This is a genomic window from Burkholderia sp. BCC0398 (assembly GCF_902833245.1).
In the GTDB taxonomy this organism is placed as follows: domain Bacteria; phylum Pseudomonadota; class Gammaproteobacteria; order Burkholderiales; family Burkholderiaceae; genus Burkholderia; species Burkholderia sola.
In genome coordinates this window covers 1-82,668 of the sequence record NZ_CADFEM010000023.1, presented here as the reverse complement: position 1 = coordinate 82,668, position 82,668 = coordinate 1, and the positions used below count along the sequence as shown (strand labels likewise).

Here is an 82,668-nt window from a genome sequence, read left to right as displayed (position 1 = left end):
CCCGGATCATGACTGCGACTGGGGGCGAGAATCATGCCGGGCCTGGCTGGCCAAAGCCCCGATTATCGGGACGTGAAGATAGTAACGGGGCGCGCGCGGCGGTCCGGCCGCCCGCGCGCTGGCTCCCGACGAATGTGTGTGCGGCGCCCTCGGGCGCCGTCGTTTTTGTCAGACGCAAAGGTTTGCGTTACCTAATAGAAGCGAGCCTCGATAAACGCATCCCTTCCATCGAATCCGGTATCCGACCCCTAATCGGACTTCCGGCCGGACCGGGCTTCCCGTCCGTCCGACGCCGCGCTACGATGCGCTCGCACGCCGTTGAAACGGCGTTCATCCCCTCCCTTCGAGCCAGGCAATTCTTGCCGCCAGCGCCGCTCCCGCACCCCGACGCGCGCCCCGATATTCCCTTTCAACCAGTCATGTTACTGTCACGCCAGTTTCATCGATTGTCACATTACCGTCATGAGCAGCCCCTAACCTTCGCGGTGCCGTAGTCATCCGCTCACACACTGGAGGTCTCATGAAATTGATGCAAACCGCGATTGCCGGCCTGGCTGGCGCGCTTTTCGCCGTCGCCGCTCAAGCTGCCGACATCACGGGCGCAGGCAGCACGTTCGCGATGCCGATCTATACGAAATGGGCTGCCGACTACCAGCAGTCCGGCGGCGCGAAGGTCAACTACCAAGGCATCGGCTCGTCGGGCGGCCTGAAGCAGATCAACGCGAAGACGGTCGATTTTGCCGGTTCGGACGCGCCGCTGAAGGACGAAGATCTCGCGAAGGAAGGCCTGTTCCAGTTCCCGACGGTGGTCGGCGGCGTGGTGCCGGTCGTCAACGTGCCGGGCGTGAAGGCCGGCGAACTGACGCTGTCGGGCCCGGTGCTCGGCGACATCTACCTCGGCAAGATCAAGAAGTGGAACGACCCGGCGATCGCCGCGCTGAACCCGAAGGTCAAGCTGCCGGATACGGACATCGCCGTGGTCCGCCGCGCCGACGGCTCGGGCACGAGCTTCATCTGGACGAACTACCTGTCGAAGGTCAACGACGAGTGGAAGTCGAAGATCGGCGAAGGCACGACGGTCAACTGGCCGACGGGCACGGGCGGCAAGGGCAACGACGGCGTCGCGGCCTTCGTGCAGCGCCTGCCGGGCGCGATCGGCTACGTCGAGTGGGCGTACGCGAAGAAGAACAACATGACCTACACTGCGCTGAAGAATTCGACGGGCACGGTGGTCGAGCCGAAGACGGAAACGTTCAAGGCCGCTGCAGCCGGCGCGAACTGGTCGAAGTCGTTCTACCAGATCCTGACGAACCAGCCGGGCAAGGACGCGTGGCCGGTCGTCGGCGCGACGTTCGTGCTGCTGCACGCGAAGCAGGACAAGCCGGAGCAGGGCGCGGAAACGCTGAAGTTCTTCAGCTGGGCGTTCAAGAACGGCGAGAAGGCGGCGGACAGCCTCGACTACATCTCGCTGCCGCCGGCAGTGGAAGCGGAAATCCGCAAGCAGTGGAAGGTCAAGGTGACGGACGCGTCGGGCAAGCCGGTCGCCGCCGAGTAAGCATTGCAGCGGTTCGCTGCCCGGCCGTGCCGGTCGGGCAGTGTGTGCGGTAAAGCCGGGCGTCACGGCGCCCGGCGATCAAAAGCAGGCACCCATGTCTGATATTTCATACCCGTCCTCCCGATCGCCCGACCGTGCGCAGCAGCGCGCGCCGAGCCGTCTCGGGGATGTCCTGTTCGGCGGCCTTGCGCGGCTCGCCGCGATAGTGACCCTGCTGCTGCTCGGCGGGATCATCATTTCCCTGATCATTGCGTCGCTGCCGACCATCCAGAAGTTCGGCCTCGGCTTCCTGTGGCAATCCGAGTGGGATCCCAACTCGGACATCTACGGCGCACTCGTGCCGATCTACGGCACGATCGTGACGTCGATCATTGCACTCGTCATCGCGGTGCCGGTCAGTTTCGGCATCGCGCTGTTCCTCACCGAGCTCGCGCCCGTGTGGCTGCGCCGTCCGCTCGGCATCGCGATCGAGCTGCTCGCCGCGATTCCGTCGATCGTGTACGGCATGTGGGGGCTGCTCGTGTTCGCGCCGATCTTCGCCGAATACTTCCAGAAGCCCATCGGCCGGCTGCTCAAGGACGTGTGGGTGCTCGGCCCGCTGACGTCCGGCGCGCCGATCGGCATCGGCATCCTCGCGGCCGGCGTGATTCTCGCGATCATGATCATCCCGTACATCGCGTCGGTGATGCGCGACGTGTTCGAGGTCACGCCGGTGCTGCTGAAGGAATCGGCATACGGGATCGGCTGCACGACCTGGGAAGTGATGTGGAAGGTCGTGCTGCCCTATACGAAGACCGGCGTGATCGGCGGCGTGATGCTCGGCCTCGGCCGCGCGCTCGGCGAAACGATGGCCGTGACCTTCGTGATCGGCAACACGAACCTGCTCGACAGCGTGTCGCTGTTCGCGCCGGGCAACAGCATCACGTCGGCGCTCGCGAACGAATTCGCGGAAGCGCAGCCGGGCCTGCACACGTCCGCGCTGATGGAGCTCGGCCTGATCCTGTTCGTGATCACGTTCATCGTGCTGTCCATCTCCAAACTGCTGCTGCTTCGTCTCGAGAAGGGAGAGGGCAAGAAATGAGCGAGCCCATCATGAATTTCCCGGGGCCGAGCGGCGCCGCGCTCGACGCGATGCGCAACCGCCTGCAGCGCAAGCGCAAGGTCGTCAACGCGATCGCGCTCACCGCGTCGCTCGGCGCGATGGCCTTCGGCCTGCTGTGGCTCGTGTGGATTCTCTACACGACGGTGCACCTCGGCGTCGGCGGCCTGTCGCTGCAACTGTTCACCGAATCGACGCCGGCGCCGAACACGGAAGGCGGCGGTCTCGCGAACGCGATCGTCGGCAGCCTGCTGCTGTGCGGCTTCGGCACGCTGGTCGGCACGCCGATCGGCATCCTCGCGGGCGTCTATCTCGCCGAATACGGGCAGAAGAACCTGCTGGCGAGCACGATCCGCTTCATCAACGACATCCTGCTGTCCGCGCCGTCGATCGTGATCGGCCTGTTCGTGTACGCGATCGTCGTCGCGAAGTCGGGGCGCTTCTCCGGTTGGGCCGGCGTGATCGCGCTGGCGCTGCTGCAGATCCCGATCGTGATCCGCACGACCGAGAACATGCTGAAGCTCGTGCCGAACGCGCTGCGCGAAGCGGCCGTCGCGCTCGGCACGCCGAAGTGGCGCATGGTGCTGAAGATCACGCTGCGCGCGTCGGTCGGCGGGATCGTGACGGGCGTGCTGCTCGCGGTCGCGCGGATCGCCGGCGAAACGGCGCCGCTGCTGTTTACCGCGCTGTCGAACCAGTTCTTCTCGGTCGACATGAGCCAGCCGATGGCGAACCTGCCGGTCACGATCTACAAGTTCGCGATGAGCCCGTTCGCGGAATGGCAGTCGCTCGCATGGGCGGGCGTGTTCCTGATTACGCTCGGGGTGCTCGGACTGAACGTCCTGGCGCGCTCGATCTTCTCGAAAAAGTAACGGCGGAGCAATCCGATGAATATGGCAGAAAGCCACCTGAATCCCGTCGAGCGCACCGCTGCGCCCGCCGGCACGCAAGACGCGGCGCACGGCCGTCCGCTCGCGCCGCTGAACGCGAAGATCGAGGTCAACAACCTCAATTTCTTCTACAACAAGTTCCACGCGCTGAAGAACATCAACCTGCGCATTCCCGAAGGGAAGGTGACGGCGTTCATCGGCCCGTCGGGCTGCGGCAAGTCGACGCTGCTGCGCACGTTCAACAAGATGTTCGCGCTCTATCCGGAGCAGCGCGCCGAAGGCGAAATCCTGATGGACGGCGAGAACCTGCTGACGACGAAGCGCGACATCTCGCTGCTGCGCGCGCGGATCGGCATGGTGTTCCAGAAGCCGACCCCGTTCCCGATGTCGATCTACGACAACATCGCGTTCGGCGTGAAGATGTTCGAAAGGCTCACGCGCTCGGAAATGGACGACCGTGTCGAGTGGGCGCTCACGAAGGCCGCGCTGTGGAACGAAGTGAAGGACAAGCTGGGCCAGAGCGGCTACGGGCTGTCGGGCGGCCAGCAGCAGCGTCTGTGCATCGCGCGCGGCATCGCGATCCGTCCGGAAGTGCTGCTGCTCGACGAACCGTGCTCGGCGCTCGACCCGATCTCGACGGGCCGCATCGAAGAGCTGATCGCGGAGCTGAAGAGCGACTACACGGTCGTGATCGTCACGCACAACATGCAGCAGGCCGCACGCTGCTCGGATTACACGGCCTACATGTACCTGGGCGAGCTGATCGAGTTCGGCGACACCGAAAAGATCTTCATCAAGCCGGTGCGCAAGGAAACGGAAGACTACATCACCGGCCGCTTCGGCTGATGACGGAGAACAACAACCATGTCGGATAAACATCTGTCGAGCCAGTTCGACGCGGACCTGAATGCCGTGTCGTCGAAAGTGCTGGAAATGGGCGGACTCGTCGAATCGCAGATCGTCGGCGCGATGCGCGCGCTGAACGAGTTCGATCGCGATACGGCCGAGAAGGTGATCGCGGCCGAGGAAACGCTGAACGCGATGGAAGTGGACATCGACCAGGAATGCGGCAACATCATCGCGCGGAGGCAGCCTGCCGCGCGCGACCTGCGTCTTTTGATGTCGATTTCGAAAACGATTACGAACCTCGAGCGCGCCGGCGACGAAGCCGAGAAGATCGCCAAGCGTGTGCGCCGCCTGGTCGACGAGCCGGCCGCACGCGCGGTCAACATCGCCGAGATCAAGGTGTCGGGCGAGATGGCCGTGACGATCCTGCGCCGCGCGCTCGACGCGTTCGCGCGCCTCGACACGGTGGCTGCCGCGCAGATCGTCAAGGACGACAAGGAAATCGACATGGAATTCCGCGCGTTCGTGCGCAAGCTCGTGTCGTACATGCAGGAAGATCCGCGCACGATCTCGGTGGGCCTCGATTATCTCTTCATCGCGAAGGCGATCGAACGGATCGGCGACCACGCGAAGAACATCGCCGAATTCATCATCTACATCGTGAAGGGCACCGACGTGCGGCACCAGCCGCGCGACACGCTCGATCGCGAAGCCAACAGTTAATCGACTCCATAGGAAGAACAGAGGTGCCGATGCCCAGCAACATTCTCGTCGTTGAAGATGAGCCCGCGATTTCCGAACTGATCTCGGTGAATCTCCAGCACGCCGGTCACTGCCCGATCCGCGCGTACAACGCCGAACAGGCGCAGAACCTGATCAGCGACGTGCTGCCCGATCTCGTGCTGCTCGACTGGATGCTGCCGGGCAAGTCCGGCATCGCGTTCGCGCGCGACCTGCGCAACAACGAACGGACCAAGCACATCCCGATCATCATGCTCACCGCGCGCGGCGACGAGCAGGACAAGGTGCTCGGCCTCGAAATCGGCGCGGACGACTACGTGACGAAGCCGTTCTCGCCGAAGGAACTGATGGCGCGCATCAAGGCGGTGCTGCGCCGCCGCGCGCCGCAGCTGACCGAGGACGTCGTGTCGATCAACGGGCTGCGCCTCGACCCGGCCACGCATCGCGTCGCCGCACACGGGGACGGCAGCGAGATCAAGCTCGATCTCGGCCCGACCGAGTTTCGCCTGCTGCATTTCTTCATGACGCATCCGGAGCGCGTGCACAGCCGCACGCAACTGCTCGACCAGGTGTGGGGCGACCACGTGTTCGTCGAGGAGCGCACCGTCGACGTGCACATCAAACGATTGCGCGCGGCCTTGAAACCGGCCGGCTGCGATGCGATGATCGAAACCGTGCGCGGCAGCGGCTACCGCCTCGCCAAGCACGCGTAACGTATTCGGGCATGCCGCGTGCCGCGGCTGCCGCTCCTTCTTTCGGACGCTGAATCATGAACATCATCTGGGCGCGCTTCCTGGTGTCGCTCGTGCTGCTCGTGCTGATCGGCGTGCTGGTCGGCGTGTTCGCCGGCCCGACCGCGGGCCTTGTGTTCGTGGTCGTGATGCTGGTCGCGCAGGGCTTTTTCAGCACCTTCCATACGCAGCGTCTGTGGCGCCTGCTCGATGCGCCCGTCTACGGCGAAGTGCCGAGCGCGCCGGGCATCTGGGGCGAGATCTACTATCGGCTGCACAAGCTCGCGAAGCAGTGGCATGCGCAGGTGCGACAGGTCGAGCAGCAGCATTCGCGTTTCATCCAGGCGATCCAGGCCTCGCCGAACGGCGTCGCGATGCTCGACGACCACGACCAGATCGAGTGGTGCAACGCGATCGCCGAAGTCCATTTCGGCCTCGATGCGAAGCGCGACCTGCGCCAGCACATCACGAACCTGGTGCGTCATCCCGATTTCGTCCGCTACCTCAATGCGCAGCATTACGAGGACACGCTGCTGATGCGCGGCATGGGCGACTCGCGGCAGAACGTGCTGGCCGTGCAGGTGTTTCCGTACGGCGAGAACCGCAAGCTGCTGCTCACGCAGGACATCACCGAGCTCGAGCGCACCGACGCGATGCGGCGCGACTTCGTCGCGAACGTGTCGCACGAGCTGAAGACGCCGCTCACCGTGCTGTCGGGCTTCCTCGAGACGATGCGCGAGCTGCCGCTGAACGAGGAGGACCGCGCGCGCTATCTCGACATGATGGAGCAGCAGGCGTCGCGGATGCGGCACATCGTGACCGACCTGCTGGTGCTCGCGAAGCTGGAAGGCGAGAGCAAGCCGCCGGTCGATCACGCGATCGACATGCGTGCGGTGTTCGACCATCTGAAGGAAGATGCGCACACGCTGTCGAACGGGCATCACGACATCGCGTTCTCGATCGACGAGACGCTCGGCGTCACCGGTGCGCAGACGGAGTTGTTCAGCGCGTTCGCGAATCTCGTCACGAACGCGATCCGCTATACGCCGGACGGCGGCAAGATCGTCGTGTCGTGGCGGCGCGAGGGCGCACAGGGCGTGTTTTCCGTCACGGACAGCGGCTTCGGGATTCCGGCCGCCGATCTGCCACGGCTCACCGAGCGCTTCTACCGTGTCGATCGCAGCCGGTCGCGCGACACCGGCGGCACGGGCCTCGGGCTCGCGATCGTCAAGCACGTGCTGCAGCGGCACGATGCGCATCTGTACGTGCAGAGCGAGGAAGGGCGCGGCAGTACGTTCACCGCGCGGTTCCCGGGCTCGCGCATCATCGCGATCCGGCCGGCCGCTTACGAAGCATGATCGCGTAGCGGTTCGGTGTTCGAAAAAAAAGCAGCCCGCGGGCTGCTTTTTTCATCGCGATGCGGTACGTCGCCCGCATCGCACCGACGGCTCACGAACAGAACTTCGCGAGCAGCCCGAGTTGCGCGTTGCGGATCGTCTTGCCCGCGCGACGACGGCGATAATGGCCGTCGCTGTGCATCTGCCACGCCGACTGGTTGTCGCCGAGGCACACCGACAGCCCTTCGGCGATCACGCGCCGCTTGAGCTTGCGCTCGCGGATCGGGAACGCGACTTCGACCCGGCGGAACAGGTTGCGGTCCATCCAGTCGGCGCTCGACAGATAGACGTCCTCGGCGCCGCCCGCGTGGAAATAGTAGATTCGGTGATGTTCGAGGAAGCGGCCGACGATCGAGCGCACCGTGATGTTGTCCGACAGCCCCGGCACGCCGGGCTTCAGCGCGCAGACGCCGCGCACGATCAGGTCGACCTTGACGCCGGCCTGCGACGCTTCGTACAGCGCGGCGATCACCGACGGCTCCAGCAGCGCGTTCATTTTCGCGACGATGCGCGCGCGCTTGCCGGCCTGCGCATTGTCGATCTCCGCGCGGATCGAATCGATGATGCGCGGATGCAGCGTGAACGGCGACTGCCACAGCTCGTGCAGCGTCAGTTCGCCGCCGATGCCGGTCAGTTGCTGGAACACGTGATGCACGTCCTCGCAGATCTTCTGGTCGGCCGTCATCAGTCCGAAGTCGGTGTAGAGGCGCGCGGTGCGCGGATGGTAGTTGCCGGTGCCGAGGTGCACGTAGCGGCGCAGCGCAGCCTTGCCCGCCTGCACGACGCGCCGCACGATCAGCATCATCTTCGCGTGGCACTTGTGGCCGACCACGCCGTACACGACATGCGCGCCGACGGCTTCGAGCTGCGACGCCCAGTTGATGTTGGTTTCCTCGTCGAAGCGCGCGAGCAGCTCGACGACGACGGTTACTTCCTTGCCGTTGCGCGCGGCTTCCATCAGCGCGTCCATCAGCGGCGAGTCGGTGCCGGTGCGGTAGATCGTCTGTTTGATCGCGACGACGCTCGGGTCTTTCGCGGCCTGCTGCAGCAGTTCGAGCACGGGCTGGAAGCTCTCGTACGGGTGGTGCAGCAGGATGTCGCCGGCGTCGATCGCGTCGAACATCGTCGGCGCGTTGGCGATGGCCGCCGGCGTCGACGCGGTGAACGGCGCGAACTTCAGGTCGGGGCGATCGACGAGATCGGGAATCTGCATCAGCCGCACGAGGTTCACGGAGCCGGCCACGCGATAGCAGTCCTTGTCGCCGAGTTCGCTTTCCTCGAGCAGACGCCGCACGATGTGCAGCGGCGTGTCGGCCGACACTTCGAGGCGTACCGCGTTGCCGAGGTGGCGCGCGGGCAACTCGCCCTGCAGCGCGACACGCAGGTTGGTGATTTCGTCTTCGTCGACGAACAGCTCGCTGTTGCGCGTGATGCGGAACTGGTTGCAGCTCTTCACGACGAGTTGCGGGAAGAGTTCGCCGACGAAGCGCTGCATGAACGAGCTCAACAGCACGAAGCCGTGCTCGAAACCCGACAGCGCATGCGGCATGCGCACCACGCGCGGCAGTGCACGCGGCGCCTGCACGATCCCCATCACGGCCTGGCGGCCGAACGCGTCGCGGCCTTCGAGCTCGACGACGAAGTTCAGGCTCTTGTTCAGCACGCGCGGGAATGGGTGGGCCGGATCGAGGCCGATCGGCGTCAGCACGGGCAGCAGTTCGTCGAGGAAGTAGCGTCGCGCCCATTCGAGCTGCTCGTCGTTCCACGTGTCGCTCGCATGGAAGTAGATGCCTTCCTGTTCGAGCGCCGGCAGCACGGTTTCGTGCAGCATCGTGTACTGTCGATGCACGAGCCGCTGCGCGCGTTCGACGACGAGATCGTACGCGTGCTGCAACGACATGCCGTCGGGCGTCAGCGCGCCGGGGTTGTCGCGGATCTGCTCCTGCAGGCCGGCCATCCGGACTTCGAAGAATTCGTCGAGGTTGCTGCTGGTGATGCAGATGAAGCGCAGGCGCTCGAGCAACGGGACTTGCGGGTCGGCCGCCTGGGCCAGCACGCGCTCGTTGAAACCGAGGATGCCGAGTTCACGATTGAGAAGCGGGTAACGGACGGACATCGGCAGAGTAGGGGATGATTCAGGCGATGATTCGAAAGGACGCTCGGAAACTCTCACGGTACGATGACGTGCTGATGACAATCATGGTTTTATATCGGGAAATTCTACGCCCGAACCCTTTCGTCGCATAAATGTTTCGGCTATATGGAATGAAGCAGTGTGCATGCCCGTGAAGCGTGGCAACGGCAAGCGTTCCACGCTTAAAATGTCGCCTTTGATTGATCGCCCGCGGTTGCCGGCACGGCTGCCGCGAAAGAACGCGCACGGAGCCCCCTTCTGATGGTTACAACTCCCCACTTGCTGGCTGCCGTGGATCTCGGCTCGAACAGCTTCCGGCTGATCGTCGGGCGCGTCGAGGAAACGCCGGCGGGCAGCCAGATCTATCCCGTCGACGCGCTGCGCGAGCCGGTTCGGCTGGCGGCGGGGCTGTCGAGCGACAAGATGCTCGATCGCGCGTCGCAGGAGCGTGGCTGGGAGGCGCTCAAGCGGTTCGGCGAGCGCCTGCGCGACTTCCATCCCGATCATGTGCGCGCGGTGGCGACCAACACGCTGCGCGTCGCGAAGAACGCCCCCGAATTCCTCGGCGAGGCCGAGGCGGCGCTCGGGTTCCCGATCGAAGTGATCGCGGGCCGCGAAGAGGCGCGCCTCATCTATGCGGGCGCCGCGCACTCGGTGCCGGCGAGCGCCGGCAAGCGGCTCGTTGTCGACATCGGCGGCGGCTCGACCGAATTCATCATCGGCTCGCACTACACGCCGATCGTGATGGAGAGCCTCTATATCGGCTGCGTGAGCCATAGCCGCACCTTCTTCCCGGCCGGCAACGTCGACGAATACACGATGCGGCAGGCCGAGCTCGCGGCCAAGCGCGAGATCCAGATCATTTCGAGCGAATACAAGAAGGCCGGCTGGGACCAGGCGATCGGTTCGTCCGGCACCGCGCGCGCGCTCGCGGAGCTCGTCGAGGCGAACGGCTTCAACGATCCGGGCATCACGCACGGCATTTCGCGCGGCGGCCTCGAGCGGTTGAAGCGTGCGCTGATCAAGTCGGAGAACGTCAACCGGCTGAAGCTGATCGCGCTGAAGCCCGACCGCGTGCCGGTGCTCGCGGGCGGCCTCGCGATCATGCTGGCGGTGTTCGAGGAGCTGGGTGTCGACTACGTCGATACGACCGACGGCGCGCTGCGCCTCGGCGTGCTGTACGACTTGCTCGGCCGGACGCAGCACGAGGACATGCGCGCGGTGACCGTCGAGGGTTTCACGCGCCGCTACGGCGTCGATCGTGCGCAGGCCGGGCGGATCGGCGCGCTCGCGGTGCGTTTCTACGACGAGCTCGAGGAAGACGACGAGGAAGCGCGCGAGGAAGGGCGGATGTTTCTCGGCTGGGCGGCCGCGTTGCACGAAATCGGCCTGTCGATCTCGCACAGCGCGTATCACAAGCATTCGGCCTATATCGCGAGCAACGCGGACATGCCGGGTTTCTCGCGCACCGACCAGGCGCGGCTCGCCGCGCTCGTGCTCGGCCATGCGGGCAAGCTCGGCAAGCTGTCGCAGGCGCGCGAGGTCGAGTGGCCGCTGCTGTTCTGCCTGCGGCTCGCGGCGCTACTGTGCCGGCGCCGGACCGATGCGGGGCTGCCCGATATTTCCGTTTCGCAGATGAAGAAGGGCGGGTACGAGGTGCGTCTGCCGAGCGCCTGGGTCGAGCAGAACCCGCTGACCGACTACAGCCTCAGTCAGGAGGCGGCGGAGTGGGAGAAGGTCGGTATCCCGTATCGCGTGGTTTATACCGGCGCGTGACAGGGCGATAGCGGGGCCGGGAGGGTGACTCGGGCCCGGCGGATACTTCGATGGTGGCACTCGCTAGGCGTCGCCCCCCGTACGATCGTCAGCGGCCGCGCAGCGCGGGTGCTGACGGTCCGCTCAATCCGACGAGCAGACAATCGCGGTCAGGAACGGGAACGCCTGTTTGACGGTTGCGTCGCTGCCGGCCTTGCGCACGGCTTCCTCGACCGCGCTCTTCGTGCCGCGCACGACGACACCGTACGCCCAGTCGCCGATCGGCTTGCCGTCGCCCGGACGGAAGATCGGGTCGCTCGCCTGGTAGCCGAGCACGACGTAGACGCCGAAGCCGTACGCCGTCAGCGCGCGGTTCGTGCGGAACGCATTGACCGAATTCGATTCGACGTGCATCGGCTCCGACTGGATGTCGCCGGCCGCGAGCAGCGGCGCGACGAACTTGTGGCCGGTCGAATGGCAATCGAGCGCGTCGTCGAGCGCTTTCGCCGACGCAGGGCCGGCGGTGGCGAGCACGAGCAGCGACGCGCAGAGGGCTGGCTTGAGAATGTTGTTTTTCATGCGCGGTTGCAGGTTGTTCACACGTATTATCGCGTGTTCCAGCAAGTTCCGTGCGCGAGGTGGGAGATGCGCAGGCGTGGCGGGTGGTTCGTGGTTGGCTGCATTGCAGCTAGCCGTGAAAACGAGTGGGCGATTCAAGGGCTCGTAAAAATCACCCGTAAACGGAAAAGGGGTTACACGCTTTTGGCATGTAACCCCTTGATTCCTTGGTCGGAGCGATAGGATTCGAACCTACGACCCTCTGATCCCAAATCACTTCTCGTGTGGTCCGGATTGGTCCCGTAACGTCCGCGACAAACAAAAAATCCGTTTAATTTCAATATGATCAGCGGTTTTGATGTTCGATTTTGTCCCGTTAAGCGCGGTGGAATTCGAGCGAAATCCGGTAACATGGCGGTAACGTAACGACGATAGATCACCGGGGCATGGGTAAGCTTACAGTTAGGGCAATAGAGTCGGCAAAAGGAAAGGATAGGGCGTACTGTCTTTCGGACGGCGATGGTCTACGGGTTCGCGTCGCAACGGACGGTACGAAGAGCTGGCAGGTCAAGTACACGGTCGACGGCAAGGAAACAACCGTAACGCTGCCCCGTCGCTACGGGTCAAATACTGATGCCGCTTACCTGTCACTTGCTGATGCAAGGCATGAAGCCGCTGCCATTCGCGCTCTGGCGCGGAGTGGCGTCGATCATCAGCAGAAAGTTAGAGACGATCTCGAAGCGCACCGCCTCCAACGCGAGCAAGAGCAGTCGGAAGCCAAAACCGTGCAAGATTTGTACGACGCATGGTTTCCAACAATCGCCACGAAACGCGGCAAGCGCGGACGAAAAGACGGTGGCAGTGAGATTGCCCGAACGTTCGAAAAATTCGTCCTCGGCGAAATTGGCGGTAGACCACTGGTCCAGTTGTACGCGACAGACGTGCGGCCGATCCTTACGCGAATCTCGGATCGCGGCGCGAACAGACAGGCCACGGCTTTACTCGTTGACCTGAAGCAGATGTTTCGCTGGGGCGATCAGAATCAGCCGTGGAAGCGCCTCCTGGCAAGTAGCGACATTTTGGCTATCCGCGCCGAAGACATCGTGAGCGGTGGCTACGACCCGGTGCGCGACAACGAGCGTGACCGAGTGTTGAGCGAGGCCGAAATCCGTAAGCTTGCCCAAATTATTCCGAACGCCGAACTATCGCTCGTGATCCGGGCAGCGATCTGGATAATGTTGTCTACAGGGACACGTGTGGGAGAAACCGTTGCCGCCTGCTGGAAGCAGGTCGACCTCGATAACAAATCGTGGTTCATCCCTGCCGAAAACGCGAAGTCTGGCGTTGCGCACAATGTGCGAATGTCCGATTTCACGCGTTCACATTTTGCTGCGTTGTGGAATTGGCGGGGAAGGCTTCCGGAAGAACTGCGCAGCGAATTTGTATTTCCGTCGAGCCGGAACCACCGTGCTGCGCTGAACAACCAGACTGTCGGGAAAGCGTTGGCAGATCGGCAGCGCCCGAATCGTAGGCCGTTGCCTGGCCGAACCGAGCAGACGAATGCATTGCTGCTCGAAGGCGGGCAATGGAAGTGCCACGATTTGCGGCGAACCTGCGGAACGTTGATGCAGAGTCTCGGCATCGCGGAGAGTATCGTGCATCGATGCCTCAACCACGCCCGGGCGGACAAACTTGATCGTGTCTATTTGCAGCACGACTATGCCGATGAAATGGCGCATGCGTGGGACGTCTTGGGACAGCACCTTGAAGCGCTAACTGAGCGCGCCACGGCTTCGGCATAGTGCCCCAATTCTAATTCGAATCCTGATCAACACAACATATGGCGGTCGGGTTCTGGCAGGATTGCCCGTACCCGAAAAATGATACAGTCCTAAATCTGCCTAACGCGGTCGTCCGTGGATACGACCGATGTTGAGAACCCTGCAGTTTGGGAATCGGGTCGGGCAAAGTATTCCAGGCCTCGGAAGCCCTTTATCACCACCTGTCTTTGCGAAGTCACGCTCGCAGGTGTGCAGCACCATAAGCGCCCAGACGCGCTCACATGTCAGCCTCGTATTTGTGCGGCTTGGCGTGTGATGGTCGATAAAGGACTTCTTTGCGTCTGGAGTATTTTCGAGCCGAACCTCCAACTCAGACTGTTTGCCATGGGTTCCAAACACACTATCGAAGGGCCGCCGACCAGTGCGGCGCCTCTTTACCTTGCTTCTTCCTGCTCCGCGGATGACGCGCTGTCGTCTGACGGTGGGGCGACCAAGCGTGAAGTAACGCTTGGCGGCTTCTCGCGTAACGTGCGCCGTCAGCTTGACGTAAGTATGTTGCCTCCTGCTTGCGCGACTGAAACTATGTCGGTCAATCGGACTCGCGAGCCGACGACATCCGACCGTATCGTTCGGCTCCCCGAACTGCTCGCTATCCTCCAGATCAGCCGCACGACAGCATATGCGTGGCAAAAGGCAGGTCTCTTGCCGCATTCCGTTGCGCTCGGCCCGCGAGCGCGCGGCTGGAAGCTGTCGGACATCGAGCATTTCCTTGCGTCGCTCGGCACGGAGGCGAAATGAGCGACCAGGCGAAAACCGACGCGCTCGAGGCAGCATTGCCGGGCGATCTCGATTCGGTACTGGAGCCGCGTACCAGCGATTACTCGGAACAGCCGGAAAGCACAGGTGTAGCTCAAGTTGTCCAGTCGCCTGCTTTCGCAGTGATCGCGACTGCATACGATCTGCACGGTCGCGAACCGCGTCGCGTGATCGAGTTCGAGCACGCGGCCGGCCACCGCGTCCGCCGCTTGCTGCCGGAAGGTGTTTTCACGTCGGCAACCCGGGCACGAACGGCACTAATCAAGGCCGGTGTGTCGCTCGGCAGCGCTACCGCCGATTCGTTGACAGTCTTTGATGTTGCGATGACGCGCCCGGACGGGATTGGAATGTACGGGATTCCGTGCGGCTGGTCGCACGGTCAGGATGCCGGGCCGATCTATCGCTTCGGTGATAAGGCCTACTCGTCGTCTGGCCCGATCCCCGTTTACGTCGAAGGCCCCGTACCTGCCGGTATGCAAACCGACGATCTTGCACTGCTGAAGAAGGTGTTGACGACCGATCTTTCGTCGTGCTCGGTCATTCTTGTGGCTGTACACCTCGCAAGTCTGCTTGTGCCACTACTCGGTTGTGATCCTATTGCGATTGTTGCATCGGGCGTCGCCGAGTCGGACGAAGCGTATATCCGTTCGCTCGCGGATTCCGCGTTCGGTACAAAAACAGGCACTTGGCCTGCGCGCTTGCATGCGAGTGATAGCACGCTTGTTCAGCTCTCTACGGCCAAGTCGCGCAAGCAGGCGTTCCAACAGGTCCGCCAGTTTTCCGATGTGGCCTCGCGCACCGATCGTCGCATCGAGAAATTCGAATTGACGCCGGTACCGGTCACTCTCGTTGTGACTGGCGAACCGGATATTCCGCGGAGTCTCGCCTCACCTTCTCCGCCGACCGGCAGTATTGAGATTCCCTTTGATAAACCGCAGATGACTGTCATCGAGCGTGTGACGCAATCGGCTCCGGTCGCGATCCAACACTTCGGTGCCGTTGTTGCCAAGACGTTCATCGATGCAGTTCTGCGCGATCCGGGGACCGTTATTCGTAACGCTGACAGTAAGATGCCGAAATTCACTAGCCGCTATCTCGGGACGATGAAGGGCGACCCCAGTGAAGACGTCGTTCGTATTGCTGCGTCCACCTTCGCCTTGCTTCGCTACGCGCTTACGTGCGGGCGCCAGTTCGGCGTCGTTCCTTGGGAAGGCAAAGCGGTCCATGCGGTGATGGATGCCTGTGTGACGCGTTGGTCTGAACGTCATCGTGATCGAAAGCTGGCGTTCGAACGTCACGTGATCAATGCTGTAAAGAAGCTGACCGATCCGGGCATGGAGAATCAGCGCGTGAAGACGATTGACCGCGAGGTCATGTTCGAGACCGTAAAGGACCGGGAACTCATGCTGATCGAGCCCCGGACGTTCGACATGTACATCGTCGCTCACTTTGATAAAACCCGTGTCCTCGATGTGCTCCGCAAGCGTCGACTGCTCGTGACGAATGGTGACGGCGCCCAATACCAGAAGCGCATCGACGGCGGGCGGGCTCGCTTCTACGCCGTCGACTTCGCCCACCTCCGGACGTTGTAGGCGAGAAGTGCAGGCGGCTTTGCGGTTCGCTTGCGCTTCTCGGTTCGCCTTCAATCCATACCGCGACGGTGTCGCGTATTCGATGCGACGCTGCCCCGATTCTTCCTGCCCCATGAAATCTACGCATCGGAAATCGCATACGAAACGGCCCATCGAGATGCAGCGCGCACTCGACGCGATCACGAGAGCGGTGTCAGGGTTCGACCGCTTGACTTGCTGGATCGACCATCCCGCGCCTGAGATTCCGGTCCCTCGCGTGCAGCGGTACTGCGGCGAGGTGACGATCACGAACTGCTATTCGCTGCCATTTCATCCGGCCTGGCAGACGCAGGTCATGCTTTTCCAGCCGAGCCGGCAGGCACTGATCGAATTGCAACATGCGTTCAAGTCGCGTCACCGTATCCGTATGGGCTACGCCGAGCTGGCGCTCGATTGGCTGGTTGCTGACCACGATGCCGCTGACGTGTTCTACAGCTTCATCTTGAAGCATATGCGCGTGCCGTACCTCCGTCACGCCGTCACGTTCGAAGAAGGAACCGCCTATTTCGCGCCGCGCGCTACGGACGACTTGTCGAAGAGTGCTCGCAACGTCGCGCTCTATGCTGATCGGCCTAGCAAGTTGTGGTCGGCGCGTCAGGACCGCTCCCCGTGCTGCCATCTTGAGCATCGATTCCAAGGTGTCGACACGCTGGCGCAGCGCGGACTGCTGAGCTTGGAAGACTGCATCCGTTTCGACCATCGGGCGTATTGGGCCGAGCATCTGAGGCTGTTCCGGCTGCCGTCGAAAGTCGAGCTCGGCCGCTGGCTCAACCCGGACAGTATCGACGTGTCGGACACGGCACTTGCGAAACGCGCCGATCGATTTCTCGGTCGCTACAGCTACGGCGATACCTTTGTGTTGCAGGATTGCTGGCGCGGGAATCCGAGCATCGCGAATGTGTTGACGCCGATCGACAATGCGCCGTTTCTCGTAGCGTGACGCCGTGACAGCGTGACTGGAAGCAGTTGGAGGCAATGATATATCTCCCAAATCTTCATCTCTTTCTCTTTCCCTCACTTCCATATTCAAATCCACTTCTATCGATACGTCATGGCGTTTTTCGCGTCTTCGCGCCTGATTTCCCGTGATTTTCGAAGAGAAAATTCACAACCTCCAGACCAAAATCAGCGTACCGATGCGTGTCACGTCGTCACGTGTCACAGGTAAATGATCGTGAAAAATTTCCAATTCACTGCCGAGCAACTTGCGATCGTCAATACGAAAATTCCGCGCGTATTCGTGTCCGCCTGCGCCGGTAGCGGCAAAACGTATACGTTGAATGCGCGCGTGCGTCGTCAGCTTGATCGTGGTGTGCTCGCCAAGAAAATTCTCGTGCTGTGTTTCTCGAACACGGCTGTCGACGAATTGAAGAAGCGCCTGCCTGATGCTGTTACGGTGCGGACGTTCCACTCGTTTTCGTTGGACCTCGTGCGGAGAACTGCCGGTAGCAGCGCCCCGCGCCCCGTGCTGCTGTCACCGCAACGTAGCATCGCGTTGCTTGAGAGAACGCTGCTGGCATGCCCGAATGCATGCCGAGCCGTGCGAGAAAAGACGGGTGTTGCGTTGCGCACAGATTTCGAAACGAGGCGATTGGCCGTGTTCTTCAAGCGCTGCAACGGTAGTGATGACGTGGCGCGGCGCCTCGCGGGCGAAGCAGAGTCTGGTTTTTCTGACTATGCCGACGTGCTCGTGGAGCTGCGTTTGATCCGGATCGCGTATGAAAAGCGTGTCGAGCGTGGGGGTGCGATCGACTATCCGGCCATGCTGCGTCGTGCCTGTTTGGCTATCGCGAATGCTTCGCTGCCGCACACGCATGTCCTCGTGGACGAGGCACAGGACATGGATGCCGCGCAAATGCAGCTTCTCGCTGGTTTGGCAAAGCGTGTGCGAAACCTGATGGTTTTCGGCGACCCGAATCAAGCCGTGTACGGCTTTATTGGCGGCAAAGCGCACGACCTGCGCGAAGTGATTCGTGACGTTGTGACGCTGCCGCTTTCTCGCTCGTTCCGACTCACGCACGAAAACGCCGCACTGGCAAACGCGATACTGGGGCAGGGCAAGGATCGTACCGTTGGCGACCGTCACGGCGTCACACCGTCACTGATAAAGTGCGGTTCCGTGATCGAGCAAGAAGACGAAGTGGTGAAGTTGATTGGAAGGTTGAAGGAAGACGGTATACCCGGTAATTGTATTGCAATCCTTAGTCGGACGAAGGCGCCGCTGCGAGCGGTCGAGCAGGCACTGCTTGCCGCTGGTTACGAAACAGATTCGACGTATAGCCCGCGGTTACCCGAGCACGTCGATCGTGCTCTGGACATGCTGTCGCTGGTCCAGGCATGCGTTGTTACGGCGAAGGCCGGGCGGAAGCCGCAGCGGCTCTGGAGAACTCGCCGTCTTTGCGAGATCATCGGAGGGGATGTACGGCAGGCTGTTGTCAACGGCTGTCTGCGCATGTTGATAAAGGCAGCGCGCATCCCATCGTTCGAAGGCCGCTACGTCATGGCGACGCGAATTTATCTGCGTCTGGCGAGAGCCGTAGGCGATATGCCGAAAAATCTCGCAAGTGAACTGGGGCGCTGGCAAGCTACTAGCCGAAGGTTCCGGACGGTCCGAGCGTTTCGCGAGCGTATCGAGGCCCTGCGGATGCAAGCACCCGTCGTCACGTCAACGATTCACGGCGCGAAAGGCGGGGAATGGGACCACGTCATAGTGCTTGGTGTCACGGAAGGCTCGATTCCGTTCTATCGCGAGATCAAACGCGGTGAAATCGAGGAAGAGCGCAGGCTCTTCTATGTCGCGGTTACGCGGGCGCGTAAACAACTGCGTCTGCTCCATGCGCCGTTCTACCACGGTCCGTCGCGACAAAAGTTTGTCGAACCGTCTCGGTTTGTCGATCGTCGTGTGAGAGCGACGTTGTCTTGCAGTGAGGCGTTGGTTGCGACTGCAACGAGCGGTAGCCACCTGGGGCGGGCGTGATTCGGCTCTCGCCTGGACGTGCCCACTCGATGTTCGTGAGTACGTCCAAGCTAAGCGATCGGCATTTAACTGGCTGATCTGTTCAAGCCTTCAGGCGGTCTGATGAAGCAATTGATAGACATCCCCGTGCGCGAGAAAAACGCCGAATATGAACAGGAAGGCTACGAAAAACGCGCTGCCGATTCCACCGAATTTTTCCGTCCGCAGAGCCAGCCACACCCAGACACCGCGGTTACCTTCTCTGGCATTTGAAAGGGAGACGTAAAAAACGAACCGAAGGAAGGCGAAGATCGCGCAGGTGATGACGCATACAAATGCAAGCATATCGAACAACATCCACTGGACATAATCGTTGCGCAGAGAAGTAAAGAACTTCACCGCGGCATTCAAGACCGTGCCGACATTCAATGGCTTATCTGCAAGAAGGCTCTGCGCATACACGATTACATCTGGGCTAATTGCTGCCCGCGCCTTAATCGTAAGCCAGAAGCACCCAGTCGAAACGATCGCCGGAAAAACGGCCTGCAACCACCAGTCGCTCGTGTTGAATCGTCCAGTCAAACATGCCAGCAGCGCAGCGGTGATGCAGCACATCGCAACTGTTGTATTAAAGAAATACAACGTTCCCGCGATCTGAGGAAGGAAGGCCGCAAACAGAAACAGCACGACCACCATTGCGAGACCGGCTAGAAATATCACCGCACCTCCGTCATCGTTTGACGATGAGCGAGCTCCGTGATAGTGGTGATGGTGGTGAACGCTCTGCTTTTCGGATGAGCGTTGGCGATATTCATCGATCTCGCGCTTGACATCTCGAGGCGTACTGTCGGCGTTATCCGGTCCCGGACGTTTCCCGAGCGCATTGAAAATCACGCCGAAGAGCACACCAAGCAAGGGGCCAACTAAATAGGCCTCGAAATGAGAATTCCCCAAGACTTCCAGCAGTTTGTCGAGCATGCAGTGGTTCCTTGTGTCGAGATGCGTCATCGCTAGGCCAGAGAGAAAGCCCAGTTCAAATCCGTATGTCGGCATTCATCAGAGGAAACTTTAGCCGAAGCTCGAGATATCGGTTGCAGGTAGCGAAGCGCAACCTAGCGCTTCGCTACCTTCGGTCCGTGTGAGTGCCCCGTAGACTTGTCCGGCTGGCTCAGCTAATCCAGCCAGCCAAGATGCTGGTGCCAGTAACTGCGCCCAGGAACAATCCGACGCATTGCGGGCCGACCGCCCAGCACATCCTCGCCCAAATCGCATCGGAGATTCCACCGGTCGTCACAATGATGTCCGGTCGGAAGATTTTCCGTACGCCGTCGCCCAGCCTCACACCGATGTAGCCAAGCCACGCACCACCGAACCAAAGAAACAGAAACTTGAGAGCAGGATGGCTTGGATGCTGAGGCATGTACACACCCGTCGCCAAGAGCGCGATAAATAGCGCGACAATGATCCATGCTGCTGTTCCCAACTTGCTTCTACGAATCGGGGAGGCAGTTTGGGTTTGGGTAGTCGTGGCGCTGCCCGTCTGGTCTCCAGAAGTATTCATTGAAAGCCCCTTTGCAGTTTTGAATTGATGCCCGCTGTCGACGCGACGCAGGGCGACTGTTTCATGAAGTTCCGCTTCGTTCATGCTGGTCTACCGTCAGCCAGCGGCCGGAAGTGTATCGTAAACATGTTGCTTATAAGATTCATTTAATAGTAGTTTATAAGACGTGGTTCTAAAGGCGTCAGAACAGCATGCTGTACGCCATGAGTACGAAACCGAGAACCCGTGATCGGCGTAACGCCGTGGCGACTGCTATCGGCAAGCGAGTGAAGGCGTGCCGGATCGAGGCCGAGAAGTCTCAAGAAGAGTTGGCATACGAGGCATGTCTCGATCGGACCCGCGTCAGTGCCATCGAACGTGGTATTGGTAATCCCACGGTAGAGACGTTGGCGACCATTTGCTACGTGCTTGGGATCACGCTCTCGGACCTATTCGAGCCACTGAAAATGGCGCTTAAACCGACTGGCGAACACCGGGGCGAAGCACCGCAGCCGAGACGCCGCCCTTTGCGGTAATGGCTGCGGCTCTCTTCTGTCACCTATGTTGATCGGCGCTTGTCATGGAGCATCACCGTATTCATCTCGATCGGCGATGATCACGGTGACGCGCACCGTCTCTCCGAGTCGATCGTCGTAGTGCGCGGCGAGAACAGAAGCGGCATCGCCCGTGGTCATCTCGCAAACGGCGTAGGCAGCCGCCGCGACTTCCCGCAATCGAAGGGTTGCCGCACCTGAAACCATCAAGAGCAACCCAGCCGCCATTGAGAGTCGTGCAGAGCCGATATCGTCTATCGCCTGTTGCGTTGCGCCCTTGATACGGTCGGGGCCACTTCCTTCGCCGACACCGATCACTGCGCCGGTCGCACCGCTGAACGCTTCGCGCACGTCGAGAAAATCGCTCCCTGTCGGCATCCTCCATTTCTGCGACGGCGACCGCGCCCCGTGCATCGCCATCAGGTAGACGTCGACCAGACAATGCAGAACGGAAGGGTGAGGAGATTCGGGAACAAACACGACAGCGTCGGCGCAGCGCGCGAGGTCCGTCGCGACAGCTCGAACAAGATTGCCTGGAGGCATTGGTGGTTGAGCCAGCAGCGCAACGACGCGCGCACCAGCCGCTCGTGCGGCTTCGCTGACAACCGCCGAGACTCGCAGCGCATCTGGTTCGCCTGTGGCCGCAATGACGATTACGGCGCTGGCCCCCTCGAACGGCACGTGACCGACAACGACTTGCCCGCCGTCGGACAAAGCCCCGTTCGTTGCTGCGACCTGCTGGAATGTGATGCCGTCATCGACACCGAGTCGGTAGTAGAGGCCAGCGACCAATCCGCCCCCAACTTCTCCTACGCCGACAATATGGACCGGCGAGTGGCCGTGCCCGTGGTCGATTGAACGCCGCGCGGGCCATCTCTCGAATTGGATTCCGTCCGTTGTAGTGCACTTCTGTATGGTGATTGCAGACATTTTTCTGTTTCCCCGGATGGCCGTAGGCACGTACCCTTGGTCTGTTTGTACGGTTAACATATCAAATAATGAATGGTTTGGGCGATGGTATTTGCTGCGTTGAGGCGGCATCCTCTCGGTCATGAAAGCACTCGCCCCGCCCACTGAAGAACGCAACCCCATCACCGTCGCCGTCGGAAAGAGGCTCAAGGAAGTCCGTCGCCAGGCTGGGAAGAGTCAGGAAGACCTTGCCCATGAGGCGTCGGTTGGCCGAGCCGCGATCAGTTCGATCGAGTCGGGTGTGACGAACCCAACGGTGCTGACGCTGGCGGCGTTGTGCGGGCCGCTCGGTATCTCGCTCGCGGAGTTGTTCGCGCCGCTGACCATGACACTGGAAGACCTAGATACGCGACGCATCAATGTCGCCAAGCCGCCCAAGATCGAACGCTCGCGGTTGCGCTGACTGTTACGCTACGGCGGCTTCGCTTTCCGGACCGCTGTGGTCGCGGATGACCGGATCGACATCGCGCCGGTGAGCACGACTTTCCGTTGATCGAACCCGGTGACGTACTGCGCATGCCCGTCAAACCTGCGGTGGCCCGTTGGTACCGGTGTCAGCCGCGCGTTGTAAGCCGCCAGAACAGGTTCAGCTTCGGCAGAGTCGACCACCAGCAACGTCTGTCCGTTGAAGGTCCGACCGCTTCTTCGCACTTCAATGCCAACAGCAACGACGGCATGGAGGGATGCCCGGTGCAACGGTCGAAACGTCAGGATCACCGGCCGACCACGCGACACTTCTTGTTCGCTGAACCGGAATACGTCCGCGTGCACCCCCTCGAAAACCGTCGGACGCAACCCGCAGTCCAAATCTCGAATCAGCGCTTGCAGTTCTTCGAGCGAAATGCCCGTGAGGTAAAACGGCTGTGCGCGATTCCAGAATTCCGCTTCCGGGCCACGACGACGCGACGACAAGCGCGACGGATCGGACAAACAACCCACCATCGCTAGCGCAAGTGCCGCTGCATGTAGCCCGCAGCCGCTGTCCCAGCAACTTTGGAAGCTGAAGGCCGGGTTGTTCGAGCCAGCAATCGTGAGGCGTCGACCTGACTGAAGAGCCGAGTGGAGTCTTTGCATGACGACTTCCATCGGATCAGTATTCACTCGGGAGCATGATGATCGTCGCTCGGCGATCTGCCTCTGTGACGATCCAAACCCGCTCACGACTGTCGCCAAGTTCGTATGCAGACAGCAGGCGAGTTCGATTCATCACGGCGAGATCATTCGAGCGAGCATCGGCCGCGCAGACGACACCCCAGTCACCCCGCAAATGGCGTCGCAATAGTTCATCGGCGTTGGTGCCGGTTCGATCGAGCAGATCAATCGCGCCCGGCGCAGCAAGGACGCGTCCAAGTGGAAACAGACATTCGAGATTAAGGACCAACATGATTAGGTATCCAGAATAATGAAGGCGAGCGAAGGCACCGAACTGATGTCCGGGAACAAGCTCAAGGGTGAAATAGACTGAAACGCGAGGCGATACAGGGGCGTTTCAGGGGAGCGCGGTGCGATGAAGAGGATCCGCGGGAGCCGCTGAAGGCGCGATGCCCAGGCAGAGCCGGAAAACGTGCAGGCAACCGTGAGGCAGGGAGGCAAAACTAGGGATTTTTGCTAAAAATCGACGAAAAACACCCTAGAGCGCCCCTTCGGCAGGGAAAATGTAACACAATCCGGCCAAAATCGATAAAAGGGATCGATCACTGCTCGGCAAAACGGTAATTTTTGCCGTTCCGGATAATCGGTCTTGCACCGGATGCTCCCCCGATACCACAAATGACCCTGCGCCCCGTTTTCCGGCCCGCCAATGGCTTCGATTTGCCCAGATAGGGAATTGGCATAGGAACGGGCGTGCGACGGAGCTACGGCCCGGATTTTCGAATGAAATACAATTGTAATATTTGCCGTGTCTCAGCCGTCGTCGGATTGGTCCGTTTCGGGGGCGCAAAATCGCAATTTTGCTCAATTTTTGAGCAAGCCAGGCTGTTTCAGGTATTTTGTAATCCCAAATACAGGCCGACGCACTCGTAACCTGCCTCAACCGAGCGCAAAACTGATTGAACGAGGTCGGATATTGCTTTCCGGTCCGATCAAATTCATTCATACGACGCCGAATCAAGGTTCCGACGACTTAACTGCCTCATAACGACGCTTTCGCCTCGTTTTTTCCAGAGTAATCTGCGACAGGTACTGACATTGAGCGCACCAGTTGCCGGCTGACGAAACCTGCCGGGGCCTCGCCCACCATCGATGACCGCGCGCGCACTCCCATTCGAGCTTCGAATTGTTGTCGACATAGTGCTCAGATACGCACATGCCGCCCCGGTCCGCGGCAATCGATCGCATCAATTCGATGCCCTGCCGCTGCCTGTCTTCGGTACGGCATGTCGGACACCAGTGCCCCTTCAAGATTTCCGTACCCCACGCCATCCACTCGTGTCCCCGGTCGCACTGAAATGGGTAACGAGCCTGAATACGTTGATACCGGGATGCGAGACATCTGCCGCCGTGTTCGAGCGCCTTCGCTTGCAGTTTCGCAAGTCCGTCCGGCATTCGCTTACGATCGGAAGAGCATTCTTGGCACCACGCCTTACGCAAGACGTCGTAACCTGCGGCCTCCCATTCATGTCCCGCACCGCATCTGAACCGATATTTCGCCATCCGGCCGTCGTAGACGGTCGACAGGCATTCGCCGCCGCGCTCTCGCGCACGATCCTGTATCGGTTTCAGCCCACCTTGATATCGACGACGCTCAGCTCGTCGTTCGGTTGAACACTTTGCACACCAATGACCGGACAAGATCGATGCAGCCGTGGCCTCAAACTTATGGCCTGCAGCACAGACGAAACGGTAATTCGCCCGTTTTCCACGATACTGTTTACTTAGACACCGACCACCTGCTTGGTGGGCGACGTCATGAAAACGAATCAGAGTCTTTTTAATCCAGCACTGATGGCATATTAATGGCCCGCCACGTCCGCGCACCCGGAGCATAAAACTTGCCCCGGACATCGACGAAACGTGTTTGTCCACGCAACGGAATCGATACTGATGATGTACGGTATGCCACTTGCGGTCGAGTAATACAAAACCCGCGTCCGCAAGGTAAGCCCGAAGCATTTTGAAACGTTCGTCGCGGGTTGTCACTGAAACGGGCTCTCACTACTAACTATAACTGGAAAAGAGGCGCATCCGGCATCTGTCCATTGCCGGATAACGAGAGCTAGATATCGTAGTTCAACATTCGGGTTAAAACGTACAAGTCGCACGCATTGCCAACGCCGGTAGTACAACCTGACTCGCCATCCTTCGGAACAAGTCGTTCTCTGTCGCTCAGACCTCGATATACGACATCGACTGTGACGCCACCAGCTTCGATGGCGTTGGACATGCGCTCTGACAGATGTCGTCACTTAACGTCGACTGTCGGCCATCGGGTCCGTGACTCAAATGAAGTGGGCCGTCGCACACGATCACACCGATTGTCCTGCAGACCGGACGCCACACCGGATCGGGCTCGCACGGCTGCTCACGGTCCACAATCCGGCATGTAAATCCGAGCTAAGTCGATCATCGAGGTGACACTAGTCTCCAACCTGCGTAGCGGTGCTGCCAATCAACATGCAACCGCATTCGGTGTGGTGACCATGTAGCGCAACACGCTCGCCGCCAATTGTCAACGTTGGATGTGCTTCAATGATCTTGTTAATGCCGTGCGCTTTGCCATCGGGATATTTCTCTGGGCAGTCAACGAGATCATGCAGACGAGCAATCGCCTTACCTCCAATCGTATGGATATCCGAGCCGCTGATCACACGCCCCCCATGCGATGTCATATCTCCGACCACGATGATAGCTAGTGCCATTTTGCACCTCGACAAAGTTGAGAACGAGTTTCTGCATGTTTTCTGGACAGAGGTGCGCGTGCATCAATCACCTTCTTGATTGGATTCCTCTTCGGGATAAGACGGGTAGGTGCTTGCTATCCTACCTTTGATGTAGGCTATGCGGCCGTTATATGCTTTCATCAAGCAAGCGTTATCACTACAGGAATTCCGTACTGTCTTGATCCAGTTGATTTGATTCAGTCTCACTGGGTCTTGGTATGAAATTTCTTTTGAATTGGTCAGCATCATCGCAACGTAGCCACGATTGACGGTCGCATCGAGTTTAATCAGATCTGGATTCTTGCATATAAGGTGTTCGACATTCGTTGTGGCTTTACTGCAGTCGAAACTTTGCTCCGCATTTGCTGGCGCATGGGTCTGACGCGCGAAGGCGTACGCCCAAGAACCGTCAAGCAACACCATCTCGTCCTGCGATCGATAGATCATCGCGGATCGGAGGCCCGAGCAGAGCGGTGCGTCGACATCACCCAGAATATAGGTATCAGTCAGCGCCGCGCCTTTCGCATGGAACTTCGCGCTCAGAAAGGCATTGAATTTGTCTCTGGAACCGAACGAGTGAGAGATGACCGGGTCGACATAGAAGTTCATCTTCTTGTCGATCTTTACGTTGCAACTGTGCCCGGTGTAATGAAGTGCAAACGCACTGTCATCGAAAGTGAGAAAAGCCGCGGTCTGGGGATTGACCGGAAAGGGCAACTGGTGTGTGTCATGTCCCTGTTCGAACTGCGCTGCACCTATCATTCGATATATTTCCTCGGCCGAAGCATGCGCCGGCCCAAAGACCACCGACATCAAGAGGAGTAAGCTCAGTGTGAGTTTCTTCATGAAAAAAGACATCGTTCGTTTAATGGTTGGAATTGTAAGTGCCTAGACAAAACATGTCGTGCTCTCGTTCGCGGCGCGTCTTGTTTTCGATATCCAGGAATTCGACAGGTGCTCCAGTGTAGTCACCGTTGTTCAGTTTACGGCACAGACTTGGCGCTTTGCTCAGACTACCCATGTTAAAGGCGAGCGAGACCAGCGCATCGTACTCGTGCTGGTAGAGGGGTACGTTGATCGCATTCTTGACACGACCTTCGATCACTGCGACATCGTTGTCAAAAAGTGTCTGAGCCTCAGCAACGGTTATCTTGCTCGACATCGCAGTGTACCCGTTCGCCGCACAACTGCTTTCCGCAATCAGGTGGCCCCAGCCAACCGTGCAGTAGCCCTTACTGTCGTTGTAATAGTAAGTATTTGCCTTCGCAGTGTCATAGTGCACCCCCTCCCACCCCTTGATAAATGCCTTGCCTTGATCCGAAATCTTCAATTGCGCTATCGGGATCCGTTGACCAGTAGGCTTGAGGGGAGGGGCATCGAGAAATGTCGCCTTGTAGCCCTCCTGCAGAATCGCAAGCGAATCGATCAGGTCGCCGCGGCGCTGGAACGGAGCGCCCAACGAAGATCCGTTCAGTTTAGAGTGGGGATCGAATCCGAGAGCGCCCGAATACGTCTCGAAATGGAGCATCGACACATTTTCGCTTCCGACGACATGCAGCGGGGTACCGTTCCCCTTCAACAGTACTCCGCTGTTAGCAAGAACTTGCCCCTGGCTTACTGTGTCTCCGATTTTCACCTTTGTGGACGATGGGTCGACTTCGCCGTACAAAGCGATAAACTCCCGGCCATCAGAGGTCTTGTGATGAATACTGATCTGCCAGGTTTGGCAATAGAAAAATTCGCACTTGATAACGACGCCCGGTGCAATCGCTACGATCGGAGTGTGTGCCTGCACGTATAGATCGCGGGCTGCATGCTTCCGGCCGCCAGCGCGATTCGCACCAAATCTTGCTTGATCATGACCGCCGCCATGTAAAGGTTTGGTCCATGTATAGTCCGCCGACGTCGTCCCGTATACGCCCCCGTCGTCATTTAGCGGGCGGGTTTGTATCGGGAAAATTATAGGTGCAGCGCCCTGACGAGGTACCGAAGTCGGTGCTCCGCTATCGTTGTTCGGATGATCGTTCTGCGGCGGGCTACCCGGCGGGTTTGGTTTCTTTGGCGTCGGCTCATCGGATTTCCGAGTCTCGACAGGGGGGACCTTCAACTTTTGACCTACCACGATGAGGTCTGATTTCAGTCTGTTCACCTTCTTGAGCAAATCAACGCTCGTATGATATTTCTTCGCGATTGTCGTCAGATTGTCGTGCGACTTGACAAGGTAAGTGCCGCGCCAGTAATCGCCTTTCGCCGTATCGTCGACCTTGGTCGGCAACTCATGCTTGGTCTTCGGACTCGTCAGATTGAAGTAGGCCTGGGACAGAGACGCGTTCAAACGCGCGACTTCCTTCATCGTATCGCTAGTCCAACGCTTCACATGTACGGATAGCGCGGTACCCATTTGAACCGAGAACCGGATGGCACCCTCCGCATTTGTCGATGCGGCGTGATAGACCTGATTCGCGCGGTCTTCCATACCCTTGATCTCGATTTTCAAATCCTGGATCGGTCGGCCAAAGTGATCCTTGAAATAGACCGTTACGGCGGACAGAGGATCAGTGTTGGTATTCGGGGCGGTCATGATTTTTTCGGATTGGCTCGAATGGCGTTCAGGCGCTGTGATTGACGTAATGGTCCGGATCGTCTGGAGTAGCTTCGCCGGAATCGCTGGACGATGGGGCTACCGATTCGACTAGCCAGGACCCTTGAGTGCCGACGAGTATCTGGAGGGTCTCGGGTTGGTCGGTCGTCAAGCGTGGCGTGCGGCCATGCTCATCGAGAGTACCCTGAGCGACCACCTCACCATTCTCCCGTCGCGCCGTATATTCGACCTCGCCGAATTCTCTTTGCCAGTAGATATCATAGACATCGAGTCGGTTGCTGAATGCTTTGGGCATGTCAAAACCGGGTACGACGACAGGTAGCGACTTCGGGCCCGGCAGCGCATGGTTGCCTGCATAGGCGGTCCATTGTGCGGGCGTACCATGCTCGATTCCTGCACCGCTGATTCGGATATAGCTACCGCGCGCGTTGAGCAGGATTTCCTCGGCCGCGGTGATCTCGATCCGACGCTTTGCGCTGATCAGTTTCAGAACCTGATCGGCGATTATTTCGACATTATCCGACTGCGCCTGGATTTCTACCTTACCCTTTGCTGCGAATAGCTTCATCCCCGCATTCTTAACGAACAGGCTGACTTTTTCTGCCACGCTTGCGATCAACGATTTCCCTGCAGCCAGATGCGTGCTTTCACCGCTGACGATATTTACATGCTGGTCAGCCGTGATCTGCGTCGACTGTTGCGTTGACGTCGCGATACCGGCCGGGCTCGCGAACAACATGATCGGGGCCTTGAAACCGTTCGCACTGCCGGTACCGCCACCGGCGGTGCGACCCCCGGTAGAAGTGCCGGCGACACTTGCCTGCGTCGCGTCGGTAAATGCACGCAACGCATCATAGCCTGCGCTGAGACTCTCAGCGCGATGCCCTGCACTTGCGTCAGAAAGCGACTGGACAACGCTTTCCGCATTGACGAGCTGGCTGGTCGCATGACGCGCATCCATGGGCTGTTTGACCGATGCGTCGTAGCTTGAGACGAAAAGCCCCTGCGCCGCACGAATTGCGCCGTGAGCGTCAGATTTCAAATCGAAACCGCTGCCGAGATAGGGGCCGCGGGTGTTACCGTCCTGATCGATGAGATAGCCGAGATGGAGAAGCGTGTTCGAACTGCTGCTGAACAGCCGAACACGATTCTGCGCGGTAGCGTCGTCCAGGACCATCTCGTTGTAGCCAGCGCCTGCATACTCTTTCGATCGGTAGCCCGACAGGATGCCATTGCTGTGCCATTGCGGCTGAACGCTCCCGTTGTAAACGCGATGCAGCACGATGGGCCTGTCACAGTCCCCTCCGACATAGCCGACCAGCACTTCTTCTCCGACTCTCGGAACGTGTACGCTGCCGTAACCCCCGCCCGTATCCGACTGCGCGACTCTCACCCAGCACGAGGCATTCGCGGCCCCCGAACTTTGGCGGTCCCAAACGAACATGACCTTGACGCGGTTTAATGCGTCCGTATACACCTCTTCGTCCTGCGGCCCGACGACGATCGCTGTCTCCAACTCCATCGTCGGCTTCTTGTGTTCGAACGGACTCCGATACGGAACTGTGACACGCTGCGCCTCGACTTCGACCAGATAAAAACCGGCCGAGCCATCTTCATGAGTGACGATCTCACCCGATTGCTCAAACTTTGCCTGTGCTAGTTCGCTCTGCAAGCTATATGGGAAGCTCGCTTCGTGATTTGATAGCGGCAGATTGTTTTCGACGTACCGACGCACTTTGATCGATGCGAATTCTCGGTGCCCGGCTTGATCACGATCGTGCTCAGGATGGCCAGTCAGTACGAAACGGCGGCCGGCATCAATAGCCCGGACGCCCCCCATACCAAGAAATCTCTTCGCTCTCGATTCCCATTCCTCTAGATGAATCTTTGACAGATGTTCACCGCGATCCCGGTTCAGATACGTGTAGGCGCCGGTATATTCGTAGACTTCCGTCTGTTCCGGCAAATTTCCTTGACCGGCCATCGTCGGCAGCGTCGTACCTTTCGGGTTGGCAATAGACGATGGGGCCTTGTAGTCAAACGTACGTGTCGTATGGACGGTACTCTGCAATGTCCGCGAGCCTGCCCATTGCGTAAAAGCATCCGTTTCGCCAGTCGCACCCGACTTGGAGAACTCGACTGGATTGGGAGATACCTCATCAAGCGAGTAAATGTCATCGGTCACGATGAGCCTGTGTGACTTCCCCTCGTTGTCCTGGCGCCAAAAACCGAATAAGCCTTCTTCTTCCATCAATCTATGGACAAAATTCCAATCGGTCTCACTCTGACGGCAGTACGAGCGCGAGGGTAACGTCTTCAGCAAGGCGAATTCGAATTGTCCCCGCGCTTGTGGATGCGCATTGAATACATCGGTGAGGATGGCGTCAACGCTCTGGTCCTGCCAGTACCGCATATCGCTGCGGAATTTGAGGAAATGCATCCATGAGGCGAAAGTCAGTTGGTAGCTTGAAAGGCTTCCGTCAGCACCAAGTCTGCGAGCTGTATGAATGTATCCGTTTATCGGTAAATAAGACTTGTTCGCTTGCTGCAACCATAGGGTCATCGGCTGAGCAATCAACGTTTTCAGCTCAATATCGCCTGCTGTGGATACCATGTCGAGCGTGACACTGAAGTCACGGCCAAGCTCGGAATAAGTCACAGCCCGACGCGGGACAAGCGCGTTCTCCGGCAGCGATGGGATGCTCGTCTTGAGCAGGCGATCTTGCTGGATCAGGCCGCCACGAATTGCCTGAGCCACTTCGGTCATGTTCATGCGTTATCCATCTTCTTGTTTTTGCAGGCTCAACGGCCTACGCTCTCACGGGAACGGCTTCCCGTTATGTCGCCGCAATTTTAGCGATACCGACAGGCCTTGAGAATGTATCTTGACCGTGAAAACAACAATATGATCTGACAAAAATTCATACCCTCGTCTGCGAGAGGCTAGGCTCAATGCGCGTAGCGTCGCTATTTATTACGCATTCGATACAATTGTCTTTCATATACATTGCCAAATCGCTGGTGTAGTCGAGTGTCCGTGCAATCATGATTCCGGCGGCCGCACCGGACAGATTGCGATGAGTTGAACGTCAGCCCTACCTCTGCTCACAACGCACCGAACCTTTGCTACCCCTTGTAACCGAGCTTTTGTGGTTTCTTCATTTCGACTTGGATAGGTTGTCCTCGACCCGCCACACTGGGCTTATTCAAATATATCGAGGCCGTACTTGGCGAGCGCTTCAGTGACCTTTTCGCGCTCAATCGACTTGCGCTCAGCAAACTCCTTCAGGAGTTGCCAGAACTGCTTGCTTTTCACGACGTGCCGACCTTTCGCAGCGGCGAGCACAAGCGCCTCTAGGTGCTTTGACGGTGTTTCAGAGTCCATAAGCGCGTAGCGCATATGGTTCGCGAACTCATCGGCCTCATTCTCGGACGACGAAAATCGATAGAGGTACAACATTCGATCGATGGCTGCCGGTGGAGCGGTGAACCACATGGGCGCAAAAATGTCGCTGGAATCCGCTTTCTCTATACGCACTTCAGCCGCAGCAGTCAGCGGCAGAGACTCTCCGAACAAATCTCCGAAATTGTCCATGTGAGTGGCCGGGACATTTTCGACGAAGGTCGCGAGTCGAAGTTGCTCCGTGGCACCGAGGTACGGCCAGACAGCCGAACCATCAGCCGTTCCGAAAAATGCAGCCGCGCGCTCCATGTCGTCGTCACTTAGGAGGGTCGGCATTAACTTGCCAAGCAGCTCAGAGACCAATCGCTTCCACGATTCGGGATGGATCTCCGAGATAGCTGCGAGTGCCCTTGTTGCCTTCTTTCGATTTTCGTAGGGGCTGGATTCGCGCAACAAGCGCTTCAACAACAGATCGAGGTAGCTTCGCAGCAGAGAGACGCGTGGCTTGGCGAGCGGACCCGCTCGAAGAAAGGCAACGACGTCTTCGTGTTTTGCAGGAAAAAAGTTTGAGTCGAGTTCGGCCACGAGCCGCTCAAGAGCCTTTTTACCCTGTGCAGCGGGTTGCGATAGGACGTATCGAGCTGCGTTGACAATATGAAGGCGTGCTAGCTCGGGAGTTGCCATAAAGACTTCTGTATCGGACACTAGCGAAGGGTGTGCGCATCGGTTACGATCGGCTGCCAACCGTTCGAGATCGATGAATTCGATCGGGGAGATGAACTCGAAGTTATCTCGCGCCAAATGTAGCAGCTCCTTTTCAAAGGCGAGGGCTGACCTCAGATCTCCGTCGCTACGAGCACGATCGAACTTAATGATGACTTCTTGAGCCATTGCGTCTCCCGAGGCCGCTACTTCGCGGATCTTGTCTACAAGATCGAATGCGACCGCGATCCAGCATGAGACGACGGCAGAACGGTAGGCGCCCGCCTTGTAACATTGAACCGATTCCTGAATGTATTTTCTCGAACGAGGGTCGGGGCACTCGGCGACGAGTTCGTCAAGGTCTTTCAACATCAGACATACCTCTCGTTGTAGATTAGCTCAGAGTTATCGATTGTCTAAATGCGCGGACGCGTCGGCATTGTAAATGCCGACGCGTCGACTGAAGTTCCGCACCGCTTGGCTAATTGATTTCCCGTTCGGATGACGCCGGGGCCATGAAAATAGCATCCTAGCGAATCAACGGGGCACACGTTTCACGCCAATGGCCGATATTGTGCTCACAGCCGCCACGTCCTCTTGGTATGTGAAGGACCGGCATGGGTCCGGTTCAGCCAACGGCATCATGCGGCAGTCGGCCACGAAGGGCCGTTCAAGATTTCCTGCCGAACGTCGGCTACTGAGCGCCCATCAGTCCTGCGCGCGAACGCGAGGATTGCCCGCGATGGGTCGGCGGAAGACAAGCGAGCCGCCAATCAAAGGAGCTCGCGTGCATTACGAAAAGTATTTTGCATCGCGTTTGTTGAACGCTGGCCGCGTACCTTCCAGAACATCTACGATCTTTCGATTGATCTCCGGCTCCTCGATGGAACCACTGAGATAGGTAACCTCGTTTCCTCGATCCTTTCGAATTTCGGCAGAGATGATTTGCTCGGCATCACACACGACCGCCAAATTCGGGTTGTGCGTAACCATAATCACCTGTCGGCGCAGCTTTGCTTCTTTGATGCAAGGCACGAGTGTTCGGTAGACCGTATGATTGTCCAAGTTCTCTTCCGGTTGATCGATGACGAGCGGGATGTCGTCTCGGTCAATCAGTAGATAGAAGATCAGCAAAAGGTTCCCTCTTTCTCCGGGAGAAAGTTGCTCGAGTGTCTTGCCATCCCAACGAAGGCTATACACCGGTTCCAGGTACCCGAGACTGAACACGAAGTCGTACAGTTCCTCGGGCGTGACGCTCTGCGCAAGTTGCGCTTTTAACTCGAGACGAGCATTGTTTCTTCCTGGGCGCTGATCTTCCCGCAATGCTCGCATCAGGCGCTGTACAAACTTCATCGTGGCCCGGGGTGAGTCGAAGTTTGTGCTAGTCAGCATTAGTTTGAGACGTTCCGCTCCGTCCTCCACTCCTGAGAATGTGCCTACACGTCGCTGGCTGACGAATTTCAGGAATTTCGATGCGAAGCGTTCTTCCGCGATTGCCACGTTGAACGTTAGTTTAATCTGCCCGCGCCGCGCGAGCGGATGTTCCGCCAAGAACTTCTGAACGGCCCCATAGTACCGCGCGTAGTCATCGCGAAGTTTCTGCTTCTCACGGTAGATCTCGCAGGCCTTTTGCATGCGAGCACGACGCAAGGTAATCCCCCCGTTTTCCACGGGGTTCAGAAGTAGAAACTAAGCGGCCATGGCCAGCCGCTGCTTCGGCGTAAATCCGCCCAGGGCCATGTTCGGGCGGTCGTGATTGTAAGTCCACATCCAGTCGGTCGCGAAGCGCTGCACGTGGTCCAAGTCTTCCCAGTGGTACTGCGACAGCCATTCGTATCGCACGGTCCGGTTGAATCGCTCGACATACGCATTCTGCTGGGGCTTCCCCGGCTGGATGTAGTCGAGCTTGATGTCGTACTGCCGGGCCCATTCGGTGATCGCTGCACTTAGGTACTCGGGGCCGTTGTCACACCGAATCGCTTTCGGCCTGCCACGCCAACGGATGATCTGCCGTAGCGCACGGATCACCCGCTCCGACGGCAAGGAGAAGTCGATCTCAATTCCGAGCGCTTCGCGGTTGAAGTCGTCGATCACGTTGAACAGCCGGATGCTGCGCCCATCGGCCAGTTGGTCGTGCATGAAGTCCATCGACCAGACCTGGTTGACGGCAGACGGTACCGCCAGCGGCTCAGGTACCTGTCTGACCAGCCGCTTGCGCGGCTTGATCCGCAGGTTCAACTCCAGCTCGCGATAGATCCGGTACACCCGCTTGTGATTCCAGCCGAAGCCCTTCACGTTGCGCAGGTACAGGAAGCACAACCCGAAGCCCCAGTTCCGGTGGTTGTCGGTCAGACGCAGCAGCCAGTTCGCAATCTCGTCGTTCTCGGCATCGCGCACGTTGGCGTACCGATAGCAAGTCTGGCTGATCCCGAACGCCTCACATGCCAGCCGGATCGACACGCCTCGACTGGACACCGCATGCTTGGCCATCTCGCGCCGGCGAGATGGCCTCAGTCCTTTTTTGCGAGTGCCTCCGCGACGATCTCTGCCTTGATCTTCTCCTCGACGTACATCTTGCGCAGCCGGGCATTCTCAGCCTCCAGTTCCTTCATCCGTGCGATCAGCGACACATCCATGCCACCATATTTCGAGCGCCATTTGTAGAACGTCGCCGTGCTGATGCCCAGTTCCCGGCACAGGTCCGGTACCGCCAGCCCCGCCTCCACGCGCTTGAGCGCATCCATGATCTGGCTGTCCGTGAATCTCGACTTCTTCATTCTGTAGAACTCCCTCAACGAGAAAATTCTACTTCTGATCCCGCCGGTTCTGCGGGGGGATTACCACCCTACTAGAGCGTTTCCGCCAAGCGAAATCCCATCGCATAGATCGCGCCCGGATACCATCCGTGCCGGCGCCGGCATCGCGCGAGGTCGCCGAACCGCGTGAAGCTTCCGCCCCTCGCAACGCGATAGGTGCCGCAGATGCGCAGAAGATCGTCATCAATCGTTTCGCCACCCGGATAGACAGCGTAGTCGTCGGCCGTGTATTCCTCTACGTTGCCGCCCATGTCGTCGATCCCAGCGGCGCTTCGTCCTCGCGGATACATGCCGACCGGGCTTGTGAACAACGGCCCGTCCTCGGCAGTATTCGCGCACGCCGGATCAAACTCGTCGCCCCACGGATACTCGCGCCGTCCGCCGTCCGACGCGGCGTACTCCCATTCAGCTTCGGTTGGCAGCCGAAACCGCCGCCCGGTCCGCTCGTTCAGCCACGCCGCATACGCGTCGGCGGCGGCCGGCGGAACAGTCCAGACGGGATGATTGGCGAACCACGCCGGATACATGCCAAACTGCCATGAAGTCGGCAGAAGGTCGCTGTGCGTCGCCTCGAGAAACGCGCGATATTCGGCGTTTGTCACCGGAAACCGCGCCAGCGCAAACGGCGCGACGTCGCACTCATACTCAGGACACTCCTTCAGGATCCATTCCCGCTGCACGCCGTGATGCGCCCATTGCGCCACCACCCGCTCGACCTCGTGCCGGCTCAACCCGAGCGTCACCCGCCCGCCGGCCAGCCGGATCATCTGTGGTCGTTCGACCGATATGCGCGGATCGCCGCGCAGCCCGAGCATCAGCCCCGCTGCGAAGCGGCGTTGGCGATCCGCCGAGATCGACTCCAGCACTTCGATCAGTTGCACCGCATCGCATTCGACCAGATCCTCATGCGCAGACAGCAGGTTACGGCCGAGTCGGTCGTGGAATCGGCCGGGCAAACCCATCGCGGTCCGCGGATCAAGCAAGTTCGGATTGCGCATGCGACTCGCCCTGCACAATTTCAGCAGCAACATCCAATTCGTATACGTGTCCGTCGTACGAACTCATCAGGAACGTGCCGGTCGCTGGTCCGTTGCAGATCGACGAAATGCCAGATGTCGTCGGGCGTACCGTCGCGACCCAGCGCGCGTCGATCACATCGAACACCGCAACGACGCCGGAATAGGAACCACTCGCGATGTAGCGCCCGTCGCGCGACGTAGCCACGCACTTGATCGAATGTTCATGTGGCGTATCAAGCGCTTCCACGTGCTGCTCCCGCCAGATGCGCATCTTTCGGTCCCGGCTTACACTCACGAAGCGACGGTCCGGCAACGGCGCGGCGCCGTTCGCGATCCGGTCGTGTGCGTCGTCAACCCGGCCAATCTCATCAAGGGTATCGACCGAGAACCACGCGGCGCCCCGGTCGGCGCACACTGAGAAAATGACACCGTCGGATACCGCGACAGACTTGACGGCGTTCGTATGGAGCCGCAGGATCCCGACCAGCACGGCCCCGCTGTCCTGCGCCATCCTGAATACGAGGCCTTCACCGGTATAGGTCCCGATTAGTGCATGCGCATGCCCGTCGCGCGTGAACGCGACGCCGCAATTGAGTGGCGAATGATGCTGATAGAGCACTCTGCCTGTCAGCGCGTTCATCACCTGCCCCAATTGGCCGCCGGTGAGGATGTGTCCATCGGTTGGCGTGATGAAGTTGCACAGGCTGCCGAGATGCGTAACCGGTTGGCCATCGATCGCGAACACACCGCTGTCGCCGACCGTCAGCCGGTGCCCGTCGTGCAGCGCGACCGCGTTAACGCCAGCCGTCGGTCCGACGCGGGTTAGGTCCCAGCTACCGGTGTCGATGTGATACACCGCATAGGAGTTGCCAAACGTCGCGAATGCCAGTGTGGCGCGGTCGATGAACGCGCACGAGCGGGCCCAGATCTCTGCGGGCAGTAACGCCGTGGCGATCTTGTCGAGCGTCTCGCCGACGTGCCATACACACAGTGTGCGGTCATAGCTGAGACTGACGAGCAGCTTCGCACGCGAGTTGTACACTAGACGCTTGATACCCGCCGCATGTGCGCGGATCGTCTCGACGCGACCGCTGCGGATTACTACGATATTGCCCTCGTCGTTGCCCGCGTAAATACCGCCCGCTGCGTCGATCGCGATCGTGTCTGTTTCGACGCCGCCCACGTCGACGTCGGTCACTAGTTCGCCGGTGTCGAGCGACCAGCGTTTGACGGTGCCGTCGTCGCTCGACGAAATCAGGTAGTCGCCGCACGACGACCACACGACCGAGATTACGTCGGCGCGATGGCCATTGAAGCAGCGCACCAGATTGCCGGTTAGGTTGTAGACCATGATCCGCTGATCGCGCGATGCGGTCGCGATTAGTTCGCGATCCGGGTGGAACACTGCCATCTCCACGTCGTCGACGTGATCGGACAGCACCGCGTGCAGTTTCATATCGGGAAGCATCCATACCCGTGCGGTGTGGTCGCTCGACGCGCTAACGAGATATCGGCCGTCCGGACTGAACTCGACCTGGTTCGCCAAATGGTCGTGCAACCCGCGGCCCAGCGCGCGCTGGGTAAGCGCGTCCCATAGGATCACCTGGTTGTCGTAGCCGGCCGTCGCGACGAAGCGTCCGCCGAATGCGGCTACGCCGCTGATGGGAGAGCGATGCGCGATCATCTGATCACCTCCGGATTGTCCATGCTTATTGTGTGGTGCGCGACCCGCACCTTCGCTTCCAGATAGCGCCGATTGTGCTCGGCGACGAATACACCCGTCGGTATCCGCTCAGCGACGATGATGCCCGCCGCCTCGAGCTGCGCCTGCTTGTCGGGGTTGTTGCTCAACAAGCGGATCCGTGACACGGACAGGGCCACGAGCATCGCCGCCGCACTCCCGTACTCGCGTTCGTCGTCGCGAAAGCCGAGCAGTCGGTTCGCTTCGAACGTGTCATGCCCGTCGTCCTGAAGACGATACGCGGCAAGTTTCTGGTACAGGCCGATTCCCCGCCCTTCCTGCCTCAGATACAACAGGTAGCCGCCCGCGTCGTGCAGACACTGGATCGCCTCATTCAGTTGAGGGCCGCAGTCGCACCGGATCGATCGGAGCACGTCACCGGTCACGCATTCTGAATGCACACGAACCAGCGGGCACAGCGGATCGGGCGAACCCAGCACCAATGCGAAATGTTCGAGCCTATCGTGGAGCCCCGAAAAGCTCACGATCTTGCCGGACGAGACGCCGCCGCCCGGCAACTCGAGCGGCAGCGTCACCATCGACCTGATGGTTGCGGATTTCTTCATAGGACACCGTGCATTCCAAGGTCGGCAAGAATCGGCCGACAATCGATGGCCACGTCGCGTGGCATGCTGGCTACCGTCGTACTTCGCGCATGCCGCGCGGCCGGAGCGCTTGCGCGTAGTTCACTACATGCCGTACGGGTAAGCGCCGGGCTCGCTTCCTTGGGACCTGACCTCGGACAACGCGTCCGCATAGCGCGCGAGCTTCCGGATCGCGTAACGGCAACGCTCAGCGATCGGATCGCCGGCGAACTGCGGCGCCGTTGTGAGTGAGTTCTCGACGTCCCGAATAATCACGTGCTCAGGGATGTAGCAGAGTTTCGTGTTCTTGTAGCCGCTCGACCGCAGTTCCGATACGACGTACGCACCGCCGACCCCTGCGCTAATGGCCACGATAAGGGCTGGCTTGTCCTCAAGGCTGCCGGTATCGCCGAACAAGAAATAGTTCTTCAAGCGCGGCGGAGCCATCCCGTTCCACTCGGGACAAACAAAGATCAGCGCGTCGGCTTCGCGCTGGTCGCGGCGTACCCGCTCGAGCTTCGCATCCCACGGCGATGCGTCGTCCCATACCGCCTCGTCCCAGAACGGAAGATCCATTTCGCTTAGATCGTGGATGGTGATGCTGGAGAAATGTGCAGGCAGGAAATGCTGACACAGGGTTTTCGCCACCCGGCCGCTTTGCGACTGTGCTCGATGGCTACCGCTGACGATCAATGCTTTCAAGATTCACTCCACGAGTGATTGCCGAAGGCTTTCGGAAACAATGCAGCATAATCGGAGGCGCCTTCCTGCTTGTCCTTTCCTAGCAGGTTCCTCAGATGCGGCGCGAACGGGATGATAAGCGTCGCGACTAGCGCACAAGTGAAGAGGCTGCCCAGCAGCGCACCGCTTCCCCACCCGCGAGCGACCCAGCCGGCGACGTACAAGGCGCCCGGCAGAAAGATAGACGAGATGAACATGGTGTTGGCGATCACGCGTGTCCGATAGTCGGGCGGCGTCGCTTGAAGACGCAGCGCGGTGAGATTGGTCGCGACGAGCACCGACGCGAAGCCGAGCGCGAAGCCGCCGGCCACCACCAAGGGCACGACCCTCGCACACGCGAACAGCACGACGAACGCCGCAACGTGCATTAGCAAGCCGAGGACCACCGTGCCGTAACGGCCGAATCGTCCGTTCAACGGTTTCACGACGAGGGTCGCGGCCACGAAGACGCCGCATCCAAACGCACCGTCGACCGCGCCCATTACCCATGCGCCGAGCGTCTCCTGCGCGAGCTGGGGCAGCGCGATCAACATGAACGTGCTTACGGCGACCGTCAGGAACGAGTTGCCGAACGCGATCGCCAGCTCGGTCCGAATCGCGATCACGCTGAGGAAACCATGCGCCAATTCTCGGACCCATCCGCTGGACTTGCGCGACGTAGCACCCACTTGGGCACGAGCGCGCGGGCGTCCCGCGTCGGATGCCATGCACATGTAACCGCCGACGACCAGCGCCGCTGCGGCGAGATACAGCGTGATGGACGGCCCCATCATCGCAGTAACCGCCCCCCCGACAACCGGCCCGAGGATTCGAGACAGCGTGCCAAGCGCCCGACGCACGCGCTCACCGTCGACCAGTGCGTCGTTACCGATTAGTTGCGGAAGCAATGAGTCCGCGAGAGGATCCCGCGCGGCGTCGGCGAGTTGCGAGATCACCAATAGAGGCACGACGGCGACGAGGCTGAACGTCTTCAGAAACAGCGCGGCCGACGCGAGCATGAACAGGCACAGCGCTTGGATCGCGAACGTGACTTTGATCAGCTTTGCGCCGAAGCGATCGCCGAGCGGCGCCGCGAGCGGAACCGCGAGCAGTTCGAGTAGCACGGACGCGGAAATGACCGAGCCGAGCGCCACGGTGCTGTGCGTTTTTGCAAGACACCACCACGACGTGCCCAGGACCATCAGGCGCAATGCAAAATACCCAAATATGATCCCGCCTTGGAAGAGATAGAACTGCCGCGGCAACGAAAAATAGATAGGATTCTTGATCATGGTGTCATCCGGAACGGGCATCCGCGTCACGCTGCGTGAAAGATTCAGTGCTTCGTCTTCTCGAATATCTTCATGCAGATCACCTGCGCATCGTGCAGGCAAAACTGCTTCATGATCATGTCGCGGCCGTAGACTAGGAATTCACTCTCCGAGTCTTGGACTCGAATCATCCCCTTCGCGTAGTCGAAGTCCCAGTAGCTCGAACTCAGAAGTTCGCCCGTAGCAACGTCCCACACCATGATCAGTTTGTTATATGTGATGCCGACCAGAAACTTGCCGTTCTCGAGCGCGAGGAAATCCTCGACGGTGTTCGATTGGCCGTTGTAAAAATTCTCGTCATGGCGCCACTTGCCGGCGACGCACGTAATCCTGTCGATCGCGGAGCTGTGCACCGCGAGCAAGACGTCCTGATTCAGCCATTTCATCCGCTTGGGGATGCGCGACGATGTGTCGATCACTTCCTGCATCTCGCCTGCGTCGTCGCGCGTCAGAATGACGATTCGGCCCATCCGCTCGCCGACCGCGACTGTTCGGTTGTCCGGGTGGATCGCCAGCGACCAGAGCGGCTCGCTGGCACTCTTGAAGACCGTCCGGCAGGCGTCGGAATGTCGCCATGGGATCTCGACCAGACTGCCATCCTCCAAGCATGCCAGCACCGTCTCGGCGTCGACGAAGGCCAGATCGCGGACTGCCGCGCCAACTTCGCGGCGGCGGATACCGTCCGGATCGACGAGGACCATCGTCTTCGCAGACGTCCCGCAAGCCAGCTTGTTGCCATGCGACACCAGACGCTTGATGTAGTGACCGCCCGGGACGATGTCGTCGTCGCCCGGCGAGGGCCAGCCGGCGACGGTGTCGCCTACTGCGCGGAACAGCCCCCCCTCGCCACCGATCACCAAATCGTTGCCGAAATAGGCGGCGCTCCATAGAGCTGGAAGCGCCGTATGAATCGCCGCCTCCACGTGCCCGGTGTCGTAATCCACTTTCAGGAAGCTGCCGTTCCGGACTTGCAGGTACAGCTTCACCGCACCCGCTTCCGTGCCGGCCCGGATCCAGCGCAGCTTGAACGGCGCCTTGAATGCGACGCGCGTCGGTGCTAGCGACAACGGGTCGATCTCGTACACGTTGCGATCGAACGACGACGCGAAGATCTTGCCCGTCGACGGCTCGCGCGTCACGTGCTCGAAATCGTCGTTCGCGAATGGAGGGCCGATCTCATATTCGAGCGTCCGGTCGTCGAACCGAACTAGACGCCGTGCGTCTGTCGCGACAAGCCATGTGCCGGACGGCTCGCGCTCGAACCAGTGTATCGTTTCGTTGATGCCCTCGATGCGGGTCAGCGTCTGGTGCTCGCTCTGATAGTCATAACGCACAATGCTGCCATCAATCAGGCCAACCAGCAGAACGGTATCGGACGCCCATGCTGCGGTGGTCGGTGCCGCCGGGCTTTCATGCCGCAACGAGCGCCACGCGACGATCTGCATCGCATCGTTCAGATCGAAGATCAGCGTCTGCCCGGTCGGACCGTTCACCGCAATCCGATGACCACCAGGACTGAACGCTATTTCCTGACTTTCCGAAAAGGCAATCTGATAACCGTCTTCAACCATGTACTCGAGACTGTTGATCGACGTGACGATTTCAAGATTTTCATATGAAACCTTCAATATCGTGATCGTGAAATTCTTGTTCAGTGTGGCCACGAGATGACGCGCGTCGCAAACCGAGATGGCCTGAATCGTTGTGCTGCCAACGCTCGTCAGAGAGACAGTTTTCAGGTCCTCCGAATTAACCAGTTCTACACTTCCTTTCTTGTCACCTAGAACAAAAAGACCATCCTCTCTGAAATAGGCCAGGGAATTGATATGGTGCATGGTTTATGGTCGCGCATTCGTTCCAATCGACTCCGAACGAGTCGTTCCGCATGGCGTAACGCCAAACCATGCGGAACGACCTACAGATGATGCCGTTACTTTTGCGTGAAGATCTTAACCGCACGATCCGGGCGGGTTGTGCTCGTCTTTTCCATTTTCGTATTCCTAAATGTAAATTTAAGAACGCAAAAACCACATGCGCACTATTGGCCGAAATGGCCCTTCACGTCGCCGAGGCGAGGTGATCCACTGCCGGATCGAAAAGGTGGGGTCACCTTGATCGAACGGCGATTCCTGAAAAACTGAAAATCTTCTGCCTATTGCGCGAAGCGAATCAATGGAGAGCCGTCTCTGTCATTAGGTTCGCTTCGAATGTTCGCACGATATTTCCAGACAAAAAACGTCGCGTCAACATTTTTTGACCACATCAAAAAAGTTTTGATGCACGCCAGATCCCTCATTATGAGAAATGTAATATATCGTTTAATAATAAGTAAGTTATTGATTTGTAAGTGTCTCGCTTGAATGCTGAAATAACCAGAGATAAACCCCGCAATGCGTTCAGTGTTGATTTCCATCGAATCTTGACCCCCACCCGTAACGGCGTCGAAGTGTGAAACTGCAGCGCGCGCTACGCCGCTGCGCACTTCGACGTTCAGTCCGCTTAGGAAGACCTGCCGATGAGCCAGCTTGTTCAGATTGCGCCGGGTGTCGTGTTCTCCGCCGATGTACTCGGGGCCGACTGGGCACGTAAGTATCAGCAGATCACTGAAATTGAAGTGCCAAACGGGCATGCGCAATCCGCAGCTCGGCGGAACCGGCCCGCGAAGGAAACCGATCAGGCGATCGACGAAAGCACATCGAGCCAGATGTCGTTGTTGTAGACGACCGGTGCGCCAACCTCTGCCCGTCCGCCTCGCATAGAGAAGATCAAGCGGCGCATGTTCATTGTTCGGCCAGCCGCTCGAGCTCGTCGAATTCACCAAAGAAGTCCTGCTGCCCTGGCAGTGCCGCCGGCGACCGACGTGCTGCTCGCGGCCGCGGATGCCCCGCTCTCTTCAACGTGCGCGCAATCGCATGAAGCTGCGCCCAAATCTGATCTGCTTCGGCGCTCGACAAAGTGTCGGCCGCCACTTCGAGCGCACCAACGAGCCTCTCGAGCTGTTCGGGTGCGCCGGCCAGCACGGGGCGCACTTGATCGCGCGCCTTGCTTTCCCGATATGCTTCGAGCCATCGCTCGAGCAGCTTGCGCTCGTCGCGGGACAGAGTGTCAAGCAGCCCAGTCGGGACAGGTTCATCGACACGAAACGTACCGATGACGCATTCGCGCGCCCGCGCCCTGATGGAAGGCCGCTTCGGCGGCGCGGCCCGAAGCAACTTGATGAGGCGCCCTTGTTCTCGAATGAGCATCGTTCGTCTCTGATTCCATGCGATCACACCAGAGCATAACAAAACAGTACGTCATGGCCGGCCTCCCAGCGCTGGACCTGGCGCTCCTTCACGCCGAGCAGCGCGGCGGCCTACGCCCGGGCGCGCCGGCCACGCTGCCGCATCGCCTTGATCTCGTCGGGTGTCGGCCCGCCGTCGTACGGCGCGACTTCGAGCGTCACACCGCCGTCCCACTCCAGCGTGACCGGCTCGTAGCACTTCGCGCAGGTAGCGGCCGCGCCGTCGTCGCTGTCGTCCGGGTGATGAACCTCGCCGCGTTGGCCGCAGGCTCGGCAGCGATACACGTACAGCACGGACATGATGCCTCCTGAACAGAACCCGTCTTAAAGACGTGCACGAAAAGGACGATTACCCGGTCCTCGGTACTACCGAAAACACCCAAAAGAACCGTTCGGTTTAAAATGGTTGATATCATCACACGGTGTGACGGACATGGGCAGACCCAAGAAATTCAGTCGCGAAGGCGTGCTGCAAAAGACCCTCCCGCTCTTTTGGAAGTACGGCTTCGCCGGCACGTCGCTCCAGCAACTGGAACAAGCGACCGGCGTCAATAAGTCCGGCCTCTATTCGGAGTTCGAGGACAAGGAAGACCTGTTCCTGCATACCCTCGTCTACTACTACGAACATCGCGGTGCTCTGCAAATTCTCACCGCGGAACCGAAGGGCTACGGCAACATCGAGCGCTTTCTACGGCTGGGCGATCCGCAAGAGGACGGCTGCGTAGGCTGCTTCTCCGTCAATTCGATCCGCGAATTTCCGTCGCTGTCCGAACGCGTGCGCAACGTGGTCGGCGCGTATCACCACCGGCTGATGCCGCACATCGTCGAGAACATCGAGGCGGAGGCACACCGACTGCCCGCCGCGGCCATCGCCACCCTCGTGACGGTGTTCTTTACCGGTTACTGCATCGAACGCAACCTCCCCGCCGCCGCTGAACAGGACGCGGTCGGCGCATTCATGCAGGCGTTACGGCTGCTCTGACGCGCGGGCCGGGCGGCCGCCCATCGATAGGCCGACCATTTTGAACCGATTGGTTTTTTTTAATTGGCGCCACATCACTTATCCGCACATAATGAACCGATCGGTTCAATAACGTGCCGATCCACAGCGGAGAGCAGCCATGAGCTTGAAGATTCACCCGATCAACTTCGGCAACATGTCGCTGGATTCGAGCGGCCTCGTCCTGTTTCGCGAACCGGGCAAGCAGGTGACGATACCGGTGCTCGGGTTTCTGATCACGGGCGGCACCGAGCCCGTGCTCGTCGATACGGGGTCGCGCAGCGTCGAGCAGTACGCGGCGTTCGGCCTGCCGTACGAAGTCACCCCGGAAATGACGATCGAGCATCACCTTGCGCAACATGGCCTGAAGATGGCCGACATCCGTCACATCGTGCATACGCATGCGCATATCGATCACGTCGGCATGACCGATCGGTTTCCGATGACGACCACGGTCGGCATCTCGCGCCGCGAGCTGGAATTCGCGGCCTCCGGAATCATGGGCCCGTTGATGTATACCGCGGCCGACACGAAGCATCTGATCGACCGCCTGCACACGCGCGGAGCAATCCGGCTGTTCGACGTCGACGGCACGTTCGAAGAGGAAGTCATTCCGGGCGTCGCGGTTCGCCTGTCGGGCGGCCATACGCCGGGGTCGCTGTCGGTGCTCGTTGAAACCGACGAGGGAATCGCGAACATCAGCGGCGACATCGCTTACAACCTGCAGGATCAGTTGATCGATCCGATCCTCGATCAGGCTGCGCACGAGCCGACGATCACCGCCAATCGCGCGATGTCAACGCTCGACGAGAAGCGCGCGATCAAGCGCGCGCTCGCGACGAGCCGCTTCCTGCTGCCCAGTCACGACGTGCCAGCGCTGGTAAGCGGCGGCAAAGTGGTCGGCGTGATGGAAAACGCCATCTCGAATCCGCACGCCGATGTCACGAAGGCGGCGAATTACACGCCCTTGACGCAGCATTGACCCGCCATGCGCGCCCTTCTGCGTCGAAGCGTCGGACTTCTGATTATCGCCGCGGGCGCATTGCACGCGATGTCCGGTCTGGTTCGGCACGCGCTCGGCACTTAGTTGGCGACCCGGTGCGTGCCCGTCGCAGCGTAACGGGGCGCGTACTTCTCGAGCCTCGAAAGGAACCCTGATGGCTACGCCCTTTTCCGCGCGCACGGCGCGCGCGCTCCGCATCCTCAGTCTCGCGTACTTCGTCCAGGCGACGGGCGCGCTGTCCGTCGTCGGCAGCCTCGATGCGATATCCCGTCAATGGGGACTCGCGGATTCGCAAAGCGTCTACCTCGTTACCGTGTTCGGCGTGACGTTCGCCTTCGCCGCTCCGCTGCTGCAAGTCGGTTTCGGCCATCTGCGGCGCCGGCGCCAGGTACTGCTCGGCCTGGCGCTGTTCAGTGCGGCAGCGCTCCTCCTCGCGGCCGCGCCGAATTACCCGGTGCTGCTGCTGTCACGCGTGCTGATGGGGCTCGGTGCAGGTTTCATCGGCCCCGTACTCGGCGCATTGGGCTCGAGCCTCGTCGAGCGCGACCAGCAAGGCAGCGCGATTGCGAGCGTGCTGCTCGGCCTGAGCGTCGCGGGCCTGGTGGGAATGCCGCTGTCCGCATGGATCGCGCACGCGTGGGGCGCACGGTCGCTTTTCGTCGCGGTCGGGCTCGCCGGCGCCGCGACCGCCGCGCTCATCGTCTGGGCCGTGCCCGACACGAGCAAAGGCGAGAACATCGAATTCTCGACGATGGTCTCGCTTCTGACGCGCATCGATACGCTCAGTGCGTTCCTCGTCGTGTTCTTCATCGCGGCCGGCGTCTATTCGACGTACGCCTTTATCGCGCCCATCATCCGCGACGTGTTCCACGCGGGCGCCGACATGGTGTCGACCTCCCTCGTGGTGCTCGGCGTAGCCGGCGTCGCGGGCAACCTCTTCGTCACGCGCGCCGCCCGGCGCCATAGCGCGGAAGCCATGCTGCTCGCCGGCCTGGCGCTGCTCGCGGCGGACCTGGTGTTTCTCTGGTTTACGCCGCCGAGCCTGCACCTTCTTTTCGTCGCGCTGACGGCGTGGGCATTCGCAACCGATCTGCTGTGGCCGTCGCAGCAACGGCGCATCGTCGAGCTGATGCCGCACTGGCGCGGCATTGCGTTGGCCCTGACCGCATCGTTCGTGTTTTGCGGAATCGGCGTCGGGTCCGCCGTCGCGGGGTGGGTCTATCCCGCGTTCGGCCTGACGGGGTCGATCGGCAGCTCGCTGGTCTTTCTTGCACTGGCGACGGGCAGCCTGCTCGTGTCCCGTGCGTCGGTCAAGATCAAGGCCGGTGCCGCCGTGCACGCGCCATCCCTTCCGTCATAGGCGGCCGGCGCATCGCGCCGGCATGTGCGCATGCCGCCATCTCGTGAACGTCGGATGCCGACGGGGCACCGCGCATGGCAGTGCCGACCCGGTGCGGGCGGATGCCTTTTTCCGTTTGTCGCAGAAACTGTTTCTCGGTGTTTCGGGCTACACCGCGGCAAAGCGGCCGACGACAATTCGGATACCACTCCCATGCACACGAACCATGAGGCCGGAACCGCATGTTGAATGCCTTGTCAACCCTCCTCGCCAGCCAGCTCATTGGCGAGACGCTCGCGCATCTGACGGGTGCGCCCGTTCCTGGTCCGTTGATCGGCATGCTGCTACTGCTCGCCTTTCTCGTCAGGAACGGCGGCCCTTCACCGGAACTGGAAGGATTCAGCAAAAGCCTGCTGTCATGGCTCGCGATGCTGTTCGTGCCCGCGGCGACCGGCCTCGTGACAGGATTCCATCAGTTGACCGCGGACTGGTGGCGCATCGCCGCCTCCATCTTCGTGTCGACGTTGCTCGGCCTGGCCACGACGGGATGGATCATGGAGCGCCTCAGCAAAACGCTTCGCGCCGAATCGGAAGCAAAAGATGATGTCTGATCTCTCGCCCGTTTGGGCCGTGCTCCGGCACCAGCCGCTCTGGGGCTTGCTGGCAACGCTTCTCGCCTATCGTGCCGGCCTGGCCGCGAATCGCGCCATGCGGGGAAATGTGCTGGCGCATCCGGTGCTCATCGCCGTGGTGATCCTGGTCGCGTTCCTGGCGGCCACGGGCATCCCCTACCGTGACTACTTCGCAGGCGCACAGTACGTCCACTTTCTGCTGGGGCCGGCGACCGTGGCGCTCGCCATCCCGATGTTCCGCAGCTTGCATCACATTCGCCGAACGGCTCGCGCGCTCGTCCCTGCGCTCGCGAGCGGCTCGATCGTGTCCGCGGGCAGCGCCGCGTTCATCAGCAAGGCGCTCGGTGCCGCGCCCGTCGTGACGACGTCGCTGATTGCACATTCGGCGACGACCCCCGTCGCGATGAGCATCTCCCGCCACATAGGCGGCGACCCGTCGCTGACCGCGACGTTCACGCTGTTTACCGGCATCGCAGCGGTTCTGCAGATCGGTGTAGCGATGAAGGCCATGCGAATAACGGATGCCCGCGCGCACGGGCTTGCGGCCGGAACGGCAGGCCACGGACTCGCGACGGCGCGCATGCTGGCCGTCAACGAAACGGCGGGCGCGTTCGGCGGTCTCGCCATCGGAATGAACGGTGTGCTCACCGCCGTTGTCGCGCCGGTACTGGCGCTGCTCGCGCGATGAGCCACCCCGCCGCGCCGCTTCCGGCCACCAAAAATCACGGCGGCCGGAATCAATCCGGTCGCCGCGTCGTCACATGGGATGATTTCCGCTCGCTCAGATCAGCTTCTCGAGCAGTACCACGTGCAGCGTCGCCCTGCCTTCGAGCTCGCTCGCCAGTTTCCGGAATGCCGGCGCTTTGCCATGGATGTCGAGCGCGCGCTCGTCCCGCCATCGCTCGAGCATCGTAAAGCGATGAGGCGCTTCGCGGTCCCGATGCAGGTCATACTGCTCGCATCCTTCCTCGGTACGGACAACCGGGACGGCCGCCAACAACGCCGCTTCCACCATGGCGGCGTGTTGCGGATCTGCGGTAATCGTTGCAACGACAAACTGCCTGGTCATTTTCATCCTCCATCTCAAAGGGTTCATTCGAACTGCCATATCGTCGCGGCGCACCTCGACAACGTGCTTCACGCGTACGAAATCAAGCAGCGCCCGATGGGCGCTGCATGACGTTTCGCCAGGAAATACCACGGGTGAGGCGCCGGTCGACCCGGCGCCCGCCCCGTTCAGTCGACCGCCGGAAAGTCCAGCGTCGTGTCGTTCACACGGTTCACCAGATTGGTGAAGAGGATCGACGTCATGACGAGAATGATCTCGATGACCTGGCGCTCGGTATACCCGGCCGCCAGCACGGCCTGCAGCACGTCGGCGGGTACGGTGTCGCGCGTCGTCGCAATCGATCGCACGAACGAGAGTAGCGCATCACGCCGAGCATCGCCGGACACGCGACCGGCACGGATATTCTTCATCACTTCCGGCGTGAGACCGGACATCTTGCCGAGCATCGTATGAGCGGCAAGGCAATAGTCACAGCCGGACAGCGCGCTGACCGCGAGACGCACCGCTTCAACATCGGCCTGATCCAGCGAACTTGCCGCGATGGCTGCGTCGACGTTCAACATGGCCGCGAGACCGGCCGGGCTGTGCGTGCCGATGGTCGCGTAGGCGTTCGGTACTTTCCCGAGTGCGGCCTTGATCTGACCGAATACGGCCGCGGTTTCGCCGGTTGCTTCCGACGGCTTCAGAGTAGTCAAGCGTGTCATAAATTCCTCAACGGGTTGAATAATGAAATGCCGGCTGGAAACGGCCGGCACGATGGCGGCGATGACGAGTCAGCGACTGCATCTCGTTTTTTACCGAGAAATAATCAATCCAATAAATGCAGCCACGAAAACCGCATGAGAACGCTCCGGCATCGCAAACCGGCGGCGACTACTCGATTACGGCAGTCGTCATCATAAGAAATTGCGATTTGAATCTGAATGCGATTTACCCGAAAACTGACTTTACTCAGCAACGGGCCTCGCGCATTCGCGCCGCGCAGGCGCGGGCCGTGCGCGAACGCAGCCGTATGCGCACGACGGGTCGCGGTGACGGGAATCAGCGGCCCGGCTCGCCCGGCACCAGATTGTTGGCGACGGACGTCACGCCTGCGACGCGAGCGGCACTGTCACCGGCGAGCTGCACCTGTTCGCTGTCGGGCACGTATCCGGTCAGCGTCACGGCACCGTGGCGAGCGAGCACCATCACGTTGATTGCATTCAGCCCTTTCGCTTTCGACAGCGCCCATACGATTTGCCGCGACAGCGCGCGATCGGCAGCGCGTTGCGCCTTCTTTTCGCTCTTCGTCGCTTCCTTCTGGCCGACGACCTGATCCGACGACGGTGCAGGCGTCTGCTCCGCTGCATGGACCGACATACCGAAAGCCAAATAGGTTACGTAGAGCATCGACGCAATGGTTTTCTTCATCATCTTCTCCTTAGCCAATGTGAGCGGAAAGTTATCCGGGGATAAAACCCGACTGAATGCTAAGAAAACATTTATCCGCTCTCAATGGCGTTTCTCCTAAAACAGCTTTCAATGCGCTCGCTGCATTCAGCACGACGCCCGTCGGCCACCTATACCGACGCATAGGTGCATTCATTATTTTCGACTAGCTCGAATACACGGCGAGACGATTTTCCGGCCCACATCGAAACGGCAAACTCATTGCATGTGCTGCTCGCCGGCCTGCGCTCGATTATCGGCAACGGGATCGGAAACCAGCGTCCGCGAGCCGCAAAGACCGACGCTGACGAAATTTCGGGACGGCATGCCGTCCCCCATTGGAGTGAGAAACCGATGAATACTACGTTGGGCGCCTTTCTGCATTCAGGCGCGCACCGCGGCGGCCGCGCGACGAAGAAGGCCGCGTCATGCCATCGCGTCGCCGACGTAATCGCGCATCGCGGCGATCATCGGCGAAATCTGCTCGCGCAGGTGAGCGTGGAGGTACCTGACCGCCTGCGAAAACTGGCGACGGTGCGGACACACGAGGCTCAGCGGCGCCGCCTCGCCTCGCTGCTCCGGCAGCAAGACCTGCAGCCGTCCCGCCCTGACGTCGTCATGAACGTCGAGCCAGGACTTGTACGCGATTCCCCGGCCCTCGACGGCCCAGCGCCTCGCGATTTCGGCATCGTCGCACAGCAGCACGCCCTTCACCGCGACTTGCCGCCTCACACCGCTGGTCGGAAACGACCAGCGGTCGTAGACGCGTCCGCCGAGCACGAAGGGCAGGCACTCGTGCAAAACCAGTTCGTCGAGCGATGCCGGCGAGCCCCGCCGTTTCAGGTATTCCGGAGCGGCGACGAGCACTCTCCGGTTGCTTTCGGCGAGCGGAAGCGCGACGTAGCTCGCGGCCTCCGGCGCGCCGTAGCGGATGGCCACGTCGACGGGATCGCGAAATACGTCGGTCACGTAATCGGACAACGAAAGCTTCAACACAAGCTTCGGATGCGCATCGCGGAATACGCCGAGCCACGAAAGCAACGCATTGCGTCCGATATCCGACGGTGCGGTGATGCGCAACGTGCCTTGCAGCGCGTGCTTTCCTCCGTGCAACCGCTCGCGCCCCTCGTGAATCATGGAAAGCACTTCTTCGGCGTACGGAAGGTACTGCTCGCCTTCCGCCGTGAGTTTCAGGCTTCGGGTGGAACGCGCAAAGAGGCGGGTATCCAGTTCCCGCTCCAGCCTTTGAATGGCGGCGCTCACCTGCCCTGGCAGCAGATCGGCTTCCCTCGCCGCGCGCGAGAAGCTGCCAAGCGCGGCCGACCTGACGAACAGTTGAAGATCCTCGAGCCGAACCATTTTCATTCCTGGAGTGAAAGTCCTCCCTAATGTAACTCGTTTTTTCAGAAGTCGCGGTCGAGCAGTATTTCATCCACACGCTGGCGCCCGGTCTGCAGCGAGCAGCCCAGCGCCACTCAACCATCATTCGGAGTTCAACCATGAAAGCGGTTGTCTATACACAGCATGGCCTGCCCGCGGACCATCCCGAGTCCCTTTTTGATGCCGAGGTGTCCAAGCCCGAAGCCGAGCCGCGCGACTTGCTGGTGAAGGTCGACGCGATCGCCGTCAATCCCGTCGACACGAAGGTGCGTATCGGCTCCCCGACCGTGCAACCGCGGATTCTGGGCTGGGATGCGGTCGGAACGGTCGAGGCGATCGGCAGCAACGTTTCCATGTTCGCGCCGGGAGACAAGGTCTTCTTTGCCGGCTCGATTTCCCGGCCCGGTGCGTACGCGCAATACGTTCTCGTCGACGAGCGCATTGCAGGGCGCAAGCCCGCGACCCTCTCCGACGCTCAAGCGGCCGCATTGCCGCTGACGTCGCTGACCGCGTGGGAGCTGCTCTTCGATCGCCTGGGCATTGCCGAGGGCGGAGGCGACGGCGATGCGCTGCTGATCGTCGGTGCAGCCGGCGGCGTGGGCTCCATGCTGACGCAGCTGGCACGTCGGCTGACACGGTTGCGCGTGATCGGGACGGCATCTCGCCCCGAAACGCGCGCATGGGCGCAAGCGCTCGGTGCACATGACGTCATCGACCATACCGAGCCGCTGCTCGAAGGATTGCGCCGCATCGGCGCGCCGCAGGTGCGCTACGTAGCCAGCCTCACGCAGACGGACGTCCATTACCCGCAGCTGGTCGAGGCGCTCGCGCCGCAGGGGCGACTTGCCGTCATCGACGACCCCGACACGCTGGACGCCATGCCGCTCAAGCGAAAGTCGATTTCCCTTCATTGGGAGCTCATGTTCACGCGCTCCCTGTTCGAAACCGATGACATGGTCAGGCAGCACGACATTCTCGAGCGCGTCTCCACGCTGATCGACGACGGCACGTTGCGCACGACCATGGCCGATCACTTCGGAACCATCGAAGCCGAAAACCTGCGACGCGCCCATGCCCTCATCGAGAGCGGCCGCGCACGGGGAAAGATCGTGCTGGAAGGCTTTTGAAGCGACCCGACCCACCCTTTATCGCCATTCCGTAAAAGCTGGACAAGCCCGGAGAACCAACATGCACTTCCCGCATCAGCACATCACGAGATTCGCTTCCGTCCGACGCACGGCAACCGCGGTGGCGGCCGGCCTGGGTATCACGCTGTTCGCCAGCCCCTTGCTCGCACAACCGTCCGCGCAAGCAGCACCGCCCGCGGTGCAGGCGGCCGACCGCATGATCGGTGCGATGGATACGGTCGCGACCTTTTCCGGGCCGATGCCCACCGGCGTGACGGTTGCCGAAAGCGGCCGGATCTTCGTGAACTTCCCGCGCTGGGGGGACACCGTGCCGTTCACAGTCGGCGAATTGCGCGACGGTCGCGTCGTCGCCTACCCGAACGCGGAGATCAATCGCGCCGATGCGTCGCACCCGGCCGCGCACTTCCTGAGCGTCCAGAGCGTGGTCGCCGACGGTCGCGGTCGGCTCTGGGTGCTGGACACCGCCGCGCCGAATTTTTCGGAACCGGTCGCGGGCGGCGCCAAGCTCGTCGCCGTCGATCTGGAGACGAACCGTGTGGTCAAGACGATCGTGTTCCCCGCGAACGTGATGCGCGCCCAGACCTATGTGAACGACATGCGCTTCGATTTTCGCATCGGAAAGGCCGGAGTCGCTTACGTGACCGACTCCTCGCTGTCGGGCATCGGCGGCCTGATCGTGATCGACCTCGACAGCGGAAAGGCGATACGCCGCCTGACCGGCGACGTGTCGACGTCGGCGGATCCTCGCTTCGTCCCGGTCGTCGAAGGCCAGTCGTTGAAAGTCCGCGACCCGAACGGGACCACCAAGCCCTTTTCCGTGGCGTCCGACGGCATCGCGCTCTCCGCGGACGGCCAGACCCTCTACTACTGCCCGCTGTCGAGCCGCCATCTCTACTCGATTCCGACCGCGATGCTGCGCGATCCGTCGATCAGCGACGCGCAACTGGCGGCCGCCGTGAAGGATCTCGGGGAGAAAGGGGCGTCCGACGGTCTTGCCAGCGACGCGAGCGGCAATGTCTATGCCGGCGATTACGAGCACAACTCGATTCGCAAGCTCGAGCCGGGCGGCGAATGGCAGACGATCCTGCACGATCCGCGCGTGCTGTGGCCCGACACGCTGTCGGTCGGCCCGGACGGTTACCTCTACTTCACTGCGAACCAGCTTCACCGCCAACCGGTATTCCACGGCGGCAAGGACGAGCGCCAGAAGCCGTACGCATTGTTCCGCGTACGCATCGGCGCAGGTCCCGCACCGACCCGTTAATCCCTTTCGCCATCGCCGACAACCGGAGTCCCGCACATGAATCTCGCCGACGCCATTCATGCCCGCCATACCGTCAAAGCCTTCGAGGGCGGCAAGTCGCTGCCCGCCACGCAGGTCGAAACATTGCTGTCGCTGCTTCACCAATCGCCGTCCTCGGTGAATTCCCAACCGTGGCACTTCGTGGTGGCCGCGACACCGGAAGGCCGCGCGCGCATCGCGGCCGCCACAACGGGCGCCTATGCGTACAACGAGGCCAAGGTGGTCAATGCATCGCACGTCATCGCGATGTGCATGCGGACTGATTTGGACGAAGAACACCTTCAGGCCATTCTGGAACGCGAATCGGTAGATGGTCGATTCAAGACCGCCGAAATGCGCGCCGCGCAGAACAAGAGCCGCCGCTCGTACGTCGACATGCACAAATACGAGCTGCGCGATACGCCGCAATGGATGGAAAAGCAGGTCTACCTGGCGCTGGGCGGCCTGCTGCTCGGCGCGGCGGTCCTCGGCGTCGATGCAACGCCGATGGAAGGGTTCGACAGCCGCGCGCTCGATGCGAGCCTCGGCCTGCGCGAACAGGGCCTGACGAGCGTCGTCATCGTGTCCCTGGGTTTCCGCAGCGGCGACGACTTCAACGCGGATCTGCCCAAATCGCGGCTGCCGCACGAACGGATATTCACATTCATCTGATCACCCGAAGCAGGCTTGCCGCGCGCGCGGCAAGCGTTCCGAGCTACCGTTTCGCGCACGCTCGGCTGCACGACTTCGAGGAGCGTCATCATGTCCGAGTTGGTTCGGATGGACACGCACGGCCGCACCGCGACCGTGCCCTTGTCCAGATATGGCGGTGCGCTGTTATTGGGCGCGGCGATTTTGTTGTGGGGTGCGAACTGGCCGGCGATGAAGCTCGGCCTGGCGCACGTCACACCGCTGTGGCTGTCGACAGCAAGGTTCGCATCCGGGGCGCTGTGCCTGTTCGTCGTGCAAGCTGCGACCGGAACGCTGCGCTTGCCGAAGCGCGCCGACCTTCCGTTTCTCGCCAGCGTCGGCTTGCTTCAGATGTTGGCGTTCACCGCGATGAGCGCCGTCGCGCTGCACCACGTGAGCGCCGGCCGTTCCGCCGTGCTCGCCTATACGACGCCGATCTGGGTAACGCCCGTGTCGGTGCTGGCATTTCGCGAGCACCTGTCCGTGCGTAAAGCATTCGGCACGGCACTTGGCGTGGCCGGGGTCCTGCTGCTTTTCAATCCGCTCGATGTCGACTGGCACGATCGTCAGGCCGTTGTCGCGCATGTCATGCTGCTCGGCGCGTCGCTGTGCTGGGCGGTCTGCATTCTTCATCTCCGGCATTTCCGCAGCGCGTCGAGCGCCTACGTGCTCGCGCCCTGGCAAATGCTCGTTGCCGCCGTACCGCTCGCCGTGCTTGCAAGAGTGCTCGAGGGACCCTACACGGGCGACGGCAGCCTCAGCCTGACATCGGCGCTGATCTACATCGGTCCGATTGCAACGGCATTTTGCTTTTGCGCGGTGAATGCCGCCAACACGCGCATGTCGAGTACGAGCATGGCGACGGCGATGTTAGGCGTTCCCGTCGTCGGCCTCATGACGTCGGTCCTCTTTCTTCACGAGCATCTCACGACGGGACTCGCGGCAAGCGTCGTTCTCATCGTGGCCGGCATCGCGCTCTCTATCGCATCACGCTGACCTTGATTGTCTGAACCAGGAGAATGCCATGGTCGATCTCGACCCGACTCAACCCAGACTCACGCTCGTTACCATCGACCTGTCGTTCCATCGCGCGGCCTCCGGCGCCGTGCGGCGGATATTGAACGAGCATGGCGTAACGGTCGACGAAATATTCGCACCGCACGAAGAAGCCTTCCGGATTCTGCGGGAAGGGAAAGCCGACATGCTGAGCAGCGCGTGGCTCCCCAGTAGTCATAGTCTCTACCTCGCTCCGTTCGAGCAGGACGTGCACAAGATCACCGTCCTTTACCGGCCATATGCATTGTGGGGCGTACCCGACTACGTGCCCGAAAGCGCGGTGAGCTCCATCTCCGATCTGAAACGGCCGGATGTGGCGTCGCGGATGGTGAAGCGGATCCAGGGCATCAATCCCGGTGCGGGCATCAGCAGATTTTCCCGCGAAATCGTCGCGCAGTACGGCCTGGCGGACGCAGGGTATCACTTCGAGAACGGCACGCTCGACGATTGTGTACGCGCCTTCGAGGAGGCCGTCTCCGCAAGGCGGTGGGTGGTGGTTCCTCTTTGGACTCCACAGTATCTTCACGAGCAATACACCATCCGCGAACTCAAGGATCCGAAGGGTCTGCTCGGCGGCACGGACGACGCCACGTTGATTGTCAGAAATGCGTCGCTTGACGCGATCCCGTTGGCCGCATTGTCCGAACTGCGCAATCTCAGCCTCGGCAATCGGGAAACGAGCCGTCTGGACCATGTCCTCTCACGCACCGGCTCGCCGCGAACGACTTGAGGCGCCACGGCCGAGCACCGTCGATGACGAACGCGTAGACGACGCGTATCGACCAGAACCGCCGCGAACGTCGACGGCCGTTATGCAGTTCGCGAGAACGAATATTCGGAGTAGGTGAAATGACTTTATGGGCGGAGCGCGTTGATCGACACGTCGCCTCGCCAATAAACTGCATCGCACTACATCGCAATCGCCGAGAAATGGAAGACTGAAACGAGCCGGCTGAGATTACGCAACCGGCTCGGCGTTTCCCGGCATATGTCATTCACTTCGTAACCATTGACGGAACAACATCATGACGCAAGCACACAAAGGCACCGCACTGATCACGGGCGCATCGTCGGGTATCGGTGCGGTCTACGCCGAACGACTCGCACGCCGCGGGTTCGATCTGATTCTCGTTGCACGCAACAAGGATCGGCTCGACGCATTTGCGAAGCGCATTACCGACGACACGCAGCGCGGTGTCGAAGTGATCGCCGCGGATCTCGGCGATTCGCGCGCGCTGGCCGCCATCGAAGCGAAGCTGCGCACGGACGCGAGCATCACGCTGCTCGTGAACAATGCCGGTGTCGGTACGCATAAGCCGCTGCTCGACAGCGACGTCGACGCAATGACGCGCATGATCGATCTCAACGTCACGGCGCTGGCGCGCCTCACCTATGCAGCAGCCCCCGGCTTCGTCGCTCGCGGCCACGGCGCGATTATCAACATCTCGTCCATCGTTGCGATCGGGCCCGAGCTGCTGAACGGCGTGTATGGCGGAAGCAAGGCATTCACGCTGGCCTTCACGCAGTCCCTTCATCACGAACTGGCAGACAAGGGCGTGCAGGTCCAGGCCGTTCTCCCGGGCGCTACGGCGACGGAATTCTGGGAGATTGGCGGGCTCCCGCTGGACAACCTTCCGAAGGAGATCGTCATGTCGGCTTCCGACATGGTCGACGCAGCGCTGACCGGCTTCGACCGTCAGGAACTCGTCACGATTCCATCGCTGCACGCTGGAGAAGAATGGGCCGCATACGACGCCGCCCGCCGCGTCATGATTCCCCATCTCTCGAGCAATACCCCTGCGGCGCGTTACGCCGTCGCGCAATAAGCGCAGCAAGCCTTTTTTCGCAACCACTCCAGTCGTCCATTCAAAGGAACTCCGATCATGAAACTCACCGGAAACACTGTCTTCATCACCGGCGGCACGTCGGGTATCGGCCGCGCTTTCGCAGAAAATCTTCACAAGCGTGGCAACAAGGTCATTGTCGCGGGGCGTCGCAAGTCGTTGCTGGACGAGATCGCTCGGGCCAATCCGGGTATCGACACCGTGGAGCTGGACGTCGGCGACCCCACGCAGATCGAGCGTGTCGCGCGACAGCTGATCGCGGACTATCCGACGCTGAACGTCGTGATCAACAACGCGGGCATCATGCCGTTCGATGACGCCGGCGGTGCGCTGGACGACGCGCAAGCCGTCCGGCTCGTGAACACGAACCTGCTCGGTCCGGTGCGTGTCAGCGCCGCGCTCGTCGAACATCTGAAGGCGCAACCCGAGTCGTTCATCATCAACAACAGCTCCGTACTGGCATTCGTCCCGCTTGCTGCCACGGCGCTCTACTCCGCGACGAAGGCGGCCATTCATTCGTACACGATGTCGCAACGCTTTGCGTTGCGCAATACGAGTGTCCGCGTGCTGGAAATCGCCCCGCCGTGGGTCGACACGGATCTGATCCACAAGAGTGGTGATCCGCGAGCAATGCCGCTGGACGCCTTCATCGCCGAGACGATCCAGCGTCTCGAAACCGCGACGACGGAAGTCGTGGTCGAGATGGCGCAGCCGCTGCGTAACAACGTCGGCCCCGACGAGTATGCGTTCGTCGATCAGTTCAATCAGGCGCTCGTCGAGAACCCCATTCCGGTAGCCTGAGGCGCCGCGAAGAAGGACTCCGGAAGGCGGCCCTGCGACGCCGCCTTCCGCCCCCGCAATTCAATCACTCACCGAACGACAAACGACTTGAGGCTGACAACAATGTCCGACAAGAGCCTGACGACCGCCGCCGGCGCCCCCGTATCCGACAACCAGAACTCGATGACCGCCGGCGCGCGTGGCCCGGTCGTACTGCAGGACATGTGGCTCGTTGAAAAGCTGGCCCATTTCGACCGCGAGGTAATTCCCGAGCGTCGCGTACACGCAAAGGGATCGGGCGCCTTCGGAACGCTGAAGGTCACGCACGACATCTCGCGCTACACGAAAGCCAAGGTCTTCGACCAGGTTGGCAAGGAAACGCCGGTTTTCATGCGATTCTCGACGGTCGCGGGCGAGCGCGGCGCCGCCGACGCGGAGCGCGACGTGCGCGGCTTCTCGATCAAGTTCTACACGGAAGACGGGAACTGGGACGTCGTCGGCAACAACACGCCAGTGTTCTTCGTTCGAGACCCGCTCAAGTTTCCGGATTTCATCCACACGCAAAAGCGCGATCCGCGCACGAACCTGCGCAACAACGTCGCGGCGTGGGATTTCTGGTCGCGCCATCCCGAGTCGCTTCATCAGGTGACGATCGTGATGAGCGATCGCGGCATCCCGAAGAACTACCGGCAAATGCACGGCTTCGGCTCGCACACGTTCTCGTTCGTCAATGCCGCCAACGAACGCTTCTACGTGAAGTTCCATTTCAAGTCCGCGCAGGGCATCGAGAACTATACGGACGCGGAAGCCGCTCGTCTGGTCGGCCAGGATCGCGAATCCGCGCAGCGCGATCTTTACGAGGCGATCGAACACGGGAACTTCCCCAAATGGCATTTCCGCATCCAGGTGATGCCGGAAGCGGACGCATCGAAGGTGCCGTACAACCCGTTCGACATCACCAAAGTCTGGCCGCACAACGATTACCCGCTGATCGACGTCGGGACGATCGAGCTGAACCGGAACCCCGAGAACTATTTCGCGGACGTCGAGCAGGCCGCGTTCACGCCGGCAAACATCGTACCCGGCATCGGGTTTTCGCCGGACCGCCTGCTGCAGGGGCGCCTGTTTTCGTACGGCGACGCGCAGCGCTACCGGCTCGGCATCAATCATCACCAGATCCCCGTCAACGCGCCGCGCTGCCCGTTTCACTCGTTCCATCGCGATGGCGCGATGCGCGTCGACGGCAACCTCGGCAGCACCGTGAACTACGAACCCAGCCGTCAAGGCGACTTCGCCGCGAATCCGGCAGCGGCCGAGCCGCCGGTGCAGGCAGGCACGGTCGACCGTTACGACCATCGCGACGATGACGACTATTACAGCCAGCCCCGCGCGCTGTTCCGCCTGTTCAGCGCCGACCAGAAGGAGCGGCTGTTCGCCAACATCGGGCGGGCGATCAGCGGCGTCCCGCAGGACGTGGTCGACAGAGTGCTCGTCCATCTCGAGCGCATCGATCCGGCGTATGCCGCCGGTGTCCGCACCGCTATCTGGGCAGAGTAAAACCGGCGCGCGCGTCGTGCAAACGGCGCGCGTCGATCTCGCGGATTCGTCTCTCGGATCAATCAAGGAGTAACGTCATGGAAAGCGCGAAGCAATACGAATATCTGTTCCTCGGCGGCGGCAAGGGCGGAAAATCGCTGGCGATGGATCTCGCCCGAAGCGGCAAGCGCGTCGCCATCATCGAACGCGGCATGATCGGCGGATCATGCATCAACGTCGCTTGCATCCCCAGCAAGACGTTGATTCAGAATGCACGCAACATGCATGCGTGGCGAGCGGCATCCGCCGACGCACACCCTTTTGCGGACATGTCGCGCGTGCATGCGAACGTACGCGCCGTCGTCGACGGCATGGTGGATATCAACCGTCGCGCTTTCGAGCAGTCGGGCCTCGATCTCGTGATCGGTTCCGGTCGATTCGTCGCGCCGCGACGCATCCTCGTTCGGGCCGGCGATGGCACCGAACAGCTGTTCGAAGGCGAGAACGTCTATATCAACACGGGCACCGTGGCGGCGGTTCCCGACGTGCCGGGCCTGCGTGATTCGAGCCCGCTCACGCACGTGGAGGCGCTGGACCTCGACGTGTTGCCGAAGAAACTGATCGTGATCGGCGGCGGCTACATCGGCCTGGAGATGGCGCAGGCATTTCGACGCCTCGGCAGCGAAGTCGCACTCATTCACGACGCACCGCGGGTCGCCATGCGCGAGGACGAGGACGTCAGCGTCGAAATCCAGCGCGCGTTCGAGGACGACGGCATCTCCCTGCATCTGTCCGCCCGGATCACCGGCGTCACCGGACGATCCGGTACAGGCGTCAACGTCGTACTCGACGACGGCACGTCGATCGACGGCAGTCATCTGCTCGTCGCGGCAGGCCGGCGGCCAGTCACCGACGAAATCGGCCTGGATCTGGCAGGCGTCGAGCGCGACGCGCGCGGCTTCATCAAGGTCGACGAGGCGCTCGCGACCACCGCGGAACGAACGTGGGCGATCGGCGAGGTCGCGGGTACGCCGATGTTCACGCACGCGTCGTTCGACGACTATCGCGTACTGAAGGCCGGTATCGAAGGGCGTGCAGGCAGCACGGCAGCGCGCATCATTCCGTACGCGTTGTTCACCGATCCGGAACTGGGGCGCATCGGCCTGAACGAAGCGGACGCCAAGGCGCGCAATACGCCCGTCATCGTCGCGAAATTGCCGATGGCGGCCGTACCGAGAGCCCGCACCAACGGAACGACGCGCGGCTTCATGAAGGCACTCGTGGCGCCCGAAACCGGACAGATCCTGGGCTTCACGATGGTCGGCTCCGGGGCGGGCGAAGTGACGTCGGTCGTGCAAATGGCAATGATCGGCAACCTGCCGTACACGTCCGTGCGCGACGCCATCATCGCCCACCCGCTTCTCGCCGAAGGCCTCAATCTGCTCTTTGCCACCATCAAATAAGCGAGTGCCTTTGCCATTTGCCTGGCTTGCCCCACCGAACGCGGGCCAACCCGATGCTCGTGCCGCCACGACGCGCTTTGCGTCGCGGCGGCTTTCGTGCTTCCAATTCAGTCGTCGCCGCCACGATAAAAATGCTGACAGCCGCTCTCCTGCGATCGACACTATCCGGTAAAATCTCCGGACGAGTTCGAATCGCGCAACGCCAGCCCGTCATGTGCCGCACGGGCAGTTCCGCGATCGCGGGCCCTGAGAAAAATATGCCTTCGTCAACACCGGCGTCCCGGTCCGGACGCCCCGAGTGAACGATGGGCAAAGTCGCCGTTCTTCCACCTCATCCAGCATTGCCTGCGCCTCGTTACCGACGCGAACGAAGTGCGGGCACGGCCGTGCGTCGTGGAGTGGATACATGAATTGCTGCTGGCATCCGATATCGACGCTCACTGGCGTCGATGTCGACACATTTGTGCGGCCTTGCTCGCCGAGCAACGGGGGAACCTCTTGGATCTGAACGCGACGCGCGCATCCGGTCATCCGGTCGATAGCAACGACCCGAACGACGAAGCGCGGGAAAATCGTATTTCGCGGCATCTCGCGCTGCGAATCCTGCCCATTTTCATGTTTGCGTATGTTGCCGCCTACGTCGATCGCATCAACGTCAGCTTCGCGAAACTCCAGATGGGGGTCGACCTGGGTTTCACCGACGCAGTGTTCGGATTCGGCGCGGGTACGTTCGCGCTCGGCTACGTGGTGTTCGAGGTTCCGAGCAACATGATCCTGCAGCGGGTGGGCGCCAAGCGATGGCTCACGCGCATCATCCTGTCCTGGGCGATTGTCTCGGCATTGACGACTTTCATCGCGACGCCCAAGCAGTTCTATGTGATGCGCTATCTGCTCGGGATTGCGGAAGCCGGGCTCGTCCCCGGCATCGTGTATTACATCTCCCAGTCGTTCCCGCGATACCATCGCGTGAGGGTGCTGTCGACCTTCTACGCGGCGCTACCGCTGTCCGGCCTGATCGGATCGCCGCTGAGCGGCTTCATCATGGAATATTTCGACGGAATCGGCGGGCTTTCCGGCTGGAAATGGATGCTGATGGTCGAGGCGCTGCCGGCGTTCGTCGCGGCGCTTCTGTGCTGGAAGTATCTCGAGGACGACGTCACCCAGAGCCGCCACGAGACCGAGGCCGATCGCGCCTATCTCGCCCGCACCCTCGCCGAAGATCGCGCGCTCGCCGCATCGGCCAACAACAGCGCGATGTTCGGCAGCTGGATCTTCTGGGTATTCGGGCTGATCTACTTCCTCGATGTCGTCGGCATTTACGGCTACACGCTGTGGGCGCCCACGATGATTAAGTCGCTCGGCGTGGGTCGGGATTTCTTCATCGGATTGATTGCAGCGCTGCCCAATGCGGTCGCGATGGTCGTGATGATCATGACCGGACAAAGTGCGGATCGCAGCCGCGAGCGGCGCCTGCATACAGCCGCACTGTTCCTGCTGGCCGCGTTGGGCCTGACGCTCGCCCTCGTCTGGCACGGCAATCTGTGGCTTACCGTCATGGCGCTGTGCATCGCCAATGCGGGGTTGCTGTCGCTGCCGCCCGTGTTCTGGGGCATGCCGACGGCGGTGCTCGGCCCGAGCAACGCCGCCAGCGGCATCGCGTGGATCAGCGCGATCGGCAACATCGGCGGCTTTTTCGGCCCTTATATGGTCGGCGTTCTCAAACAGTCATCCGGAGGCTTTGCGCTTCCCGTTTCGTGCATGATCGCGTGCCTGCTGCTGGGCCTGTGCCTGACGCTGTCGTTGCCGAAACACATCGTCAACAGATAGGGCCGCGCCGGGATGGACGCCGCGGGGCGGCCATCGGCGTCGGCAGTTGCGCCGACGCAGCGCGCCGTCCATGCGCGTCGCGACCGACGCCGCTAGTCCGCGTTGGGATCCAGCCCCAGCGACTGCGCGCCCAGCACGAACTCGGGCAAGGTTCGCGCGCCCATCTTCCGCATTGCGTGGCCGCGATGGATCTTCACGGTGATTTCGCTGAGTCCGAGCTCCGCGGCGATCTGCTTGTTCAGGAGGCCGCTCACGACGTATTTCATCACTTCGCGCTCGCGCGGCGTCAGCGTCTGGTAGCGGCGGCGCACGTCGGCAACGCGGCTCTCCGACTTGCGCCTTTTCTCGTCCTTCAGTAACGCATTCTGGACGACGTCCAGCATGTCCTGGTCGCGAAAGGGCTTGGAAAGGAAATCCAGCGCCCCGTTTTTCATCGCCTTCACCGACATCTCGACATCGCCATGAGCGGTGATGAAGATGATCGGCAACTGCACGTCGCCAGCGACGATCTGCTCCTGCAATGCCAGCCCGCTCTGTCCTTTGAGCCGAACGTCGAGAATCAGGCAACTCGGCACATCGGGCTTGTCGAAATCAAGGAACGCCTGCGCGGAGCCGAAGAGCTCCACACCCAGGCCGACCGATCGAAACAGCCGGCCGAGCGCTGTTCGCATGGAATCGTCATCGTCGACGACGTACACGACGGAGTGTGTTGCGATGAGATCGGGACCTTGGCTCATGGCTGAGTGATTCCTTCAAGCGGTAGAACGAACTGCATCAATGCCCCCTTGTTTTCCTGCGACTCGGCCCAGATGCGGCCGCCATGCCCCTCGACGATGGAACGGCAAATCGAGAGCCCCATGCCCATGCCCTCCTTCTTGGTGGTGAAGAAAGGCGTAAACAACGAATTGACGTCTTCGCTGCGAATGCCGGGGCCGGAATCCTCCACGCGCACCTGCACGTTTGCGCCGTCGACGAGCGCGGTCGACACGGTCAGGATGCGCTTGCCGTCAGCGACACCGCTCATCGCCTGGACGGCATTCATCAGCAGGTTGATGATGACTTGCTGCAACTGCACGCGATCCCCGCGGACACAAAGAGACGGTTCACCGGCCCGCGCGACCTCGACGCCGTGACTCTGCAGCTCCCGACGCATGAGATCGACGGATTGCTCGACGATGGACGTCACGTCGACGAGCGCGTCGTCCCGGTCTCTTCGCTTGGCCATCGCCCGAATCTGCCGAATGATGTCCGTCGCCCGTCTCGCGTCGTCGGTGATCTGTTCGAAGGAATCGCGCACCTCGACGAGATCCGGCACGTCGTGGTCGAGCCAGCGCAACCCCGCCTCGCCGGACGTGACGATCGCCGCCAGCGGCTGAGTGACCTCATGCGCGATCGAAGCCGCCAGCTCCCCCAGCATCGTGACGCGCGTGACATGCGCCAGTTCCGAGCGCGATCGCTCGAGCGCCTGCTCGGCCTGCCGCCGCTCCTCGATGTCCGTGTTGACGCCGTACCAGCGCAGGATCCGGCCGTCTTCACCGCGCAATGGCGCGGCACCGACGATCATGCAACGATACTCGCCGCTGCCGAGCTGGACGCGCGCGGTGACCTCGAACGGGCTGCCGGAAGAAATCGCATCATGCCACGCTGCGCGCAGCGTCTCGATGTCGTCGGGATGAACGATATCGCGCCATACATCCGTGCCGTCAATGGTCCGCACGCCGTAATCCGTCCAGCGCCGATTGAGATACAGCAGGCGCCCGTCTTCGTCCGTGCTCCACACCATCGCGGGAATCGCGTCGACGGTGGCCACGAGTTCCTCTTTCTGGCGGCGCAGCTCGGCTTCCAGCGATTTCGCCTGCGTGATGTCGCTATCGGTGGACAGGATCGCGATCGGCAGGCCCGACTTGTCACGTGACACGATCCACCGACTCGAAATCACGACGCGTTCGCCGTTCTTGCGAATGCGCGTCAGCTCGCCCTGCCAGTTGCCGTCCGCCACCGTCTTCTCGATCAGCTCCGCAATCGGCAATGCGGCGCCGGTGTGCGTCAACTCGTGGAACGCTTTGCCGAACGCTTCCGGTGCGCCCCATCCGTACAGGCGCTCCGCGCCCTTGCTCCAGAAGCGGATACGCCCGTCGAGCCCGTACACCACGATCGCATCGTGAGTCAGGTTGAGCAAGTCGACCTGGTTCTGCAGTGTCGCCCGGCTGCTCTGATTGCGCAATGCCAAAGCAGAGACGGTCACGATCGCAATGACGCTGACGATACAGCGCGCGAGAGAACTGACTGCGATCTGATCGCTCTGGGCGAGAAGGAATCCGAGGACCGTCAGGGATACGCAGGCCCACGCCACACCGACGGTGACCGTTTGAGACGCGACCGACGCGACCAGCAGGACCACGACGACATACAGCACGGCGACGGCGACGTCGACGGGCGCAAATGCGTCGACGAGGAATACCGCGAGGCCGAGCGCAATCGCCACCGCGTACACCGCGGGCTGACTGTTCCGGAGCTGCGTCTGGAGATTGGGCCCGAGCGCCGACGCACGCGCCGCCGCGAGTTCGGCCGGCGCTATGACCGGATCCAGGTATGCGCCGCGGCCATCGCCCGCCTGGCGATCGTTGTTCATAAAGTCACTCGGTAAAGACGGATTTCCGGATCACGTCCGATTGCGCTCCGAGCCGATATCCTCGAGGCGCTGCTTGATCTGCGCCGGATCCACCGGTTTGCTGAATACGCAGATCGCGCCAAGCTTCATCGCCTGCTCGCGGGTGGCTTCGGATGGAAAAGCTGTGATGAAGATCACGGGTGGGGCCGGCCCGCGCTCGAGAAGCGCCTCATACATCTCCAGCCCGGTGATGCCCTTCATCTGGACGTCCGAAATGATACACGCGACGTCCATGATCAGGTCGGCGTCAAGGAATTCCTCGCCGGACTCATAGACCCTGACTTCCCAGCCGAGCGAGCGAACGAGGCTTCGCGTGGCTCTGCGGATGGACCGGTCATCATCGACGATGGAAACAATACCTTGGTTGGGCATACGAGCGGTCCTTGACCTTCCATTCAGTAACAATTTCGAGAACGCGAACATTTCAGGTCGACGGCTCGACCGAATCGTATGCTGCCGGCATGCGGCGCGCAAACTATACTTCGGTTTAAGTATGGCCTCGGCGAGCATGCTCGCGCGCTGCCGGCACCGGCTACGCGGTCGGGGCCGCCGCCCCAAGGCGCTGCAAACCCGTCGGAATGAACGGCGCCTCCTTGCGGCCGTCGGCGACGCTCCAGTACGGTGCCGCGTCGCGCCCGCCGCCGATCGCGGGAGCGCTGTCGAAACTTGCGATCTCCAGATCGCGGAGCTGGGCCTGAATCCAGTCGATGAACGCCCGAATCGACATGGGCACCTGCCGCCGGTCCGGATACAGAACGGAAATCGGCAGCGGCGGCGGAGCATATTCGTCAAGGATGACGACGAGCGTTCCTTCGGCGAGTTCGTCCGCCACCATGCGCTCGCTCACCTGGGCGATGCCGACGCCCTCCACTGCATAGCGAACGGCGGAACGGACGTCATTGACGCAAATGCGCTCCGCCAGCCTGAGCCGCGATTCCGCGCCATCGACGGTGTAGCGGAATTCCCGGGCCGGGCCGAAGCGCCGCGGGGTGTAATGGATGACGTCGTGACAATGCAGGCTGTCGGGGTCGGCCGGCGTGCCGCGAACGCGCAGATAGTCCGGGCTCGCGACGGTCACCACGTGAAAATTCCCGACGCGCCGGCTGCGCAGCGACGAATCGGCAAGCTGCCCGACGACGACTGCGCAGTCCACGCCGTTCGCGATCAGGCCGTCCGCATCCCCACCTACGTCCACGCGCAGGCCCACTTCCGGGTAAGTTGCGTGAAACGCCGGCACGAACGGCAAAACCGAATGTGCGACTTCCTGGTCGACGTCCACGGCCAACCGACCGCGCGCGATCTTCCCCGCGCCGCTGAGTTGCTGCTGCATGTGCTCGATCTCGCCGAGAATGCGCTGGCAGTGCTCCTGATACTGCGCGCCCTCGGTGGTCAGCCGAACACAGCGGGTCGAGCGCTGAAGCAACGTCACGCCGAGATGCTCCTCCAGTCTCCGGACCAGCGTGCTGGCCGACGCCGCGCTGATACCGAGCATCTCGGCCGCTGCAGTGAAACTGCCCAGTCGGGCGACGTGACTAAACACTGACATCGCGTGCAGGGTACGGTCCATGCTGTTCTCCGGAAATCGTTGCGGTAGAAGGATTAACCAGAAGTCTAGAGAACAGTCGGCCCCGGCAATATCACCTCGTGGGAGCTTAATCCTTATACGATGGTGTTACGAGGCGCACGGCTGGCGCAGCGCGATGAAATCGTGGCCCGCTTGGGATTCCCGGGCCAAATGAAACAGGTCGGCGGCTCGGGTTCCGGCGATGCTACTGCCGCGCGGCCGGAGCCACGCGTTTTGCGACAGCGGAGTTTGAGCAGCCGATCGTGCCATGGTGATAAGGTTCCTTTTTATCTCATTATCATGCTGTTCGGCGATGTCTGCGAACAGCCACGCAGCGACACCGGGTGGCCTTCTCGAGCCGGCCAAAAGGCCCTTTTGCGAACCGACGCACGCTTCTCAGTTAGTCTCTACCCGACCGCTTAGGTACCGACTTGGAAGGTTTGACGGGCCGAGCGCAGGTAGAGACATCGACGACGCAGATTTCGGGATGCGGGCCCGCTGCCGATTCGCTTCGGGTACGTACGGCCAAAGTGAGCAGCCGCTGTACCACCCCCTCAAAATTCAAGTAGGTGCCGTCGGGCAGTTCCCAGCCCTTTGGCCGCGGCTTCTGATGCACCACGAGAAGGATGCCTTCGCGGCCATTTTGCGCGCGCAGATATTGCCCGCATAGCTGGCTGACCAGCGCTTCCTCAAGCTGCTGCATCGTCCAACTCTCCGCGACCTTGATTTCAGTGGCCACATTGGCGTCGCTGGCCTTCGCTCTGAAACGCAGGTCTGGTTCCTTCTCATCTGCTACGCGCACTTCGCGCTCGATCGAATAGGCGGTTCCCTGCATTTGTCTTAACCGATCCGCCATCCAGTTCTGCACAGCGGCTTCGTCAGGCTGTGCACTCAAGGTCGTGCCCTGCTGGAAATCGCCATGGACAAGATCGTGTTGCAAGTCTTCTAAGCGCTGCATCGCCATACGCTGCAGTTCGTGGCCAGTCACTGGCTGCCTCTCAAACTGCTGCTCAAAGCGGAGCGGCTCATCCGCACGCCAGGCTGTCTGCTCCGCGTCATTGGCAGCCCGTTCTCGCGCTAGTGCGAGCAGACGTGATCGAGCCACCGGGAAATTGGGTTCATCCATCAAGCGAAGGATAGCGGCATAGGTGGCATGTCCCGGTGTGCTGACCAAAGCTGTGAATGCCGCTGAACGTGCATCTTGCGCATCGTCGCGTTCGTCTGGCGAAAACACGCCATTGTTCGTGCGGTCACGATCCTCTTCCACTCGCACTATGCGATACGCGAGCATGACCAGACGCTCTAGGGTTGCTACATCGAGATGCGCGTCCGGCGGTGCCGACCGCGACCAGCGCGAACCGAATATCTGGGGCAATACACGCTCGACGAGCGCTGTCTTCTGAGCCTCGCCCAGCAGATCGAGCTTTGCCATCAATGTGTCCGTCGCACCTTGCACGTCGATCGCATATGCGGCCCCCAAGTATTGCGCACTGACTTGCGGGTCCGTTGAAGACTGGAACCTGTCAAGCACCAATGTGTAGAACGCCCGCTTTGTGTCTGCTGGCAAGCCGCGCTTGAGGATGAACAGAACTGGACGCAGCGCAACACAATTCAGATCAGATCGAGCCTGCAGTTCGCGCCACAGGGAGGGAGCCATCAGGCGAGTCAGGCTTTCATCGCTGCGGCTGATGGCCTCCACGATTTGATAATGTCCTGGTGGCGTGGGGTCGTCCAGGTTGCTTGTCGCCTCTTGCGCGAACACCTTCTCTACCGCGGCAGGCCAGACTGCAGCTAGCGCTGTGGTCCAATCGGGAAAACCGTTGAGTTCCAGCGTCGCGTATTCAGCGGCACGAATTGCTTGCTGCTCGGTCAGATGCAGCGCCCAATCTGCCCGTGCCGCCGCTTCAATCGAAACCCCGGCGATGCCCAGACAATCAATCGAGCTGATCAGGTTGCGTTCGCCGGGCGGACGCGCACTATGCAGTGTCGGTTTCCAGGCTCGCCAAATCTCGGCAAGCCCGGCGGTAAACGCTGCCGCGACTTCCTCTCCGGCCAGTTCTTTAATGGGCGCGACGCTGTCGATCGCGTAGCGCGAATTGCTGCTGGTGGCCTCACTAAGCAACTGCCAAAGGCTATAAATCCGGTTGTCAACGCCCTTCGGTGTGATGGGGTGCAGGTGATGCAGCTGCGCCGGATTTGCCTGCAGATCCGCGATGAAGTCGACCCACGACTGCTCCTGCTCAACCTGTCTGTGCTCGCTTTCCAGAATAGCCTCTGCCAACTCTTCTTCGCTCTTGATTTCTTCCGCCGACTTGATGCGTGGAGTCATCCATTCGATATAAGCTGCTTGCATTTCCGTGTCCGTTGCGGCGACGCCAGCAATGCGTGCCTTCAACGCCTCTGGCTCGCCAGCCGTGAGCCAGAGATTGAGCGCAGTGTTGATAGCCAGTTGCCGCTCAGTAGCGAGCGGCCGAGATGCACCGTCGGTCAAAAGCCAATCGATGTCGTCGAGCACCAGCCCAGGCGGCCAGCCAAGAAACTTCATTTGGAAAGAGTAGAGCAACGGGCGTCCCGACAGATTTTTGTGGTTGCCCAGTCGGTCGGCAGCTCGCCAGAAGACGGCACGACGGCGCTCCGGCGTACGATGCAACAGTTCGACCGCATCGGCCGCCTTGTTGATTTGCCGCTGCGTCATGTCCAGATGCCCATCACCGATACACAGCACTGCGTCGATCGCTGCGGTTGGCGATACATTGGATGGTGACAAATCCAGTAGACGCTGTGCTGCCACGCCGAGCGCCGTAGCGTACTGCTCATGCCTTGGCGATCTTTCGCCAATACCTACTTCCGGCTCCGCTTCTAGCTGTTGCAAGAGCCCTTCAATCAATCGAGTCAGGTCAGCCGCGCTCGTCAGCCGCTCGACGAGCTTTGCCCCGTCCCAATCGAATCTGAAGCCACCGCCCTCGGCGTCACCCAGGTGAATGACCGCCAGGATCGCCAGCAGGTCATCGACACCGAGCAGTCGCGGGAACAAGTCCTCGACGGCTTCCCGGACGACTGTTGGCGAGATTGATGCACACTGCATCTTGATGTATTCGGCATAGTCTCTGTGTGCGGCTTCACCACCAGCAGCAAGAAGAGCGCGACCGGCGGTGATGGCTGTGTAGAGATCTTGGTATCGGCCGAACGACGCGGCGACCGCCAGATCAACACAATCTTTGATCTTGCCCAACCAAATCAAGCGCAACACGAAGCGTCGAATTTCGTCGTGTTCCTTGTCCGCCGCCCAGATGCCGCGCAGCGTCGTCGCGATATCCGGCTGAGCAAATCGCGCAAGGCTACTCAGATCTAGGTGTGGCACTTCTTCCTCCCGGCGCATCCGCTCCACCAGCGCCGTGAGCAATGTTTGCCGTGTTTCAAGAGAAAGGCTTGCCGGGTCTCCTGCGGTGAACAGCAGAAAGGGCGCGCGACGCACAACCTCCCTGGCGACGCTTTCGTCCCAGAGAGCAAGCCAAGCCGCCGTTTCCAACATCGAAGGCTTGACCAACTCGACTTCGTAGGTCCGTGAAAAAAGCAGATCATGCAGTCGGCGTTGCGGGAGGTTTGCACGCCGCAACCGCTGCAGCCAACGTGCCGCAAGATAGGCGCGCACCACGCCTTCGTTGTCGTTGTGCAATCTGGCGCGGCCGAAAGTCGCTGGGTCGAATGCCGGCCTCGTGAGCAGTTTCATCCGATCTTCGCTAGACCAGTCCGGAAGCACGTCGTCGATCTTGGCTACGCTTCCTTCGGTTTCGAGCCGGGTATCGTTATCCGGTATTGCGACGGTCGTCTGCCGTCCAAACACGAGGGCTGCACCGATCCGTTCTAGGCCCTGTTTAGCGCGCTCGGTGTCAAGGCTATCCCGGCGACCGCGTTCCGGGTCTGTTTCCTGGAGTCGTTCACGCAGGCCCACTTCCGTCATCACGGTGAAGCTGCCAAGGTGCCCGTGGCTGTCCCAGTAGCTCACGATCCAGTCTAGGTCTAGCGGCCGGCACGCGAATCCCCATAGGCTCGCAGCCTCGATAGCGTCCATTAGCCCTTCGAGGTTCGGGGCGTTTTTGGCTGCGGCATAAGTCCGTACCTGCTCGGTATCGAGCTGGGCCATCACCACGATGAGAGGCGTTTCAGCCGGCGTCGGTTCTGGGCGTTTTTCGCGGCGGAGGACGCGGCGGACCAGCGTTCCGAGCGGGGGAAGAGGTTCGGCGGGGTTGTCGTGGGGCAGTGGCAGTTCGTCGTTCAGCCGCTGCGCATCGCGCGCGAATTCCCAATCAGTGTGCCGTCCGGACAGAACGATGTGGGCGCGGCTCTCTCCACCGGCAATCCCTTCAGCAATTTGTCGCAGCGCTCTTTCCAGGCGGATATTGTCGAGTTTCGCCTCATCAATGGAGTCAATGAAAAACCATCCCGGTTCATTGCTGTTGCGCCAATCATTTAACCGTTGCCGGTCGGCAGGCCGCAAAGCCTTATCGAGCCCGTCGCGACCAACATCTTGAACAGTCGCGTAGACAGCAAATCTGCCTGCAGCCGTCTGCTGGCGTGCTTGCTCGGACAGTTCCACGGTCTTGCCACTACCTGCCTCAGCTAGGATAACGACGCGGCGCTTAGCAATAAGCTCGGACCAACCCAGCAAGCCATTCGACAAGCCAGCCGCGGCCCGAAACCGTGAACGGGCGAGCGGATCTGTATTTTCTCGCCATTCATAAAACTGGCGATTCAGCGGGATGGCGGTCATTGGTATAGGTGCGCAGCGGCAGTAGGTCTCTGTTGAGGGCGATTGGCCACGGGAGGCGCCTCAGAGATTGCCAGCGCCGGGCGTTGGCTGATCAGCTGGATACAGGATGGTGTCGGTGATGCGGCCGGCGACCCCGTCGAGGTCCGGGAACAACACACCGCGATTGATGCCGGCCCGCTGAAGCTGTCCCCGAATGATGCCGAATTTTTCGCCTGGAATACGAATATAGCGCAGCCGGTCGCGAAACTCAGGGTTGGTGTCGAGCGCGAAGTACTTCGTGTCGAGCCCACTCTGCTTGCCGCGATGCACTGTAAACCAGCCATCCTGGGCAGCGATACGGCGGGACACGTGCCGCGGCTTAAGCAAACGTGTTTGGCCGAGCCCGAGCGGATCTTTGCTCTCATCGGAGGAGATCAGATCGCCATGCGTAACGGGCAACATCCAGACCGCGCCCGGCAACACGCCGCGGCCCTCCTCGTTTTCACACGAGCGGTTCTCGCACGGTTTCTCGACGGCTGGCTTTTTCACGGCGAACCAAAGAGCCGACAATGCACTCCCCGACCAATCCAGCAAGCGGGTTGGCATCGCGTGGTGTTGCGCGATCGCGAGCCAGTCGGCATTCGTCAACTCCACGGTCGATTCGACGTGAGGCACGGCACGCTGCTTGAACTCGTCGAGCATGCGTTGCTCGGTGCCGGGCCGAAGCCGCATCTGGTACGGTGCGCGTCCAATGGAGGGCAGCAGCCGCCACGACTCGACTTCCTGACCGCGAAACAACGGGAAATCGAGATCCATCACGGGGACGCTGGCAAGCCAGTTGTCGACGTGTTGTAGAAAGCTCACGAGGTCCGTCGCTTCCCCGACACATTGGACATCGCGGAGATTGGGATCGAGACTGGATGAGGTGCTCATTGGTGAATCCTTTGTTCGTGGGTCAGGGTAACGGCCCGAAGGCTGCGCTTTCGATCATGTGGGGACGACATGGCATGACGCGCACATCGGTGCTCGGCACGCCGTAGTGTGCGCGCAAGATCGGCTCGTCGAGCTCCCCCAGATACGCGCGATACAACGCGAAGTGAGCGGGGGTCAGGCGGGTCAGCATCGTCAACCTCTCAGTTTCCGTCCGCGCCGACGCCAAATGTGGCATCGGGCAGGCCTATCGCATTGATCGGATCGATCCACTCCGGCGTGATCTCGCCAACCGCAATCCGATGCGCGGTCGGCAGAAACTCAATATCGCGTACCGTCACCCGATGGGAGGTGTCGCCGTCGACCGTGACAAGCATCCCGCAGGGGATCTCATCATCGAACACCATCGTCGAGCCGCCAACGGTAACGGTCCCGTTACCTGCGCCCGTCATGGCCGAAAACGTGAAGTAGACCGCGATTTTTGTCTGGAGCGCCCCCTTGACCCGCACCACCACTTTTCCGTCGCGGTGATCAATGGCTTCGCATTCGTCGAGCACCCCGTCCGTCGCGGGCCACCGGATCGCTTCAACATGGACGTCATAGGTCCAGGTAAAGTCGAACGCCGAGCGAACATCGAGCCCCACTCCGATTTGACGCGCGAAGGACCGACCGGCCGCCAGCAATGCCTGCGCCAGTTTCCCGTCCAGGCCCTCGACCAAAGTCTCAGCCAGCCGATCGGCGGCAAACTGCGCACTTTCGTCCTGAAACGCCGCCAGCGCCCCGCCCAAATTATTGGTCCAGAGCAGCCGCGGATGTGCCGTACAGAAGCGTTGCCAGTCAGCATCGGTGGACACCACCAGCACCGCCGTGTCGTGCTCGCCGGCCCAGTGTTCGAGCGCCAGCAGCGCCACCGCGTCGGGGAACTCGTGCTTCTTCTTGCTCGACTCCGCAAACGGCGGCTGCGCCGCAAAGTACCGGTCGAACAGGGTGCGCATGTCGACCCGCGCGGCGACGTCGAGCACCTCGGCGCGCGTGCCCGCCAACCAGCCTTCCATGCGCATCCTCGCTGCGAGCGCCGGCTCGTCCATCTGATACTCGATGACCCGCAGCTGCTCGAGCGCGTCACTCGACAGCAGCTGCGCCCGGGCCGCCATCCGCACCGAGCGCGCCAATCCACTGCGTGCTTCGGCGGCATCGCGCTGCACATGCGCCTCCACCTCACGTCGCACCACGTCCGGCATCAGCACCTGGACTCGGTCGCTGCGATGGAACTGCTCGACACGGCGCAACAGCCCGCCCTCCAGATTACGTTGTTGCGCGTCGAACACCGAGGTGTCGAGTGCAATCGCGCCGAGCCGATTCGTGGCGATCAATTCGATGATGCGGGTATCCATCACGTGTTCCTGGCGAGTAGGTATGGGTTAGCGCGGCGCATCGATCGCGAGTATCGCGCGCAGGTTGGCCTTGGTCTGCACGAGCGCGCGTTGCTGCGCCTGCTTCTGGTCGACGAACTCGGCGGACATCTGCTCGCTGCCCCCGAGCTCGGCCACGGCATCAAGCAGCAGTTGGCGAATCGCCGCCAGGTGGCCACCCTCGTCTTGGGCGTCGCGCCGCAAATTTGCTCAGCAGGAAATGCTGCCAGGAGGGAAGCGTCTAAGCAGACTGGGCGTCAAAGATGTTGAATGTCGGCTGAGCCATGATGATTCACCGCCCCAATACAAGTGCACGCAGCTCAGATAGTTTCGAGCCTGCCTGATGACTCTTCGCGCGCCAAGTCACCGGAAACATATCCGTCATCCGCGCAGCATGCCCTTATACCCTTCTGCGTAGGCGATGTTAAAAAATCGAATGTTCGGTAAGCGTTGTTAGCCATTCCAACGATTTGACGCCGGCGAGCGAGTTACCGTTTGCATCAAGTCCGGGTGACCATACGCATACCGCCATCTCCCCCGGCAGTACCGCGACGATGCCGCCTCCCACACCACTTTTCGCCGGCAGACCAACTCGATAGACGAAGTCGCCCGCTGCATCATAAGTGCCACAGGTCAACATCAACGCGGACAAGCGCTTTGCAGAACTCGCATCGAGGACACGCTCCCCTGATACAGGGGCAATTCCCCCGTTGGCGAGAAAAAGCGTAGCCGTGGCAAGCTCGATGCAATTCATCTCGATAGCGCACTGACGACAGTAAGCATCGACGACGGTTTCAGGCGGCATCTCCATGTTGCCGAAGCTTGCCATGAAATGCGCCATCGCGCGGTTACGGTCGGCGTGCCGAAGTTCGGAGTCAGCAACACGCAGGTTATAGTCAAGATCGGAAACGCCAGTCAGTCTTCGCACGAACTGCACTAGGGCCGTTTCGGCGCCAACGAAGCGCCGACACAATACGTCGGTCACAACGAGCGCGCCTGCATTGATAAATGGATTACGTGGTACGCCGCGCTCGGTTTCAAGTTGGACGAGGGAGTTGAATGCGGTCCCCGATGGCTCCCGACCGACACGCTCCCAAAGTTCGTCACCGAGGAGTTGAAAAGCGAGCGTACACGCAAACAGCTTGGAGATACTCTGGATGGAGAAGCGCTCTCGCGCATCACCAACCGCAAATACACGACCGTCTAGCGTCACTATAGCCATGCCAAAACGGTGAGCGCTTACGTTGGCGAGTTCTGGGATATAGTCGGCGACCCGGCCAGCAGTACGCCAGGGAGCAATATCGCGATGAATCTGTTCGAGGATCGCCGGATAGTTCGGGTCAGTCATTACAGGGGGCTGAGCATCAACATGCAGGGACCGCGATAATAGCGCAACCGCTCCACGCCCGACCCTCCGAGGATTGACGACTTCTCTCCGTTGCATGTCAACAAATCGTGCCTCCAAGCGGCGATTGGATGCTTGCTATTGACTACTTCCCGTGATTTGGACCCAATATGGCTCACGGACCCCAATGAATAATTGGCTTCCCGCACTTATTGACGCTTGACAGGTCACCATAAGTTGAACAGCTCGAAAGCGAGCGCGGCAAGCCGCGCAATCCGTTCATCAATGCGGGCGCGCTGGTCGTCACCGACGTGCTGTGCCGCCGCTTCGTGAAGGCCGAGACGGCGCTCGTCGAATTCGTGCGGCGGCTGATCGGCGCGAACGACGTCGACTACGATTCGCGCGTCGCGACGTCGGAGTTGCAGCACGCGGAGCGCAACCGCGCGATGGCGCATTTCATGGCGAGCTTCGGCAACATGCAGATGCCGCCTGATACGGTGATCGACGCGTATTGCCGGCAGTGTGCGATCGAGATGAATTGCGTCGAGCTGGCCAGCGCCGCGCTGTTTCTTGCGAACGGCGGTGTCGCGCCGGCGACAGGCGAGCGGATCGTCGATTCGAGTTCCGCGAAGCGGCTGTCGGCGCTGATGCTGACCTGCGGGACCTATGATGCGGCCGGTGATTTCGTGTATCGGGTGGGGCTGCCGGCGAAGAGCGGCGTCGGCGGCGGGATCGTCGCGGTGCTGCCGGGGGAGATGGCCGTGTGCGTGTGGGCGCCGGGGTTGGATGCGAACGGGAACTCGTTGGCGGGGACACTGGCGCTGGAGTGGTTGACGACTTATTCGGGAAGGTCGATTTTTTGAGGCGTCTCAGTGGCGCACCCGGTCGTCCGGACACCTCGAATGAACATCTTTGCTTGGCGCTACGACAACCCGCTACAAGGATCCAGCGTGATGCAGGTCAAGAACGGAAATCACGTCGCTTCGACCGGCCGTACCCGGCGCGGATTCTTCCGCCCCGTGACGGTCATGGCGGCATTGAGTTTATGCCTCCCGTTTGGCGGCGCACATGGGCAGCCGGCAGACGCCCCGCCCAACAGCACGGGGGCGTCGCAGGTCGAATCTCGAACCGAGGCAAGCCTGACCGTCACGCAAGCGCTGCAAGGCATACTGGCGCTGATACGGGTCAGCAATCAGGTTACCGACATGACGCCCGACGCGATGCACCGCAGCTTTGGCGTGCAGACCAAAGCGACCGCCAAAGACAGCTTCGGCTACGGCCAGCGCTTGCCTGGCAACTGGGCGTTCGGTATCGAAAGGTTCGTGGTCCCGGGAAGGGGGACACAGGTGGAACTGGGCTTCGATCCGATTCCCGGAATGCAGGCTGCGCCGCTGACGGCATGCGAGCCGAACTTCGCGCAATTCACGGCAGCACTGGAATCCTTGGGGTTCAATCATCGTACTCGGTACGGCGAACACGGCCGCCGGATCTCCGAGATCTTCTGGCGTCAGGAGATCTCTGTGGAGGTAGCCCCCTATAGAGCATTCAGCGATAACGGTGAGCCATTGGGTCCGGCTTGCGTAAGAACGGTACGGGTGCGATAGATCGCCGTCACCGCGCGATGCAATTACGGCAAGCGTATGGACGAAACGCCGTGATCCTCTGCTGTCAAACACGCAGGAAATCGCTCGACTCGTGGATACCCCGAACCCAATCCGGCGAAGATTTCGCGACGCGTGGGCACGCCGGCGCCGACGTGATTGACGACGTATCGAACGACCAATTTTCCGACATTTCGCAGCGATGACTGGAGAACGCAACGCATGAATCGGGACAACGCATCAGAAGTCACAACGTCAGCCCCCGCGCGCGCGGGCAGCAATTCCTCCTCGCCGATCCCGCCCATCGCGCCATCCAAAACCGCGCTGCTCGTCATGCATTACCAGACCGACATCCTCGGCCTCTTCCCATCGGTCGCGCCTGAATTGCTCGCCAATACGCGCCGTCTCTGCGACGCGGCACGCGCTGCCGGCGTCGGCGTCTGGTTCGCGAATCTGAGGTTCAGCCCCGGCTATCCGGAGGTCAGCCCGCTCAACAAGAACGGCCAGGGCATCAAGCAACTCGGCCTGTTCATCGACGATGCCCCGTGCCCTGAACTCGCCAGGCGGCCCGACGAACCGCTGATCCTGGCCCACCGCGCGAGCGTATTCTTCGGCACCGATCTGCAGGCGCGGCTCATCGCACAAGGTGTCGATACGCTGATCATGGTCGGCATCGCGTCGACCGGCGTGATGCTGTCGTCGATAGCCCACGCGAGCGACGCCGATTTCCGCCTCTACACGGTCAAGGATTGCTGCTACGACCCGGACCCGATCGTCCACGAGCATCTGTTCGCCACCGCGTTCGAATCGCGCACGACGGTGCTGTCGCTGGCGGATGCGCTGCGGCTGCTGGCATGACAACGGACTCGTCGCACCGCCGTTCGAAACCATGCATCCGACGGCGGGCCTACCGGGTCGCCGCCCCAATCCCCGCCAAAATCAGATCGATGCCGGCCAGGAACTGCGCACGCTCGTCGTGCGCGGCCAGTTGCTCGGCCACCTTGCGCACGAACGGATACTGCGCCGGTTCGAGCTGCGCCCACCGCTCGGCCACGACCGCGACGACCTCCGACTGCCCCGTCTCGCGCGGATGCAGCCGCGCACCCGCCGCGTACTGGCCGGCCAGCCCGAAGATGTAATGCATCAGCGCCGACGCCGCGTTGAATTGCGCGGGCTCGGGCACGCCCAGCGCCTGAAGCTGCCCGCCGACGCGCTCGAGGATCCGCAGCACCGCCTGCTGCCACGGCGCCCGGAACAACTGCGCACCGACCCACGGATGCGCGCTGAACGCGTCGAACAGGCGCAGCGCGATGCGCCGGAGCGCTTGCGCCGCATCGCCGTCACGCTGCGTCGGCACGTCCGTCAGCGCAGCCGCGATCACGTGATCCGCGGCCGCCGCGAGCAGATCGTGCTTGTCGGCGACGTGCCAGTAGATCGCGCCGCTTCCGGTCGCCAGATGTGCGGCGAGCGCGCGAAACGTCAGCGCACCCTCGCCGGCATGGTCGAGGATCCCGATCGCGGCCTCGACGATCCGGTCTTTCGACAGCGCGTCCGCGCGCCGCTCGGTCCGTTTGCTGGTTTTCATGCGCGCTAGCTTGACACATCTGGAACAGCGTTCCAATATCGCACCGATGGAACAACGTTCCACCAGTTTCCTGACGCATGCGCAATGCCGGCGCGTACCGCCCTCTCGATCACACCGGGCTGCCTTGGCCCGAAACCGAGCCACCGATGAATCTGCCCGTTACCCATGATGTTGTGATTGCCGGAGCCGGCCCTGTCGGCCTGTTTCTCGCCTGCGAGCTGCGCCTCGCCGGTGCATCCGTGCTGGTGGTCGAGCAGGCGGACGATCCGGAATCCCCGCTGAAGCATCTCCCGTTCGGCATGCGCGGCCTGTCCGCGCCGACCATCGACGCGTTCTACCGTCGCGGCTTGCTCGACGGTATCGTGCTGCCGGCCCGTGCAACGGACACCGCGCACTGGATGCAGCAAGCGCGTCGTCCGGCCGGTCATTTCGCCGGCATCCAGTTCTTCCACGACGACATCGATGCGTCGCAGTGGCCGTACCATCTGCCCGGCCCGGCCGGCACGCACATGGCGACCGACATGGCGCACGTCGAATCCGTGCTGACCGCCCGTGCGCACGCGACGGGCGTCGAGATTCGGCGCGGTCTTGCCGCCGAAGGCTTCGATCAGTCGGACGATGCGGTCACGCTGTACGCAGGCGGCGAGACATTCCACGCACGCTGGCTCGTCGGCTGCGACGGCGGCCGCAGCGCGGTCCGCAAGGCCGGCGGCTTCGCGTTCGCCGGCACCGACGCCGAATTCACCGGCTACTCGATCGAAGCCGAGTTCGCCGATCCGGGCGCGCTGCTGCCGGGCCGTCACTACACGCCGGCCGGCACGTACACGTACACGCCGCCCGGGACCGTCGCGCTCGTCGAGTTCGACGGCGGCACGTTCCACCGGAGCGGCCCGGTGACGCTCGAGCACGCGCAGGCCGTGCTGCGCCGCGTGTCCGGCGTCGGCGTCACGGTGACCGCGCTCCGGCTCGCCGCCACGTGGACCGATCGCGCGTACCAGGCATCGACGTACCGCGACGGCCGCGTGCTGCTCGCGGGCGATGCCGCGCACATCCACTCGCCGCTCGGCGGCCAGGGGCTCAATCTCGGGCTCGGCGATGCGATGAATCTCGGCTGGAAGCTGGCCGCGACGATCCGCGGCGACGCACCGGCCGGGCTGCTCGACAGCTACACGGACGAACGGCATCCGGTGGGCGCGCGCGTGCTCGACTGGTCGCGTGCGCAGGTCGCGCTGATGCGGCCCTCGCCGGGTTCGCGCGCGCTCGCGGCGATCATGCGCGATCTCGTCGACACGCGCGACGGCGCGACGTACTTCGCCGAACGCCTGTGGGGCGTGTCGCTCGCGTACGATCCCGGCAGCGGCCATCCGCTGGTGGGCCGTAGCGTTCCGGACTTCGAACTGGCCGACGGCACGCGGCTCGGCGAACACGTCAGGCACGGCAAGGGCGTGCTGCTGGACTTCGATGCGGATCGGCCGCTTCAGTCCGTGGCAGGCCGCTGGCGCGACCGCCTCGCCTATATCGCGAGCGACGCGAAGGACCGGCTCGGATTGCGTGCGATGCTCGTGCGTCCGGACGGTTTCGTCACGTGGGCCTGCGATGACGATGCGGACGTGGACCTCGACGCCGCCACGCAGGCGGTCACGCGATGGTTCGGCGCGCCTTGCGCGGCACATTGAGCGCAGCCGCCCAACGCAGGAAGCGGATGTGTGTCGCCGAGCGCCAAACGTGCATGGGCGCCAGCAACGGCGCGCCCGACATCCTCGAATGCCCACCGCCCGCGACGTGCGCGATAGCGCGCACGCCGGCCGCGCCCCTCACTTCGCGATCAACACCCCCGACGTCGGGCACGTACCCTGCGTATTGCCGTCCGTCACGAGCGACGCGGCGCTCGGAAACTGCGCGGTCGCATTCGTCTTCACCGCGATCCATGCTTCGGTGAAGTAGCTCACGCCGTTCGTCTTCGTGCATTTCAGCGACACCGCGCTGCGCGTGTTGCTGCCGAATGCGCCCTCGAACGCCGACAGCAACTGGTTACGCGTGACCGTCTTGCCCGCGTTCGCCTGCAGGAATGCGTTGAACGACGTGTTGCCCAACCGGCTGATCATGCCCGACGCCTGGTTCCAGTACGCATCGGGCGTCGCCGAATTCGAACAGGTGCCGTGCTTGAACCACTCGTGCTTGTCGAGACACGATGCGACGCCAGGCATGTATGTCGACAGCGTATTGCGCGTTGCGCTGCTGATCGGGTACGCGTCCATGCTGCACCACTGGTGCGCGTTGTCGAGGTCGATGTCGTTCTGCGGCACGCCGCAGTAGAACGGCTGGTTGCCGTCGTAGCGGTTGGGCCACAGCCCGTGCAGCGACAGGCTCGTCGCCGCATACGAGCCGGCGAGGTTCGTGCATTCCGGTGTGTCGTGCGACGCGCAGAAGCCGGGCTCCCACGACGCGGCGAGCAACAGGTAGTCGTAGCTGGTCTGCGCGGCGGCGTGCAGTGAAACGGAAGCGACGGCGAGTGCGGCAGCGGCGCGGGCGAGCGTCTCGAGCATGGCGTGTTTCCTCGGAAAAGGCTTGCGGTCGCGGGATGCGCCGCAAGATTGTCGAATGTCTGCCCGCGATTGTTGCTGCCGCAACATGGCACGAATGTGAAGGTGCACGAAAGAATGCGCGGTTCGCTCAGGTGCCGAGCTGCGTGCACGCGCGCGCCGACGCTTCGGGGCCCTCGAGCGAGAGAATCTGCCACACGCCGACGCTGACGCGCCGGCGCGCCGCCATCGATGGATCGGCCAGCAACGCCTCGACACGCGGCGCGGCGTCGGGCGCCTTCTGCTTCAGCGCCGCGTGGTGCCGCGCCCGCGCCGCCGGCTCCGGTTCGTACACGTCGCACAGACGCACCATGCCGGCGAGGCCGGCCAGCGTATCGTCCTTGTCGATCGCGGCCGGCTCGACGGGCGCGAGCCCGTCGCGCTCCGCCGGCGGCAGCTTGTTGCGCGCGCCTTCGTCGATCGCCGTGGCGGAAGCCGGCGGCAGGCCGCCGATCGCCGCGACGATCCGGCTGCCCGCGGCGATCATGTCGCCCTGGCACGCGATCTTTTCGGCGGCCGCGACGTTCGAGCAGAACGACACCGACATCCGGTACACGTCGTTGCTCATGCGCGGCACTTCGTCCGTGTCTGCCTGCGCGAGGCCGGCACTCGCCAGCGACAGCCCTAGCAGGCTGTTGAAAAGCGCCTCGCTTTGATGACTGGGGCACTGTTTAAAAGGATTTCGTATGCGCTTGGCTGCCGAGTTGCCAACGAAT

Annotated in this window: 73 protein-coding genes and 1 pseudogene; 35 read left to right on the top strand and 39 right to left on the bottom strand. The window is 61.3% G+C overall.

Annotated features, from left to right (window positions below; translation table 11 throughout):
* The first annotated feature begins 520 nt into the window (after positions 1-520).
* From pstS to phoR, 7 genes are all read left to right on the top strand, one after another.
* Positions 521-1,555, top strand: coding sequence for a phosphate ABC transporter substrate-binding protein PstS (pstS, locus tag HWX76_RS34020; RefSeq protein WP_176016995.1), 1,035 nt, complete (start codon positions 521-523; stop codon positions 1,553-1,555).
* 94 nt (positions 1,556-1,649) lie between these two features.
* Positions 1,650-2,636, top strand: a complete 987-nt coding sequence (pstC, locus tag HWX76_RS34015; RefSeq protein ID WP_050015217.1) for a phosphate ABC transporter permease PstC — start codon at positions 1,650-1,652, stop codon at positions 2,634-2,636.
* Positions 2,633-3,526, top strand: coding sequence for a phosphate ABC transporter permease PstA (gene pstA / locus HWX76_RS34010; protein ID WP_050015219.1), 894 nt, complete (start codon positions 2,633-2,635; stop codon positions 3,524-3,526). Before pstC ends, pstA begins: the two co-directional genes overlap by 4 nt.
* A gap of 15 nt (positions 3,527-3,541) precedes the next feature.
* Positions 3,542-4,390 (top strand): phosphate ABC transporter ATP-binding protein PstB, encoded by an 849-nt coding sequence (gene pstB / locus HWX76_RS34005; protein ID WP_124630005.1) that lies wholly within the window; start codon positions 3,542-3,544, stop codon positions 4,388-4,390.
* 18 nt (positions 4,391-4,408) lie between these two features.
* Positions 4,409-5,113 (top strand): phosphate signaling complex protein PhoU, encoded by a 705-nt coding sequence (gene phoU / locus HWX76_RS34000; protein ID WP_006476334.1) that lies wholly within the window; start codon positions 4,409-4,411, stop codon positions 5,111-5,113.
* A 29-nt stretch (positions 5,114-5,142) separates the two neighbouring features.
* Positions 5,143-5,844, top strand: a complete 702-nt coding sequence (gene phoB / locus HWX76_RS33995; RefSeq protein ID WP_006750313.1) for a phosphate regulon transcriptional regulator PhoB — start codon at positions 5,143-5,145, stop codon at positions 5,842-5,844.
* Positions 5,845-5,900: 56 nt separating this feature from the next.
* Positions 5,901-7,220, top strand: a complete 1,320-nt coding sequence (gene phoR / locus HWX76_RS33990; RefSeq protein ID WP_124557400.1) for a phosphate regulon sensor histidine kinase PhoR — start codon at positions 5,901-5,903, stop codon at positions 7,218-7,220.
* Positions 7,221-7,311: 91 nt separating this feature from the next.
* Here the strand turns inward: phoR and ppk1 are convergent, their stop codons facing one another.
* The gene (gene ppk1 / locus HWX76_RS33985; RefSeq protein ID WP_176016994.1) at positions 7,312-9,375 is read right to left on the bottom strand and encodes a polyphosphate kinase 1; all 2,064 of its coding nucleotides are present in this window, start codon (positions 9,373-9,375) and stop codon (positions 7,312-7,314) included.
* A gap of 279 nt (positions 9,376-9,654) precedes the next feature.
* Here ppk1 and ppx point away from each other — a divergent pair, with 279 nt between their 5' ends.
* Positions 9,655-11,169 carry an exopolyphosphatase gene (gene ppx, locus HWX76_RS33980; protein ID WP_050015227.1) on the top strand — a complete coding sequence of 505 codons (1,515 nt, stop codon included), beginning with the start codon at positions 9,655-9,657 and terminating at the stop codon, positions 11,167-11,169.
* Positions 11,170-11,292: 123 nt separating this feature from the next.
* Here ppx and HWX76_RS33975 read toward each other — a convergent pair whose 3' ends face one another.
* The gene (locus tag HWX76_RS33975) at positions 11,293-11,727 is read right to left on the bottom strand and encodes a hypothetical protein (RefSeq protein WP_050015246.1); all 435 of its coding nucleotides are present in this window, start codon (positions 11,725-11,727) and stop codon (positions 11,293-11,295) included.
* A gap of 425 nt (positions 11,728-12,152) precedes the next feature.
* Here HWX76_RS33975 and HWX76_RS33970 point away from each other — a divergent pair, with 425 nt between their 5' ends.
* From HWX76_RS33970 to HWX76_RS33950, 5 genes are all read left to right on the top strand, one after another.
* Positions 12,153-13,508 carry a site-specific integrase gene (locus HWX76_RS33970; protein ID WP_176016993.1) on the top strand — a complete coding sequence of 452 codons (1,356 nt, stop codon included), beginning with the start codon at positions 12,153-12,155 and terminating at the stop codon, positions 13,506-13,508.
* Positions 13,509-13,802: 294 nt separating this feature from the next.
* Positions 13,803-14,285, top strand: a complete 483-nt coding sequence (locus HWX76_RS33965) for an AlpA family phage regulatory protein (RefSeq protein ID WP_176016992.1) — start codon at positions 13,803-13,805, stop codon at positions 14,283-14,285.
* Positions 14,282-15,895 (top strand): hypothetical protein, encoded by a 1,614-nt coding sequence (locus HWX76_RS33960; protein WP_176016991.1) that lies wholly within the window; start codon positions 14,282-14,284, stop codon positions 15,893-15,895. Before HWX76_RS33965 ends, HWX76_RS33960 begins: the two co-directional genes overlap by 4 nt.
* Positions 15,896-16,007: 112 nt before the next feature.
* Positions 16,008-16,874: a hypothetical protein gene (locus HWX76_RS33955; RefSeq protein WP_176016990.1), complete on the top strand. Its 867-nt coding sequence runs from the start codon at positions 16,008-16,010 to the stop codon at positions 16,872-16,874.
* Positions 16,875-17,102: 228 nt separating this feature from the next.
* Complete coding sequence (locus tag HWX76_RS33950) at positions 17,103-18,911, top strand: ATP-dependent helicase (protein ID WP_176016989.1); 1,809 nt, start codon at positions 17,103-17,105, stop codon at positions 18,909-18,911.
* 90 nt (positions 18,912-19,001) lie between these two features.
* On the opposite strand, the gene HWX76_RS33945 is transcribed toward HWX76_RS33950, so the two are convergent.
* Positions 19,002-19,868 (bottom strand): hypothetical protein, encoded by an 867-nt coding sequence (locus HWX76_RS33945; protein WP_244138066.1) that lies wholly within the window; start codon positions 19,866-19,868, stop codon positions 19,002-19,004.
* A 190-nt stretch (positions 19,869-20,058) separates the two neighbouring features.
* A complete protein-coding gene (locus tag HWX76_RS33940) occupies positions 20,059-20,535 on the bottom strand; it encodes a hypothetical protein (RefSeq protein WP_176016988.1) in 477 nt (158 codons plus the stop codon).
* A 107-nt stretch (positions 20,536-20,642) separates the two neighbouring features.
* Here HWX76_RS33940 and HWX76_RS33935 point away from each other — a divergent pair, with 107 nt between their 5' ends.
* The gene (locus HWX76_RS33935; protein WP_176016987.1) at positions 20,643-20,966 is read left to right on the top strand and encodes a helix-turn-helix transcriptional regulator; all 324 of its coding nucleotides are present in this window, start codon (positions 20,643-20,645) and stop codon (positions 20,964-20,966) included.
* A gap of 42 nt (positions 20,967-21,008) precedes the next feature.
* On the opposite strand, the gene HWX76_RS33930 is transcribed toward HWX76_RS33935, so the two are convergent.
* On the bottom strand, positions 21,009-21,914 hold the full coding sequence (locus HWX76_RS33930) for a hypothetical protein (RefSeq protein ID WP_176016986.1): 906 nt from the start codon (positions 21,912-21,914) through the stop codon (positions 21,009-21,011).
* A gap of 121 nt (positions 21,915-22,035) precedes the next feature.
* Between HWX76_RS33930 and HWX76_RS33925 the strand changes: the two genes are divergently transcribed.
* Positions 22,036-22,356 carry a helix-turn-helix transcriptional regulator gene (locus HWX76_RS33925; protein ID WP_176016985.1) on the top strand — a complete coding sequence of 107 codons (321 nt, stop codon included), beginning with the start codon at positions 22,036-22,038 and terminating at the stop codon, positions 22,354-22,356.
* Between the two features lie 8 nt (positions 22,357-22,364).
* Here the strand turns inward: HWX76_RS33925 and HWX76_RS33920 are convergent, their stop codons facing one another.
* From HWX76_RS33920 to HWX76_RS33850, 15 genes are all read right to left on the bottom strand, one after another.
* The gene (locus HWX76_RS33920; protein WP_244138065.1) at positions 22,365-23,027 is read right to left on the bottom strand and encodes a hypothetical protein; all 663 of its coding nucleotides are present in this window, start codon (positions 23,025-23,027) and stop codon (positions 22,365-22,367) included.
* Between the two features lie 16 nt (positions 23,028-23,043).
* Positions 23,044-23,337: a hypothetical protein gene (locus HWX76_RS33915; RefSeq protein WP_176016983.1), complete on the bottom strand. Its 294-nt coding sequence runs from the start codon at positions 23,335-23,337 to the stop codon at positions 23,044-23,046.
* A gap of 2,194 nt (positions 23,338-25,531) precedes the next feature.
* Entirely contained in the window at positions 25,532-25,813 is a 282-nt protein-coding gene (locus HWX76_RS33910; RefSeq protein ID WP_124631867.1) for a PAAR domain-containing protein, read from the bottom strand.
* 63 nt (positions 25,814-25,876) lie between these two features.
* On the bottom strand, positions 25,877-26,680 hold the full coding sequence (locus tag HWX76_RS33905; RefSeq protein WP_244138064.1) for a hypothetical protein: 804 nt from the start codon (positions 26,678-26,680) through the stop codon (positions 25,877-25,879).
* A gap of 19 nt (positions 26,681-26,699) precedes the next feature.
* Positions 26,700-28,415 (bottom strand): LysM peptidoglycan-binding domain-containing protein, encoded by a 1,716-nt coding sequence (locus HWX76_RS33900; protein ID WP_176016981.1) that lies wholly within the window; start codon positions 28,413-28,415, stop codon positions 26,700-26,702.
* A gap of 28 nt (positions 28,416-28,443) precedes the next feature.
* Entirely contained in the window at positions 28,444-31,209 is a 2,766-nt protein-coding gene (locus HWX76_RS33895) for a type VI secretion system Vgr family protein (RefSeq protein ID WP_176016980.1), read from the bottom strand.
* Between the two features lie 429 nt (positions 31,210-31,638).
* Positions 31,639-32,913, bottom strand: coding sequence for a hypothetical protein (locus tag HWX76_RS33890; protein WP_176016979.1), 1,275 nt, complete (start codon positions 32,911-32,913; stop codon positions 31,639-31,641).
* A gap of 420 nt (positions 32,914-33,333) precedes the next feature.
* A complete protein-coding gene (locus HWX76_RS33885) occupies positions 33,334-34,176 on the bottom strand; it encodes an AAA family ATPase (RefSeq protein ID WP_176016978.1) in 843 nt (280 codons plus the stop codon).
* A gap of 54 nt (positions 34,177-34,230) precedes the next feature.
* A protein-coding gene (locus HWX76_RS33880; protein WP_085962303.1) for an IS3 family transposase occupies positions 34,231-35,318 on the bottom strand; the annotation gives its coding sequence in 2 pieces (ribosomal slippage) (positions 34,231-35,057 and positions 35,057-35,318; 1,089 coding nt in all).
* A gap of 71 nt (positions 35,319-35,389) precedes the next feature.
* Positions 35,390-36,355 carry an SUMF1/EgtB/PvdO family nonheme iron enzyme gene (locus HWX76_RS33875; protein ID WP_124631583.1) on the bottom strand — a complete coding sequence of 322 codons (966 nt, stop codon included), beginning with the start codon at positions 36,353-36,355 and terminating at the stop codon, positions 35,390-35,392.
* The gene (locus HWX76_RS33870) at positions 36,333-38,060 is read right to left on the bottom strand and encodes a WD40 repeat domain-containing protein (protein WP_176016977.1); all 1,728 of its coding nucleotides are present in this window, start codon (positions 38,058-38,060) and stop codon (positions 36,333-36,335) included. Before HWX76_RS33870 ends, HWX76_RS33875 begins: the two co-directional genes overlap by 23 nt.
* Positions 38,057-38,656 carry a GTP cyclohydrolase II RibA gene (gene ribA / locus HWX76_RS33865; RefSeq protein ID WP_239468995.1) on the bottom strand — a complete coding sequence of 200 codons (600 nt, stop codon included), beginning with the start codon at positions 38,654-38,656 and terminating at the stop codon, positions 38,057-38,059. Before ribA ends, HWX76_RS33870 begins: the two co-directional genes overlap by 4 nt.
* 150 nt (positions 38,657-38,806) lie before the next feature.
* On the bottom strand, positions 38,807-39,403 hold the full coding sequence (locus tag HWX76_RS33860) for an NAD(P)H-dependent oxidoreductase (RefSeq protein WP_176016976.1): 597 nt from the start codon (positions 39,401-39,403) through the stop codon (positions 38,807-38,809).
* Entirely contained in the window at positions 39,400-40,713 is a 1,314-nt protein-coding gene (locus HWX76_RS33855) for an MFS transporter (RefSeq protein ID WP_176016975.1), read from the bottom strand. The genes HWX76_RS33860 and HWX76_RS33855 overlap by 4 nt, the downstream gene beginning before the upstream one ends.
* A 44-nt stretch (positions 40,714-40,757) precedes the next feature.
* Positions 40,758-42,587: a WD40 repeat domain-containing protein gene (locus tag HWX76_RS33850; RefSeq protein WP_176016974.1), complete on the bottom strand. Its 1,830-nt coding sequence runs from the start codon at positions 42,585-42,587 to the stop codon at positions 40,758-40,760.
* A gap of 680 nt (positions 42,588-43,267) precedes the next feature.
* On the opposite strand from HWX76_RS33850, the gene HWX76_RS33845 reads away from it, so the two are divergent.
* Complete coding sequence (locus HWX76_RS33845) at positions 43,268-43,471, top strand: hypothetical protein (RefSeq protein WP_050018297.1); 204 nt, start codon at positions 43,268-43,270, stop codon at positions 43,469-43,471.
* A gap of 61 nt (positions 43,472-43,532) precedes the next feature.
* Here the strand turns inward: HWX76_RS33845 and HWX76_RS33840 are convergent, their stop codons facing one another.
* Positions 43,533-43,997, bottom strand: coding sequence for a hypothetical protein (locus HWX76_RS33840; RefSeq protein WP_176016973.1), 465 nt, complete (start codon positions 43,995-43,997; stop codon positions 43,533-43,535).
* 110 nt (positions 43,998-44,107) lie between these two features.
* Positions 44,108-44,335, bottom strand: a complete 228-nt coding sequence (locus HWX76_RS33835; protein ID WP_235356167.1) for a zinc ribbon domain-containing protein — start codon at positions 44,333-44,335, stop codon at positions 44,108-44,110.
* Positions 44,336-44,468: 133 nt separating this feature from the next.
* On the opposite strand from HWX76_RS33835, the gene HWX76_RS33830 reads away from it, so the two are divergent.
* From HWX76_RS33830 to HWX76_RS33810, 5 genes are all read left to right on the top strand, one after another.
* Positions 44,469-45,017: a TetR/AcrR family transcriptional regulator gene (locus HWX76_RS33830; RefSeq protein ID WP_050012438.1), complete on the top strand. Its 549-nt coding sequence runs from the start codon at positions 44,469-44,471 to the stop codon at positions 45,015-45,017.
* 139 nt (positions 45,018-45,156) lie between these two features.
* Positions 45,157-46,017: an N-acyl homoserine lactonase family protein gene (locus HWX76_RS33825; RefSeq protein ID WP_124631588.1), complete on the top strand. Its 861-nt coding sequence runs from the start codon at positions 45,157-45,159 to the stop codon at positions 46,015-46,017.
* Positions 46,018-46,192: 175 nt separating this feature from the next.
* Positions 46,193-47,398: an MFS transporter gene (locus tag HWX76_RS33820; protein ID WP_050012436.1), complete on the top strand. Its 1,206-nt coding sequence runs from the start codon at positions 46,193-46,195 to the stop codon at positions 47,396-47,398.
* Between the two features lie 221 nt (positions 47,399-47,619).
* Complete coding sequence (locus HWX76_RS33815) at positions 47,620-47,988, top strand: CidA/LrgA family protein (protein WP_050012435.1); 369 nt, start codon at positions 47,620-47,622, stop codon at positions 47,986-47,988.
* A complete protein-coding gene (locus tag HWX76_RS33810; RefSeq protein ID WP_050012434.1) occupies positions 47,978-48,697 on the top strand; it encodes an LrgB family protein in 720 nt (239 codons plus the stop codon). Before HWX76_RS33815 ends, HWX76_RS33810 begins: the two co-directional genes overlap by 11 nt.
* Positions 48,698-48,790: 93 nt before the next feature.
* Here the strand turns inward: HWX76_RS33810 and HWX76_RS33805 are convergent, their stop codons facing one another.
* From HWX76_RS33805 to HWX76_RS33790, 4 genes are all read right to left on the bottom strand, one after another.
* A complete protein-coding gene (locus HWX76_RS33805; RefSeq protein WP_235590083.1) occupies positions 48,791-49,084 on the bottom strand; it encodes a putative quinol monooxygenase in 294 nt (97 codons plus the stop codon).
* A gap of 161 nt (positions 49,085-49,245) precedes the next feature.
* Positions 49,246-49,782, bottom strand: coding sequence for a carboxymuconolactone decarboxylase family protein (locus HWX76_RS33800; protein WP_124631589.1), 537 nt, complete (start codon positions 49,780-49,782; stop codon positions 49,246-49,248).
* Positions 49,783-50,119: 337 nt separating this feature from the next.
* Entirely contained in the window at positions 50,120-50,491 is a 372-nt protein-coding gene (locus tag HWX76_RS33795) for a BON domain-containing protein (RefSeq protein WP_244138063.1), read from the bottom strand.
* A 441-nt stretch (positions 50,492-50,932) separates the two neighbouring features.
* The gene (locus HWX76_RS33790) at positions 50,933-51,865 is read right to left on the bottom strand and encodes a LysR family transcriptional regulator (protein WP_050012430.1); all 933 of its coding nucleotides are present in this window, start codon (positions 51,863-51,865) and stop codon (positions 50,933-50,935) included.
* A 140-nt stretch (positions 51,866-52,005) separates the two neighbouring features.
* Here HWX76_RS33790 and HWX76_RS33785 point away from each other — a divergent pair, with 140 nt between their 5' ends.
* From HWX76_RS33785 to HWX76_RS33740, 10 genes are all read left to right on the top strand, one after another.
* On the top strand, positions 52,006-53,013 hold the full coding sequence (locus tag HWX76_RS33785; protein ID WP_176016972.1) for a zinc-binding alcohol dehydrogenase family protein: 1,008 nt from the start codon (positions 52,006-52,008) through the stop codon (positions 53,011-53,013).
* Positions 53,014-53,074: 61 nt separating this feature from the next.
* The gene (locus HWX76_RS33780; RefSeq protein ID WP_176016971.1) at positions 53,075-54,298 is read left to right on the top strand and encodes an L-dopachrome tautomerase-related protein; all 1,224 of its coding nucleotides are present in this window, start codon (positions 53,075-53,077) and stop codon (positions 54,296-54,298) included.
* Positions 54,299-54,334: 36 nt separating this feature from the next.
* On the top strand, positions 54,335-54,988 hold the full coding sequence (gene nfsB, locus HWX76_RS33775; protein ID WP_176016970.1) for an oxygen-insensitive NAD(P)H nitroreductase: 654 nt from the start codon (positions 54,335-54,337) through the stop codon (positions 54,986-54,988).
* A 90-nt stretch (positions 54,989-55,078) separates the two neighbouring features.
* On the top strand, positions 55,079-56,002 hold the full coding sequence (locus HWX76_RS33770; RefSeq protein ID WP_176016969.1) for a DMT family transporter: 924 nt from the start codon (positions 55,079-55,081) through the stop codon (positions 56,000-56,002).
* A gap of 28 nt (positions 56,003-56,030) precedes the next feature.
* Positions 56,031-56,792 carry a glycine betaine ABC transporter substrate-binding protein gene (locus HWX76_RS33765; RefSeq protein WP_050012425.1) on the top strand — a complete coding sequence of 254 codons (762 nt, stop codon included), beginning with the start codon at positions 56,031-56,033 and terminating at the stop codon, positions 56,790-56,792.
* Between the two features lie 295 nt (positions 56,793-57,087).
* Positions 57,088-57,888 carry an SDR family oxidoreductase gene (locus tag HWX76_RS33760; RefSeq protein ID WP_050012424.1) on the top strand — a complete coding sequence of 267 codons (801 nt, stop codon included), beginning with the start codon at positions 57,088-57,090 and terminating at the stop codon, positions 57,886-57,888.
* A 57-nt stretch (positions 57,889-57,945) separates the two neighbouring features.
* On the top strand, positions 57,946-58,707 hold the full coding sequence (locus HWX76_RS33755; RefSeq protein ID WP_089489586.1) for an SDR family NAD(P)-dependent oxidoreductase: 762 nt from the start codon (positions 57,946-57,948) through the stop codon (positions 58,705-58,707).
* A 102-nt stretch (positions 58,708-58,809) separates the two neighbouring features.
* Entirely contained in the window at positions 58,810-60,243 is a 1,434-nt protein-coding gene (locus HWX76_RS33750; protein WP_050012422.1) for a catalase, read from the top strand.
* 77 nt (positions 60,244-60,320) lie between these two features.
* On the top strand, positions 60,321-61,685 hold the full coding sequence (locus tag HWX76_RS33745) for an FAD-dependent oxidoreductase (RefSeq protein ID WP_050012421.1): 1,365 nt from the start codon (positions 60,321-60,323) through the stop codon (positions 61,683-61,685).
* Positions 61,686-62,183: 498 nt separating this feature from the next.
* Positions 62,184-63,512 (top strand): MFS transporter, encoded by a 1,329-nt coding sequence (locus tag HWX76_RS33740; RefSeq protein WP_050012420.1) that lies wholly within the window; start codon positions 62,184-62,186, stop codon positions 63,510-63,512.
* A gap of 92 nt (positions 63,513-63,604) precedes the next feature.
* Here the strand turns inward: HWX76_RS33740 and HWX76_RS33735 are convergent, their stop codons facing one another.
* The 10 genes from HWX76_RS33735 to HWX76_RS33690 form a co-directional block, all read right to left on the bottom strand.
* Entirely contained in the window at positions 63,605-64,249 is a 645-nt protein-coding gene (locus HWX76_RS33735; RefSeq protein ID WP_050012419.1) for a response regulator, read from the bottom strand.
* On the bottom strand, positions 64,246-66,144 hold the full coding sequence (locus tag HWX76_RS33730; RefSeq protein WP_176016968.1) for a PAS domain-containing sensor histidine kinase: 1,899 nt from the start codon (positions 66,142-66,144) through the stop codon (positions 64,246-64,248). Before HWX76_RS33730 ends, HWX76_RS33735 begins: the two co-directional genes overlap by 4 nt.
* A 30-nt stretch (positions 66,145-66,174) precedes the next feature.
* On the bottom strand, positions 66,175-66,555 hold the full coding sequence (locus tag HWX76_RS33725; protein ID WP_050012417.1) for a response regulator: 381 nt from the start codon (positions 66,553-66,555) through the stop codon (positions 66,175-66,177).
* A gap of 160 nt (positions 66,556-66,715) precedes the next feature.
* The gene (locus tag HWX76_RS33720; RefSeq protein ID WP_050012416.1) at positions 66,716-67,750 is read right to left on the bottom strand and encodes a LysR family transcriptional regulator; all 1,035 of its coding nucleotides are present in this window, start codon (positions 67,748-67,750) and stop codon (positions 66,716-66,718) included.
* A gap of 397 nt (positions 67,751-68,147) precedes the next feature.
* Positions 68,148-72,518: a hypothetical protein gene (locus HWX76_RS33715; RefSeq protein ID WP_176016967.1), complete on the bottom strand. Its 4,371-nt coding sequence runs from the start codon at positions 72,516-72,518 to the stop codon at positions 68,148-68,150.
* A gap of 60 nt (positions 72,519-72,578) precedes the next feature.
* Positions 72,579-73,430, bottom strand: a complete 852-nt coding sequence (locus tag HWX76_RS33710; protein WP_050012414.1) for an FRG domain-containing protein — start codon at positions 73,428-73,430, stop codon at positions 72,579-72,581.
* Between the two features lie 22 nt (positions 73,431-73,452).
* Entirely contained in the window at positions 73,453-73,620 is a 168-nt protein-coding gene (locus HWX76_RS33705) for a hypothetical protein (RefSeq protein ID WP_162484452.1), read from the bottom strand.
* A gap of 10 nt (positions 73,621-73,630) precedes the next feature.
* Positions 73,631-74,821: a PIN domain-containing protein gene (locus HWX76_RS33700; RefSeq protein ID WP_050012412.1), complete on the bottom strand. Its 1,191-nt coding sequence runs from the start codon at positions 74,819-74,821 to the stop codon at positions 73,631-73,633.
* 27 nt (positions 74,822-74,848) lie between these two features.
* A complete protein-coding gene (locus tag HWX76_RS33695; RefSeq protein ID WP_050012411.1) occupies positions 74,849-75,043 on the bottom strand; it encodes a hypothetical protein in 195 nt (64 codons plus the stop codon).
* Positions 75,044-75,263: 220 nt separating this feature from the next.
* Entirely contained in the window at positions 75,264-76,187 is a 924-nt protein-coding gene (locus HWX76_RS33690; RefSeq protein ID WP_060734314.1) for a glutaminase, read from the bottom strand.
* A 239-nt stretch (positions 76,188-76,426) separates the two neighbouring features.
* Here HWX76_RS33690 and glsA point away from each other — a divergent pair.
* The 3 genes and pseudogenes from glsA to HWX76_RS33675 form a co-directional block, all read left to right on the top strand.
* Positions 76,427-77,047: pseudogene (glsA, locus tag HWX76_RS33685) on the top strand (glutaminase A); the annotation flags it as partial.
* 39 nt (positions 77,048-77,086) lie between these two features.
* Complete coding sequence (locus tag HWX76_RS33680; RefSeq protein ID WP_235356165.1) at positions 77,087-77,788, top strand: hypothetical protein; 702 nt, start codon at positions 77,087-77,089, stop codon at positions 77,786-77,788.
* Positions 77,789-78,007: 219 nt separating this feature from the next.
* A complete protein-coding gene (locus HWX76_RS33675) occupies positions 78,008-78,643 on the top strand; it encodes an isochorismatase family cysteine hydrolase (RefSeq protein WP_124653010.1) in 636 nt (211 codons plus the stop codon).
* Between the two features lie 49 nt (positions 78,644-78,692).
* On the opposite strand, the gene HWX76_RS33670 is transcribed toward HWX76_RS33675, so the two are convergent.
* Positions 78,693-79,370, bottom strand: coding sequence for a TetR/AcrR family transcriptional regulator C-terminal domain-containing protein (locus HWX76_RS33670; RefSeq protein ID WP_176016966.1), 678 nt, complete (start codon positions 79,368-79,370; stop codon positions 78,693-78,695).
* Between the two features lie 146 nt (positions 79,371-79,516).
* Between HWX76_RS33670 and HWX76_RS33665 the strand changes: the two genes are divergently transcribed.
* Positions 79,517-81,046, top strand: a complete 1,530-nt coding sequence (locus HWX76_RS33665) for an FAD-dependent monooxygenase (RefSeq protein WP_176016965.1) — start codon at positions 79,517-79,519, stop codon at positions 81,044-81,046.
* Positions 81,047-81,184: 138 nt separating this feature from the next.
* Here HWX76_RS33665 and HWX76_RS33660 read toward each other — a convergent pair whose 3' ends face one another.
* Together HWX76_RS33660 and HWX76_RS33655 are read right to left on the bottom strand one after the other, a co-directional pair.
* Entirely contained in the window at positions 81,185-81,916 is a 732-nt protein-coding gene (locus tag HWX76_RS33660) for a ribonuclease T2 (protein WP_050012407.1), read from the bottom strand.
* A gap of 127 nt (positions 81,917-82,043) precedes the next feature.
* On the bottom strand, positions 82,044-82,583 hold the full coding sequence (locus tag HWX76_RS33655; protein WP_176016996.1) for a hypothetical protein: 540 nt from the start codon (positions 82,581-82,583) through the stop codon (positions 82,044-82,046).
* Between the last annotated feature and the right edge of the window lie 85 nt (positions 82,584-82,668).

What these genes read in the sequence shown, in the direction of transcription:
- HWX76_RS33960 (WP_176016991.1), top strand. Translation starts at nt 14,282, where the DNA reads ATGAGCGACCAGGCGAAAACCGACGCGCTCGAGGCAGCATTGCCGGGC.
- HWX76_RS33930 (WP_176016986.1), bottom strand. Translation starts at nt 21,914, where the DNA reads ATGTCTGCAATCACCATACAGAAGTGCACTACAACGGACGGAATCCAA.
- pstA (WP_050015219.1), top strand. Translation starts at nt 2,633, where the DNA reads ATGAGCGAGCCCATCATGAATTTCCCGGGGCCGAGCGGCGCCGCGCTC.
- HWX76_RS33855 (WP_176016975.1), bottom strand. Translation starts at nt 40,713, where the DNA reads ATGATCAAGAATCCTATCTATTTTTCGTTGCCGCGGCAGTTCTATCTC.
- HWX76_RS33825 (WP_124631588.1), top strand. Translation starts at nt 45,157, where the DNA reads ATGAGCTTGAAGATTCACCCGATCAACTTCGGCAACATGTCGCTGGAT.
- ppx (WP_050015227.1), top strand. Translation starts at nt 9,655, where the DNA reads ATGGTTACAACTCCCCACTTGCTGGCTGCCGTGGATCTCGGCTCGAAC.
- HWX76_RS33730 (WP_176016968.1), bottom strand. Translation starts at nt 66,144, where the DNA reads ATGAACAACGATCGCCAGGCGGGCGATGGCCGCGGCGCATACCTGGAT.
- HWX76_RS33875 (WP_124631583.1), bottom strand. Translation starts at nt 36,355, where the DNA reads ATGCGCAATCCGAACTTGCTTGATCCGCGGACCGCGATGGGTTTGCCC.
- HWX76_RS33660 (WP_050012407.1), bottom strand. Translation starts at nt 81,916, where the DNA reads ATGCTCGAGACGCTCGCCCGCGCCGCTGCCGCACTCGCCGTCGCTTCC.
- HWX76_RS33795 (WP_244138063.1), bottom strand. Translation starts at nt 50,491, where the DNA reads ATGATGAAGAAAACCATTGCGTCGATGCTCTACGTAACCTATTTGGCT.
- HWX76_RS33815 (WP_050012435.1), top strand. Translation starts at nt 47,620, where the DNA reads ATGTTGAATGCCTTGTCAACCCTCCTCGCCAGCCAGCTCATTGGCGAG.
- HWX76_RS33950 (WP_176016989.1), top strand. Translation starts at nt 17,103, where the DNA reads ATGATCGTGAAAAATTTCCAATTCACTGCCGAGCAACTTGCGATCGTC.
- HWX76_RS33720 (WP_050012416.1), bottom strand. Translation starts at nt 67,750, where the DNA reads ATGGACCGTACCCTGCACGCGATGTCAGTGTTTAGTCACGTCGCCCGA.
- HWX76_RS33700 (WP_050012412.1), bottom strand. Translation starts at nt 74,821, where the DNA reads ATGGATACCCGCATCATCGAATTGATCGCCACGAATCGGCTCGGCGCG.
- HWX76_RS33790 (WP_050012430.1), bottom strand. Translation starts at nt 51,865, where the DNA reads ATGGTTCGGCTCGAGGATCTTCAACTGTTCGTCAGGTCGGCCGCGCTT.
- HWX76_RS33785 (WP_176016972.1), top strand. Translation starts at nt 52,006, where the DNA reads ATGAAAGCGGTTGTCTATACACAGCATGGCCTGCCCGCGGACCATCCC.
- HWX76_RS33835 (WP_235356167.1), bottom strand. Translation starts at nt 44,335, where the DNA reads ATGTCCGTGCTGTACGTGTATCGCTGCCGAGCCTGCGGCCAACGCGGC.
- HWX76_RS33805 (WP_235590083.1), bottom strand. Translation starts at nt 49,084, where the DNA reads ATGAAAATGACCAGGCAGTTTGTCGTTGCAACGATTACCGCAGATCCG.
- HWX76_RS33710 (WP_050012414.1), bottom strand. Translation starts at nt 73,430, where the DNA reads ATGAGCACCTCATCCAGTCTCGATCCCAATCTCCGCGATGTCCAATGT.
- HWX76_RS33745 (WP_050012421.1), top strand. Translation starts at nt 60,321, where the DNA reads ATGGAAAGCGCGAAGCAATACGAATATCTGTTCCTCGGCGGCGGCAAG.
- HWX76_RS33670 (WP_176016966.1), bottom strand. Translation starts at nt 79,370, where the DNA reads ATGAAAACCAGCAAACGGACCGAGCGGCGCGCGGACGCGCTGTCGAAA.
- HWX76_RS33890 (WP_176016979.1), bottom strand. Translation starts at nt 32,913, where the DNA reads ATGTTGAAAGACCTTGACGAACTCGTCGCCGAGTGCCCCGACCCTCGT.
- HWX76_RS33870 (WP_176016977.1), bottom strand. Translation starts at nt 38,060, where the DNA reads ATGATCGCGCATCGCTCTCCCATCAGCGGCGTAGCCGCATTCGGCGGA.
- HWX76_RS33665 (WP_176016965.1), top strand. Translation starts at nt 79,517, where the DNA reads ATGAATCTGCCCGTTACCCATGATGTTGTGATTGCCGGAGCCGGCCCT.
- ribA (WP_239468995.1), bottom strand. Translation starts at nt 38,656, where the DNA reads ATGGTGACGCTGCCGCTCGAGTTGCCGGGCGGCGGCGTCTCGTCCGGC.
- HWX76_RS33955 (WP_176016990.1), top strand. Translation starts at nt 16,008, where the DNA reads ATGAAATCTACGCATCGGAAATCGCATACGAAACGGCCCATCGAGATG.
- HWX76_RS33820 (WP_050012436.1), top strand. Translation starts at nt 46,193, where the DNA reads ATGGCTACGCCCTTTTCCGCGCGCACGGCGCGCGCGCTCCGCATCCTC.
- pstB (WP_124630005.1), top strand. Translation starts at nt 3,542, where the DNA reads ATGAATATGGCAGAAAGCCACCTGAATCCCGTCGAGCGCACCGCTGCG.
- HWX76_RS33910 (WP_124631867.1), bottom strand. Translation starts at nt 25,813, where the DNA reads ATGGCACTAGCTATCATCGTGGTCGGAGATATGACATCGCATGGGGGG.
- HWX76_RS33945 (WP_244138066.1), bottom strand. Translation starts at nt 19,868, where the DNA reads ATGCTCGACAAACTGCTGGAAGTCTTGGGGAATTCTCATTTCGAGGCC.
- HWX76_RS33705 (WP_162484452.1), bottom strand. Translation starts at nt 73,620, where the DNA reads ATGCTGACCCGCCTGACCCCCGCTCACTTCGCGTTGTATCGCGCGTAT.
- HWX76_RS33760 (WP_050012424.1), top strand. Translation starts at nt 57,088, where the DNA reads ATGACGCAAGCACACAAAGGCACCGCACTGATCACGGGCGCATCGTCG.
- HWX76_RS33735 (WP_050012419.1), bottom strand. Translation starts at nt 64,249, where the DNA reads ATGAGCCAAGGTCCCGATCTCATCGCAACACACTCCGTCGTGTACGTC.
- phoR (WP_124557400.1), top strand. Translation starts at nt 5,901, where the DNA reads ATGAACATCATCTGGGCGCGCTTCCTGGTGTCGCTCGTGCTGCTCGTG.
- pstS (WP_176016995.1), top strand. Translation starts at nt 521, where the DNA reads ATGAAATTGATGCAAACCGCGATTGCCGGCCTGGCTGGCGCGCTTTTC.
- HWX76_RS33725 (WP_050012417.1), bottom strand. Translation starts at nt 66,555, where the DNA reads ATGCCCAACCAAGGTATTGTTTCCATCGTCGATGATGACCGGTCCATC.
- HWX76_RS33690 (WP_060734314.1), bottom strand. Translation starts at nt 76,187, where the DNA reads ATGACTGACCCGAACTATCCGGCGATCCTCGAACAGATTCATCGCGAT.
- HWX76_RS33675 (WP_124653010.1), top strand. Translation starts at nt 78,008, where the DNA reads ATGAATCGGGACAACGCATCAGAAGTCACAACGTCAGCCCCCGCGCGC.
- HWX76_RS33920 (WP_244138065.1), bottom strand. Translation starts at nt 23,027, where the DNA reads ATGCAAAGACTCCACTCGGCTCTTCAGTCAGGTCGACGCCTCACGATT.
- HWX76_RS33715 (WP_176016967.1), bottom strand. Translation starts at nt 72,518, where the DNA reads ATGACCGCCATCCCGCTGAATCGCCAGTTTTATGAATGGCGAGAAAAT.
- HWX76_RS33780 (WP_176016971.1), top strand. Translation starts at nt 53,075, where the DNA reads ATGCACTTCCCGCATCAGCACATCACGAGATTCGCTTCCGTCCGACGC.
- HWX76_RS33830 (WP_050012438.1), top strand. Translation starts at nt 44,469, where the DNA reads ATGGGCAGACCCAAGAAATTCAGTCGCGAAGGCGTGCTGCAAAAGACC.
- HWX76_RS33765 (WP_050012425.1), top strand. Translation starts at nt 56,031, where the DNA reads ATGGTCGATCTCGACCCGACTCAACCCAGACTCACGCTCGTTACCATC.
- HWX76_RS33935 (WP_176016987.1), top strand. Translation starts at nt 20,643, where the DNA reads ATGCTGTACGCCATGAGTACGAAACCGAGAACCCGTGATCGGCGTAAC.
- HWX76_RS33900 (WP_176016981.1), bottom strand. Translation starts at nt 28,415, where the DNA reads ATGACCGCCCCGAATACCAACACTGATCCTCTGTCCGCCGTAACGGTC.
- HWX76_RS33770 (WP_176016969.1), top strand. Translation starts at nt 55,079, where the DNA reads ATGTCCGAGTTGGTTCGGATGGACACGCACGGCCGCACCGCGACCGTG.
- HWX76_RS33965 (WP_176016992.1), top strand. Translation starts at nt 13,803, where the DNA reads ATGGTCGATAAAGGACTTCTTTGCGTCTGGAGTATTTTCGAGCCGAAC.
- HWX76_RS33840 (WP_176016973.1), bottom strand. Translation starts at nt 43,997, where the DNA reads ATGCTCATTCGAGAACAAGGGCGCCTCATCAAGTTGCTTCGGGCCGCG.
- HWX76_RS33800 (WP_124631589.1), bottom strand. Translation starts at nt 49,782, where the DNA reads ATGACACGCTTGACTACTCTGAAGCCGTCGGAAGCAACCGGCGAAACC.
- HWX76_RS33975 (WP_050015246.1), bottom strand. Translation starts at nt 11,727, where the DNA reads ATGAAAAACAACATTCTCAAGCCAGCCCTCTGCGCGTCGCTGCTCGTG.
- nfsB (WP_176016970.1), top strand. Translation starts at nt 54,335, where the DNA reads ATGAATCTCGCCGACGCCATTCATGCCCGCCATACCGTCAAAGCCTTC.
- HWX76_RS33850 (WP_176016974.1), bottom strand. Translation starts at nt 42,587, where the DNA reads ATGCACCATATCAATTCCCTGGCCTATTTCAGAGAGGATGGTCTTTTT.
- phoU (WP_006476334.1), top strand. Translation starts at nt 4,409, where the DNA reads ATGTCGGATAAACATCTGTCGAGCCAGTTCGACGCGGACCTGAATGCC.
- HWX76_RS33750 (WP_050012422.1), top strand. Translation starts at nt 58,810, where the DNA reads ATGTCCGACAAGAGCCTGACGACCGCCGCCGGCGCCCCCGTATCCGAC.
- HWX76_RS33755 (WP_089489586.1), top strand. Translation starts at nt 57,946, where the DNA reads ATGAAACTCACCGGAAACACTGTCTTCATCACCGGCGGCACGTCGGGT.
- HWX76_RS33885 (WP_176016978.1), bottom strand. Translation starts at nt 34,176, where the DNA reads ATGCAAAAGGCCTGCGAGATCTACCGTGAGAAGCAGAAACTTCGCGAT.
- HWX76_RS33810 (WP_050012434.1), top strand. Translation starts at nt 47,978, where the DNA reads ATGATGTCTGATCTCTCGCCCGTTTGGGCCGTGCTCCGGCACCAGCCG.
- HWX76_RS33915 (WP_176016983.1), bottom strand. Translation starts at nt 23,337, where the DNA reads ATGTTGGTCCTTAATCTCGAATGTCTGTTTCCACTTGGACGCGTCCTT.
- HWX76_RS33680 (WP_235356165.1), top strand. Translation starts at nt 77,087, where the DNA reads ATGAACATCTTTGCTTGGCGCTACGACAACCCGCTACAAGGATCCAGC.
- phoB (WP_006750313.1), top strand. Translation starts at nt 5,143, where the DNA reads ATGCCCAGCAACATTCTCGTCGTTGAAGATGAGCCCGCGATTTCCGAA.
- pstC (WP_050015217.1), top strand. Translation starts at nt 1,650, where the DNA reads ATGTCTGATATTTCATACCCGTCCTCCCGATCGCCCGACCGTGCGCAG.
- HWX76_RS33905 (WP_244138064.1), bottom strand. Translation starts at nt 26,680, where the DNA reads ATGAAGAAACTCACACTGAGCTTACTCCTCTTGATGTCGGTGGTCTTT.
- HWX76_RS33940 (WP_176016988.1), bottom strand. Translation starts at nt 20,535, where the DNA reads ATGAACGAAGCGGAACTTCATGAAACAGTCGCCCTGCGTCGCGTCGAC.
- ppk1 (WP_176016994.1), bottom strand. Translation starts at nt 9,375, where the DNA reads ATGTCCGTCCGTTACCCGCTTCTCAATCGTGAACTCGGCATCCTCGGT.
- HWX76_RS33970 (WP_176016993.1), top strand. Translation starts at nt 12,153, where the DNA reads ATGGGTAAGCTTACAGTTAGGGCAATAGAGTCGGCAAAAGGAAAGGAT.
- HWX76_RS33845 (WP_050018297.1), top strand. Translation starts at nt 43,268, where the DNA reads ATGAGCCAGCTTGTTCAGATTGCGCCGGGTGTCGTGTTCTCCGCCGAT.
- HWX76_RS33925 (WP_176016985.1), top strand. Translation starts at nt 22,036, where the DNA reads ATGAAAGCACTCGCCCCGCCCACTGAAGAACGCAACCCCATCACCGTC.
- HWX76_RS33895 (WP_176016980.1), bottom strand. Translation starts at nt 31,209, where the DNA reads ATGAACATGACCGAAGTGGCTCAGGCAATTCGTGGCGGCCTGATCCAG.